Origin of the sequence: Methylotuvimicrobium sp. KM2 (genome assembly GCF_038051925.1) — a bacterium.
GTDB lineage: Bacteria > Pseudomonadota > Gammaproteobacteria > Methylococcales > Methylomonadaceae > Methylotuvimicrobium.
On record NZ_CP150634.1, the window covers coordinates 4,670,727 to 4,786,069 of the forward strand.

The window sequence follows — 115,343 nt, forward strand, 5'->3', positions numbered from 1 at the left end:
AGCATCACTGCCATTAAGTTAAGCCTTTTCTGGTTCCCACGGTCCTCCATGGGAATCCGTACCTTGGCTGTCGAAACCAGATCGGTATGCGTTCCCACGCTGGAGCGATGGGAACGAGGAAAAATCTCCCCCAGCCACTCTTAGGCGAGTAAAACTCCAAGGACCTTAACTTAATGGCATTGACGCAGAGCATGGGAACGATCGTTTTGTGGGGATACATCAGAACCGGCCCCCCTTTTTCTGGAAAACCCTTGAAAAAATTTCAAGCGCCCCTAAATTCGTGATGATTTGAATCTAGTCGAGAATAATTATCGAACTTCATATCCGAACGCCTATAGCGATTGCCATGTGTTTACTCAAGGATAATCCAAAACGCGCGCCGCGCCCTCCTCCTTCTTGCCCGATTCTTCGCGCTCGTTGAACAAACGGGGCACCGACAAAATTAATTAACCATCAACGGAGAACACCATGCTGGAAGTCAGCCAATTAACGCGCTGCTACGGCGACTTTGTCGCGGTCGACAAGGTCGGCTTTAGCATCGGTCAAGGCGAGATCGTCGGATTACTGGGCCATAACGGCGCCGGCAAGACCACGATCATGAAAATGCTGAGCGGCTATCTCGAACCGAACGCCGGCGAGATTCGCATCGATGGCATCGATTTGCCGCTGAACACAAAGCTCGTGCAGCAAGACATCGGCTATCTGCCGGAAAACCTGCCGGTCTATCAGGAAATGATCGTCGCCGATTATCTCGATTACGCCGCTGAGCTCAAAGGTTTGCAGGGCGATTTGAAATATTCCGAAATGAAACGCGCGATCCGCGCCACCGAGATCGGCCCGAAACTGCTTTCCCCTATCGCGACGCTGTCGCGCGGCTACAAACAACGTGTCGGCATCGCGCAGGCGATACTCGGCAATCCGAAATTGTTGATTCTCGACGAGCCTACCAACGGTCTCGATCCGACGCAGACCGAACACATGCGCCAATTGATCCGCGAACTGGCGAAAACCGCGACGGTGATTCTGTCGACGCACATCATGCAGGAAGTCGCGGCCCTGTGCGACCGTGTGTTGATCGTCCGGGGCGGCAAGCTAGTCGTGGACGCACGCCTCGACGAATTGCGGCACAGCAATTTCGTGTTGCTGTCGACATCGCTCGAGCCCGACGAACTCGTCGAAACGATCAAAACCCTCGACGGCGTCTCGGACAGCCGGGAAATCAACCCTAACGGTCAAAAGCCCCGTCACTATCGCTTGCAAATCAATGAAAACGCGGACCGCAATGCCGTTTTGTCGAGTCTCGCGAAAGCGATCGTCTCGAAAGGCGCCGAACTGTACCGCCTGCAGTCCGAGCAGCGCGATCTTGAAACCCTGTTCAGAGAGGTCAGCGAGGCACCCACGAACGCCTCGTCAACGGAGGAATTGAGCCATGCAGCCTGATGTCCGACACAATCCATTGATACGCCGCATCGCCGCGAAAGAGATCACGCTGTTTTTCGCGTCGCCGATCGCCTATTTGTTTCTAGGCAGTTTCGCGGCTGTGACCTTGTTCATCTTTTTCTGGGGCGAGGCGTTTTTCTCGCGCAACATCGCCGACGTACGGCCGCTGTTCGAATGGATGCCGGTCTTGTTGATCTTTCTCGCCAGCACTTTGACGATGCGGTTGTGGAGCGAGGAACGACGCACCGGCACGCTGGAGCATGTCTACACGCAGCCGGTGCCGTTGTGGCATTTCGTCGCCGGCAAGTTTTTGGGCTGCCTGGGCCTGCTCGCGGTCGCGCTGCTCGTGACCCTGCCGCTGCCGTTGACGGTATCGCTGCTTGCGGAACTGGACTGGGGACCGGTCTGGGCCGGCTATCTCGCGACCTTCTTGCTCGGCGCGGCCTACTTGAGCATCGGCCTGTTCGTATCGGCGCGCAGCGATAACCAGATCGTCAGCCTGATCAGCTCGGTGCTGGTCTGCGGCTTTTTCTATCTGCTCGGCACGCGCGTCATCACCGATTTCTTCGGCACGCAGGCCGGCGAATGGCTGCGCCTGATCGGCACCGGCGCGCGCTTCGAATCGATCACGCGCGGCGTCATCGACTTGCGCGATCTCTATTACTATCTGAGCCTCATCGCTGTCTTTCTGACGCTGAACACCTTCGTACTCGAACGCGAACGCTGGGCGACCGGCGAAAGCACGCCGCATCACAGACTCTGGCGCACATTGTCGGTCTTGCTGCTCGCGAACGCGCTGGCCGGCAACCTGTGGTTGGGCCAATTGAAATCGTGGCGCGTCGACGTGACCGAGGGCAAACTCTATTCGATCTCCGGCGTCACCGAAAACTATCTCGGACAATTGCGCGAACCCTTGCTGCTGCGTGCGTATTTCAGCAGCAAGACGCATCCGTTGTTGTCGCCGCTGGTCCCGCAACTGCGCGACTTGCTGCGCGAATATGAAATCGCCGGACGCGGCAAGGTGCGCGTCGAAATCATCGATCCGGCCGCGCATCCCGAACTCGAAGAAGAGGCCAACCGGAAATACGGCATACAACCGGTGCCGTTTCAAGTCGCCGACCGCTATCAGTCGTCTATCGTCAGTTCGTATTTCAACGTGCTGGTGCAATACGGCAGCGAATATCAGATTTTGAGCTTTCGCGATCTGATCGAAGTCAAGCAACGCGGCGAAACCGAGCTCGACGTGAGACTGCGCAATCCCGAGCACGATCTGACGCGCGCGATCAAAAAGGTGCTGACCGCCTATCAATCGGGCGGCAATTTGTTCGATACCGTCAAGGGTGATCTGACCTTTACCGGCTATGTCTCGGACGATGCGGCGCTGCCCAAGCCGCTCTCCGAATTCCGGCAAACGGTCGAAAAAGTCGTCGACAAATTCAAGTCCGATTCCGGCGGAAGTCTGACCGCGCTCTTCATCGACCCCGAAGCCGACGGCGGTAAGGTCGCCGAACAAATCGCGAAGGATTACGGTTTTAGACCGATGGCCGCGAGTCTGTTCGCCGATCGGGGCTTTTACTTCTATTTGACGCTCGCGAAAGACGACCAAATCGTGCAAATTCCGCTCGAAGACATGACCGAAGCGGGTTTCGAACGCAGTCTCGAAGCCGGTATCAAGCGTTTCGCGAGCGGCTTCACGAAAACCGTCGCGCTAGTCGCGCCGCAAGGCGGTCAGGCTTTCGGCCAATTCGGCATGGGCGGTCCGCAATTCGAACAGCTCGAAGCATTTCTCGGCACCGATCTCAATGTGCGCAGCGAAGACTTGAGTTCCGGCGCGGTTTCCGCCGAAGCCGACGTGCTGATGCTGGCCGCGCCTCAAGAACTCAACGAAAAACAACTGTTCGCGGTCGACCAATTCCTGATGCAAGGCGGTACCGTGATCGCGGCGACCTCGCCGTACAGCGCAAACCTGAGCGCGCGCCAATTGAGCCTCGCGCCATATGGCAGCGGCTTGAAGGATTGGCTCGAACATCAAGGTCTGAGCATCGCCGACAAACTGGTCATGGACCCGCAAAACGCCGCCTTTCCGGTACCGGTCGCGCGCACGGTCGGCGGTTTCATGGTTCAGGAATTGCGCATGCTCGATTATCCGTATTTCATCGACATTCGCGGCAAGGGCTTGAACCGGGAGCATCCGGTGACCGTCGACCTGCCGCAACTGACGCTGCCATGGGCATCGCCGATCACGGTCGACAACGAAAAACAGCAGGGCCGCACCGTGACCGAATTGATGCGCAGTTCCGACAAAGCCTGGCTGTCGTCATCGATGGACGTGATGCCGAAGCTCGGTCCGGACGGTCAGACGAATTACCGGCCTGAAGGCGAAACCGGCTCGCATCTGCTCGGCGCGGTCGTATCGGGACGGTTCGACTCGTATTTTGCCGGCAAGGACTCGCCGTTGTTGGCCAAATCCGACGATGCTCAAGCCGGCGGCGAAAAAACCGAGAGCGACATGCAACCGGTCGTTTCCGGTGTGATCGAACGTTCGCCCGAATCGGCGCGCATCGTGCTGATCGCCTCGAACGACTTCCTGCAGGATCAGGTCGTCCGCATGACCGGCGCCGCAAGCGGCAGCGAATATCTGAACGGTCTGCAACTGGCCGCGAATACGGTCGAATGGGCGCTCGACGACGATGCCGGCCTGTCGGGCATTCGCTCGCGCGGACATTTCAACCGCACGCTGCCGCCGATGGAACGCGGCGTTCAGTTGTTCTGGGAATATCTGAATTACGCCCTCGCGGCCCTCGCGCTGGTCGCGGTCGCATTGATTCAGCGGCAGCGTAAAAAAGCGCGGGAACAAGCCTATCTGCAACTTTTGACCGATTAATTCGAGCCAACGGAGAATTCGATATGTCAAAAACACATTACTGGCTGGGCGGCCTGCTGGCCTTCCAGCTCATTTTGGCGGCGGTCGTTTTTTGGGCCGGCGGACCGAGCCTGGGCGATCCGCGCCAAGGACCGCTGTTCGATTTTCAAGCGGAGACGATCGACAAGATCGTGCTGAGCGACAGCGAAAACAGCATCACGCTCGCGAAACAGGACGGCCGCTGGCAGTTGCCGGAGCTCGAACAATTGCCGGCTCAATCCGGCAAAATCGAGGACCTGCTGTCGAACCTGGCCTCGTTCGCGCCGAACTGGCCGGTCGCGACGACCGCGGCGAGCCTGAAACGTTTCGAAGTCGCCGACGACAGCTTTCAGCGCCGCATCCAACTATACAACAGCGAATCCTTGACCGACGAAGCCCTGCTCGGCACTTCGCCGGGTTTTCGCAAGAGCCATATCCGTAAAAAAGGCGACGATGCGATCTATACGATCGCGCTGAACAGTTTCGAACTGCCGGTCAGAAGTCAAGACTGGCTCGATAAATCGTTGCTGAGAGCCGGCGAAATCGAACGCATCGAAGGCGCTGATTTCGCGATCGAAAAGGCCGAAGCACTGTGGCGATTCGCAACGGGCGAAGGCGCGCCAAGCGGCGAATTGGACCAAGACAAAACGCTCAAATTGGCCACGGCGCTCGAAACCCTGCAAATCGACGGCATCGCCGACAAAGCACCCGAACAGGAAGTCAAAACGCTGAAAGTCAAGGACAAGAACGGCGAGTGGATCTACCGGTTCGTACAGGACGGCGACGACTATTACGTCAGCCGCAACGATCGAAAAACGGTGTTTACGATAACCAAGTTCGATTACGATCGAATCGCTGGCGTCGTTTCGGCGCAGTTGTTCAAGGAAAAGCCGCAGGCCGAGCAGGAGGCCAAAGAGGAGGAACCAAAAACGAACGGCCAGCAACCGGCTCAGTAAAGGTAAAAGCGGGCTTCGGCCCGCTTTTTTATGTCTGATTGTTCAAAATCCATCTAAATTCTCATGTCCGTTGGGTATATTTGCTCTCTGCCGTCGAGCGTCTTGAGCTTGACACCGAAAATATTACCGTCTAAAGTCAGCGGACTATCGATATATAAACACCTCGATCTAAATTTGCAGTCAATCGTGAATTTTCGAGGCAAATATGCTCGATTTTTCAATTCAAAAGCGCCTAAAAAAATGGTAACGGCTACTTGTAAACTGATTTGTCCAAGATTACATAGCCGGGCACTTTAGGAGCCTGTTCATATGTCACCGCTTGAAGCCAAGAAAATCATTGACGCGCTTGCTAATGGTATTGATCCTGAGACTGGAGAAATACTGTCCGAGCAAAGCACGTTCAACCGTCCTCAGGTAATCCGCGCACTCTTTGTCGCCATTAAAGCCCTTGACAGTGCGGCAAAGCGCGTTGAGCGCACCAAGTCGTTACCCGACAATGCCGGCCGCTCTTGGTCCGAGAAAGAAGACCAAGAGCTTCTTACTCTTTTCGACTCACGCGTCCCAATCAAAGATATCGCACAAAAACACGGCCGCACTCAGGGAGCAATTGCTGCTCGCCTTGTCCGCCTTGGTCGAATCAAGAACCGAGCTGATGCACTAATATGAAAAGGGGGTCAATAATTCAACCTACCTCTTTTTCCTTTTTATGCCTCGGCAGCCAATGCCTTTGATCGAAGCTTTGGTGTTTTGACTTCGATATTCAACGTTGAAAATCCCGCCCCGCTATCATCGCTTCGACATAGCCGGTTCTGATCACGAAGTCGCCGAAACGTTCGCCGGCTTGGCGATCGTCGGCATAATGCCGCAGTAACGGTGTTAATTCAGCCAGAATCTGCTCCTCATTGATATTTTCCCGATATAGCTTGTTCAAGCGCTGACCCTGAAATCCGGCGCCTAAGTACAAATTGTATTTGCCCGGCGCCTTGCCGACCAGGCCGATTTCACCGAGAAAAGGGCGGGCGCAGCCGTTTGGGCAGCCGGTCATGCGCAGCAAAATCGGGTCGTTCTCCAGGCCAAACCGTTGCAGGAGCGGCTCCAGTTTGTCGAGGAAAGCCGGCAGATAACGTTCGCTTTCGGCCATCGCCAGGCCGCAGGTCGGAAAGGCTACACAGGCCATCGCATTCAAGCGTAACCCGCTTTGCTGTCCTGGTTCTATAAAACCGTATTGGCGCAGCAGCGATTCGATTACCGGTTTGTTGTGATCGCTGACCTTGCCGATGATCAGGTTCTGGTTCGGTGAAATCCGAAAGTCGCCGTCATGGACCTTGGCGATTTCGCGTAGCCCGGTCATGACGGGCGCATCTTCGTCGGCGATACGGCCGTTCTGGATGAACACGGTGTAATCCCAGGTGTCGTTGACGCCCTTGATCCAACCGTAGCGGTCGCCCGAATATTCAAACGTGTATTCTCTCGGCGCTTCCAGTTGCCAGCCTAGGCGACGATTCAATTCGAATTTGAACCAGTCGACGCCGCGGTCGTCGATGGTGTATTTCAGCCGCGCATGCTTGCGGTTGGTTCTATCGCCGAAGTCGCGCTGGATCTTGACGATTTCTTCGGCGACTTGCAGTGTCTTATGCTTGGGGCAGTAGCCGATCACGTCGGCCAAACGCGGATAGGTGTTCGGCTCTCCGTGGGTCAGGCTCATGCCGCCGCCGACCGTGACATTGAAACCGACCAGACGGTCGTTCTCGGCGATTGCGATGAAGCCTAGATCGTTGGCGAAAATATCGACATCGTTGGCGGGCGGCACCGCGATTGCGGTCTTGAATTTACGCGGCAGATAATGTTTGCCGTAGATCGGTTCCTCGTCCTGGCGGCTGGAATCGATCAGCTTTTCGTCCAACCAGATTTCATGGTAGGCGGTCGTTCTCGGGGTCAGGTGATCGTTGATGCGGCGGGCATATTCGTAGGCTTCCCCGTGCAACCGGGATTGTTCCGGCACCGGGCTGCACATGACATTGCGGTTGACGTCGCCGCAGGCGGCGATGGTGTCGAGCAGCGAGACGTTGATTTCGGCGATACTGCGTTTCAGGTCGCGTTTAAGGATGCCGTGGAACTGAAGCGCCTGGCGCGTGGTCAAGCGTATGCTGTCGTTGCACCAGGTAGTGGCGATACGGTCCATCTCCAGCCACTGCGCCGGCGTGCAAATGCCGCCGGCGACTCGGACCCGAACCATGAATTGGTAATGCGGTTCCAGCTTTTGTTTGCGCCGTTCGTCGCGCAGGTCGCGGTCGTCCTGCTGATAAATGCCGTGAAACTTGGATAGTTGAGTGTCGCTATCGGTCAGCGCGCCGGTCAACGGGTTATTCAGGCTTTCCACCAGGCTGCCGCGCAGATAATTGCTGGCATCCTTGATGCGTTCCACTTCGACCCGTTTGTTCAATTCTTCCTCAGACACGTCGGTCATTTTTGTATCCTCGTTAATAAATGTCACGCTGATAGCGTTTTTCTTTCTGTAAGGTTTTCACATAGTGTTCCGCCGCATCGCGGTTCATGCCGCCTTCACGCTCGACCAGACCTAGTAGGGTCTCGTGCACGTCGCGGGCCATGTGTTTTTCGTCGCCGCAGACATAAAGATAAGCACCTTCCTGCAGCCAGGCATATAGGTCGCGGCTGTTTTCCAGCATCCGCTGTTGCACATAGACTTTCTCGGTCTGGTCGCGGGAAAAGGCGACGTTCATTCGCGTCAGCAAGCCGTTTTTTAGATAACGCAGCCATTCGCTTTGATAGAGAAAATCGGTCATGAAATGCTGATCGCCGAAAAACAGCCAGTTCTTGCCGTTGGCGCCGACAGCTTCGCGTTCCTCGACAAAGGCGCGGAACGGCGCGATACCGGTGCCCGGACCGATCATGATGATCGGCGCGCTGGGGTCGCTCGGCAGCTTGAAATTTTTGTTGTGATCGACATAGACCGGTATCGTGGTTTCCGAGCCGATACGGTCGGCCAGGAAGGTTGAGCAGACGCCATGACGGCGGCGGCCATGACTTTGATAGCGGACCGTTGCAACGGTCAGATGCACTTCATCGGGGTGTTGTTTCAGACTCGAGGCGATCGAATAGAGGCGCGGCGGCAATTTGCGCAGGCTATCGATGAAATCTTGCGGATTCAAATCGGCGCAGGGAAAATCGGTGATCAAATCGATGATTTCGCGGCCATATAAATAATCGGCCAAGTCTTGCTTATGCGCCTCGTCAAACAGACCTTCCAGCTTGGGGTTGTTATTTAGAGCGGCATATTTTTGCAGCATCGGCCGGGTCAAGGTCGTGATTTCATAGTCGCAAAGTAGGGCGTCATACAATGTACGGTCTTTGCCGTCGCTGCTGACCGTGTCATCCCCGTTAAAATGCAGGATTTCGAGCAGCTCTTCGACCAATTCCGGCGCATTGCTAGGGTAGATGCCAAGGGCATCGCCGGGTTCATAGCTTAAACCGGAACCCTCCAGCGACAATTCATAATGGTGGGTTTCCTTGTTCGAGCCGCGCCCGTTCAACACGACGTCATCCAACAACACGGCCGGGAATGGGTTTTTGCGTGAATACGGAGATAGGGCGGCGGTATTAGCCGTGGCCGGGGTCAGGCCCGTTTCCTCAGAGACACTCATCGTGCGCTGGCTTAATAAGCTCAGCACCGAAGTCATCCAGTCTTCCGCTGCCGCCTCGTAATCGACATCGCAATCGACCCGCTCGAACAGCCGCGTCGCTCCGAGTTCTTCCAGGCGTTGATCGAAATCGGCGCCGGTCTTGCAGAAAAATTCATAACTGGTATCGCCCAACGCCAGCACTGAGAATTGGGTGTGTTTTAATGACGGCGCCCGTTTGCTGAATAAAAAGTCATAGAGATCTCGGGCATTATCGGGTGGATCGCCTTCGCCATAGGTGCTGACGATCACTAGCAAATACTTTTCAGTCTTCAGTTGCGGCGCCTTATAATCGCCCATATCCTTGATCACGGCTCGCAGACCTCGCTCGGCGGCTAGGTCATGGACTTGTTCGGCCAGCTCTTCGCAGTTGCCGGTTTGCGAACCGACCAGAATGGTGATTTCGTCGGCTGTTGCCTCATGGGAGGTGGCGCTTACCGTCGATGACAATTGCGAGGTCAGATAACCGGCTACCCAGGCCTTTTGTTCCGACGTCAGCAGGGATGAAAACTGTCGGAACAACCTATAACGTTCCTCGTCTAACGGCGTTTGAGATTGTTCGGGGAAGGTATCACGCATAAATATTTTCCTTATACAGTAGGGCTGAATAGTTGTTAACTATTGAAAAGTCCCATGTCTACCGACAGAAGTCTATCCACATTTGGCCCTGATTGAACAGATTCAGTATTAAGTCGGATGCTAATAACCAAGCATTTTACTCAGCAACTATCATTAAAGCTAGTTTCCTTCCGTTGAGAACATTAATCCAGCTTCCGCTTCGTATAATTAGCTTTTATTTTTTGATCGTCGTGGTATAGAGGAAATAAGGTTTGGCTATTTTTCGTGACAAATAATGACGACACCAAAATTCTCAACGAAAGTCAGATGTTTCCATGATGGCGACTGCCCTATATGCAAAGCAGAAGTTAAGGCGATGAAAAGACTCGATCGAGACGACACGATTGAATGGGTTGATATAGTCCGCGACCAGGCAGCTCTCGATAGCGCCGGAATCCGTTATAAACGAGCGATGGACCGTATCCATGTCATCGACGAAAACAGGCAGTTGCAAACCGGGGCGCGCGCATTCTTGGTTCTGTGGAAGCGTTTGCCCTATTATCGCCGATTGGCTGTCGTGGTCGAAACGCTTCCTGGATTCTTGCCTCTGATGGAATGCGCTTACCGCCTATTTGCCTATTATCGTCTGCCGTTGACCGGAAAACGGCGCATCGACGAAAAAACTTAATTCACAATTAATTTTTTGGTTGAACTAATAATTCAACTTGACCCCTTTTAGACCTAGCACCTAAATTGACCATAATATTAAATCATTGCCAATGACCTATGGAGCTTAGGTTCCGGGCCTGTCAAGCGAGTCACCGAACCGCCGCAAAGCTTGCTACTTGTAGCAATTATTTTGTGCACATTCCTTAGCTAATTTTTGAGTATAAAAGGAGTAGCCTGTAGTATAAGCAGCAATAAAGTGTTCACATATCAAATTTCGGTTTTTTATCCCTCATCCTAGCCTTCTCCCGGAGGAAGAAGGTATTGAAGTGCCGAAATTTGATGTGCGAGAGGTATAATTTTCAATATTGCACAAATTTTATTGAGCTTACTTTTTCGCATCGTTAAGTTTTTCCCTATGGTGCGGCAGAAAAAGCTCCAAACCCCGAGAGAAAATCGTCGGACTTTCGCAAAGTTCGGAGTCAATCATTCAACACAACCAGAATCCTCGAAATGCGTTATCGTGCCGAAATAGACGGCTTGCGAACTGTTGCTGTCGTTCCAGTCATATTATTTCACGCCGGATTTGAATCATTCAGCGGAGGCTTTGTCGGCGTAGACATATTCTTCGTCATTAGCGGTTACTTGATTACCTCCATCATTTTGGAGGAACTCGAACAAGACAAGTTCAGCATCGTCAACTTTTATGAGCGCAGGGCACGAAGAATATGGCCCGCCTTGTTTGTCGTCCTGTTCGCCAGCTTGCCCTTTGCTTGGTTATGGTTACTGCCGCAAGACATGAAAAACTACTCGCAAAGTCTAGTGGCTGTTTCCGCATTTGCGTCGAATCTATTGTTTTGGCAGACGAGCGGTTACTTCGACGCGACCGCTGAGTTAAAGCCGTTGCTTCATACATGGAGCTTGGCTGTTGAAGAACAATATTACCTCTTTTTCCCGCTATTTCTGCTGTTTATTTGGCGCTTAGGTAAACATTGGGTTTTGATAACGCTTTCGATTGTTGCCGTTTCCAGCTTAATCGCGGCCCAGTGGGGCTCAACCGCAAAACCACTGGCCACATTTTATTTATTACCGACTCGGGCATGGGAACTACTAATGGGCGCTTTTATTGCGTCTTATGCTTCCAGAGAGAGCAAGCCCAGGCTCACTAGAACACTAAGAGAAATCGGCGCCGTTTTCGGGTTATTGCTAATTGCCTATGCAATCTTCGGTTTCGATGAGGAAAAGCCTTTTCCAAGCCTGTACGCTTTGGTTCCGACAATCGGCGCTGCTCTAATTATTACATGCGTAACGCAACAAACGCTAGCCGGAAAATTTCTTGGCAATAAGTTATTTGTCGGTATTGGATTAATCAGCTATAGCGCCTATTTGTGGCATCAACCTTTATTTGCTTTTGCTCGGCATAACAGTCTCGATGAACCGAATAAACTTACGCTCGGCATGTTATCCGCCGCCGCAATAATGCTGGCGTACTTAACTTGGAAATATGTCGAAAATCCATTTAGAAACAAGCATTTTTTTAGCCGTAAGCAACTATTTACAACCGGCGCCATTGTTAGCTGTGTATTTTTTATATTCGGCATCACAGGGCATTTCATGAAAGGCTTTTACGAGCGCATGTCTTTAACTCATCTTCCAAAAAACTATTTGGCCAATACCTGGATCGAGCACCGGCCCATAAATAGTCTCAATGGTGCGGCATGCGTTTCCGAGCGCGCTAGCCTTTGCAAGAGAACCGACCGACCCGATTCAAAAAAAATACTATTAGTTGGCGATTCTCATAGCGCCGACTACTCCACTAAATTCATGGATTTGGTTTTAGCCAACGATTTAGAGGCCTGGCAAATTTCTGTGGGGGGATGCGCCTTTATTGAGTCACACTTTGCAAGACACCAAAACGAATGCGGGAAAGCACGGAAATTATTAGAACGCTCTGTTGAAGATATCGGTTTTGATTTCATAATCTTTATCAGCGCGATGAACGCACACATCGCCAATCTTCCGCCTGCCGAAGTCGATAACAATATTGAATCATTGGCCGATTTGCTAGATCGTTTCATGGATAGCGGAGCCAAAGTATTTTATTTTACTTCACGCCCCTATTTTAACTACAAGCCAACCAAGGCGGCTGTTCTTAATAAGATATCGAGAGTGAAAGCACTTAGACATGCAAGCCACAAAAAGTTAAAAAATAAAATACAAACAATCGCTGAGGCCGATAATTTCGTAATTTTCAATCAAGCTTTAACACTAATTAATTCCGCTTGCGGACGGCTAGATTGTTTTAATGGACATTCCGAATCGATGTTGCCGTTATACAGGGATACCAATCATCTCACGACTCTTGGTGTTAGAAAAGTGTTCTCCGACTTTGTAGCGCAATCAGAGTCAGGCCGATGGCTTTAATTCAAGTGTAATTATTCACACCCCCTATCGTTCGCTCGCTCCGGCGCGGGAATAAAGACCGAGAGGCTCTAGCGTCTCGTACCGCTGGAGCGGTACTCAGGCGTTCTCACGCAGAGCGCTCATCGTTATACATAAGTCAAAAATTACCGTTTTGCAATTTTAGCTAATGAGGCCTCGATACCATTTTTTGTCGACCAACGTTCCCGACTTAGAAATCGCGATCTGGGGATCGCTCCCACAGAGCATCCGCCCCCTTGTGGGAGCGACGCCTTCGTCGTCCCTCACCTAACGCTAGGTGAGGGAAAGCCACTAATGTTCAATATCCGTAGATTTATTAAACAGCACCGTTCCCAGGTATACGATGACCTCTGTTTAGTATGTTTACCGATACTTGTGTATAACGGCGAGCGCAGAGCGCTACAGCGCTATAAATCCCCCCCAGACAAGGCAGCATTCGATGTGTTCTCACACTCGATAGCGCTTCGCCATATCGCGCAATGACACGGCTTTGATTTTACCCGCGTGCCCTGCCGAGCCGAACGCTTCGTAGCGCGATTGGCAGAGCGCTTGCATTGCATCCCTAGCCGCCTGATATATCTTACGCGCGTCCAGTTCAGATACGTTGGCCGGGTCGGCGACATAGCGGCGAATCGCGCCTGTTGAGGCCATGCGCAGATCGGTATCGATATTGATCTTGCGGACGCCGTATTTTATGCCTTCGACGATTTCATCGACCGGCACGCCATAAGTTTGCGTAATGTCGCCGCCGTATTCGTTGATGACTTTCAGCCAGTCTTGCGGCACCGAGCTCGAACCGTGCATGACGAAATGGGTATTCGGCAGGCGCTGTTGCAATTCGTGTAAACGGCTAATCACCAGCACCTCGCCGGTAGGCGGTTTGCTGAATTTATAGGCGCCATGACTGGTGCCGATGGCGACCGCCAACGCATCGACTTGCGTTTGCTCGACGAATTCGACCGCTTCGTCGGGGTCGGTCAACAAGCGATGCGTCGTCTGTCCGGTTTTGTTTTCCAACGAACCCAGGCAGCCGATTTCGCCTTCCACGGACACGCCGCAGGCATGCGCCATCTTCACGACGGTGCGCGTCACGTCGACGTTATAGTCGAAAGAGGCCGGCGTTTTCATGTCTTCCAACAAGGAACCGTCCATCATCACCGAGCTGAAGCCCGATTGAATCGCCTGGGCGCAGATGTCCGGAGTGGGAGCGTGGTCCCGGTGCATCACGACCGGAATATGCGGGTATTGTTCGACGGCGGCCAGAATCAAATGGCGCAAGAAGACTTCGCCGGCATAACGGTTGGCACCTGCCGAGCCTTGCATGATCACGGGACTGTCGCAGGCATCGGCCGCTTGCATGATGGCCTGGACCTGCTCCATGTTGCTGACGTTGAATGCGGGAATACCGAAGCCGTGGTCGCCGGCGTAATCCAGCAGTTGCCGTAATGAGACTAAAGCCATGAACGGTTCTCCTTCGATTTGTTTTTGATTCCGGTTAAGTGCTGACATCAACGTCTGCGGGAAAGGAGGCGAGTTTAATTGTTAAATCAACCCGCCCACTTTTGATTTATACCTTTCGCACTTCAAATTTCGGCAGTGTCTTAGGAGGCGCCGGGGTGCTCGATCCCTCACCTAACGCTAGGTGAGGGACCAGCATGGAGCTGGCATAGAGTATCTACATGGACGTATTCACCCAGCACCTAAATTCCATAGCTCATTGGCTAGGATTAATTGTCCGGGATAATTTAGGTGCTGGGTTCACGGCGTCCTTTGACGGGCACCCCGGTGCCGAATTTTGATCTCCGATAGGTATAGTTGAAAATACTCCGTCAACTCAGCGCCGGGTTATGCTCGATTTGATAAATATAGCGCACCAGCGTTTCCTGTTCCGCGTGGTCCTTAAACCAACCGTTTTCGGCCATGCGAGCCTCGCACAGAAACGCGTTGCCTTCGGCGTCGAAATCGGCTCTGAGATTGTGCGAGTATTCGTAGTTTTTGATCCAGTGATTGCGCACGTTCGTCGTGAAGTCGTGCTGCATGTAATCGCTCGATAAACTTTTCAACACTTGATCCATGCGCGTATGCCCGGGGTTCAAAATCGATTCGGGATCATGGTCTTCCTTGACCTGAAATGCCGCTACTATCATGCGTCCGCCGGGCTTCAGCTTCGCGTTAAGTTTGCGCAACGTCGCTCCGTAATCGCCCATGAAATAGATCGAATCGATCGCTACGATAACGTCGTAATCGCCACCCGGCAGGTCGTCGTGAATCAGATCGACGCAGTGAAAATTCAGCATATCACGCTTGTCTTCGGTTCTGCGTAACGCCTGACCGACCGCGACATCGGCATAATCGAGGCCGAGTATCTCGCAACCGGCTTGCTCGTGAAGCTGCTCGGTAATATGGCCGTTAGAACAGCCGATTTCCATGACTTTCTCACCCGGTTTGAGCATCGCGGCCAAAAACGCCATTTCGTCGACATCCATCATGCCGTGCTGGCACAAATCGCGGCCGTATACCGCTTCGCAGAAACGCGCATGCGTCGGACTCTCCGCCGCGCGCCGGAAATATTCGTTGTACCACGCCTTCGAAAACATCTCCGCCTGCCCCCTATCGGCGGTGTGGCTCATCAGTTCGTTCATCGTTTGTTCCATGCTGCTTTCGCCTCTCTAAATTTGGGAATGAAAATAGGCTGCAGGCCGTTAAAATTTGAAAAACGGCCATTCCGGTTCGAGTCCGAGCAATATTTGTCCGACCGATTCGAACTTGCTCGCGTTCAGAAAACCGTGCTGAGTAATGACATGAATGTCCCGAAAATGCCGCGCGAAACCGTAGTCCTCGCGAATGCCGGAAGCGCCGGCGATCTCGTGAATCAAGTCGACCGCCTGCGCGCATTCGAGCACGGCATGGGTCGAAGCGAGCTGTAACTTGCCTTTCATTTGCAGCGTGATCGCTTTGCCGGCAAGCGCTGCCTGCCAGGCTTCGTCGAATGCGCCGAAAAAGTAAGCGCGGCTCGCGCCGAGTTTCGCTTGGGCCTGCGCCAGTTGGGATTGGACGATGCTTTGCTTAATCAACGTCGTCGAACCGTATGCCGGTATTTTATTGCCGATCAAACCGAGCGCCTCGTCGATCGCCGCGCGTGTAATGCCGAGCGCCGGCGCGACCAATGCCGCGATCGCGGGCCAAATCGTCAACCGGTACAACGGGCCGGTATAAGCGCTGCCGGGATTGCGCAGCGGCCCCCACGGCGCGGCCCAATGTTCGGGGATGAAAACGTCGTCGACTTCGACATCATGACTGCCGCTGCCGCGCATGCCCATCGTGTTCCAATTGTCGACGATCTTGACCTTGTTGGCCGGAACCGCGATCAAACGCGTATCGGGCATGCCGCTCGAATCGACGCGCAGCGTATCGCCGTCGTGCACGTTAGCGAAGCCGAGAAACACCGTCGCATGATACGCACCGCTGACGAACGACGTGCGCCCCGAAATTCGATAGCCGCCGTCGACCGGAACGGCCTTGCGCGCCGGATTGAAGGCGCCGACCGGAATCGCATCGCGCCCGAAGATTTCCCGCGCGGCCCGGTCGCCGAACCACGACGCGAACAGATCGTGCGCGGCGGCGATTTGCAGATTCCAGCCGGCCGCGCTGTCGATGCGCGAAACGGCCTCGATGATGCGGAAACCGGATACCGGATCAAGCTCGAAACCGTCGAAAACTTTCGGCCGCCACATCCGGTACAAACCGGCCTGTTGCATCGCCCGAGCGACCGGTTCAGACATTTTCCGCTCGCGCTCGGCCGCATCGGCATATTTACGAATGATCGGCGATATGTCTCGAACGGCTTCGAGTAGGGTTTCAGTCGCTGTCATTGATATCTCCAGGATTGTCCTTCGGTCTAGTGGCGGCCATTATACAAAAACCTTACCAATATTAAGAATAATCGACACCGAAAATACCCGTTAGATTGCAGGCTACATTTAAACTGTAACCTTCATGAAGGTCTAGCCATCGCCCCGGCAATTGAAAGTTCTCTGGTAGCGGAGGGTCCGGTCACTCGCCCGACAGGACGCCGTGAACCCAGCACCTAAATCATCCAAGATAGTTAACCATAGCCAATGGACTATGGAATTTAGGTGCTGGGTGAATACGTCCCTGTAGGCTCGACGGCGGCTGTCCTTGCCGCCGACGCCTATCGATCGAGCAACCGCACCCTCTTCGGAACCGACATTAGTTTTTTTATATCGTAAAATCAGATAAGGAATGCAAAACTGCGAAATTTCACAGTAAGATCAATATTTACTCCCTTTATAGTCAAAAAATGGCTAACTTTATGAAGGTATGGGGTGTGGCTAGCGAGGATGTCGGCAGCAGGGAAAGCTGCCGTCAAGCCCCCATGGAAGGGTTTACGAAGGTCCTCGATAGACACATCTCACACCTTTTATTCTTAGACGGTTTTTCGATCAAAAGGGAGTAATTCTTTGATTACCTCCATCGATATGTAAACTCGAAGTTTACATTCAGGAAATTATCCCATTCCCGAAGCTCCGTATTCTCTAGCCTCAAGCAGTTTTTTGACTAAATTTATTATCGAAAAACGCGAAGGTTTTTTAGATGAAAATTAATGCGCAAAAAGGATGATCCAAAAATGGACTCTTTGTTGCGATGACAGCAAAGCTTGCCTTTATGGCTGGCGTGTTTTTCTAGAAGTGGACAAAATTGCGACAAGAACCAAGTTATTAGACTTCGCTAATAAACTAGTTTTTTATAACCTATTGATTTGATTGGTGCCTGAGGCCGGAATCGAACCGGCACGGTGTTGCCACCGAGGGATTTTAAGTCCCTTGCGTCTACCAATTTCGCCACCCAGGCATTTGAGGATGTCGTAGAGCTGGTCATTGTACCTTATGCCAGACGGCATTCGCCAGTATTTTTTTGCTTGTGTTTTAATTTAAAGGGTACGGACCTTTCCTATTTTCCGTTACGTCTGTAAGTAAATTGATGAAACGGCGACCCATTGCAAATTGACGATAGCGGAAGCTTCTCCCGTTTTGCTATTGCCTGGATACAAGATACATTTTGAAATATATACTTTTCCTTGAGGAACTCGCTTTGCATTCATTATTTCTTCGTCCTTTTATATCCCGTTGCCTGTTGATAGCTTTGCTCTCAAGCCTTGGCTCGGTTGCCGCCGATACAAGCCGGCTTGCGGTCGGTCAATTCTCCGCAGGTAGCCTTGTCGGTTGGAAACCTAAGGCGTTTAAAGGTACGACACTTTATACCATCGAACTGCTCGACGATATTCGCGTGTTAAGAGCACAAAGCGAACAAGCTGCGTCCGGTTTATTTAAAGAGCAGCGTATCGATCTTCAAAAAACGCCTTATTTGAATTGGCGTTGGCGCATCGAAAACCGTTTAGGAAATATCGACGAGCAAAGTAAGTCCGGCGACGATTATGCGGCTCGTATCTATGTGGTGGTTAGCGGCGGCTGGGCATTTTGGCGAACGCGGGCGATCAATTATGTTTGGGCCGGGAATTCGCCGAAAGGCATGGTCTGGCCGAATGCTTTTGCCGGCCAAAATGCGATAATGATCGCTTTGCGTTCGGCTGACGACCAAACCGCTACTTGGTATCAGGAAAAACGGAACGTATTACGCGATTTGGAAGCGCAATTCGGCGAAGCTATTCGCTACATTGATGCCGTGGCATTGATGACCGATACCGATAATGCCGGCGGCAGCGCCGAAGCTTATTATGGCGACATCTATTTCTCGCGGGATTGATAAATTTGCGCGTTCCTAAGATAAAAGTCATTTCGTTATAACGTCAAAAATAAAACCGCGCATCGGCATTGTTTTGCGCAAAGTATATAATGACCGGTTTGCCGACTTTATTCAGACGTAGCAATGACCGATCAAAAGAAGATTTTAAGCTCCGATATCCGTTATGAATGCGGCGACTCCGCTTATACGCGCGGGCTCAGCTATTACCAAAGCGGCATGGTATCGAAAATGAACATTGTCGAAGAGGGGGACCGGCATGTCCAATTGACGTCCTCGGTCAAAGGGAGCGGTAACAACCATTATCAACAAAATATAAAAGTCACCTGGAACGACAAATTCAATAATGTTGAAATCTTCGGCTATTGCTCCTGTCCGATGCATTTTAACTGTAAGCATGTCGCGGCGGTTTGCCTTAAATACCGCAATGACATGACCGACATGCCTATTAAAACCGCTAGCCATACATCAAGTTGGCTGGGTTGGCTCGAAACACTTAACAAACAAACATCCGCCAAATCGCCTTATCAAGATTTTCTTGCCTATACCCTGCTGCCGGCCTCGAAAAAAGGGGAGTTCAATCTCGATTTGACGATTACCCGTGAAAAGAAAACCGGCGGTCTATCCAAGGGCCGTAAAACTACAGTCAATAATCTGCGCTATGGATATGCTTCAAACACTTATTTTCAAGAAGGCGACGAAGAACTCATTCGTTTAATCACCGCTTTACCCAGTACTTATGAAGGCGTACCGATCATTAACGGCGCGACTGGTTATTTGGTTATAACACAAGCCGTTAAAACCGGACGTTTGTTTTATCAGTCATTGGATGAACCGGCGATAACGAACGGCGAATTACGCGATTTAAATTTCGAATGGCTCATGCAGGATAATGGCGATTTTCAGTTGGTATTGACCATCGAACATGACGCTATTTTAATCTTGACCGAACCGCCGATGTATCTGGAACCGGCAAACGGTTTAATCGGGCCTTTGAATGTACATGGAATTGATTTTCAACAATTGCAAAAAATTCTGACGATTCCGCGTATTCCCGCCGAAGCCGCCGAAGAGTTTAGCGAGCGTTTAACGCTTCAGCATCCCGAATTACCTTTACCGCCGCCGCGCAGGATTGAAATCGTTGAACTGCGGGGTCAAAAGCCCCGCCCGAAACTGACATTGTTCGGCACGCAATTTACGACGTCGAATTATGTCCATGCAATGACGGTCGGTTTCGATTATGCCGGGCATATTTTTGCGGCGCATCCGCTCGAAAAAAATCAAGCGCACAGTTTTTATTCGAAAACGGATAATGCTTCAGCCGAACCGGAACGCCATGTTTGGGAAGTGATTAAAACCGAACAAGGCTTATTGCGTATCGCACGCGACCAGGATGCCGAATCCGAGGCGATTCAACGCTTAACCGTTCAAGGCTTTCGTTCGATGGATTGGCCCGGCAACACGGAATTTGTCATGACCGCACAGACGGATCCTTCTGACGCGAGCGGGGCGGTTCGTTGGGGTGCATTCTTGCAAAATACCGTTCCCGAACTGGAACAAGCCGGTTGGCTAATTGAAATTAACGATAGCTTTTTGATGAAATTCCAAGAAGCCGATACTTGGAATGCCGAAATCGACGAAAGCGGTAACGATTGGTTTGAAATGCGTTTTAATATTAACGTGGACGGTCAGTCGCTACCGCTTTTGCCTTTGATCATGCCGGTCTTGGAAAATTTTAAAGGAGACCAATTACCCGAAATGCTGAGCATTCCGATGGGCGAGCATCAATACTTAAACATTCCGTCGGAGCGTATCAAGCCGTTCTTGGATATCTTGTTCGAGTTATTCGATGCCGGTACTTACAGTGACCAGGGCGTATTGACCCTATCACGTTTTAATTCGGTCGCATTAGCCGATTTGGAAACGCACAGTTACGGCCTTTTCAGCCTAAAAGGCGGTAAGGCGCTTCGCGAAGTCGCTAAGAAGTTACGGGATTTCAAAGGTATCGCCAACGTTGTGCCGCCCGAAGGCTTGAATGCGCAATTGCGCGACTATCAACAACTAGGGCTCAATTGGCTGCAATTTATGCGCGAATATCAATTCGCGGGAATTTTGGCCGACGATATGGGGCTCGGTAAAACTATTCAAACGCTAGCGCATATCCAATTGGAAAAAGAGCAGGGGCGCTTGACTGCTCCCTGTCTAATCATCGCCCCGACCAGTCTGATGGGCAATTGGCGGCGCGAAGCCGAGCGCTTTACCCCAAGTTTGAGAGTCTTAATACTACAAGGCGTCGATCGAAAACAGCATTTTCATAAAATCAACGATTTCGATATCGTACTGACGACCTATCCTTTGTTGCCGCGCGACGAGGAGGCGCTGACCGAGCCCGATTATCATTATTTGATTCTCGACGAGGCGCAAATTATCAAAAACCCAAAGGCCAAGGCATCGGCCATCGTCAGAAGAATCAATGCGAATCATCGATTATGTTTAACCGGCACGCCGCTGGAAAATCACTTGGGCGAATTATGGGCTCAATTCGATTTCTTGATGCCGGGCTTTCTCGGCGACAGCGCTTTTTTCAAGCGCATCTATCGTACGCCGATCGAGACCCACGGCGACTATAAGCAACGCAAGCGCTTGTCGCGCCGACTCGAACCTTTTTTACTGCGTCGGACCAAGCAAGAGGTTGCCAAGGAATTACCACCGAAAACTGAAATGATCCGATCGGTGCCGCTAGACTCCAAACAGGCGGCCTTATACGAGAGTATAAGATTGACTATGGAAAAGAAGGTTCGCGATGCGATTGCGCAAAAAGGGTTGGCGCGCAGCCACATTACGATATTGGATGCCTTGCTGAAATTGCGCCAAACCTGCTGCGACCCGAGAACATTAAACTTGAAAGAGGCGCAAAAAGTCAAACAGTCGGCTAAACTCGATTTATTGATGGAGTTGCTGCCCGAGTTACTCGAGGAAGGCCGTAGGATTTTGGTATTCTCGCAATTCACGAAGATGATCGCACTCATCGAAGCGGAATTGAAAACCCGGAAAATTGCTTATAGTAAATTGACCGGCCAGACTAAAAACCGTGACGAAGCGATTAATTTATTTACCGGCGGCACAGTCGACGTATTTCTGATTAGTCTCAAGGCGGGCGGTGTCGGCTTAAATCTTACCGAGGCAGACACAGTGATCATTTACGATCCTTGGTGGAATCCGGCAGTGGAAAGTCAAGCCGCCGATCGGGCTTATCGAATCGGTCAAGACAAGCCGGTATTCGTTTACAAGTTGATTACCGAAAACACGGTCGAAGAGAAAATTCTTGCCTTGCAGGAAAAAAAGCGTGCATTGGCGTCCGGAGTTTATCAGGAAAACAACGAGCAAGGTTTTAATTTGACCGCGGACGATTTGACCGCATTGTTCGATCCGGTACAGTCGTAGGCATTGATCCAATAAAAAGTATCTTGTCCACGAAACACGCGAAAATATTTGGCATTTTGGCTGGCCGGGGTTTGCAACCCCGCCCCGCTCGAAGGGACGACGAAGGCGACTCTCCCTCAGAGGGTGTTAATGCACTGTGGGAGCGATCCCCAGATCGCGATTTCGAGGCCGTGAATGTCAAGTTACAATAAATAGCATCAAGGCCACATTGTCTAAGATTGCTAAAAGGTAATACATGACTTATGTATAGCGATGAGATCCGTAAATTGGGAAAGCAATACGGATTGACCGTTTTTTTAGCTTGATGCGCATGGGTTTGCAATCCCAGCCTAAACCGTTTAAAAAATGCAAACTTCGTGTAATCTGTGACCATTGAGATCAATCATAATAACCGGGCCTTAAACGATGAACGATTATCCGCCGCATATTGAAGTCATCAATGATGCAGGTCCTTACCCGCCTGGCTCGCCTCCCCAACGCTGGTTTCTTTCCCGTTTACCAATCTTTCTCGGCGTTTTCCTGAGCGCATTGCTCATCGGCTTGGCTTACAACTACAGCCGCCCTGCAATATACCGCAGCACTGCAACTTTACTGACTTCGGCAATGACCGCGATCGATCAGACCTCGGAAACCGCCGATATTCAGCATGTCGCGATACAACGGCAAATTTTGCTGGGCCGCGAACTATTGAATGAAACGCTCAAGAGACTCGAGATAACGCATCCGCAAGCCAATCTCACTTTAGAAGACGTCAAGGAAATCTTGCAAGTCCAATCGTTGCCCGACACGCAATTGGTCGAGATGCAGGCCGAGGGCGAAATGCCGGAGATTTTATCGGCTTTGATCAATACTTGGATAGACGTATATTTGGATGCCAGAGCGGCGGAAATCGAAAGCAGCAAAGGTAAGACTATACAAATCGTCAAGGATGAATTGACCGAATTGGAAATTAAAATCGAACAAGCTCGGAACGCGCTGATAGAATTTAGGAACGAACATGACATCGCCTCGACCGAGCGACAAGAAAATACGGTATTGGCTAAACTGACCGGGCTCACGGCGGCATTGAATAACGCCAATGAGGCCGAAGTCAAAGCCAAGGCTCGACTCGAAGCCGTCGAAAAGGCCATCGAAGAAGGTCAAGCCGTCGTGCCGACTCAGGATCAACGCAGCCTGGATCAATTGGAGCAACGCTTGCAACAGCTCAGGGAAAAGCTGGCCGAATTCGACAAACGCTATACCCGGGAATACCTGGCTCGGCAACCGTCGATGCGATTCATTCCCGAGGAAATTAAAAAGCTCGAAAAGGAAATTGCAGCCAAGCAGCAATACGGCACAAGAATCGTTCATACCGATGCGATGCAAGAATACCAGGCCGCTAAAATGACGCTCGATCGTATTCGTCAACAGCTCGAGGACCACAAACGCATGGCGTCGGAGTTTAGCTCGCGTTTCGCGCAACACGAAACTCTGAAAGCCGATCTCGATGGACTCGAAAAAATTTACCGAGAAACGCAAGAACGCCTGGCTCAAATCGAAACGCGTCCGGTTGAAAAATACCCTCAGGTTACCGTGATTGACCGAGCCTTTCTTGCCCGCGACCCCATCAGCCCGAATTACAAGCGAGATACAGTGATTATCGTTATCGGTTCAGTCATGCTCGGACTGTTCGGCGTTTGGCTGGCCGAGTTTTTACATCCGCCGAGGAAAAAACAATCGGACGATGCGTTTTCCGGTTTATCGGCCTACGCGAACCTAGGTTTTGGCGCAGGAAGGCTGGATTTGCCGCAAATCTCTCCCGAAAGGCTTGCGCAAATTCGCAATCATCAGCGACTGCATGCGCCAATGCTACGGGAATTGTCGGATGCCGATTTGCGCGCGCTGCTCAATGCTTCGAATACGATGGGTAAACAGTTAATTGTTTTGTTATTGCTTGGCGTTACATTGAAGGAAGCCGCGGCATTGACTCCCGAGCATCTGTATGCCGAGTCTGGAGAAATCCGGTTGAGCGGTGCCGTACCGAGAAACATTCCGCTCGACGGTCTATTGAGTTATTTTAACGAGCAACATCGATTTCCGGCCTGGTATACCGATAGCCCGCTAGCGGTCGGCGATCTTTCCGCGATTATAAGTGTTGCGGCGATCGATGCCGGCATGACACATCCCGAAGATTTCAATGCCGATGCCATTCGCCATACCTACATCGTGTATCTCATAAGACAAGGTTTGAAGTTATCCGAACTTGAAAACATCGTCGGAACGATAGCGCCTGCCGATTTAGTCGAATACGGGCGTTATTCGCCGTTACGCCCCGGTCTTTCAGTAACTGAAATCAACCGAATCCATCCGGCTTTGGAAACGGAAGCACTTCCGCCGGCGCAATGAACGAAAACAAATCATGCTCTTTTCGATCATAATCCCGACACTCAACGAACAAACCTCGATCGTTGAATGCCTTGGCAAACTGCAACACTTACGCGAACATGCGGAAATTATCGTATCGGACGGCGGCAGTAGCGATCGCACCGTGGCACTGGCCGAGGGTCTGGCCGACCGTGTCTTAACCGGCCCGGCCGGCCGCGCCAAGCAAATGAACCGGGGGGCAAAGTATGCGTATGGCGAAATCTTGATCTTTTTGCATGCCGATACGGTCTTGCCCGAACAAGCATTGAACTCGATTAATCATGCCTTGAACGAAGGCGCATATTGGGGGCGTTTCGATATTCGTCTGAGCGGTCGCCATTTCATGTTGAAGGTGATCGCCGCACTAATGAATCTACGTTCGCGATGGACCGGTATCGCGACCGGAGATCAGGCGATTTTCGTGAGTCGCAAAGCCTTCGATGCCGTGGGGGGCTTTCCCGATATCGCCTTGATGGAAGATATCGCGCTAAGCAAATCTTTGAAAAAATGGGGTAAACCCGCTTGCCTAGTCGATCGTGTCGTCAGTTCCGGCAGGCGCTGGGAAAGCTATGGCCTATACCGAACGATTCTATTGATGTGGAGTCTAAGACTTCGCTATTTTTTGGGCAGCCATCCGGAGACCTTGGCTCATCTCTACCGAACAGGAAAATTATGGAAACCGTAATCCGCTTATCTGTTGCGCTAGGTATTTTTTTGATCATGATCAGTTGGGAAGCGCTGCGACCAAGACGCAAGCAATCGCCCGACCGCAAACGACGCTGGCCGATCAATATCGGCTTGGCGCTGTTCAACATGCTGCTGATGCGATTGACGGTCGGGGGAGCGGCCTATCTGAGCGCGGTTTATGCGCAAGAGCAGTCTTGGGGAATTTTGAATGCGCTTGATATTCAAGGCTGGCCGGCGGTTGCGGTTACCTTGATCGCGCTCGATTTTGCGATTTACGGTCAGCATGTGCTCTCGCACAAATGGCCGTTGCTATGGCGTTTGCACCAGATTCATCACACCGATATGGCCTTCGATGCGACAACGGCGGTTCGCTTTCATCCGTTGGAAATCGTTTTTTCGATGTTCTATAAAATCGCATGGATCTTGTTGCTCGGCGCGGACCCGCTGGCCGTGATCGCCTTCGAAATCATCCTGAACGGAGCGGCTACGTTCAATCACGGCAATGTCGATATCCCGGAGCGAGTCGATAAAATACTCCGTTGGTTCATCGTCACGCCGGACATGCATCGTATTCATCATTCGACGATCCCAGTCGAAACCGACAGTAATTACGGCTTTTCGATTTCCTGTTGGGATCGCCTATGCGGCACCTACCGCGCCGAACCCAAACAAGCGCAAACCGAGATGCCGATCGGCCTAGCCCCTTATAGAAACCCCGAGGAACTGGGCTTCGCGAGTTTGTTGCGTTTACCGTTTAGCGGGCTACGCCGGGAGTGATGCGAGATATCGGTTTATCCTAGAAAAAGCGATTCACCATGAAGAGCATGAAGTGACATGAAGAATTACTCGCTTTAAATAGTGTTCGCACATCAAATTTCGGTTTTTTTACTCCCTCATCCTAGCCTTCTCCGAGAGGGAGAAAGTATTGAAGCGCCGAAATTTGATGTGCGATAGGTATATGACCAAAACCTTAGGTTTATTCCAGCTTAATTTGATCCTCGATCGTATGCGTTAACCGAACGTCCGGTAATTCCAAGGTCATCTTTACCTGCAAGGTTTCGGTTCCTTTCAACTCACCCGTTTCAACGGCCTTGACAATCGCGTGTTCAAGTTCTCGCTGTGAAGTCACGCCGACTTGTTTCAAAAACTTCCTGACTTCCATATTCAATGTATCTTCGTTCATTGTTGTCTCCGGTAAATCATCAAAAAAATTGAAAAAGAATCGAAAGCACTAATGCAATTCGGACTCTCGTCGTGCCCATCCGGTTAACATAAACCATAGCGCTTGAAACGATGTAGTTTTTTAAACGGTATTCAATTCAGCATTCTAATCGAATAATAAAGCAAAGAAGAAAGATTTCTGTTGACATAAAAATGAGAATCATTATTATTAGCACTACGATAGATATTTGACCTCTCCTAACTATCGTTTGGCGCACGATGCTTCGCTCTCTAAATATATCGCACACTGCGTGCGCCAATTTTTTTGCTCACTCGAATGAGGATGTCATGTTGGAAAATCAATCGGAAACATCGGCTCTGCATGAAGTTACACATCTTCATGCGAGTACGTTAATGCTAATTACCCAATTCAGTAACGGACATCATTGCCCGAAACTGGCGCACATGATCGTCAATCAATTACGCCGACTCATTACCGAGTCCGAGCTGGAACAACTGCCCAAGGGCCAGGAAATGTACCGGCAATTACTCAGTCATTGGCAGCAAGTAACGCATACGTTGTTGGAACAGCGGCAACAAAACCCTAAGCGCACTCAATTACACTGAGTTTGTTCAGGATGAAACCCTATAAATTCAATCGCCAACATGTTGAACGCCTTTTCGTTTATTCGGCTATGCCCCGCGCCGCTAAACTGCAAATATTCGAAAACCGCTTGCGCTTGCTTTTGCGTAATGTTAGCGAATGCGCCGACGATTGCCGATGAGAAGGCCGCGATGAAAGATACGGTGAAGCTCGATACGATGATTGTCGAAGGCTCTTCAAGCGCCCGTCCGCTGGATGAAGAGCCTGGCACCGCTTCGGTAATCGATGCCGAGACGATAGAACGGCGAATGGTTCGCAGCATCAAAGATTTGATCCGTTACGAGCCGGGCGTCAACGTCGGCAACGATCCGCAACGTTTCGGCGCGACCGGCTTTACGATTCGCGGTCTCGGCGGCAACCGCGTGTTGATGCAAGTCGACGGCGTTCGCTTGCCGGACGCTTTTTCGATCGGCTCGTTCGCCTCGGCGACGCGAAACATGGTCGACATGGATGCGCTGAAATCGGTCGAAATCATCCGCGGCGCAGGGTCTGCCCAATACGGCGGAGATGCGCTGGGCGGCACGGTCGGCTTTGTCACTAAAGACCCGCGTGATTATCTCGACACATTCGGCAACGATTATTATGCCGACGCCAAACTCGGGTACAACACGACCGATCAAAGTTTTCTGAAAACTGCTACATTGGCAGGCGCATCATTTGGTTTTGAAAGCTTGCTGCTGTTAACGCACTCAGAAAGCGCAGAAACCGACACGAAAGGCGACAACAAGGAGCTGAATCCGAGACGGACCGCGCCAAGCCCTCAGGACAACGAAGTCTACAACGGACTCGGCAAGCTGCTCTACCGTTTCGACGATGACAACGTGCTACGCTTAACCGGCGAGTGGATGCACAGCGAGTCCGAGCTCGACGCTTATCATGCCAGAGATCCATTGGGCATCGGCTTTCCTCCGAACACAAAAATATTCAGCCTGATCACCGATGACAGACAAACGCGTTGGCGGATTTCGTTGGATCATACGCTTAAACATATCGACTTTGCGTTATTCGATAGCGCATTCTGGCGCGTATACCGGCAAAAGACTGCGGCGACACAAGAAACTTGGCAAGATCGCGACAATCCGCTGAATAAACGCCATCTGATCCACCGTATTTTCAGCTTCGATAACGACGATTTCGGTGGGGAAATTCGCTTCGACAAGCTTTTCTCGACCGGTATTTTCGATCATGCGTTGCAATACGGCGGTCAAATCAGCATGAACACGATTACGCAGAAGCGGGACGGCACAATAACCTATACCAGCGGTAATCCGCCATTCATTCAACCGGGAACCGTTTCGAAAACCGTCCCGCCCGACACGTTTCCTGTCCGCGATTTTCCTGAAAGCTTAGTGACGAAGGCGGGTGCTTATCTTCAAGACAACATCACGTTTTTTGATCGGCGCGTAGAGCTGATTCCCGGTGTACGTATCGAGTTCTACTCTTTAAAGCCGCAAAAAGACCGACTATACGATGCGACGTCGGAGGTGCAGCCGACTGAACTCGACGAGTACAAGATTCTGCCTAAGTTGGGCGCGTTAATCCATCTCACCGATGAATTAACAATTCACGGGCAATATGCGGAAGGGTTCCGCGGCCCGAATTTTGGCGAAAGCAACTCCGGTTTCGTCAACGATCAATTCGGTTATCAAACGATCCCGAACTTCAATCCGGCACCCGAAACCAGCACCGGTTTTGAGGTCGGTTTGCGCGGCAAAGGTGCGGCCGGAACGTTCGATCTGACTTTTTTTCGCAACGATTACCAGAATTTTTTGTTTTTGGATACGGTTTGCGTACCTTCGGCGGCGACCGGATTCTGTTTGGCCTACGGCGATACGCCAAGATTGACATTTCAGCAAATCAATAACCCGGACGATATCCGGATTCAGGGCGTCGAATTCAAAAGCCAACTTTACTTAGATTGGTTCCACGAAACTTTGGAAGGAGCGAGTCTAATAGTCAGCGGATCGTATGCTGAGGGCGTCAATCTCGAAACCGGTTCCGTAAACGACGTGTCCTTACGCGGCATCAGCCCGGCCAAAGGCGTGATCGGTCTGCGCTACGAAGAACCTTCGGGAATCTGGGGTTCTGAATTGATATTAACATTGGTCGACGCCAAGCGTCCGAAGACAGCGCCGGACGATGCGCAATTCCTGCCCCGAGGATACGGCGTCGTCGACTTTAACGGCTACTATCGTTTCAACGACCATGTTTCGGTTAACGTCGGCGCGTTCAATCTATTCGACAAAACCTATATCGACTGGGAAGACATCAATACGCGGGCCGGCGACCCGCATGCAACCTTCGGAGCCTACGCGAACGCCGATTTCTGGAAGCGTTATTCGCGACCGGGGCGCAACGTCGGCGCGACGTTAAAAATAGCATTTTGAGATACAACGATGCACTCAAGCTACCAAGATATTAAACAAAAACTGTCGTCGTTATTCGACGAATTATTCACACATGAAGGCTATGCCGACATGCACATCGAAATGCGAATTCTCAAACGGGGACAAAAAGAGGTGATTCTGCATTGCGGCAAACAATACCGTTATGTTGCCGATTTTCGGCCCGGTGATGACTCGCTAAATGCCTACAAGGAAACCGGCGGTCATGCACTCGAATTCGTCCGGTGCGAATCGAGGCGCTAATAAAGTCTTTTCAATGGCGTCTTGCCGCCGCGCCCTCCATGTCTTCGATAGAGTTGCGGATTGACTGTTCGGGATCGAATCAAAGCGGCTTTAAAAATTTATACCGACTCGCCCTGCGTCTTTGAGGTTAAGAGAAGGGTTTTTAGGATTTGGTCATAAATAACTTCCCTATTTTTGGAGGGTTCGGTAACTCGATTGGCAGGTGTCGGCGGCAGGGAAAGCCGCCGTCAAGCCTACAAGGACGTATTCACGGCGTACTGCCAGGCGAGTTACCGAACCCTCGACAAAGCTCATAACTCCAGGAAGTTATTTTTCGCGAAATCCTTAACTTTCATTTACGAGGATAAAGCATGAAAACTTTATTGAGATTAACTTTAAGCGCAACATTTTTAAGCGTATCCGGCCTGGCTGCGGCCGATATACAAAACGGCCCGAATCCTTACAATCCGGGATACGGTTTCGATGCCCCGCACGCGGCATCTTGGGGCGGATGGACGCGCGGCGATGCCGGTACGCTATACGCCGAATGGGATACCTTCATCGATGCTTCCTATGGCACTGCAACCGACCGCACCGCAGCTCCGGATGTCGGCGAAGCCATTGCCTCCGATGCGTATGCCGCCTGGAGCGCAGGGACGTTTGTTGCTGGCTCGGGAAACCTTTACAGTTTTTCGGTTCCTCAACACTATAACTTCTCAGTTACCGGTAACGTCGGTATGGGACAAGTTCGGGCTGTTCTGCAATTCGAAACTTCGGGCATACAGATGAATTATGACTCGATTAAATTAAACAATTTGGCGCCTACCTTTACCGAGAAAACGTTTTATGACGATGCCTTCCCAAGCTCTATGGGCCCAACCGATTTAGTACACTACCTGGCTATCTGGGACTTACCTGCAGAGCCTCTCACATATAATTTTTCATTCAATAGTCCGCCACATCAAAGCCTAACTCAGGTTGCGATCGATATTGCCGCGGCTTCTCTTTTTGATCATGATCTTGAGCCTGGGCCGACACCGGACCCCGATACAACGCCGGATTCGCCTGCATGGACCCGACTAGACCTTGCTGTCGTGGATATGCTAGACGATGTACCAAGTCTATTGGCCCAGATCGGCGAAAAAGCCTACTTGCTACCTGAAAACGCAAACAGAAGTTTTGCAGTGACCGATACTGGGATTTTATCCAGTCTAAAAGATGACGTAAGTACGATTACAGACGGTAAGCTTTATATCTTGGGTATGGAAACGACTAAAGTTTACGAGTTAAATGAAGATCATCTTGTGGAACGGTCTGAACTTGAAGCCATGCCGACATCCCGGTTCGAGGCAACTGCGCTAACTACGGATCGAGGGGAAATATTTGTCTTCGGCGGCAAACAAACCCGGTCGAATGGCGCAAGCAGAATGATCAATCGTCTCGAAAGCTTTAATCCCGAAACCAATGAATGGAAAAGGCATCGCAACATACCCGGTATTAATCGGCGCGAAGGCGCCGCCTTGGCCGCTGTCTCTATCGACGGCAAAACCCACGCCTATCTTCTAGGCGGCGGCGTGCTGCAAAAAAATAGACTATTCGGTGCGATTGCGGCCTACGATTTTGAGCTCAATCGCTGGCAGACGAGAGCCATGACTCCGATGCCGACGCCGAGGGTATTTCAAAGCGGTATACAGGCCCCGGTGTTGGATGGAAAAATCTATCTAATCGGCGGACGTTCCGTTAATAGCGCCGGCGGCTTGTCCAAGTCGGATAAAGTCGAAATCTATGACCCGGTGTCCAATACTTGGCAAATCGGCCCGAACTTGCCTAAAGAGATAGCCGAGCCGTTATCGTTTACGGTCGATGGAAAAATTTACGTCATCGATGCAGGTCAACAACCCGCGCAATCGGCAATAACCGCATGGGAGCTGGATAGCGCCTGGAAACCCTCGCTGGAAGAAGATCAAACCTGCGATTTAGATGGCGATGGACGATTCACTAATCGCGATGTCAATTTGTTTGCCCGCGCTTGCAGAGCCGGAACGGCTTACTGGAATTGCGATTTAACCGAAGACGGTGCGTCTATCGCTAGAAATGTTAGGGAATATCGGCGCCAATGGAGTGATTATTGGAACCAAGCATGCCCCTAAGTAATAAAGCGAGGGGGTTATTCATGACTCAGTTAATAAAATAAAGCTGTATCGCCGTATTGGCCGGCTATGCCGGTCTAGCTGCGGCCGATCTTTTCCAGAAGCCTCTAATCCTATGTGCCCGCCTACGGTTTCGTTAATTCCCATGAAGCCATTTTGGGTAGTTGGACTCGAGGCGACGACGGGAGCTTATACGCCAAATGGTGCGCGTTCAACGATGTTTCCCTTAGTATCGAAACGGATAAGGCCGCTGTACTTGATGTCGACAATATCGAGGTTCCCGTTCCTGCCTTCGCCTGGCTGTTGAATTCGAGCGTGCTGGGCTTGATCGGTTGGCGGCGCAGTCAAAATGCGCCTGCGATTTTAGGCTAAACCCCATCAACCCCGGGCCGTGTAATTCCGTCCGGCTCGGACCATATTTTAATCTAAAAGCGCTAAAGCGCCCGGAGGATAAAATGTATCGAATACAGACGCAACCGGTTAGACCCGACCCTCCCGAAATCGAGAAGGAAATTCGGTTGTACATGCGGCTATATCTTACGCAACGGGTATGGTTTATATCGCAAGCGGTAGTCGAACTGATCGACGCACTGATCGGTCATCCCGATTTCGACGGAACGCCTGAACAGCGCTGCGGTTTCATACGCCTGGCAGGAATTTGGCGCTGCATTGCATGGATAGACCGCTGTACGCAGACTCAGTCGACCGGTTACGAAAATTCGCAAGAGGAATAATCATGTGCCAAGCAAAAGATAGTCGAACAAACTCGGTTTCTCCCGAGGCGTTAAAACGCCGCTGGGACGAATTACGCGAGAACAAGCCGCAATTGCGAATTAGGGAGGCCGCTTCCGTTTTGGCAGTCAGCGAGGCTGAGTTGTTGGCAACCGGTTGCGGGGAAAACGTGACTCGTCTTGAGGCCGATTGGCCAGGGCTGCTGGGTGGAATCGAATCATTAGGCCTGGTGATGGCATTGACACGCAACGATGATGCGGTGCACGAAAAAACCGGTTATTACCAAAGTATCCGGTTGACCGATGCCGGCGGACGAATTCAGGGCGATAACATCGACCTGTATCCGGATTTTCGACATTGGCATTCGGCTTTCGTCGTGACCGAACAAACTCGGCAGGGAGCTCGCGACAGTTTGCAATTTTTCGACCGCGACGGAGCTGCCGTGCATAAGATTTATATGACGGAAAACAGCGATATAACGTCGTACCGGGCCTTAGTCGAACGCTACCGGTCCGAAAATCAGTCGCCGCGACAGCTCGTCGAGTTTCCGGTACGAAATACTGCTTCTCTCGGAGATTCTTGCCGGGGTCTGGCTTGGCACGAGCGCCTGATCGCCTGCGGCGCCGTGCCTTATCGAAGTCCCGAGCCGATTCAAACCGAACGACTGGCGCACCGGTCGTTTCGGCGTTTTATGGAAAATGCCTCGGAAATCGGCGCCGGCTTGACTGTCTTGGTCGGCAATGCCGGCGCGCTGCAGATCCATACGGGCCCGATAGAGAAAATGATGATCACCGGTCCCTGGTTCAACGTGCTCGACGACGGTTTCAACCTGCATTTAAAGGAAGACGCATTGGCCGAACTGCTTCTCTCCGAACGTCCGACCGGGAATACTGTAGCCAAGACCCTGGAGCTTTACGATGTCGCCGGGCGGACTATCGCTATGATTCTCTTCGAACATGCGGATTTGGGCGAATGCCTTACTCCCTTTTGATTGAAAGACCGTCTAAGAATAAAAGGTATGGGATATGTCTATCGAGGACCGCCGTAAACCCATCCATGGGAGCTTGACGGCAGCTAAGCGCCAAGGATGGCGTGAATGCAGATTTTGCAGGAGCAAAAATCTGTCCCTGCTGCCGACATCCTCGCTAGCCACAGCCCATACCTTCTAAAGTTATCTAATTTTTGACTATAAAGGGAGTAGGACGGATGTTTGGAATGGTTATCATCCCAAATTCCGCTATGCCGACCCCAGTAAATGCAACAACATAACGGGCAATTCTTTTTTGAAATAACTAACGAGACAACGACATGAACGATACCACAGTAGATTTTGAGCAAGTCCGGAAGGACTGCCGGCGCCTTACCGATTCTTTCGATTCGGTGTTGATGGCGACCGTAGGTTTAGACGGTAAGCCGGAAGCCAGTTACGCAGCCTATGTGAAATACGAAGGAGATTATTACATCTATATCAGCGAATTGTCGGCTCATACCCGCAATCTATTGGAGAACGACAAGGTCAGCCTGTTGTTCATCGAAGATGAAGATAAAGCATCGCATTTATTCGCGCGGCAGCGGGCTACTTTTCAAGGGCAGGCTGAAGAAATCGCGAGAGATAGCGAACAATTTCATTTTGTCATGGATGCGTTTCAACAGAAATTCGGGCAATTCATTGAGATGTTGAAGAAATTGCAGGACTTTCATTTGTTTCGTATTCATCCGACGAAAGGCTCGTTTGTACAAGGCTTTGCCCGCGCTTTCACGATCGAAGGCGAAGCCTTGGACGAATTCCGTCACGTAAACGATACCGGGCATCGTGGCGGCGCGCGCAGCAAGCCGGAATCGATGTCGGCGCATTGATTGCACGAACGGAAAAGCAGCATGGATAAAAACAAACTATTCAAGTTCGTCCGTACCGTCATCTGTTGCGCCGTGTTCGTAACTGCAGACGCTTCGGCAAGCGAGCCTCGTATCGTTGCGGTCGGTGGCGCGTTAACAGAAATCGTTTACGCACTGGGTGAGGAACGCTTGTTGGCCGGCGTCGACACGACCAGTCAATGGCCTGAAGCGGCGAAAGCATTACCGCAAGTAGGCTATATGCGCAATCTTTCGGCAGAAGGCATTTTGTCGCTGATGCCGAGTCTATTGTTGACGACGCAAAGTTCGGGGCCGCAAACGGTTATCGAGCAGATCCGGCAAGCCGGTGTGGAGGTCAAAACCGTTAACGAAGACCATTCGGCGGATGGCGTGATGTCCAAAATTCGAGCCGTCGCCGAATGGTTGAATGCGCCCGAACAAGGCGAGCGCTTGGCGAAACAGGTACAAGAAGACTTCGATCGACTCGAACGGTTCACGTCCGGGAATGCGCAACGTCCGAAAGTATTGTTTGTGTTGACCATATCGCGCGGCGCACCGATCGTCTCGGGCGAGGGAACGCCTGCCGATGCGATGATTCGTATCGCCGGCGGCGACAATGCTTTGAAAGGTTTCGAAGGCTTCAAGCCGGCAAGTAGCGAAGCGTTGATCGAGGCAGCGCCGGATGTGATCGTGTTGACCGACATGGCCGCAAATGCGATCGGCGGCATCGAGCGCTTGTTCGACATGCCCGGTTTCGGTGCGACGCCGGCCGGCAAACTACGCAAAGCGATAACGATGGATGCCTTGTATTTATTGGGATTCGGCCCGAGATCCGGTCAAGCCGCGCTGGACTTGGCAACGCGCTTGCGCACCGTCGATACGGTGGCGTCCGAATGATGAAAGCGACGTTTGCAATGCCTGGCGAAACGAAACGTTACGCAGTTCTGGCCGGTTTGACGCTGGTGCTGTTTGTAATGGTCATTGTATCGCTCGGGATCGGCGCCTATTCGATTTCACCGGGGCAAGTACTCGCCATTCTGAGCGAGGTTTTCGGTCTGCAACTGCCCTGGTCGTTCGATGACGGCCATCGCGCCGTATTGGAATCGATACGCGGTCCGCGTATCGCGCTCGGCGTTTTGATCGGCGCGACGCTGGCCGTCTCGGGAGCGGCAATGCAGGGCTTGTTCCGTAACCCGCTTGCCGACCCGGCATTGATCGGCGTATCGAGCGGCGCGGCATTGGCCGCGGTCGCTGCGATCGTGCTCGAAACCAGCCTGCTGCGGAACGTGGCGCAAATACTCGGTCATTATTATCTGCCTGCAGCGGCTTTTTCGGGCGGATTCGCGGTGACTTGGCTGGTTTACCGTTTCGCCGGTTCCGGCGGTCGTCTCGATATCGCTTCGCTGCTGCTGGCCGGAATCGCCGTCAATGCATTGGCAGGTTCCTTAACGGGCTTGTTGACATCGATCGCCGACGATCAGCAATTACGCACCTTAACATTTTGGAGCATGGGCAGTCTCGGCGGCGCTAACTGGAGTCAAGTCGTCGCCGGCTTGCCGTTTTTTCTGCTGAACTTGTTGTTGCTCCCGTATTTTTCAAGCGCTTTGAATGCGCTATTACTCGGCGAATCGGAAGCCGGCCATCTCGGATTTTCGGTCGAAACCGTCAAAACCGCGGTGATCGTTCTGGTTGCACTCGGTGTGGGCTGTTGCGTCGCATTGGGCGGCATCATCGGTTTCATAGGGCTAGTCGTACCGCATTTGCTGAGGCTTAGGCTCGGTCCGGACCATCGCATCATATTGCCGGGCTCTGCTCTGCTAGGCGCAAGTCTGTTGTTGGCATCGGACGGTTTGGCGCGCAGCTTGGCCGTGCCTGCCGAAATACCGATCGGTATCGTCACCGGTGTTTTGGGTAGTCCGTTCTTTTTGTGGCTACTGTATCGGCAACGGATGCTAGGAGGCTGAATGCTGGAGGCGCGTAAAATAGTTGTCGGCATCGGCGGCAAGCGATTGTTGGACGATATCACGCTTTGCGTTAAGCCAGGCGAAGTACTCGCGGTCGTTGGGCCGAACGGCGCAGGCAAGTCGACATTGCTGAAAACAATGTGCGGCGATTTGAAACCCCGGCACGGCTTTATTACCATGAACGGCAGAGAGCTCGACGACTGGCCGATAGTCGAATTGGCCCGCGTGCGCGGCGTGCTGCCGCAAAACTCGACGCTATCGTTTCCGTTCACGGTACTCGAGGTCGTGGCGATGGGGCGCTGCCCGCATCGGCGTAACGGCGATGCTGCGCACGACGATGCTATCGTTCGGCAAGCAATGGCATTGACCGATACCGAAGGGTTCGTCGATAGGATTTATACTACGTTATCGGGCGGCGAGCGTCAGCGCGTACAATTGGCGAGAGTTTTGACGCAGATATGGGAACCGGTCGGCGATCTGCCTCGGTATTTATTGCTTGACGAGCCGACATCGGCGCTCGATCTTGCGCATCAACATAGCGTGTTGGCTATCGCGAGACGATTCGCCGACCGTTTTCAGGCGGGCGTTCTGGCGATTCTGCACGATTTGAATCTGGCCGCACTCTATGCCGACCGTATTGCGGTTTTGCATGCGGGCCGCTTGATGGCGTTCGACTGTCCGGAGCGGGTTTTAAATGCCGATTTGATCATGGAAATTTTCGGCTATCCGGTAACGATAGCCGTTCACCCTACTAAAACGGATTGTCCGCTGGTGATTCCGCATTTGTTGCAAAATGCCGAATGAATACCAGCAATTCCCAGTTTGAGCGTTTTCGCTGGGCTTAGGGTGTGGGGCATACCTGTCGAGGAACGCCGTGAACCCGTCCATGGGGGCTTGACGGCAGTTCAAACGCCAGGGATGGCGTGAATGCAGATTTTGCAGGAGCAAAAATCTGCCCTGCTGCCGACATCCTCGCCAAGCATGCCCCACACCCTATTTGATCCCCAAATTGGGAATTGCTGGAATGAATACAGACACCTGCCTAACGGGTCGAATTGCGGATACAGAACGACTCATTACAAGCGAGTCATCTTATCCCGATTCCTTTTCCGGTAAATAAAAACCCCCGTGACTACAATGCCAGCGGTTAAAATCAGCATCAAAATGGGATGTTGATAAAACAAGTCAAAAAAAGCGCCTACGCCTTGCGATGAGCCGCGATAGTAAGGTCCCATAAGTTCCTCCTCGGTTGAATATGCATTTTAAGAGCATACCTTCGGAATGTGCTTTGTCTAATCCTTATTATAACGCACGTTACCGAACCCGAAGACAGTTCCCCGCCACCCAGGTGTGCGATGCTCGCCCTAGACCTGGCGTTTTCTAGCCTATGGTCACCAACAGTTTCTAGGATATTTTAAGATTGAAAAGCGTGAACACAAAAACTAGTTAAAAATTGCTTTTATCGATAGCCAACCCAACAACCCATGCTTAAGCCGAATGACCAGCCCAGCTAGGCTTTCGGTAAAGTCACGCCGGTTTGGCCTTGATATTTACCGCCTCGGTCCGCATAAGATGTATCGCATACCTCGTCGCCACCTAAAAATAGCATTTGCGCAACACCTTCATTCGCGTAGATTTTGGCCGGCAACGGTGTGGTATTTGAAAACTCTAATGTTACATGACCTTCCCATTCCGGCTCGAGCGGCGTGACGTTGACAATAATGCCGCAGCGCGCATAAGTCGATTTGCCAAGACAGATCGTCAGCACATCGCGCGGAATGCGGAAGAATTCGACAGTGCGCGCCAACGCGAACGAATTCGGTGGAATGATGCAGACATCGGATTTAACGTCAACGAAACTCGCTTCACTAAAATCCTTTGGATCGACAATTGCCGAATTGATATTCGTGAAAATTTTAAATTCGTCCGAGCAACGTACGTCGTATCCGTAACTCGAAGTACCATACGAAATCACTCTGCCTTTTTCCGTCTCCCTAACCTGCGTTGCGGCAAACGGCTCGATCATCCCGTGTTGTTCCGCCATCCGGCGTATCCACTTATCCGATTTGATGCTCATTGAATTCTTGACCTAATTGATTGAAATCCGGCTTTTTTACCATATAAGCAAGCCATTATAAAACAATAAGGATTTAAGGAGAGTGCATTTATAGGTAATTGTTGAGACCCCTATCTTTTCCATGCTCCAGCGCTTGCCGTTATACACATCTCTTTGAAATACGCTGTTGGCCGTTTAGCGCGATGACAACATCCCGCAATCACGGGAATTCTGTAGGATACGCTGTGCGTACCATGGCGACCCCGCCAATATTAATCCAAGCCCTTGTGGTTTGACCTCGCTAGGGTTTCGGACCTTAGGTACGCGCAGCGTACCCTACAATTTATGCATAACGATGAACGTAGAGCGTTTAACCTGAATTCGGCAGTTTAACCATGAAGCACATGAAGTTCATGAAGGATTCCAAGAACTTACCAAATCCTTCTCGCTAACCTTTTTGGTGAGCGAAAGTTCTATACAAACGCGTAATAAGCTATTGAATTAACTTCCTATTCTTCATGATCTTCATGGTGAAATGCTTTTTCTACTCCCTTCTTATTGAAGAATCGTTCAACTTTGTTGGGTATGGGGTATGTCTATCGAGGAGCGCCGTGAACCCGTCCATGGGGGCTTGACGGCGGCTCCCTGCCGCCGACATCCTCGCTAGGCATACCCCACACCTTCTCGTTCTTATACGCTTTTTCGGTCAAAAGGGAGTAGGTTAACCTGTTTCAACGTAAATGTTCAGACCCTCACCCAAACTTGTAAAGACCACAGCGACAAAACAATGAGTTACGCATGTAAAGTACCAAAATAGGACGGGGTCTGAATACTTACGTTTCAACAGCTCGTTTGCAAAGTCCGGCTGCACGAATTTAGGTATTTTGAATCACGATATTCGGAAATTTAGTGCTGAAGTCTTTTGCTTTCAAGGCCAGTTTTGCGGCCATTTTTCGCGCAATTTCACGGTAAATCTCAGCTGAACGACCGCCGGGATCAGAGATAACGGTTGGACGACCCGAGTCGGCGTTTAGCCTGATGTCTTTATCTAACGGTAACGCACCCAATAACGGCACTTGGTTTTTTTCAGCCATCGCCGCGCCGCCGCCGCTACCGAAAATCGCTTCTTCATGACCGCACTGGCTACAAATATGCACGCTCATATTTTCGACGATACCCAACACCGGTACGTTGACCTTATCGAACATCGCTAAACCGCGTTGTGCATCGAGAAGCGCGATATCTTGCGGCGTCGTGACGATAACCGCACCGCTAACCGGTATTTGTTGCGACAGCGTTAATTGAATGTCCCCTGTGCCGGGCGGTAGATCCACTATCAGATAATCGAGATCGGTCCAACGCGTTTCCTTGAGCAATTGCTGTAACGCACCGGTTACCATAGGGCCGCGCCAAATCATCGGCTGGCTTGTGTCGACCAGATAGCCGATCGAATTGGTTTGTAAACCGAACGACATCTTCGGCAGCATGGTTTTGCCGTCTTCGCTTTCCGGAAAACCGGATTGACCTAGCATCGTCGGAATGCTCGGTCCATAGATGTCGGCATCCAGAATACCGACCTTAGCGCCTTCCGCCGCCAAGGCCAGGGCTAAATTTACCGCAGTTGTCGATTTACCAACGCCCCCTTTGCCGGAAGCGACTGCGATGATGTTTTTGATGCCCGGCAACGGTTTCAATCCTTGCTGAACCGCATGCGATAAAATATTGACCGTGACATCGATCGTCACGGTACCGATGCCTTCCAACGACTTAATGTGTTCTGCTACCGCCGATTTAAGCTCATCCAGATGTTTTTTGGCCGGGTAGCCTAATTCCAGTTTAATCGAGACATCAGCACCGTCAACGTTGATGGATTTAAGCGATTTAGCCGAAATCAAATCGGTTTCAACATTGGGATCGATAAACGTCTTCAATCGATTTTCGATGTCTGCTTGGGTAATTTGTGCCATGAGTGCTCCGGGTAAGGAAGTATTGAATTAATAACCAACTAAAATACTAAGGATTGGTATTGTACAATCTGAAACCATTATTGACCACTGAACAAGCTATTTCAAAACTTAGCGGTCGTTATCCCATGCTTGCGGAAATTGCTTTAGCGAACTATTTTTTTAATATCTTGATGTCATATCGCTCATTTTCAGGTTGTTGAAATGGTCAAACGAATTTCTATTGTAGTTTTAGCGGTGTTGACGATGACGGCTTATTCTGATGAGAATTTGAAACAAAAGGCCCATACTGCTTTACGTGACTTTTTTCAATTAAACGGGAAGTCACTGAGTTTTGATGGGACTTATGTCGATACGCCGGCCGAATTTGGTCGAACATGTCGCATAAACATTGATTTCACAATTCCGGGCCGGGAATATTTAACGATCAGCGGAGAATATACCGCAGTTGGCACATTGGGCGACGGCATTTATTTCGATGCCGCTCCCGATACTTTTACCAGGGTCGAAATACAAAACGGCAGCCTAATCGTGGAACAACAATTTCGCGATAGCTTCGTCACCGGTTCCGAATCCGTGTTGAAAGCAACTAAGCATTCCGGTCGACTAAAAATCCGATTAAAGCAAATGAATCGGTTTTTATTTTTTACCGATACCGTGGAAAAACGCTGTATCGCAACACTTTAACGGAGAGCTTCCATGGCCGTAGACCCGAAAAAACCGCGGACCGTTTTGATCATTCATGGCGTTCAGACCGGCGACGATAGCGATTTGAATCAAGATCGACTCATCGAACAGTTACTAAAGAGTCGTCTGGGCAATATGCCGCTTCAATTCAAGACCGATCTTTATCGTTATGAAAATTTAAACAATCAAGCGCAAAGCAAATATCGGAAATTAATCAAACTCATTGCCGCCAATCCGATAGGCGAAGTTTTGGCCGGCAATGCCCTCGATCTCATCGGCGATGTCGTCACCGCGCGCCTCGACACCAGCACCGCAGCACAAATTAGGCAAGGCTTCAAGAATAAGATTCTCGAGATTTTTACCGGAGGCAGTCCTTGTTATGTAGTCGCTCACAGTTTAGGTTCGATCTATGCCTTTGATGTGATCAACGAGTTGATCAAGGATAACCATTACTTTGACAGAAATTCGCGCCGAACCTGGCCGGTACAGGGATTAATCACGCTCGGTTCGCCGATAGGGTTGTCGATGTTCAAGAAAAGGCGTCAGAAAGTCCAATCTCTTGGCGAGGGAACCAAGATGTTCCGCTGGCTCAATTATTGGGACCGGACCGATCCGGTCGTATCCGGAAAATTGTTCGGCCAAACGCTAAACGGATTCGAGATCGCCGAAAAATACCGCACCGAATCGCCGGACTTAGGCTGGGTCATCCGCGATCGGCCGGTCGATACCGGTAAAGCTTGGCTCATGGCGCATGTCGCGTATTGGGAAAACCCGATGGTCGGCGACGGCTTGTTCGATTTAGTCACTAACTAAGGATTTCGTGATAAACAAAGTCCTGGAGCTATACGCTTTGTTGAGGGTACGGTAACTCGCTTGGCAGGACGCCGTGAACCCAGCACCTAAATTATCCAAGATGATCAACCATAGCCAACGGGTTATGGAATTTAGTTGCTGGGTGAATACGTCCTTGTAGGCTTGACGGCGGCTTTCCCTGCCGCCGACACCTGCCAATCGAGCAACCGAACCCTCCGTAAAATAAGGAAGTTATTTACGACCAAATCCTAAGCGGAACAGAAAACATGAAAAAATTATCGATTTCGATTTGCCTATTAATCCTCCTCAACGGTTGTACGCTTTCGATGTATACAGCTGAACTGGATGCGTTGAATTCCGACGGCGCGCCGCGCAAAGCCCAGCTGTATTGGTCGAAAACCGACCGGTTGATCGGCGCCGCGAAAGCCGGTCCGGTCATCTTGATGACCGAATGCAGCACACGCCGACTGAGCTTCGATGAAACCGAGGCGGGAATTATTTACCGAGGCGAGCCCGGCCGAGACCGGGTTGCCGGCCAAAACGAAACAATCGCGGACGGGACGGTCTGCGCGAAACTCGAAACGCAGTCGAAACTCGCCGAATTGCAAGCCGGCGAGTTAATGCTGTCGATGCTTTGCGAAGCCGTGTATGACGAATTCAGTATACAAGAGGGTTTATATACGCCAGCTTATCTTCAAGCCCGCGAAGCGCCTTACCTTTTCGACGTTCAAGAAAATACGAGTTGGAGCTTGTTCGGGGAAACGCCGACAGCGCCGGAGCCGCCGGAGTGTATGTGAGCAATGCGCGTTCGGGGCGGTTTGAATAACCCGCCCCGCATGGGTTGCACGTAGCCCGTATGCAGCGAAAGCGGAATACGGGAGTGTCGTGGCTCCGAGTGTCCCGGATTGCGCTACGCTCCATCCGGGCTACGCTGTTTAGACTCGCAGAAATAGGGCGGTAGCGATTTAGCCGCGGGAATCTGCGCCTAGGCAGGACGGGGTTTGCAACCCCGTTCTAAATATTTCGACCGAGGCCAAAGCAAATCATAACGTTCGGGGCGGGTTGTATAAACTAGCCCCATGAATTAAAGACTGTGAAAGTATTCAATCTTACGAAATATACCCATCGCACTTCAAATTTCGGCATTGATGCGTGGAGGTGCCGGGGTGTTCGGCAAAGGCTTTGACAGCAGGGATGCTGTCACAGAGCCTACATGGACGTATTCACCCAGCACCTAAATTCCATAGCTCATTGGCTAGGATTAATTGTCCAGGATAATTTAGGTGCTGGGTTCACGGCGTCCTTTGACGGACACTCCGGCGCCGAAATTTGACCAGCAAAGGGTATAACCATGAAACGCATGAAGTGACATGAACAATTAGTCTATTGCATTCATAGTCTTTTTCTTCATGTCCTTCATGATGAATAAATTTTTTATGATATATTCGCCAAAACTTTCGCTTCCTCATTAGCTAGTCAATTCGTCGGCCATTGCGGCAATGTCGTCAAGCGAAGCGCTGAATTCGGCGAGTTTTTGATGAACCGCATCCGAATTCAAATTCAATACGGCGAACTCCTCTTCGCCGTAATTTTGATTTTGTCCGTCGCCGATACCTAAGGTTCCTAATAAACAATCGCTTAAATACACCAATAAATTCAGCCGGTAATTGTCGCCGCGGTAATGCGGGTTATGGTGATGATAAACGACATCGACAATCGGTTTCGGCATCGACCAACTGCGCATGAGCCAAGTGCCTAGCAAAGTATGGTCGACGCCGAAGGCAAACCGCTCGATGTTGAAAACGCTTAGTGTGGCATTCGCATCAATGATTCTCGATAAATAAGCAAACTCTTCCGGAAACTCGTGTCCAAGCAATGGGAAGCCGATGTTGTGCAGCAACGAGGCTAAAAATAACGTTTGACGGTCCGGTCTTTCTTCGGCCGGCATCATTTCGCCGATCGCCAATGCCAGGCGAGAACCGGCAATGGCTTGAATCCACAACATTCGAGTGCCGATATTACCGATTTTCGGTGCTTTGAGCGGCGATAACGCGCTAAGGCCCAATGCCAAATTCATCACAAAATCATAGCCTAATACTCGGACTATCGACTCTTGTATCGATACTATCTTACCACGGTAGCCGTAAAGGGCCGAACTGGCCCAGCGAATCACCTGTGAACTCAGAATCGGGTCCATTTCGATGATCGCCGCCAATTTTTTCGCATCCGCTAACGGATCCGACGCCAATTCAATAATTTGCCGAGCAATGCCCGGTAAGGGTGGAAGAGCCTTGATGAGATTGATTTCTTCACGCAAGTCGACCGGATGCGAAAAATTATCCAAGCCTGGATCGATAGTGTTGATAGTCCAACTACGCAGTGATGATTCCATTGTCAACTCTATTAATTGATATTGAGGCGATTTAATTTGCGGTATAAAGTTCTTTCGCTGATATTCATTTCGGAAGCAATCAGCTTACGGTTGCCTTGATATTTTTTGATCAGGGACCTAATGAACTCGGCTTCGATAGTATCCAAAGGGTTTATGTTTGATGCCCCGGTATCCTCAATTACCGTTCCTTGTCCGCGTCTTTCTATCATACCGGGTTTTAATGTAGCGCCTTGACGCCGCATGATGGAAATGTCCAGTTCATCGATAGTGTGGCTTTTGCAAAGGCATGTAGCAAGCTGCAGACAATTTTTCAGTTCGCGTATATTGCCGGGCCATTTGTGCTGCATTAATTTTTGCATCGCGGCTTTGGTCATACTATATACACAGTGGTCGCGTTGCCCGAACGACTTAAGAAAATGCCCTACCAGTGCCGGCATATCTTCTATCCGGTCTCTTAAAGCCGGTATTTCCAACGGAAAAACCGACAATCGGTAGAATAAATCTTCCCGGAACAGTCCGTTCCTCACCATTTCGCCAAGGTTTCTGTGCGTGGCAGTCACGACTCGAACCGTCGATGTCAACGATGCGGTACCGCCTACCCGCCTAAATTGGCCGCTTTCCAATGCTCTTAATAACTTAGGTTGCAAAGAGACCGGCAATTCGCCGACCTCATCAAGAAACAAAGTGCCTCCGTCCGCTAGTTCGAATAATCCTTTTTTAGCGGATGCCGCGCCGGTAAAGGAGCCCTTTTCATGGCCGAACAGCTCGCTTTCGAACAAGTCTTCTCCGAGTACTGTGCAATCGACGATGACAAATTCTCCCTCGGCATTTTGCGATTGCCGATGAATAAATTCGGCGGCCAGCTCTTTGCCGGTTCCGGTTTCGCCGTTTAACATGACCGGTACATTCGATTGAGCGGCCTTTTGCAATTTAGTTTTCAGATTTATGAAGGCAGAAGACGTGCCAACCATCTTTGGGATTTTATCCTGAGGTTCCGACGCACCGGCGGTAAGTACCGACTCACCTAGATAAAGCGTGCCGTCGGCATCGAGCAAAGGATAGCCCCGAACTTTCAATGAATACTCGCGTTCGTCCACGGTTTCGTTGAATAAACCCGCATAAGGCTCAAGCGTTTGAAAAAAACGTCGATGCCGGCAATCGCCAGGATTATTGCAGCACGAATTACCCAAAATACTTTCTCTGGACAGCCCGAAATGATTTTCCCAGGCGCGATTAACGGCAACGATTTGTTGAGCTGCATTAACAATAATAAAAGGCAGGTCGTGGGTTTCGAGTAGCGAATTCAGCGTGAACGAGTTTGTTTGCATAGTTCCAATCGGCAAGTTATATCCGAAAACCAAATTTCAGCGCCACTTGTCAGTCTTTCGGTTGAGTGACGTGTCAGCCCTGGCAGTCAGCATGACATTTTTGTCAGGTCCGGAATGCATTCTAACTGATTCGTTCATTATTAAAAGGATTTCGGATTTAATCAAAAAAAGAACCGTTGGTTACCATATGAGATGGCCCGGCACTTAGAAGGCATTGGCTTGGTGTTGTTCATTGATGCAGTAAGCAGGAATAGGGGCTTAAGAGAGTTGGCTTGAAAAATGCTGTTGTTTAAATAGCAGTTACTTTTTTGAAACTTAATTGAATTATAGGATCAACAATGAACGCAAAATCAATATTGCAGTATTCGATCTTGGCCCTGCTTTTTAAAGTGTTGACATCAACGGCCCCTGGACCTTCTTTATTTATTTTGTTGAGTTTTGCATTGATTACATTCGGCTTCATGAGAAAAAACCAGTCATAGCGAAGACTAAGAGCGCAACAGCACTGAATGATTAATTGCTCTTTTAATCAGACATAAACCTAGAAAAAGCATTTCAACATGAAGAATATGAAGTAATTCAATAACTTGTCATGAGATTATATAAAACATTCACTCAAGAAGTTAGCGAGAACGCTTAGATAATATCCTGAAATTCTTCAGGAACTTCATGTGCTTCATGGTTAAACTGCCGAATTTAGGATAACCTTTCAGTCCAGCATTAGCGGATCTTGTTGTTCATTATTACCTCACCCTCTTTTTCAATTTCATTTAGGAATACAACATGAGACTTTGTGAGCCTGTTTTACTGTGGATATGTTTATTTTTACTGGGGGTACCGTTAAATTCGACGGCAGCGATAATTGCTTGCAACGTGGATCACGCAAAGGCCAACGGCTTATCCGCCAATGCATGCGTCGGCGATGACAGTATTAAACCCAAAGATCAAAAAGCTTTTGTAATCGATAACTTTCAAGACGACGGAGATGCATTTTCCTTTATCGGCAAATTCAATGACGACGACGGTTTTGAGTCAAGCGGCGCCGATATCGCCGGCTTCACATTAACCGTATCGGAACTATCGGATCCTAATACAGGAGATTACTTGTTTTCTTATGCACTGCTTGCACCGGATGATTGGCTGGGAAAATTTGTCGATTGGACTTTGCTTGTTAAACAGGCTAACAATAGCACCATTGCTTATTTATTCAGCGGGATCGCACTCGGTATTGATGGTGGATTCAACAACCTCTGGACGAACCCTCGCGGAAAGATCAGCAATGATTACTCTCATGCATCGGGCTTTATCAGGCTAGCCGAAGACCGCCTCAGCACGCCGGCATCGATGATGGCGGCAACGGTACCTGAACCTGATTTAACGCTGCTTTTTAGTATCGGATTGTTGGGTTTGGCGGCTAAATTTCCGATAAAACGGAAACATCTATTCGGCATGTGATACGCGAGAACTGCCGGGATATCCAGCGAATGGATCTCGGCAGTATCGTAGATTTTGCAGGGGGCAAAAGCTTGATCTGCCGAAAGCGCAAATCCATTTGGGCGCAGCCCCCTTCCATCATTTGAAGAAGTTATTTCATGCTCACACCTTAGCTTTATTCCGGCCCCTCTTCTTTATCTTCCTCATGCGCCATATCGGAAATTTCTTTAAGTCTCGAAATGGCCTTGAAGTTAATACTGTCTTCCGGATAGTTGCCATCCGAATCCATGGCGCCTGCTTCTTGGCCGGTTAATAGCTCCAGTGCTTCATCGACGGTCGAGACCGCATAGACGGCAAATTGTCCCGCTTCAACCGCATCGATAACATCCTTCATCAACATGAGATTGCGTTTATTCGCCGCAGGTATAATCACGCCTTGCTGACCGGTTAAGCCTCGCGCTTTGCATAGCCTAAAAAAGCCTTCGATTTTTTCATTGACACCGCCGATGGCTTGGACCTCGCCGTATTGATTTATCGATCCGGTCACTGCAAAACCTTGCTTGATTGGCGTTCGTGTCAGCGCCGATATCAAACAACATAATTCGGCCAGGGATGCGCTATCGCCATCGATATAACCGTAGGATTGTTCGACCGCGATACTGGCGGATATGGCAAACGGAAATTGTTGTGCGTAACAATGCCCGAGGTAGCCGGTTAGGATCATTACACCTTTCGAATGAAGGGCCTGGCCGAGTTCGGCTTCGCGCTCGATATCGACGATACCTCGTGAACCGGGGTAAACCGTCGCGGTGATCCGCGCCGGCGCGCCGAAACTGCTGCCACCGATTTCCAAAACAGTCAAACCGTTGGCCTTGCCGATTGCGGTACCGTCGGTATCGATTAAAATCGTACCGTCGAGCATTTCCTCGAGAATTTCCTCGGACAACCTGCCGTTGCGTTGTTCACGCGCAGAAAGGGCCTGTTCGATATGAACCTGGTCGATGAATTCAACAGTGCTAGGGCTACACAAGAGGTTTGCCTCACCGATGATTTCGAGGGAATCGTTAATGTGCGCCGATAAACGGTGCTGGTTTTCGGAAAGTCTGCAACTATGCTCGATGAGGCGGGCAATCGCGGCCGAAGTCAGTTTTTTGGAGCCTGAGTCGCGCGCATGTCTTATCATCAGTTGCGCAAAATTTTGCATCGAATCCGGATTCAGCAAAATGCGGTGATCGAAATCGGCCAGCACTCTGAACATTTCGTTAAATTCATCGTCCAGTTCATGCAATAGGTAATAGATATCCCGCGAGCCGACCAAAACCACTTTGATATTGAGCGGAATAACTTCGGGCTTTAGAGTCATTGTATTGATGCCGAGCTCCGAATACGGCGACTCGATTTCGATACGACCGGACTTCAGCGCGCGCTTTAAACCTTCCCAGACAAAAGGATAAGTGAGCAATTTTTCGGCATCGAGTATCAAATAACCGCCATTTGCGTGATGTAGCGAGCCAGGGCAGATTCGTCGGTAGTTGGTGACCAGGGTGCCTTGATCGCTAATATATTCGATGCGCCCGAATACATTCGGATAAATCGGATGCGGGTCATAAACGACTGGCGCACCGCATTCGGTTTTATAATCGACCAAGACGTTAGGAGCGTACTGCTCTTTCAGTAAAAGGCGCTTACCGATCTGATCGCGGCTATCGAGTCCAGGATTCGCAGCCAATACGTCGACGATGGTTTGACTCAGGTTTTTTTTGATTTCGTCTAAATAGGTGATGGCATCGTCGACGTTTTGATAGTCTTCGATCAACGCCTCGAAGAGCGGTTCGATGGCTTGATTAATCGTCGCATCGTCCAATTGCTTGAGTTGTTCGACCAGTGAACGCCGCCATTGCGGCAGTTCCAGCAAGACATCACCTAGATAGTTTTCGAGCTCCTCGGTATGACGGTGAAATGTTTCACGCTCGGCTTGCGGCAACTGGATGAATTGTTCGTCTTCCAACAATTTGTCGTCCTTAACGGGCACGAAAGTGATTGTTTCACTCTCGCGATAGAGCGCGACATTCAAGGATTCCGCTTTTTCCTCGACTTGATGAATCGCCATGTTATAGCGTTGATTAAAGCCGCGTTCGATCGCGGCCTTTTTTTGCTGATAGGTCGGACTTTCAAAAACGGCCGGAAAAGTAGCCAGCAAATTGTCGATCAATGCATCGATATCGGCACAGAATTTCTGCCCGTACCCTGCCGGCAGTTCGATCGAGACCGGTTCGCGCGGATTATCGAAATTATCGACATAAGCATAACTTGGCGGCGTCGGTTGATTTGGAGCCGATTGTTCAAGTTGTTGGGTAATCATCGACAGGCGCCCGGTGCCCGGTTCGCCCATGACATAAATGTTATAGCCGGGATTTTGCATCGCGATGCCGAATTCCAATGCCGACCGGGCTCGCGCTTGACCTATAATGGAAGGCTGTTCGCTGGTTGTTGTCTGAGGGATATCCAGGCTGTTCGGGTTAACGGTTAATTTCAAGGCTTCCGGCGGAAGCGGGTGGTAATAAGGCATGATGAATGGTAGATAACGCTAGTGTAATGGTGAGTAGCTAATCGTTCGAAAGCAGGGGCGTATTATACCCGTAGATCAAAATTCGGCAGTCTCTAACACAGTTGCGCGCGCCATTTAACTTTGATTGTCATCGAACTGCTCGACCATTAGATCGAGATCCTTACTGAGTTTCGAAAGATTGCGGCCGGCTTGACTGGCTATCGTTGCGTGATCGGATGTCTCTTTCGACAAGCGATCGATGGCTTCGATGTTTCGAGCGATTTCTTCTGAAACGATGTGTTGCTCCTCGGCGGCACTGGCGATTTGTAAAATCATATCGCTAATCGTACTGACCGATTGCGTGGTTTCGGTCAATAATCTGGCCGAATTTTCTCCGTGTTCGACGCCATCGGCTGCTTTGATTCGTACCTTGCTCATTTCATCGACGGCATTTTTGGCGCCTTGTTGTAAGACCTCGATCATTTTATTGATTTCTTCTGTCGACTTTTGCGTGCGCCCGGCCAAAGTTCTGACTTCATCGGCAACGACAGCGAAACCGCGGCCTTGCTCGCCGGCTCGAGCGGCTTCGATTGCGGCATTGAGCGCCAGCAAGTTGGTTTGTTCGGCGATGCCTTGAATGACCTCTAATACGCCGCCGATATCTTTACTGTATTGAGCAAGATTTAAAATGACTGACTCGGCGCTGTCGACCTCGGAAGACAAGGCGCCGATTAATTTGACCGTCTCGCCGACCCGTTGCATCGTTTGCTGAGATATTTGGTCGGCGTCGGTTGCAGCCTTGGCGGCATTGCTGGCGCTTTGCGCAACTTCATTGATCGTCGCGGTCATTTGATGCATTGCCGTGGCGACTTGTTCGGTTTCTTGCAATTGCCGCATCATGGCATGGCTGACTTGTTCGATTTCGCGTTCGGTAGCCTCTGCTTGTTGTGTAAGCGTCTCGGTCGCTTGTATCAAACGGCGTACGATTGTTCTGGATTTTGCTTTAAGAAGTTTGACGGCGAGTAACAGCTGTCCGGGCTCAGCCCCGTCGTTAGTGTAAATTTGTTGCATGACCGGATTGTCGATAACCGAGCGCGCTTCGGATGCGGCATCGTTTAGCGGGCGTACCAGCGCCGATATCAGGCCGAACGAAAATATCAGCGATATCGCCCAGGAAAGCGCGGCAGGGGTCAACTCGATATCCCCGAGAATATAGAGTCCTGCTAAAATTAGCGTTTGTAGCAGCAAGAACCCGATCAATAATTTGGATCCCAATTTCATGCGGTCAAGCAAGGTGTTGATACTTTTTGCCGATGCTAGTTTCGGGTAGATTTTCTTTGCTTGTTCAACCGTTTCGAGCTCGGGCTTCACCCGAACCGATTCGAACCCGATGACTTTTCCCTTGTCGAAGCGAGGCGTTACAAAGGCGTCGACCCAATAATAGTCGCCATTTTTACAGCGATTCTTGACGATACCCATCCACGGCTTGCCTTTCTGAATACTACTCCATAAGTCGGCAAACGCGGCTTCCGGCATTTCCGGATGGCGAACGATATTATGAGGTTGTCCAAGCAGTTCTTGTTCATTGAAACCGCTTATTTTTAGGAAATCCTGATTGATATAAGTGATCTTTCCTTTAGGGTCGGTTGCCGAAGTGATCGTGGCGGTACTGGGATAGTTGACTTCGTTATGGGTAATGGGAAGGTTTTTTCTCATGGATTGACCTTAATTGGGGGGCACAAGATTCGCTGAGAATAAGCGAATTTAATCGGTTTATTTGCCAGGTTCAGTCATAACGAGACGTTTAAAAGACTTCATGCGCTTCATGGTTAAACTGTCGAATTTAGGATGATTGGAATAAAGTTGGAGCCTTGTTTATCTTGATGACAAAAGTCGCAGTATTATTTCATAGATACATCAAACCCGATTATTTGTTTTAGCGATGTCACATAAATGTAAAATTCCGCGCTTATCATGCGAGTCGAATTAAGATGAGAGCAAAAAAATGATTGTTAACGAGTCGACAAGCATACCGCAATTTTTGGGTAAAGAATTAGATCAAGTATGCATAAGCTTTTATCCGGACTTGAGTCCGGAGTATTTAAGCACCTTATCCGGTGAGAAAAACAGTTCCCAGGCGGATAAGAGCAAAAAATCACCTAGTTCATACCGCTCGGAACTAGACGAGCATGAAATCGCGTTAGTCGACTGAATTCAAGGCCGGATAATCGGTATAACCTTTTTCATCGCCGCCGTAAAAGGTATCGGGGTCGGGCTTGTTGAGCGGCGCATTCAGGCGAAAGCGTTCGGTCAAGTCAGGATTGGCGATGTAAAGCTTGCCGAAAGCAACCGTGTCGCACAAATTGCGGGCAATACTATTTCGTGAACTTTCCTCGTCATAGCCGCCGTTCGCGATATAAGGCCCGTTGAAATGCCGCCGCAACGCGGCAAAATCGAATTCGGCGGTATCTTCCTCGATCGGAACCATGCGTTCGACGATATGCAAATAGGCCAAATCGAAACGGTTCAATTGCTCGACCGCATAATTAAAGTGGCCTTGCGGATTGCTGTCGCTCATGCTGTTAAAGGCATTGGTCGGCGATAATCGCAAACCGGTTCGGTCGGCGCCGACCGCATCGATCACCGCTTCGGTGACTTCAAGCAATAGGCGCACTCTGTTGTCGATGTTGCCGCCGTAAGCATCGGTTCTGTGATTGGAACCGTCCCTCAGAAACTGATCCAGCAAATAACCGTTCGCGGCATGTATCTCAACGCCGTCGAACCCGGCAATCAACGCATTTTCGGCCGCGATGCGGTATTGGTCGATAATGCCCGGTATTTCCGACAACTCCAACGCTCTAGGCGTCACAAAGGGTTTTAAACCTGTCTCGGTAAATGCCATGCCTTCGATACCGATAGCCGAAGGTGCGACCGGCAATGCATTGCCCGGTTGCAGGTCGGGATGCGAAACGCGACCGACATGCCAGAGTTGCAAAAAAATTAATCCTCCCTCTTCATGCACCGCATCGGTTATTTTGCGCCAACCATCAATTTGAGCGACACTATAAATACCCGGAGTGAAAGCATAGCCCTTACCTTGCGGCGAAATGTGCGTGGCTTCCGAGACAATTAATCCGGCGCCGGCTCGCTGCCGGTAATAGTCGGCATTCAACTCCCAGGGAATATCTCCGGGTTGCTGCGCGCGGCTCCGGGTCAGCGGCGCCATAATGATGCGGTTTCTCAGCGTATATCTGCCTATTTTTACGGGGGTAAATAAAATATCTTCGGAAGTCATTTTTCTGCTCTTTAAGTGTTACGGGAAATCCGGGTGAAGTCAGCGCTCCAGTGATCCCATTGAATCGGAAAATTGGTTTTTCTTATAAGGTTGCAAAAAGAATCGCTACGGCTATGATTGTACCGAACATTATATTGTTTTCGTAAAAGGATAAGACTTTGCATATACACATATTGGGCATTTGCGGAACCTTCATGGGCGGGTTGGCGTTAATCGCGCGGGAACTCGGCTATAAAGTCACCGGTTCCGATCAGAATGTCTATCCGCCGATGAGTACTCAGCTCGAACAGCAAGGTATCGAACTGATGAGCGGTTACCGGCCGGAAAATCTCGATTGCAAGCCTGATTTAGTCGTGATCGGTAATGCGCTATCGCGCGGCAATCCGGAAGTCGAGGCGGTCTTGAATCGCGGCATGAAATACGTTTCCGGCCCGCAATGGCTCGCCGAACACGTTTTGGCCGAGCGCTGGGTACTCGGCGTCGCCGGCACGCACGGCAAAACGACGACAACCAGTATGTTGAGCTGGATACTGGAATATCAGGGCTTCAAACCGGGCTTTCTGATCGGCGGCATTCCTCTTAACTTCGGCATATCGGCCCGGCTCGGCGAATCGTCGTTCTTCGTGATCGAAGCCGACGAATACGACTGCGCATTTTTCGACAAGCGCTCGAAATTCGTGCATTATCGGCCGAGAACCGCGATCCTGAACAATCTCGAATACGATCATGCCGACATCTTTCCGGACCTCGATGCGATCAAAAAACAATTTCACCATTTGCTCAGAACCGTGCCTGGCGAAGGCCTCGTGATCGCACCCGAAGCCGATGCGAATATAGCCGATGTTTTGGAAATGGGCTGTTGGACGCCGATCGAAAAGACTTCGATCGAAGGCCGGTCTGCCTGGAATGCCGAATTGATCAATCCGGACGGCACTCGATTCAAAGTTAGTTATGCGGGAACGGAACAAGGCGAGGTAATCTGGAGTTTGACCGGCCATCATAATGTCGGCAATGCGCTTTCGGCCATCGCGGCGGCACGCCATATCGGCATTACGCCTAAGGATGCAATTGCGGCATTGGGCGAGTTCAAGAATGTCAAACGACGCATGGAAGTCTTGGCTAAAATCGACGGCGTAACGCTCTACGATGACTTTGCGCACCATCCGACCGCGATCAAGACGACCTTGGAAGGTTTGCGCAAGCAAGTCGGTTCCGAGCGCATCATCGCGATCGTCGAGCCTCGCTCGAATACGATGCGCATGGGCATTCATACCGAATCGCTGGCCAAATCGCTGGTTGAAGCCGATCAAGCCATTCTATTCCAACCGGAAAACCTGGGCTGGGACTTAAGCGGTCTAAAAAATTACGCCGGCAATATCGAAATCTGTAAAACTCTCGACGAAATCATCGCCAAGCTCAAATTGGAAGCCCGCTACGGCGGACACTTCGTATTGATGAGCAACGGCAGTTTCGGCGGCATATATACGCGCTTACAGCAAGAGTTAAGATAGGGAGCGCAACGCGCACCTTTTTTGCGGCTCCGAATATCAAAGCTTTGCAAAAGCTACGCAGTGCGTATCCTCACCACCATTAAGTTAAGTCGTCACAGAATGGGTAGCGCTGGCTTCAGACTCTACTGTGCCTCAAAAGCTTGCCATCCATGGCACTGGATTCCGCCAGTCCATGGCGGAATGACGGGTTTCCCTTAACTTAATGGCATTGAGTGCGTACCTTACGAGACAAAACGCATACTTTAGCAATTGCTTTCCTCGCCCTTTATCGACAGGAGTTCAGATCATGCTCAGAGTTCGGTGTTTACTATTGCCCATTTTATGGCTTGCCTTCCCCTGTTGGGCCGAGCCACTCAAACCGGAACGCATTCCCGAACCGCTCAAGCCCTGGATCGACTGGGTCCTGCACGACGATACCGAGCGAGGCTGTCCGTTTCTCTACAACAGCTTCGAACAAAAGCGTTGCGCCTGGCCTTCGCAATTGGACTTAGCGCTAAGCCGCACCGAAGGCCGCTTTTCGATCATTTGGCAAGCATACCGGGAAAGTTGGGTCAATTTGCCCGGCCATGATAAGCAATGGCCGCTCAATGTAACGGCTAACGGTAAGCCGCTCTTGGTTACGGAAAAAAAGGGACGTCCAAGCGTTTTTCTCGAACCCGGCACTTACACTATAGAGGGTGCTTTTGCTTGGGATAAATTGCCCGAAAACTTGACGGTCCCGCAGGACACCGGCCTCATCACTCTAAGCATCAACGGCCAATTCATAGACCGACCCAACCTAAAACGCGGCCAATTGTGGCTTACCCGAACCGACGACAGCCCCGTAAAACCCGATGAACGCAATAGCTTGGAAATTCAGATATTTCGGCAACTGATCGACGACATACCGATGCAAGTGCTGACAAGATTGGATTTGAATGTGTCGGGCGAACAACGCGAAGTCAAGTTTGCTTATCCGATGCTGGAAGACTTTCTGCCACTCCGCATCGATAGCCCTCTGCCAGCCCGACTGGAACCGGACGGTCAATTATTGGTACAAGTCCGTCCCGGACGTTGGCAGCTTGACATCATGGCTCGCAGCACCGAGGCTCTCAACACGATACCTTTTTCCGAACCGTTGTCCGATCAGTCGAAAGACTGGTCGAAATCCGAACTCTGGGTCTTCGATGCGCGGCCGTCGTTACGTGTCGTCGAAGTTGAACGCCCCGCCGCGATCGACCCGACACAAACCAATTTACCCGAAAACTGGAAACGCTTTCCTGCATACGCGATTCAACCAGGTGAGAGTCTGGTTTTGAAAACGATTCGCCGGGGAGACCCGGACGGCGAGCCGAACAACCTAAATTTGACCCGAACTCTATGGCTCGATTTCGACGGCAAAGGATATACCGTTAACGATAAAATCACCGGAACCCTATCGCAAGGATGGCGACTCGATGCATTGCCTCGCACCGAACTCGGGCGCGTTAGCCTGGACGGCGCGAATCAATTGATCACGCGCGCACCCGACGGACAAAGCCGAGGCGTCGAAGTCAGAAAAGGCGCGATTCGATTGGATGCCGATAGCCGAATCTCCGGCTCGCGAGGAAGCTTGAACGCAGTCGGCTGGGCGCAATCCTTTCATCAAGTTCGTGCAGAATTGAACCTCCCGCCCGGCTGGCGCTTACTTGCCGCCGGCGGTGTCGATAATGTGCCGGATTCATGGTTGTCGCATTGGACTTTACTCGATTTGTTTTTAGTGCTGATCGCCTCACTCGCAGCACTACGGCTTTGGAATGTCTATCATGGCGGACTGACTTTGCTGACCTTGGTATTGATCTGGCATGAACCCGGAGCGCCGCAATGGGTATGGCTCAATATCCTGGCGGCTGCGGCCTTATTGAAAGTCTTGCCGGAAGGCAAGTTCAGAAGCGTGGTCGGCGCTTACCGCAGTGCTGCCTGGGCCGTATTGGTGTTGATTGCGATACCGTTCATGGTCGATCAGGTCCGCATCGGACTCTATCCGCAATTGGAAAAGCCGTGGCAACCGATACAAGGCCCCCGTTATGAGCGTCCCGTTGCCGGCGCAATGCCCGAAACGGCGGATGAATTGATGATGATGGAAGCGCCGTCGCTGGACGCAGTGCGTAAAAAGGCGCGTAGCGCCGCCGGTATCGTTTCGCAAGCCGTACCTTCTGCCGCACCGCAAAAGCGGCTGTCCGAACGTACCGATCCGAATGCAAAAATCCAAACCGGCCCCGGTTTGCCGCAATGGCAATGGCAGAAAATCAATTTGAGCTGGAACGGATCGGTAACTCCCGACCAGCAAATCAGCTTATGGTATCTGTCGCCGTTCGTGACAATGCTGCTGAATTTTCTGAGAGTCGGCTTAATTGCGCTCTTGGCGATCGCGATGCTCGAACGCTTGCCGAAACACTTTAAATTCAATCGTTCGACAGCAAGTTTGCTAATACTAATGGGGCTGCCGATATTGATGATGCCAAATGCGCCGGTGCAAGCAGCATTCCCCGACCCTGTCTTGCTCGACGAATTGAAAAACCGACTGCAGAAAGCGCCTGATTGCGTACCGAATTGCGCCGGCATTTCGTTGATGCAACTCACGATTTCCGACAAGGAATTGACGATCGATTTGGAAGTACACGCACAGGACAGCGTCGCGGTGCCGTTGCCTGGACACTACGAGCATTGGTATCCGAACACGGTCAGCATAGACGGCGAACCGGCAAAAACGCTGTACAGCTCTAATAACGGCTTATGGCTCGCTCTCGACGCCGGTTTGCATCGGGTCGTGATGAAAGGCGCGGCGCCTCCATTGGCAAAGTTTACCGTACCGTTGCCTTTGAAACCGAAGCGCGCCGAATTGTCGGTCAGCGATTGGCAGGTTTTCGGCGTTCATGAAAACGGCTTGACCGACGATCAACTCCAGTTTTCCCGGATAGCGCAAACCGAAGTCGTAACGGAAAAAGCCGCATTCGATCCGGGCATCTTGCCGCCGTTCGTCAGAATTGAACGGACTTTACAGCTGGGCTTGGATTGGCGAGTCGAAACCCGTATCGTCAGAGTCTCGCCATCCGGCTCTTCAATCGTCTTGGCCGTGCCGCTGCTTGACGGAGAGTCGGTGATTACCGGCGGCGTACGTGTCGAAAAGGGCAGCGCCTTGGTCAATATGAGCGCAACGCAAAACGTAATGCACTGGGAGTCTGTGCTTAAAAAATCGGATCGTATCGAATTCACCGCCTCGGCAACCGATCAATGGGTCGAAATCTGGCGCGCCGATGTCAGTCCGGTTTGGCATATCGAAACGGCAGGCATCGCGATGATGCATCAAGACAAGCGCGGCTACTGGTTGCCCGAATGGCGGCCTTGGCCCGGTGAGCAGGTCGTGTTGACGGTAAGCCGACCCGAACCTGCACCAGGCCAAACACTGACGATTGAGAGCAGCCGCTTGAATTTGACTCCGGGAAGCCGCAGCCGTAATGCGCAATTGGAGCTTGCTTTGGATAGCTCGCTCGCCGCGCAACACACGATCCGACTCCCCGAACAGGCCGTATTGGAGGCGGTTACGATCAACGGCCAATCCCGCCCGATCCGGCAAAAGGAGCGCGAAGTGGTATTGCCGATCGATCCTGGCAAACATCAAGTCGTCGTGAGCTGGCAAGAGTCGGTGCCGATGTCGAGCGTACTCGAGTCGCCGCAAGTCGATCTGGCCTTACCGAGCGTCAACAGTAATCTACATCTCACATTAGGTGAGGACCGTTGGGTTCTGATGACGATGGGGCCGCGTTTCGGGCCGGCGGTGTTGATCTGGGGCGTGCTGGTCGTGATCGTGATCGTCTCGTTCGGCTTGGGCAAGGTCACGCTGACGCCGCTGAAAACCCGGCACTGGCTGTTGCTGTTGATCGGCTTGAGTCAAATACCGGTGTTATCGGCACTGATCGTTGTGCTCTGGCTTATTGCATTGGGGCTTCGCAAAGAACGACCGGCGCAATCGACCAAGACCTTCAATGCCGCGCAAGTCGGTCTCGGGCTTTTGACGTTGTTGTCGTTGATGTTGTTATTCTGGGCCGTCGAACAAGGGCTCCTAGGCTCGCCGGACATGCAGATTACCGGTAACCAATCGAGCGCCTACCGTCTGAATTGGTACCAGGACAGAAGCGACGAGTTATTGCCGACCGCAACCGTCGTATCGGTTCCGCTGATGGTCTACCGCCTGCTGATGTTGGCCTGGTCGCTCTGGCTTGCAGTTGCATTATTAAACTGGCTGAAATGGGGCTGGACTTGTTTCTCGTCGAACGGGCTATGGAAAAGGGATATCGTCAAACTGGAATCGCCGTTGGATTCAGGGCATCGGGAGGAGAAGAATCAATTGTGAGCCTATAAAAAGCATTTAGCGTCATGTCGGGTTACGCTTTCGCTAACCCGACCTACGCGACTTCAAATTTCGGTACTTCAATGTCTTCTCCCTTTTACGAGGTATGTCGATGACTCATGAAGATTACATGCGCCGGGCGATCGAACTGGCTTTGCTGGTCCCCGAGTTTCCTTTTGGGGCAGTGATCGTTCGGCGCGCGACCGGCGAGATCGTTGCCGAAGGCTATAACCGATCGGCGCTGAATCCGACCTGGCACGGCGAAATCGACGCAATCAACCGCTGCGCCGAGGCATATCCTGCGGACGACTGGAGCGAATTCGATCTTTACACGACAGCCGAGCCGTGTCCGATGTGCCAAAGCGCGATCGAATGGGCCGGTATCGCTACGGTTTATTACGGCACGTCGATTCCGTATTTGCAAAGTCGGGGTTGGTGGCAGATCGAAATCCGCGCCGAAGAAGTCGCCGCAAAAACACCGTTTCGAAAAAGCCGTGTCGTCGGCGGGCTGTTGGAAGCCGAATGCAATGCGCTGTTCGACAACGCACCGCGCGGCATATTTCACCAGGCAAAATATTGAATAGGGTAAGGGGCGATCTCAATGCTGTTGACTTTTTCTGGTTCCCACGGTCCTCCGTGGGAACCCATACCTTGGTTGCCGAGGCAAGATCGGTATGCATTCCCACGCTGGAGCGGTGGGAACGAGGAAAAAACGACCAACCCGCATCCCGCTCTTTCCCAAGCTCCAGCACTCATCGTTATACATAAGTCAAAAATTACCGTTTTGCAATCTTAGCTAATGAGGCTTCGATACCATTTTTTGTCGCCCAACATTCCCGACTTCGAAATCGCGATCTGGGGATCGCTCCCACAGAGCATCCGGCCCCCTTGTGGGAGCGACGCCTTCGTCGTCCCTCACCTAACGCTAGGTGAGGGAAAGCCACTGATGTTCAATATCCGCAGATTTATCAAACAGCACAGTTTCCAGGTATACGATGACCTCTGTTTAGCAAGTTTACCGATACTTGTGTATAACGGCGAGAGCTCCAGCTTGGGTAACAGCATTAGTTGCGGGGAGCGACTCCTACGTCACGTCTATCGAAGCCGCTAACGCTCAATCACCAATAGCCTTGCTGGACGATACGACAATCTAGCGTTTGGTCGCTGCTTTTTGTACGTTAGGTATACTTAGGGTTTGGCCATAAATAACTTCCCTATTTTAAGGAGGGTTCGGTTGCTCGATTGGCAGGTGTCGGCGGCAGGGCAGATTTTTGCTCCTGCAAAATCTGCATTCATGCCATCCATGGCAATTAGTCGCCGCCGTCAAGCCTACACGGACGTATTCACGGCGTCCTGCCAAGCGAGTGACCGAACCCTCAACAAGGCTCATTGTTCCAGGACGTTATTTATCACGAAATCCTTAGTCCTAAATTCGAATCACGCCAACTAATCGCGGCCCATGATCATTCGATGAAATCGTAGGCCTTGTATTTTTCAACCAAGGGTTTCAGGACTTCTTTGAGGACTTGATCATGGACCGGGTGATTCAAATAATTTTCCAGCGCCTGTTTGTTTTCGAAGGTGCTGGAGATTGCGATATCATAGGAATCGTCTAGCGAGTGGCTGGCGTGTTTACGTTTAACGGCGGTCGGCGTGCCGATGTTGTAGGCAAGCACTCCGGGCAACTTGGCCAGGCGTTTGGTGCCTTCGATGTATTTTTGCCGCGCGTTTTCATCACCGTGTTGTTTCAACCAGATGATCACGATATGATGTGCCTTACGCTGTTCCCCGGATTCGGTTGCCGGTTCCTTTGCGCCTGCTGCCGAACTCAATGCGGCCAATATCATCAAGAGTGAAAGGGGTTTCGCTAATTTCATTTTTTGTCCTCCTCGGTAATAAAGCGATGTTCGATCGCTGAATGCTAAAATCCGGTTAATCTATCCGTCATGAAGCGGGAACCGGCAATGATGAATCGCGGCGGTTTTTGTTGTTGCCGTTTTAAACCCGACAAGAAACTATAAGCGAAAATCGAACCTATACAGCCTACCTCGCCTTGCCGTTGGACCATTTGTCATGCAATTGCTCGTATTCTCCGGATGTCGTTACCAGCACGACTTCATCGCCTTTTTTGAGTTCGGTATCGCGGTCGGCGGTATTGTATCTATTATCCCGGTAAAAAAAGATCGCTCTTGTGTGCTTCGGTAAGTCTAGGTCGTCGATAGGGCCTTCCTCGGCTTCGTCGGCGATAAAACTGAACAGCCTGACATTGCCTCGGATCGTCGCGGATAGCTCCAGAATATTCCTGCCCGCGGCGATATTCGCCAAATAGCGGGCATTGGTCAATGTCGGAACGATCGTGTCGTTCAGACCCAGCTCGACGCAGATATGTTCGAACTCGTGATCTTCAATACGGGTAATGACGCGTTTGACGCCGAGCGAACGGGCCACCAGGCTAGCGATGATGTTGGCTTCGTCGCTCTTGGTCAAGCAAAACAGCACGTCGATCGAGCCCGGGTCGGTCTCCTTCAGAATCGCCGGCTTGCTGCCGTTACCATGTATGAAAACGCAATCGAGGCGTTCCATCAATTCATCGATCACGGTCTTGTCATTATCGATGATGATGACTTCGTGACCTTCCTTCAATAAACGTTCGGCCGTTGCGATCGCCAACGACGACGCGCCGATGAATACGACTTTCAAGTTCAACTCCTAATTTTGATCCAGGTTCGAGGATAAAGGAACACTAAAAAAGCGATGAATTCAACCCGTCCCAGCAACATGTCGGCAATCAAAACCGCTTTCAGCCACGGTTCCAGACCGCTTCCGGTAATGCCGGTCGACAAGCCTGTCGTCGAACACGCCGAGACCACTTCTAACAGGGCATCCATTGGATCGTAACCCGCCATCAGAAACGGCAGCCACGAACATAACACCGTGCCGACGAAGATCAAAATCAGCAGCAAGGCTCTTTCGATGTCATCCGATTCCATCTTGTCGCCGCCCAATTCCCGCTCCAATACGGCATGAGCCGGCAGCGCCGTACGTTGGATAAAAAACTGCAGCAAGCGCAGTACGATCAAGAATCTGAGAATCTTGATACCGCCCGCGGTCGAACCTATCGAGCCGCCGACCAGCATTGAAACAATAAGGCACAGTTTAGCGGTATCATCCAATGATGCAACATCGGCATTCGCGAAGCCGGTCGTCGTTTGCGCCGAGAGTCCCATGATCACGGCTATTTTCAGTCTGACTAAGACATTGGCACTATTCGAATCTAAACACAAAAACAACAAGCCTATTATCGCAATCGATATTACCGGCAATGCCAGAATTTCCGGATTGCATGACAATTCTTTGCTACCGGTTCGAGAGAGACGATAATAAAAAGGCAACGAAACAGCTCCCGCCACACCGCACAACACCATTAAAAACTGGACCGACCAGGCGTTTATCGCGGCGAGACTGGAGTCGTAAATCGAAAAACCGCCGGTCGATACGCCGCTCAAAGCATGCGTGACGGCGCTCAACGGGGAGGCACCGGCTATCAATAACACACCGATTGCAGACAGCGTCAGCACACAATAAATGACCAGTAAATTGATCGAGTGACTGCGTGCATTACCCAAAAAATCGCGGCTATCGTTGATTTCGCCCATCGCCAAACGGCGGGAAGCAATGCCTCTATCCAAAAATAACAACGCAACCGAAAAGGCCACAACACCCAGTCCGCCATACCATTGCATCCAGGAGCGCGCGAACAGAACACCGATCGAATGTTCCTGTAATCCTGTCATCGTACTCAAGCCGGTCGTCGTGACGCCCGATACCGCTTCGAAGAAGGCGTCGATGCCGCTCAAACCGGTGCCGACGAAAGGTATCGCCTCCAGTGCCGCGGCCAGGACGAAAGACAACGCCGAAATGACCATCACTTCATTGCGCTTGATGTCTTCGGGCGGACGTAATCGGGACAAAGGCAGACAGATCGCGGAAAGTACGGCCAAGGCCAGCAACTGATGTATCGTGAATAGCCATTCGCCGTTTATCCCGGAGACCAAGATCGGGATCAGCCTCAACAGGATGACGACCAGTCCGATGCGTGACAGATAACGGGCCAAGACCCGGTAACGCACGGGTTGAGCCAAGACGCGGGAAACATCGGAAAGACTCATGTCGAAAATGCTCCTCCGGAGAGTACACGTATTATTTCGTAAAGTTGAATAATTCTAATAAAAAGCATTTCACCATGAAGTTCATGAAGAATAGGAAGTCGATTCAATAACTTATTGCACGTTTGTATAGAGCTTTCGCTCACCAAAAAGGGTAGCGAGAATGTTTACCGTGAAAGTACGCGAACCGAAGAGGGTGCGGTTGCTCGACTGACAGGCGTCGGCGGCAGGGAAAGCCGTCGTCGAGCCTACAAGGATGTATTTACCCAGCACCTAAATGCCATAGGTCATTGGCAATTATTTAATATTATGCCCAATTTAGGTGCTGGGTTTACGGCGTCCTGTCGGGCGAGTGACCGCACTCTCAACCCGTCCCTCGTACTTTCATTTGCCGGGGCGATGGCTATATCTTCATAAACGTTAGGTAATTTCTTGAATCCTTCATGAACTTTATGTGCTTCATGGTTAAACTGCCGAATTTAGGATAATAGGCAAGTTTTTGACAAGGTATCTTGCACGTATGTTACCGTTTGCCCGAATCGGCTTTTTTAGACATCGATTCATAACCGGAAATGACATCGAACAATTCCTCGTCGATACTTCGCTGGCGTGTCTGATTGAAGGTCCGGCTGAGTTCATCCAGCAGCTCGTCGATATTCTTTTCGGCCCGCTGCATCGCCGCCAGACGACTGGCGTTTTCGCCGGCGAGCGACTCGGCGCAGGCTCTGTACATCGAAACAAAGAGATACTCCCGGATCAGGGCTCTCAGAGTACCATCGTAATCGCCGACAGTCTCCGGGAGATTATCGGTTGGCCAAGCAGCCTTGACAAACTTGAGCCGCCACGCGGAATCCAGCGGCAACAGACGCAGACAGACCGGCTCATAGACGGCTCCGGCCTCCGATTTAGGCCGGTTATGGAAAAGATAAAGCGAACTTTCATGGCTCAGTTGCCGGGTTTCGGCTTCGATCAACAGTTGGCCGATCAGCGGTGTAATGGCAGCCACCGAATTGGGCGTCGCAAACACTCCGCTTACCGCTAATCCGGAGTCGAGCAGATGCCCGTGAATGCGTTCGCCAACGGTCCAGATGACTTGCTCGCCCGCCAATTCTTGTAATCGCTTGACCGCGAATTCGACCAAAACGTCATTGAACTGTCCGACCAAGCCTTGATCGGTGCCTAAAACGATCACGCCGATCCGGTCCGCAGTTCTGCGCCGCGCGATTTCGCCATAGGCGCCTACGCCCATCGGCTTTAGGCTCGCCGTCAACGCCAGTTCGACGGTGCGGGCGTAATCCTCCAAGGAACGTACGGCTTCTTCGTATTGAACGATGCTGGAAGCGGCCAGCGCTTTCATGGTCCGCACGACACTTTTCAGATCGCCCGCGCCTTCGATTTTACGGCGCAACTCGTTCGATGTATCGGTCATTTTTGCATCGGCGTCAGTACCTTGCCGGCGAGTTCGACGATAGCGGCGCGGTTCGAATCGCTTAATGATTCGTCCGACAACAGGCTTTGCCGCAGCGCTTCGGGCAGCTCCCGTGATGCATTTCGGACCGCGAGCTCCGCCTCGGGCATCCGGTCCGGCGGTACGGTATCGAACAATCCTTCTGTCAATGCCAGTAAAACCGCTATTTGTTCGGCTACCGAAAACGTTTCGAATTCCGGCTGTTTAAGGCAGGTGCGGATACGGCGGCCGTGTTCGATCGTCTTGCGGGTATGTTCATCCAGACGGGTGCCGAAACGGGCAAAGGTTTCCAATTCCTCGAATTGCGCGTAAGCCAGCTTCAGGTCGCCCGCAACGGAACGATAGGCGGGGCGCTGGGCCTTGCCGCCCACCCGCGATACCGATTTGCCCACATCGATGGCCGGCAACACGCCCAATTCGAACAGGGCCGGCGACAAATAAATCTGGCCGTCGGTAATCGAAATCAGATTGGTCGGAATATAGGCGGACAGATTCTGCGCTTCGGTTTCGATGATCGGCAGCGCGGTCAATGAGCCGCCGCCGAGATCCTCATGCAAATGTGTCGCGCGCTCCAATAATCGGGAATGAATATAAAAAATATCGCCGGGAAAAGCTTCGCGTCCCGGCGGCCGGCGCAACAATAATGAAAGCTCGCGGTAAGCGCGGGCATGATTGGTTAAGTCGTCATAGACGATCAGAACGTCGCGGCCTTGCTCCATGAAATATTCGGCTATGCTGGTCGCCGCATAAGGCGCGATATAGGCTAAACCGGACGGGCGGTGGCCGCCCGTGACCACGACCAGCGTATAATCCATCGCGCCTTTTTCCTGTAGGGTGGCGATCACTTGAGACACGGCCGAAGCCCGTTGGCCGATCGCGCAATAAATACATAGGACATTTTGATCGCGCTGATTAAGTATCGTGTTGATCGCAATGGAGGTTTTGCCGATTTGCCGATCGCCCAGGATCAGTTCGCGCTGACCTCGGCCGATCGGGATCAAGGCGTCAATGACTTTAATGCCGGTTTGCAGCGGTACGGTCACCGGAGACCGGTCCATGATCGCAGGCGCTTCGCGCTCTATGGGACGGCGCTCGCTAAAATCGAGCGGTCCTTTTCCGTCCATGGCATGACCTAGCGGGTCGATCACGCGTCCGATGAGTCCCGTGCCCACCGGCACGTCCATTACCCGGCCGGTGCGTTCGACTTCATCGCCGGTTTGCAAATGCCAGTAATCGCCGAGCAACACGACGCCGGCCTCTTCCTCTTCGACATTGAAGGCAATGCCGTATAAATCGTTCGGAAATCTGACTAACTCTTCAAAACCCACGCCCGGCAAACCGGACACTTTGGCGATGCCGGTAGACACGGTTGTGACAATGCCCACCTCTTGCAAGGTCATTTGCGGGCTAAAGGTTTCACGAGCCTGCTTGATGTCCTCGAAGGCTCGCTCCAGAACGTTTGCTAACTGATCAGACGACATGAGTATCGGTTCCGGAATGGCTCTGAGATACGGTTTTAGCCGTTAATGCCCGGCCTATACTGTTCTCAAAGTCTTGCAGGTATCCTGCGATGTTCCAGGAAAGTTTCCGTCCATTCGCACTCAGTTCGATGCCGCTGATTTGATCTGCATCGACATCGAATTCAATCGTGGCATTAACTTTAAATACGTCGCTGACGGCTTGTTTGATCGCGCTTTGCTGTTCCGGCATCAGAGCGAAAGTGCTACGGACCCGGATTGGATCCGGTGAAGCTTGAATTGCATCGCTAAGGCGATTCTTTTCGGAGTCGTCGAGCGTGTGCAGACGTTGGAGAAAGGCTTCGCAAATACGCTGCTCCAGGCTCACCGAAGCCAAATCGGCTAACGTTTTACGGCTGATGGCAAAAACTTCCTCCCGGGTATTTCGCATGAGTTCCCGGTGTAAGCGATTTTGCTCGTTTTTTAGTGCTTGCTGCCAGGCGGAACGAAGCTCATCGGATTCGGTTCTTGCCGCCTTGATCAGCTTTTCGCGCTCATGTGCCGCATCATCATGCACTTGTTTCAAAAGACCGTCTCTTTGCCGCTCGAAACGTTCGATTTTTTCGACATACTCGATGCGCTCTCGTTCGGCAGCAGCCTTGATTTCACGGGCTTCCTCCAATTGCTGCGCTATTTTGGCTTCGCGGTCTTTCAGCGCTTGCATGACGGGCTTGTAAAGAAACCGTTTCAACAAGGCCATCAAAATCAGAAAATTGACCAGCTGAGCGAAGACCGTGAACCAGTCGATTAGCATGGCTTTTATCCTGCTACTTGGGCTAAGGCATAATTCCAAAAAGGATTAGCGAAGATCAGAATCATCGACACGACAAAGCAATAAATCGCAGTCGATTCGACCATGGCCAAACCGACAAACAGCGTTCGAGTGATCGTCGCAGCGGCGTCGGGTTGTTGAGCTAACGCGGTTAGCGCCGCAGCAAGAGCGCGTCCTTCGCCGAGCGCCGGGCCGATACTGCCCAAGCCGATCGTAATGCCGGCCGTGACGATCGACGCAACGGCAATGAAAGCGGTAATATCCATAATGACTCCTCTAATTTTTAATAGTCAATTTTTACTGTGAAAGTTCGCAGTTTTGCATCCCTTATCTAATTTTTCGATATGCAAAAAACTGCTGTACAAATGTCGGTACCGAGGAGGGTGCGGTTGCTCGATCGGCAGGCGTCGGCGGCAGGGATAGCCGCCGTCGAGCCTACACGGACGTATTCACCCAGCATCTAAATAAGCCATGATTTTGAATCATTGCCAAAGACCTATGGAATTTAGGTGCTGGGTTCACGGCGTCCTGTCGGGCGAGTGACCGCACCCTCCACTACCAGAGAACTTTCATTTGCCGGGGCGATTGTTGGGCCTTCATGAACGTTACTGTAAAAGTACACGATTCGAAGAGGGGCGGTTGTTCGACTGAATATCTTCAATCATGACCGCGTGGCCGCGGCGATATAAACCGTCGCCAGTATCGTAAAAATATAGGCTTGTACGATGCCGGTCAGCAAACCTAATGCATTCATGATAATCGGAAAAAACAAGGGCGTCACGACCAACAATATCGCGACAATCATCGTACCGCTCATCATATTGCCGAACAGACGCACGGCCAATGCCAAGATGCGGGATAATTCACCGATGATATTGAACGGCAACATAATCAGCGTCGGCTTCAGGTAGGACTTCAAGTATCCACCTAAGCCTTGTTTGGCAATACCGTAAAAGGGCACCGCGATAAATACGGCGATGGCCAATGCTGCCGTGGTCGACAATGAACCGGTCGGCGGCTCATAGCCGGGGAAAATCGCAAACAGATTGGCGGTGACAATAAACAAAAATAATGTCCCTAGAAACCCGAGGTATTTTTCCGGTTGTTTCAGGCCGACTTCTTCGATTTGTTTATTCAGCGTGATGACGATGACTTCTAAAATACTCTGCCAGCGTTTGTGTTCTATATCGTTCGTTAGATTTCTGGTGATCAGTATCGCGCCGACAACCAGTATCAACATAATGGCCCAGGTCGTCACAATCGTGCCGTTAAGCTTGATGAAACCGTATTGCCAAAAAATGAGCTGATCGGAACTCAAGCGCATGCGTTTATTCCTCCGTCGGTTGGTGCGATATTGCCGGTTTGAAACGGGTCATACGAATTACGATAAAACGGGCAACGATAAAACCAAATAGACAAACCAAAAGTCGCTGCCAATGATCGGCGGCCAGCCAATAAAAACCGGCCAACGTGACTCCGGTTCGAAGAAGTATACTGCTGAAGAACCAGAACCCGGGACGTTTTGACTGAAGCCCTTTTTGTACGGTCCACCAAAGTCCTCCGAAAAAAAACATTCCCAGCAAGGTGCCGGCTCCGAAAGCCAGTGCCAACATCAGATTTTCAGTCATCTTTTTTATCCTGCTTTTTATGGATTCGAATATCTTCGTTGGATACCCAGCGCCAGGCGTTCCAACACCCCAGCATCAGCCCGCCAATCAATAACATCAAGGTCCAGGAATGAGGCCCCGGATACCGGTCATCCAGCCACAAGCCTAAAAATACTCCCAGCAATGCCGGCACCGCGACCGACCAGCCGATCAAGCCGAACCACCCCAAGCCGAACCAGATCGTCTTATTCACTTGCCGTTGGGCTTCAAGTTTACGCTCGGCCTTTGCTCCGACTTGACGGCTCAAGGACGAGTCCTTAGGTCGCTTTTTTTTATCGTTTGGCTCAGCCACGATGATACTCCATAAAGCGCCGGACGAAACCGCTTTCCAGTTTAGCCATGACCGACCGGACGCTTTTTTCGTGTTCGTCGAGCTCCAGAAATTCGCGCTCCACGGCTTCGCGCAATCGATCCAATTCGATACCGCCGATGGCATTGCGCACCGATACCAGCACCTCGGTTCCGGTCTTGACCAGCATGCCTTGATCGATGGCCAGATAAACCTCGCCATCAGCTGCCGTTTCATAGGTTAGAATGCCCGGAGCCAAGGCTGCCGCGCAATCCAGGCGGTTCGGCAGTATGCCGAACGAACCTTGATATGTCTCGGCAACGATCCGAGTGACGCCCTCGTACTCGGCGAATACCCGGAAAGGCAACAGGATTTTAAGATGCATCGATGACGAGTTCATAGTGGCCTCACTTTTTGGCTTCGTCAATCGAACCGATCATATAAAGTCCGCTTTCGGGATAATCTTTGAACTCATCGTTGAGAATTCGTTCGCAACCGTTCAGCGCGTCGTTGCGGCTAACGAGCTTGCCGTTCAGGCCGGTGAATTGCTCGGTCGTGAAAAACGGCTGCGTCAAAAAACGTTCTAAACGGCGGGCGCGATACACGATATTTCGATCTTCCCGAGAGAGCTGTTCGAGTCCCAACATCGCGATGATGTCTTTCAAATCTTCGTATTGAGCCAGTGTGCTTCTGACCTCCTGTGCGATTCGATAATGCCGTTCGCCCACAATACGCGGTGTCGCCATCTTGGAGTTGGATTGCAGTGGATCGATCGCGGGAAAAAGCCCCTCGCTCGCCCGTTTGCGAGACAACACGATAGAGGCCGACAAATGAGAAAAGGTATGAACCGCGGCGGGGTCGGTAAAATCGTCGGCCGGAACATAGACCGCCTGTATCGAGGTGATCGCGCCGGTATCGGTATTGGCGATGCGTTCCTGCAACTGCGAAAGTTCGGTGCCCATCGTCGATTGATAACCCAAGCGCGAAGGCATTTGTCCCATGAGCCCGGAAACTTCGGAGCCGGCCTGAATGAAACGGAAAACATTGTCAATCAGCAGCAAGACATCCCGGCGTTCGTCATCGCGGAAATATTCTGCCATCGTCAACGCGGCATTGCCGACCCGAAACCGGCTTCCCGGCAATTCGTTCATTTGCCCGAATACCATGACCATGTTCGGCAGCACCCCTGCAGCCTTCATTTCCCGGTACAACTCTTCACCTTCCCGGCAGCGTTCGCCGATACCGCAAAACAGACTCACGCCCTCGTGTTGCCCGACCATGTTGTGAATCATCTCGGTCAGTAAAACCGTCTTGCCGACTCCGGCGCCGCCGAATAATCCCGCCTTGCCGCCTCTTTCCAAAGGCGCCAATACATCGATGATCTTGATGCCGGTCTCGAACAGTTCCGACTTAGTTGAAAGGCGCGCTAGCGGCGGAGGCGTTTGATGAACCGAGCGCCATTCGATATCGGAAGGCATCGGCAAACGATCGATGGGACGGCCGAATACATCGAACATGCGCGAAAGAATGTTTTTGCCTACCGGCGCTTTTAACGGAGCTCCCGAGTTTTCGACCGGCATGCCTCGGGCAAGTCCTTGCGTCGGTGTCATTGCGATGCCGCGAACCCGCGAATCGTCGAGCTGCGTCAATACCTCGATGATGACTCGGCGATCGTTGCCGGCATACAGAATCGTATGAATGGGCGGCAAACAGCAATCGAACCGGATATCGACCACGCTTCCGGTGATCGAAACGACTGATCCGACTTGCTTAAGGCTTGTTTCATCATTCATATTTGCCGCCTGAGTCGAACTATTAAATGCAGTGTTGTATCTGTCGTGCCTTTGGTTCTGATAGCCTTACTTAATAGGGGCTATATTAGCGCTAATATACCCATCGTAGATCAAAATTCGGCACCGGGGTATCCGTCAAAGGACGCCGTGAATACGTCCCTGTAGGCTCTATGCCAGCTCCATGCTGGCAAAGCCTTTGCCGAGCACCCCGGCGCCTCCTCAGGCACTGCCGAAATTTGAAGTGCGAAAGGTATATAACGATGAGCGGTCCTCCGTGGGAACCATGCGTTGGCTGCCGAAACAAGATCTGTTTGCATTCCTATGCTGGATCGGTGGGAACGAGGAAATGGAAAAGTCCGAGTCGATGAGCCTTAAATAGTCGGGCATTTTCTATATTCCGAGCCGTCAAAATAAAAATGGCGCCTGATTAGGACAAATTTGCATGCTTTTCTTCAACCATCTCGCTGATCAAGGCCATCACTTCGGCGCTGGCATCTTCCGACTGTTGCATGTCGCTGATTATGTTGTCGATGATTGCTTTGTTGCTTTGCCAGTTGTTTCGTGAATATTCATAGGCGCGTCGCGTGAATTTATGCACATCTTCGTGAGGTTTATTCAGCCTGGCATAGGCTTGCGTGGATCTAAATTGCTCATGCCCAAGCCCATCGAAATACCATTTGCCAAGCCTGCAATGCTGATGATCGACATCGATCGCATCGGCTTGCGGACAACGCTTTAGGTTTTCGATCGCGATATAGCCGTTCTGTTTATAAACAATATGATCGACTTTGGTTAATAGTGCAAAGGTTTTATCCTTGGCATAACTGATATAGCCGACCGACGCTTTTGCCGAAATTGAAAGATCGGCAAACTGACTCCGAAATTCGTCGACTTTTTCCATGATTTCTTGGGAAAGTTCGGCGGATGCCTCGGCTTCGGAATGCATTTGATTGACGCGCTTATTGAATGAATTGAGTGTTTTAGTAACCTCCAGCGCCGCATTCTTAGTATGATCGGACAAGTTTTTGACTTCTTCCGCGACGACCGCGAAACCACGCCCATATTCGCCGGCTCGTGCAGCTTCGATCGAGGCGTTGAGTGCCAACAGATTGGTTTGGTCGGCGATACCGGTGATCATCGATAAGGATTCGGTTACTTTTTTACTATCGTCGATCAGTGCGGTAATGACATCGGTAACCGAATGAATATTGTCATTGATATTGGTTAACGAATGGCTAATTGTATTGACCGACGACAAGCTATTTTCGGCGTTATTGCCGGTATTAATCGCGATGCTTTCAACCTTATGCATTTGTTCGGTAATGCTCAGTAGGTCTTCCTGATTGGATTTGAGATTATCGAGTAAATTCGAGGTATTCAGCAGGTGCAGTCCGGCAGAAAGGCGATTTTTCGTGATCATCGTTTCATTATCGCTCATGACTCGCAGTGCTTTATTGACCGATTTCGCTGACGATTTAAGTAAGCCGGGAAAGCCGTCCGCAAGAGCGTAACGGTTATGATTGCCTTTGGCCGCTTGATCGAAACAAGTCGTGATTTCCTTGAAATAAGACTCCATGATGTCGAGCATTTCGTTCAATTCCCAAGCGATTTTGCCGAGCTCGCCCATTCCCTTGGTTCTTGTGATTCGGTGGTAAAGTTCGCCGTCATTGGTTTTAATTAATACATCTTGGATGATGGCAATAATACGCAAATATTTTTTTGTTTCTGTGAGCGCGTAAAATGCAATGACGGTGAGTCCAAGGTTAAAGAGGAGAACTAGCCATGAAAAGCCGCTGGTAAAAGTCGTGTAAAAAAAATTGATCGCAGCGAGGAAACTAATACCGGCCACGGCATAATTAACCTTGGCTTCGAGAAAAGGAATGTCGGCACTGGTGTGGCGGCTCATCATTAAACTCCATTCGGTTTATAAAGCCCCAGAACGAGACTGTCATAATTTTTGGCGCCGGTCTGCGCGACGACATCGAATAAATAGGCCAGCGATTTGTCCGGAGCTTCTTTCGCGGAACAGCCTTTTTCTATCGCCAGCATTTCCCGATAAACCGGCACCAAAACATCCAACGCCGACGTCGGCGGTTTGCGCCTAACCGAATAATAACCCTGCAATTTGCCGTCTTTGTCGTAGTCCGGCGTAATATTCGCGAAGACCCAATAAAACCCACCATCTGAACACAGGTTTTTGGCAAAACCGAAAAATTCGTTTCCGGACTTTAAGGTATCCCACATAAACCGAAATACGCCGCGCGGCATTTCGGGATGCCGAATAATATTGTGTTGCACGCCAAGCAATTCGGACTCGGCGTATCCGGCAATTTCCATGAAAATACGGTTAGCGTAAGTGATTTTGCCGCTAATATCGGTTTTCGAAACGATAAAGTCGTTATCGCCCAGTTTCTTTTCGTCATTATTCGGGATAATATTTTTTTTCATCGTTGTGATGCGCCTTATAAGGTTCGATACATTTTTAGCAGAGTCGATTCCATAAAGTCTAGCTGTTGTAAAAAATATCGCCACCAGCTAAATAATTTTCCTCATTCGCACTGCTCCAGCGTGGGAGTGCGTACCTATCTTGCCTGGCAGCGAAGTTATGAGGTCCCACAGAGGGCGCTCATCGTTATACATAAATTGTAGGGTTCCTCCAGCCTGCTAAGCTCCGAATCCCTGCCCGGATCAAACCATAAGGGCTTGTGGTAGCATTGGTGGGGTTGCCATGGTACTCACAGCCTACCCTATACCTCACTGCCATTAAGTTAAGCCGTCACAGAATAAGTAATTCTGGTATTCAGGATCGAATGTACTTCAAAAGCCTGCCATCTATGGCACTGGATTCCGTCAGTCCCTCACCTAGCGTTCACTGCCATTAAGTTAAGGATTTTTCCGTTCGCCCTGAGCCTGTCGAAGGGTGAATGGAAAAATCCTGGGTCGATAAGTTAAGCCGTCCATGGTTCGACAGGCTCACCACGAACGGCTTAACTTAATGGCAGTGTCACCTAGCGTTAGGTGAGGGATCGACATCCCGGCGCCTACTCGGGCACTGCCGAAATTTGAAGTGCGAAAGGTATAAAAAGCAGGAACACAGCAATTAGCAAAAAATGGCTTTTATCGACAGCCTACCTTAGATACCCTTGCTATTGTCCGGTTTTGTAGGAAAGTATGATGGAAAAACGGAAATCGTTCGAGTTTTTTAGACGATAGATAAACGGGAGTTGAAGAGAGGATGAGGCCAGTTGTTTCATCAAATGACCTTAGAGGCAATAAGAGTGTATCGCCTCTAAGGATTTAGATAGCAATAAGCCGATTAATTAACGATCTTATTTAATTAACGACTCTATGTCCGCGGTTACGTAAACAAGTGCGGTAAGATCGTTTGAAGGCTTCCTCGGCCTCGAAGCCTTGTTTAGCGCCGCCGCCGAAACCGCCGGCCGCCGCGCCGATCGCAGCCCCTGTTCCGGGGCTGCCTGTAAAGGCACCAACCACGGCGCCACCCGCCGCACCAATTGCCGCGCCGACGCCGGTACCGATAGCGGTTTCCTTAACGGTACCGCCTGCCGCTTGACGAGCAAGTTGATCGCATTCGTACAAGTCTTGATTCAAACGGTAGGCATTGGGACTATCGTAAGTATCGACCGTGGGTGTCCAACCGGTTTGAGTGGCGCAAGCGGATAGCAGCAATCCGCCGATCATGGTGATTCCAAGTGTCGATTTTTTCATAAATATACCTCTTTGTTGAGTTTATAGCTGGAGCAAAAATAAAACCTTATATATGAATAAAGAATGAATTAGATCGATTAAAGTTCCCTTAAAACGGATACCGGCGGTTTGTCGACTACTTGCCTAACGCCCCAGAAACCTGCGAGTCCGATAAAAAAGCCGCTAAGCGTAGGCATGACCAACCATAGCAGAAAATTGGGCCGGTAATTCAAGTGCAGCACTTCGGTATATAACGCGAAAAGCACGATTTCGGACAGGCCGATCGCCAAAATTCCCGCACTAAAACCCAATAGCGCAAATTCGATTATATGCGTCTTCCGTAAAAATTGCCGATGCGCTCCTAGCGTTCGCATCAGCGCACCTTCATGAATGCGTTGGTCCAACCCGGCTTGAACCGCCGCGAACAGCACGGTAAATCCGGCCAGTAGTGCGAAATATAACAAATAGTTGATCGCTTGGGTTAGTTGCGCCAAGATCGTTTGGAATTGTTTGAGAATCAAATCCACTTCCAGAACGGTTACACTCGAGTAGCGTTTGACCAGTTCATTCAAGAAATGTTTTTGATTTTCCGGCAAATAAAAACTGGTCATCGAGGTGCTGGCAAATCCGTCCAAGGTTCCCGGCGAAAAAATCATATAAAAATTAGGCTTCATCGTATCCCACTTAACGCTGCGAATACTGACGACTTCCGCTTGCAATTGTTCGCTTCCGATCGTAAAAGTCAGTTTGTCGCCGAGCTCAACGCCAAGACTCGAAGCCAATTTTTGCTCGATCGACACCAAACCCGGGCTATCATTCGTCCACCACTTGCCGGATAGAATCTTGTTTTCATCGGGCACCTGCTCCGACCAGGTTAGGCTCAAGTCGCGATGCGTGGCTTGTTCGCCTTGGGAATCCTTACTGACGATTTTTTGCACCGGAATGCCGTTGATTCGGACGAGTCGTCCGCGAACGATCGGATAAAAGCGGCTGCCGGTCAGGCCTTGGTCATCCAAATCCTGCTGGAAATCGGCTTGTTGTTCGGGAAAAATATTCAACACGAAATGGTTCGGCGCCTGTTCCGGCAACTGACGTTGCCAATCGGTCAATAAATCGTTTCTGACCGTGAAGCTCAAGGTCATCGCCACCAGCGTGATGCTAAATGCCAAAATCTGACTCACCGATGCCTGCCGGTTACGAATCAAACCTTGCACGCCGAAACGCCAAGTTAGAGGCAAACTGGGCAACAATTTTTGACAGGCCCAAAGGATTCCGTAAACCGCGCTGCCCAATACGAGTAACGCGATCAGGCCGACGCCGATGATGATGCCGGTCATTTTAAAATCTTCGGTATAACGCCATATCAAAACCGCGATAATAGCGATCGCCAAACCGTAAATCAGCCAAGCCGCGGACGGTAACGGCTCCAGGTCGCGGCGCAACACGCGTAGCGGCGACACCCTTTTGAGACGAAGCAGCGGCGGCAGAGCAAAACCCAGCAATACCGCCATGCCCGTCGCGAAACCGAAAAATACCGCAAACCAGCTCGGCGAGGCGATGGCATCCGGTAACAAATCATGCAAAAGATGAAACAGCCCGGCCTGCGCAAACCAGCCTAGAAGACAACCGATGGCGCTGGCCAACATTCCGAGAATAAAAAACTGACTACCGTAAAGCCATAAAATTTCTTTTTGCTTCAAGCCTAAGCATCTCAATACCGCTGTGGCATCGAAATGACGTTCGCTATACCGGCGCGTTGCAGCGGCAATCGCAACGCCGGCAATCAAAATCACGACAATGCTGGACAAGCCCAAGTAGCGCTCGGCCCGATTTAGCGCATTGCCGACTTCAGGGCGGTCTTGATGAATATCCATGATGCGCTGGGACGGATTCAGCTGCGGCTTGATCCAACGATTGAATGCCATGATGCTCTGCGCTTCGCCGGCGAACTGAAAGAAATAATGCACATGACTGCCCGGTTGTATCACTCCCGTAGCCGGTAAGTCGTCGGCATGCATCATGACCCGCGGCGATAGGCTGTAAAAATCGCCCCGCTTGTCCGGCTCGTAAGTCAAGACACGGCTGATCGTCAACGCTTTTTCGCCGACCGTCAAGGCATCGCCGATTTGCAAATGCAGTGCCGACAGCACGCGTTTTTCAACCCATACCGACCCTGGCTCAGGTCCGGACGCCACTATTTGCTCGTCGCTGAAATCGGCGCCGGTGACCTTTAAAAAACCGCGTAACGGATAACGGGGACTGATCGCCTTCACGCCGGCCAGCAACAGTTCGTCGTTTTCCATCAAGACGCTTGAAAACTCGGCGGTTTCCGAACGGGTCAAGGCCAATTCGCCGGCCTTTTCCAGCCATGCGCCGGGAATGCGTTCGGGACTCGTTATTACTAAATCGGCCGCGAGAAAATCGGCGGCTTGTAAGGTCATCGTACGATGCAGGCGATCGGCGAATAGCGTAATTGCAGTCGAACTGGTCACGGCGATGATCAACGCGGCAATCAGAATCGTGAGTTCGCCGGAACGGCTATCGCGAAACAACAAGCGTAGCGCCAAATTAAAACGCGTCATACCAGTCTCCCGGCATCGAGTTTAATGCTGCGCCGGCAGCGTTCGGCCAAATGGCTGTCATGCGTGACCAATATGAGCGTGGTGCTGTTTTCGCGGTTCAATTCGAACAATAAATCGATGATTTGTTCGCCGGTTTTACTGTCCAGATTGCCGGTCGGTTCGTCGGCGAATAAAATAGCCGGCCGCGTCACGAAAGCGCGGGCCAACGCGACGCGCTGTTGTTCGCCGCCGGAAAGCTGCCTTGACGTATGATTGAGCCGGTGGCTTAATCCCACCCTGCCGAGCAAATCGGCGGCCAAAACACGCGCATTTTTGTTGCCGCCCAACTCCAACGGCAACATCACATTTTCGACAGCGGTCAACCCCGGCAACAATTGAAACGACTGAAACACAAAGCCGATCAACTCGTTACGTACCGCCGCCCGCCCGTCTTCATCCATCGCCGTCAAATCGCGACCGTCAATCGTCACGGAACCGCTTGTCGGCGTATCGAGCCCGGCCAACAAACTCAATAAAGTCGATTTGCCGGAACCGGACTCGCCGACCACCGCGAGACTCTCTCCCGGTTTGATTTGTAAATCGACCGATGCCAAGATATGTAAGGTGCCATCCGAAGTTTGCACGGTTTTACCGAGATTTTCGGTGACGATAATATCTTTTAACGTTCTTTCAGGTTGAGTCTGTGTCATGTTTAAATTTTTGCTTGCAGTAATAATAGCGTTAAGTTCAGCGGTCGTGTCGGCTGAAACGATTGTCGTATTAGGCGATAGTATCAGCGCCGGATACGGAATAGAAGCGGGGAAAGGCTGGGTCGATTTACTTCAGAAAAAGCTGGAGGCCGAAAAGTTCCCGCATCAGGTGGTTAACGAAAGCATCAGCGGCGATACCAGCGCCGGCGGATTGGCTCGCATCGACAGCGCGTTGGCGCGGCATAGCCCGGAATGGGTGCTGCTGGAGCTTGGCGGCAACGACGGTTTAAGAGGATTGACCCCCAAGCAAATGCACGACAACTTGAACGAAATCGTCAAGCGTTCGAAACAAGCCGGCGCGCAAGTTTTGCTACTAGGCATGCGCATGCCGCCGAATCTCGGTAAACGCTATATTGAAATTTTTTACCAGGTTTATCCGGAACTGGCCAAAGAACACGACCTGCCTTTCGTGCCTTTTATACTCGAAGACGTGGCCCTGAAAGCGGAACTGATGCAGCGCGACCGAATTCATCCGAATGCCGACGCACAACCGATTATCGCCGAAAAAGTATGGGAATATTTAGGTCCGCTGTTAAAATGACAAGCCTTATTTCGGGTTTCCACCCGGCCGATTCACTCCAATAAATATAATAACGAGATCATTGATGAATGCCTTAACTCTGGAAAAAGCCAATCAAATCATTCATGTCGCATTAACCAATGCCCGCCAACTCAACCTAGAACCGCTGACCGTGGTCGTATTGGACGAAGCCGGTCATCTCAAAGCGATGCAACGCGAAGACGGCGCCACGATGATTCGAGAGCAAGTCGCGATCGCCAAAGCGTGGGGCGCGGTCAACATGGGCATGTCGTCGCGAAATCTTGCCGCCGTCGCCGAGCAACGCCCCGACTTCATGAACGCGCTGATCGGCTTGGCCGACGGAAAAGTCATGCCCGTACCGGGCGGCGTACTGATTCGTAATGCCGACCACAAAATTCTCGGCGCGGTCGGAATCTCCGGCGACGTCTCCGACCAAGACGAGCGCTGTGCGATCGCCGGAATCCACGCGGCCGGTTTATTTTGCTAAGGAACGAGCATGAAATAACTTCATTCTAATATCGCAAGGAAGGAGGATTCGATTGACAGATGTCGGCCGCACGCCCCGAAGCCACCTTAGATAAAACTGAAACAAAAACAAACCGCATCGTCATTCTTGTCGCATTGGTCGCCATGCCAATCGACTTATCTTCCCCACGCTAGTGCGCACTGCCATTAAGTTAAGCCGTTCGTGGTGAGCCTGTCGAACCATGGACGGCTTAACTTATCGACCCAGGATTTTTCCATTCACCCTTCGACAGGCTCAGGGCGAACGGAAAAATCCTTAACTTAATGGCAGTGCACGCTAGTGCGTGAATGTAGGCGAGTTTGCCCTGAATTGCGGGTGTGATGAGCTCGTGCGTCAAGTCGAGCAACCCCATGTCCCTATTGATCTCATTCACCACCAAACCGATCGCGCCGAATGAGCAAAGTATCGCATCCAGGTCATCGGCGTAACCGCCACCGCCGAGCCCAAAATTCTGAGCGGTATTTTGCACGCTCGCCACGTCGAGGTATTCCCTTTCTATTGAAAAAACGTCTAAAAATGAAAAGATATGGGGATATCTAGCGATGTGTTGTGAAGTTAAGCAATTTCCCTATAATGCAATGATTTACTTCAAATGAGACGAAAACGATGGCTACCTTATTCTGGCTACAGACAGGCGCCTGTGGCGGCGATTCGCTGGCGCTATTGAGTGCTGAATCACCGAGCCTCGAACAAATTTTTTCGGCTCACGGCGTTGAATTGCTATGGCACCCCTCGTTGTCCGGCGCGTCGATGCGCGAGCACGACGCGCTGCTCGAACGCATCGTCAACGGCGAACAAGCGTTGGACATACTTTGCGTCGAAGGCAGCATCGTCACGGCCCCGCGCGGTACCGGTCTGTACGACAGCTACCGCGGCCGGGCGCGCATGGACATCGCGCGTGAATTGGCAGAGCGGGCCGGTACGGTCGTCGCGATGGGCACCTGTGCTGCCTACGGTGGCGTTCATGCCGCGGCGCCGAATCCGGGCGATTGTATCGGCCTGCAATACAACCGTTCGACTCCGGGCGGTCTGTTGCCGCCGGAGTGGCGTTCGCGCGCGGGCCTTCCTGTCGTCAACGTCTCCGGTTGCCCGGCACATCCCCACGCCATGACCCAGACGCTGGCCTGGCTCGCCGCCGGACTGCCGTTGCCGCTGGACGAACTGAATCGTCCTAAGGCGTTCTTCAATACCGTCGTTCATCAAGGGTGTACGCGTAACGAGTATCACGAATACGACATCGAAGAAAACGAACCGGGCGGGCGCGCCTGTCTGTTTTTCAATCTCGGCTGCCAAGGGCCGATGACGCAGGCGGTATGCAACAGCGATCTGTGGAACGGCACCAGCAGCAAGACTCGCGCCGGCGTGCCTTGTTTCGGTTGCACGTCGCCGAGCTTCCCTCGCGACACCGATTTGTTCTTGACTGAGAAAATCGGCGACATTCCGTTGCGCTTGCCGCTGGGCGTCGAACGTCCCCGGTACATGGCATACAAGAATCTTGCCCGCGCCGCTGCGCCGGAACGCGTCAAAGACAAGAAAATGGACGTTTGAGATGGCTACGATTGAAGTCAACATCAATTTGAACCGCGTCGAGGGAGACCTCGAAATCGCTTTGGTGCTCGACGACGGCGTCGTCACGGAAGCTCGGACCGTCGGCACACTGTATCGCGGTTTCGAGCAGATCATGATGGGCAGGGCGCCCCGCGATGCGTTGGTGATCACGCCGCGGGTCTGCGGCATTTGCGGTACGGCTCATCTTTACTCGGCAGTGCTCGCGCTCGAACATGCCTGGCGGACGCCGGTGCCGCCGAATGCGACGCGCATCCGCAATCTTTGCCTGATTGCCGAAGGTATACAGAACGATTTACGTCAAACCTTTCTGTTTTTCGCGCCCGATTTTTGCCATCGGCGTTATAGTCAGCACAGCTGGTTCGACGATGCGGTCGACGCTTTCGAACCGTTTCGCGGTTCGATTTATCTCGAAACGTTGGCTCAAACGCGGAAAGCGGTCGAAATCGTCGCGCATTTCGGCGGGCAATGGCCGCATTCATCCTATATGATACCCGGCGGCGTGACGACGCCGGCCGATCTGCGCCGGCTGTTGGCCTGCCGCTCGGTATTGGATGAGATTCAGCGCTGGTACGAACGGCGCGTCATCGGCGCTTCGCTCGACGATTGGCTGGCCTTGGAAGATGCCGAGCGCTATTTCGCTTGGCTCGATACGCCGGCGCATGCCGGCAGCGCGCTGGGTTTGATGAGCCGCGCGGCCCGCTCGCTCGGCCTACACCTGTGCGCCTCGGGTACGCCGCACATGCTCAGCTATGGCGCCTGGTGCGATCCCGACCGTTGGTCCGCGCCGCACGACGCGCGTTTGCTGCCGGGCGGTTTCTACGACGGCGGAAGCGGCACGGTCGGGCCATACGATCAACAACTGATCAATGAGCACGTTCGTCATTCCTGGTTCCGGCCTTATGACGGCGGGCGGCATCCGTGGAACGGCGAAACCGTCCCCGATTTTCAGCCGAACAGCGACCGCTACACTTGGGCGAAGGCGCCGCGCTACGGCGATAAGGTGGTGCAGACCGGACCGTTGGCCGAGCTGCTGATCGGCGGCGATGCACTGATTGCGTCGCTGCACCAGGCCGAAGGCGGCAGCGCTTGGCTTCGACAATTCGCGCGGGTCAGGCGAATCGCCGTCGAATTGAAGCAAGCGCGACTGATACTCGACGAGTTAACAGCGAATCTACACGAGCCGCATATTTTGAATCCGGCCAAAACACAGGAAACCGACGGAGAAGGATACGGTCTGATCATGGCCGCGCGCGGGGCGCTCGGGCACTGGCTCAAAATCAAAGACGGTGTCATCGAAAAATATCAAATCATCACGCCAACCGCGTGGAACGCCTCTCCTAGAGACAGCGGAGGCTTCCCGGGGCATTGGGAGCAAAGCCTAGTCGGACTGAGCGTTCAGGATCCGGACGATCCCGTAGAAATCGGGCATGTCATTCGCTCCCACGATCCGTGCCTAGTGTGCACGGTACATGTGCTGAACACCGGCACGAGGCTACGTTTCGGGCCATGAGTAATCGGCAATTATGTCATATCGTTTGCTTCGGTAATCCGCTCCACGGTGATGACGGTTTCGGTCCGGCGGTTTACCAACGGCTAGCGGCGCTGCCGCTGCCGGATAACGTGCGCGTGTTCGACGCCGGAACGCCCGGTCTGGCGGCATTAGCGCTATTTCAAGGATGCCATGAGGTGATGGTCGTCGACGCCGTCGCATCGGGCGGCATACCAGGGAAATTAAGCCGATTATCGCCGAATGTTGTTACGGCCGAAATCACGTTACCGGGCCACGGCATCGGCGTAGGCTATTTGTTAAAGGCCGTTGCCGCGTTGCCGGACTGCCCACGCATCGAGATCATCGCAGCGGAAATCCTTGGAGCGGCACCGTTCCGTCCGGGCTTGTCAAAACCGGTGCGCCAAGCTGTCGACGATGCCTTCGTTCTACTGGAAAAATATGCCGAGCAAGTTTCCCGTCAATGAATCGCACCTAAATGAGGAGCTGACGCGTTTGCGGGTCGAATTCGAAGCGCTTCGAATCGCCAACGCGGCGCTCGAGCAACAATTGTCGATCGACGCCAAGCAGGCCGATTCGATGCTGCGGGTGCTCGAAATACGTAGTAACGAGCTAAAGGAAGCCAACCTACATCAGCTGAATCAAAGTAATTTCATCCGTCGCGTCATGGATTCGACCGGCGCGATGATGATCGTGCTGGGACCTGATGGGCATATACGCCAAGTCAATCGGCGTTGCGCGCAGGAGTTGACCGGAACCGATTCGATTCCGGACAATCGCGTGCTGGACGACTGGTTGCATCCCGACGAACGACAAGCGCTTGTCGCACAAGCGATCGGTTTGCCGTGGCCCGTTTTTTCTCCGCTGTTCGAAGTCGTGCGGCGTTCGGGTTCCTATGCCGCTGAGCACCGTCTGGCAAGCCGCGACGGAAGCTATCGCCATTATTGGTTTGAGGCGAGTATGCAACACAACCCTCAAGGCAAAGAAGAAGGCGCCGTCATTTGCGCGAGCGATATCACGCGGCTCAAACAACAACAAGAGCGATTGAGCCGAAGCGAAAAACGCCTGAAAGAGGCGCAAAAAATCGCCCGCCTGGGGCATTGGGAAATGGATTTGACGTGCGACAAACTCACTTGGTCGGAGGAAGTGTGTATTATTTTCGAGCTCGATTCGGCTTCGATACCCCGTAACTATGCGGACTTTCTCGAACTCGTCTATCCAGCCGACCGGGCCGCAGTCGACCGGGCTTTCACATCCGCCCTAAGCACGCATGGTTCTTACGACATCGAACATCGTCTGTTAGCGGCCGGCGGACAAATTAAGTGGATACACGAACGGTGCGTCATCTACTATGACGATGCCGGGCGGGCTTTACGGTTGGTCGGAACGATTCAGGATATCACCGAGCAACGCTTGGCCGAAGAGCAGTTGCGTCTTGCGGCGAGCGTCTTCGACAATAGCCTGAATGGCATTCTAATCACCGATGCGAATACGCGCATCGTCAAGGTCAACCGCATGTTCAGCGAAGTCATGGGCTATTCGTCCGACGAGGTGTTGGGACAAAAACCGAGCTTGCTGAAATCCGAGCACCACGATAAGCAATTTTATCGCAGTCTGTGGGCCGCACTCGAACGGGACGGCAAATGGCAGGGTGAGATTTGGGACCGGCGTAAGAACGGCGAACTGATACCACTGTGGCAAAATATATCGTCGGTGCGCGACGCCATCGGACGCGTGACGCACTATATCAGCGTCTTTTACGATTTAACCCAACAAAAGCAAAGCGCGAAACATATCTACCATCTGGCCTATTACGATGCCTTGACCGAACTACCGAACCGGCAGTTATTCAACGAGCGCTGCGAGCATGCACTGGAGAGGGCGAATCGCGACTACCATCCGCTGGCAGTTTTGTTTCTTGATCTGGACCGGTTCAAGCACGTCAACGACAGTCTCGGGCATCCGGCCGGAGACGAGCTTTTGCGCATGGTCGCACACGCAATCAAGAGTTCTTTGCGCCAAGACGATACGGTCGCGCGCTTGGGTGGCGACGAATTCATCATTTTGCTCGAAAATACCGGGAGCCGCTCCGATGTCGAACAGGTCGCCCTCAAAATCATTGCGCACCTCTCTAGACCTTTCATCGTTCAAGGCCATAAGCTGGAGATCGGCACGTCGATAGGCATCAGTTGTTATCCTGAGGATGGCAAAGACACCATGTCCTTAATCAAACACGCCGATCTTGCGATGTATCGAGCCAAGGAAAAAGGACGCGGTAATTTTCAGTTTTACGAAACGTATCTAACTACGCGCGCGAAAGAACGTCTTTTTCTCGAAAGTGAGCTGCGCGACGCACTGGAACGCCAGGAATTCCATCTTCATTACCAACCGCAATTCGCCTTATCCGGCGGCGAATTGATCGGAGCCGAGGCTTTATTGCGCTGGAATCATCACGAGCACGGCCTGATCGCGCCCGACAAGTTCATTCCGATCGCCGAGGAATCGGGGCTGATCGTCGCGATCGGCGAATGGGTGCTATCGGCCGCATGCAGTCAGGCCAAGGCATGGCTCGACGCCGGTTACGCATTCAAACAGGTCGCGGTCAATCTGTCCGGCGCGCAGATCGAACGCAGCGATATTTTGGCAACGGTCGGCAACGTCCTTGCAACAACGGGACTGCCTCCCCAGCACCTAGAGCTCGAAATCACCGAAACCTATATCATGCGTCAAGCGAAACAGAACGTTCGTATCATGGAAGAGCTTCGCGCATTGGGCGTGAGCCTGGCGATCGATGATTTCGGAACCGGGCAGTCGTCGCTCAGTTATTTGAAACGCCTGCCGGTCGACAAGTTGAAAATCGACCGTTCATTCGTGATGGATATTCCGCAAGATAGCAATGATATGGCCATTACCCGAGCGATTCTCGCACTCGGACACAGTTTGAAACTAACCGTTTTGGCCGAGGGTGTCGAAACCGCAGAACAAGCGGCTTTTCTTAACGAATTAAAATGCGACGAAGTGCAGGGCTATTATTACAGCCGCCCGCTGGACGCCGAAAGCTTCCGGAAGCTATTGGCCAAGCAAAAGTTCGATGCAGATCTTTCTGATTGAAGCCGGGTACGTAAAGTGCGTGTTTCAAAAGCCCCCTGTGTCAGGATAGTTGTCGCATGAGTTATTGAGACTTTATAAAATCTATGGCTAAAATGCTGATTTGATTATGTCAAGGTACCCGAATTATGGCATTACCGAGAACTTTGGGACTGGGTAGCCCATTATTGAATTTACCTCGAAGCTTTAAACCCATTTCTTCCCCAACTGAGCAACCGGTTTTCAGGCTTTCTCTTCGGCAACAGATGTTTTCTCTGGGGCTTTTATTTACGCTCAGTTTATTGGCTGCACTGGCGATGGCGGCTTATTTTTATCCGAGCATTGCGAGCAATGACAAAGTAGTCGCGAACATCGTTCGTAATATCGGCTTCGGCGGCGGCGTTTTCGGCTTTAGTTTGGTATTACTGACCGCTTTTTATCGGCACTGGGCGTCTGTAACCGCGCCGTTATATGCCTTAGCGGGCGGGGTGTTCATGAGCGGATTGGCGCTTTCACTTGAACAACGTTTTCCTGGCATTGCCGTACAGTCTTTGGTTGTGACATTCAGCATCGCTTTGGTAATGTATGCGTTGTATGCGACCGGTGTGATTAAAGTAACGCGAAAACTTTTTGTGCTGATTTACGCCGCGGCGGCTACTATCGCGCTGGTTTATTTGGTGGGATTTACCGCATTGCTTGCCGGTGTGCCCTTGCCTTTTTTGCATGGTGCCGGTGTGGGCGGGATGCTTTGGTTTGGCTTTATCGTCGTGACCGCATCGTTAAATTTACTAGTCGATTTTCGTCGTATAGACAATGCTATACAACGCGCTCAACCTTCGTGGATGCGCTGGTACTTGGGACTGGGCATGCTAGTGACCTTAGTGTGGATGTACATTTCGGTTCTGAGGCTGATTGCAAATGCTAGACGATGAGGGATAAACGGGAAATGTGACAACAGGCTCTCGTCGGCCCGTGTTCGATTGCCTATTATTGTCCCTACATTTTAAAAACAGAGAAGTAATTTTTTACCAAATCCTTAGTTGTTTTTCTCGAAGCATTCTTCTGTAAGCTTCTTCCAGGTTTGCAATAAAATTCATTTCATTCCTAATCGGTGAATCTTCAAGCATCGAACGTAGCTCTTTTTTATAATGCGCGATGCGTTCTTTATCGTTCGCCAAATGTACCGCCTTTAAGAAATAGTCTTCTTCATCCATTGCGACTAATTCATTTGCGCCTATTGCGCTTAATATGGATTGCGAGACTCTTGCGACATGTGATTTACCGTCTAAAGCAATGACCGGCACACCCATAAAAATAGCCTGCATCGTTGTTGTGGTGCCGTTGTAAGGAAAAGTATCAAGTGCAATATCCAGTTCGTTATACAGCAATAAGTGCTCTGATCTTTTTGGCGAGAATCCGTACAATACTAGTCTGTCTATCTGTTCTAAACCGGCAGAGGCAAAACGTTTCTTGATACGATTCTGTTCAACTTTCTTTTCAAAACCTCTCCCCTTCAGCACAAATTTGGAATCAGGAACGGCCTGTAAGATTTGTACCCATAAAGCAATCGTTCTATCTGTGATTTTTGAAATTTTATTGAACGTACCGAAGGTCACAAAACTATTTGATTGACACGGCGCATCATTTATTTTCAAATTTTCAGGGGGCAGACGAAAGCATAAAAAACAATCTGGCAAGCGATACAGTTTTTCTGAATGCCACTCGTCTGAGACATTTTGAGGGTCGCTGATCGAGTCAACAAGGCGATAATCCATTGTTTTTAAACCTGTTGTGCCGGGATACCCTAAATAAGTCACTTGGACGGGGGCAGCCCGTAAAGCAAATACATCTAACCGATTACCGCTGGTCAGGCCTGCCACGTCGATTAAAATATCGATAGCGTCCTGTTGAATTTGATCGAACAACTGTACTGTAGACATGTGTCGAATATCGATCCATCGATCGGCGGCCAGTTTAAATTGATGAGTCACACCATCTTCTTGATTAATATTGGCATAACAGAATATTTCAAAAATGTCCTTATTGTGATTTTGAATAATAGGCAACAAAAAATAAGCCACCGGATGAGCATTAAAATCCGGAGACACATAGCCGATTCTAATTTTTAAATGTTTACTGCGTGGCTTAAGCGAAAGTTTATATTTTAAAACGTAGTGATTTGTATATGCTTCGGCCCATTTTTTATGCTCTAGGGCAACTAACGAAGGAGGCTCGTCACTGTAATTTAAGGTATTGATTAAACGTTGATGCGTATTTAAATCGTATTTGATTTGCAATCCTTCTCGATATACTGAAATAGCTTCATCGACCTTGCCAAGCAGACGCAAGCAATTGCCTAGCACGCGAAAAACACGCGAGTCATCCGTGTTCATGCTCTTTGCTTCTTTTAAAAAAGCAGCGGCTTCGTCATAGTTACCTTGCTCAAATGCAGCAATTCCCTGCGCAAACACATTTTTAAATGAATCCGACATTTTTGTTTCCTACCTGATTGCCTTGTTTAGTCCCCTAATTTTTTTATGGTGCCATTTAGTAGGGGCGCAGGTGACTAGCCGATATTCAAGACAAATCGGCATTATAAATTGGCTAAACGATTACCGTTTATTTAAGGCAGCAATTCCCAATTTGGAGATCAAAAAGGGTGTGGGGTATGCTTGGCGAGGATGTCGGCAGCAGGGAGCTGCCGCCAAGCCCCCATGGATGGGTTTACGGCGTTCCTCGACAGGCATACCCTACACCCTAAAATCGGCGAAACTGCTCAAACTGGGAATTGCTGTTATTTAAGGGCTGTCATATTCAAGCTAATAGGCCGGTTTAAAAACTGCTTATTGCTCGTATCGTTGAAAATGCCGAATCTTTCGACTCTCGTAATACTTTTAAACCCGGCCTTTGTTAAATAAAACCTTAAAAAATCTTCGTTAAGGCCTACCATATGAAAATCGTATGCATTCGTTTGCCCTCCGTAGAGCATTCTCATCACATAAAACCGATCTTTAAAACTTAGGCTTTTATCGACCAGCAGGGTGGCCAATGTATCTAGATCCGGGACACTAAGATAAATTTTTCCACCGGGAAGTAAAACTCTAAACCACTCTTTCAAAACTTCTTGTAGATCGCTAATATAGCTGAAATGTTCCAAAATATGGGAAGCATAGATTGCAGAAAATGTGTTATCCGCAAAACGAGATAAATCATTGGCATTACCCACATGGTCGACATGGTCGGTTTTTACAATATTGAATATCTCCCATCCCGCTTTTCTTTTCGTGCCGCCGATATGTAGTTTGCTTGCCATTTTTGCACGCCTCCAGAACTACTGAAAATACTTCATTATTTTCTTTGCAAATCAAATTCTGCTCCGAAGTGCCTGTTCGAGAACTACAGGATATTTGCGCCAATAATGTGACCCAACAGAAAAGCACTTTGATTGTATTTGCTCTCTAAGTCGGAAATTCGACCTTACATCACGAAGTATAACCTTGAATAAAAACAAGCCGTATGCTGTACCGAGTCGACCCTAACCCATTGACGAGTTAGTTTAAAACGAAAGCTGTTTATGCTTTTTTCCGGATATAAATGCGCATATGTCGATTCCGCTGTATGTCGGGTATACATAAGGCCCTTGGCGGACGCGATCATTGCCGCCATTATTTTGTCGGCACGCTTCTGTTCCCCCAGATAGGTCGACAGATAATATGCGGCAATTAAGCCCTCGCAACGCGAACCGTCGTGATAAACATGGTCGCCATAGTAATAATAGAAGCCTCCAGCATAATCTAAATAGGGCGAGTTCTCATCTGTATAACTATGTTCGATCATGGCATTCGCATCATTAAACACAAAGTCGATATAGCTATTTTTGCGAAAACCTTCGACCTTAACCCATTCCTCGATCGCTTGCATTAGCCAAGCATCGGCGGGTAACTCCAAAAACAATTCCTTGTATTTTACGGGCCGGATGTCCACTAAAAAATCCAGCGCTTTTTCGCTTTTTTCGGCGATTTCTTTTTTTAAATCGTCATCGATCCGATCGATCCACTGGTAGTATAGAGTCAGTCCCAATAAGGCTTCGCCCGGATAATAAAAAGAGAATAATTGTCTTTTGATATCATCGGGCGGGTCGATGATCGGCTGGCCTTGATTGAATAACGGGTGAATGTAATAACCGATCATTTCGCCGTCGTCGGCGATTCGAGACAGAATATGTCGAACGAGACCGTCGATAGTGAGTCGATAGGCTTCATCGCCGGTATGCCGGTAATAATGCATCAGCGCGACTAGTGCAACGCCCGCGCCGCCGAGTTTCGATTTTTTATTGTCGAACGGATAGCAGGCGTAGCGTCCTTGCCACTCGTGTTCTCTGAGTGTCGAAAACAGATATTGCATCGAATGGCCAGCGGCTTCGAGATAATCGTTGCGTCCGGTTAATTCATAACCGCGCAACAGCGAGATAGTTCCGCCGCAATGACGCAATATGTTGTTATACAAAGGATCGGCCATTTTGGGGTGATCGAAGTCTACTTTCGTATCTTGATAAGCGTCGTAAAAATACAAAAAACTGCCTTCATCGTTCATGTTGGCGACGAGCCAATCGATGCTTTTCAATGTACTTTCAAGCAAGGTTTCTTTGTCGAATCGAACTTTGCTAATCGGATAACCGCGATAAAGCGGTAAGATTTCTCGATCGGTATAGCTGATGAACGCAATACTTTTGATCAAACTAGAAGATACCGGTTCGCTTCGCATTAGTTTTTCGCGAACTGAAAACCGGTTGGATTGTTTCGCGATGCCGGTTTTTTTCGCGAGGAAACGCAGCAGTTGTGAGACGGACATGATGCTATGCACGACGGCGTCGGTCGGCATAAAGTAGCGTAATACGCCTTTATATTCGTATTTGATGCCGGTAATGCCCGGCTCGAAACGGCTGTCGCAAAACGTCGACCCGGTTAACGATTTCAGCGGGCACGGGCGCTCTTCGGTTACCATCTCAAACAAAATCCGGCACTGATTGGCGTCTTGAACGGCAAAGTCGGAAAGAGCAGGGTTGGTTTTGAGTTTTTCAACGATACGTTGCAATGTAGCTTCGATCGTTGCTCTTCTAGCCCCCCAGCGTATCGGTTTCAAACCTTGTTGAAACAGCGAAATGTAAATCTGCGAAATAGCCGGATCGAATGGCAAGTCAAGGTCAGTCGTTGAAAAAGCGCTCTCTCCGGAAATTAATGCCTGACGGATGTCGTTCAATAACCGATGTTCCGCCGAAAAGTCCGTTTTGCTATGAAATGCTCGGTTTTGATCTGCCATGAGTGAGTTTTGTGCATCGAAGGGTGGTTTGATTGTTTTTTTGGACAGACTTAGAGTCTGTCGGTCCACAAAGCAGGAATGAGCCGCTCGGAGCGGCTCATTAGTTTGGGATAGTTTATCGCGTGTATTTTATTGGGCTTTTCTCTGGAGTTTATCGAAGCGATGAAAGTCGATGATGTAGCCTGTCAACTTCTTTTTAGCCGACGCGAATAAGTTAAAAGAAAGCAGGCTAACCCCAGGCTCAATAGAACCGAAATATGAGGTTCAGGCACCTGCACGCTGAATTGACTGATTGTTGTAATTCCGGCTCCGAATTGATCGTCTATGGTTTTTTGTCGAAATCCGAAAATATCGCCTGCATTGACGAAGAAGTGGGTTTGGCCGGTTTGTATAAAATCGCCTTGGTCGTTAGTGAGCAGGAAAAAGACATCGTTGTGCAAATAGCCGAATGGATCCCATTGAGGGCCATCGATATCGAATGTTTCATAGGACCAATAGAATGAGACAAAACCGGAAGCGGCCGCCATGATAGTGAGGTCGACATCAATCTGATCTTGTGTACCTAAATCTCTTTGATCGGATGATGTTAAAGTCACAGAACTAAAGCCGTTGAAATCAATGGAACCATTACCGGCGGTAGTGGTTGCCGTCCAATTAGCCGGGCTATACGGACCGGTAAAATCGGAAATCAACGCGGCTTCAGCAGGAATGAATGCCATGAAGATTAACAACGTGATCAATGCCGTACATTTGTAGAACCGATGCTGGATTATCATTTAATCTCCCATTTATGAAGTAACAAATTGGTTTACAACTAGAGAACCTATCAAGGCGTAGCCGGATTATCTGCGAGATAATTCGCAATATTCCAATTGAATGGTGCTAGTCAATAATCGCATGGACTCCGCAGGCGACCATTAACTTTTCAGAATGATCGACTACGGAATATGAGCTTACAAGGTCATTAATTATTCCGGATCCGGTTCTAGGCTATCGGGTAAATCGAAGCCGTTTTCAAAAGGATTAAGCGGGTCGTCCATATCGGCGTTAGAAGTTCTAGGGTCGTTATCGCTCATGAACAAATCGTCTCCATCATCCAACAGGTCTTCGAGACTTAAAGTCTTGCCGCTGTTGCCTTGATCGAAGTTATCGCTGTTTTCTGCATTATTGTTGTCTTCGGAATTGCCCGGAGCATCTTGGTCGCCGTTACCATGACCGTTGTTGCCTTGCCTATTGCCGCCGCTGTTGCCTTGGCCGGAGTTGTCGCTGTTTTCAGCATTATTGTTGTCTCCGGAATTGCCAGGAGCATCTTGATCGCCGTTGCCGTGACCATTGTTGCCTTGCCTGTTGCCATTGTTATCCTGATCGGAATCCTCTTCATCACCATTATCAGGTTCTTCGTTGTTAATGACATTTTGAGTTTTGGCGGACTCGTCGGTTTCATCAGCAGTAGAGCCTTCTTCAGGCATTTTGCTTTCTTCATCCTGATCTGGCTCGTGGTCATCCGGGGTATGATCGGAATTATCCGGTTCTTCATTGTCAGTGGTGTCTTCACCGTCAGACAAATCTTGATCGACCTCATCAGATTGCTCATCCTCAGTCACATCTTCATCATCGGTGGACTCCTCTTTTTCTTCGGTCGAATCTTCGTCTTCTGCAGTGGGATCAATTTCTTCGCCCGAAAACTCTTCATCAAAAGTGGTTTCCTCAACCTGTATTACTTCGTTATCGCTAACTTCATAAGTAGTAATCGTTTCATTCATCATACTTACAGCCGCATACTCTTGAGTCTCTCCATCTGTAATGCAACTGTTATCCGGATCGGCATCGAAACCTAGATCGATAAAGTGTTGAAGCGAGAAAGTACGCCCAATAACTTGGCCTCCAGGATTAGTCGTCCAACCATCGGTAGTAGTCGATTGTCCTGTTTGGTCGTAATGCCCCGGTCCGGCTTTGATGATGATATCAGTTACTTCGCCCCATTCCGTATTATTTTCAATAAATTCGGCCAATGATACGGCGATAGCAACATTGCTAAATTCAGGGCTACTTGGAAACTCGACTTTTCTTATCCCACTAGTATTTCCAGTATCTAGATTGTAGGCAATATACGAAATTGCGTGAGGCAATTCGCAGTCATCGTCCGTGTCTGTATCAGAATCCGTATCGGTATCGGTATCCAAGTCCGTGTCGGTATCCGTGTCGGTATCCGTGTCGGTATCCGTGTCGGTATCCGTGTCTGTATCGGTGTCCGTATCCGTATCCGTATCGGAATCCGTGTCCGTATCGGTGTCCGTGTCTGTATCGGTGTCGGAATCCGTGTCCGTATCGGTATCCGTGTCTGTATCTGTATCGGTGTCCGTATCCGTGTCAGTGTCGGTATCCGTATCGGTATCCGTGTCGGTGTCGGTATCTGTGTCCGTATCCGTATCCGTATCCGTGTCGGTATCCGTATCGGTGTCCGTATCTGAGTCCGTATCGGTGTCGGAATCCGTGTCCGTATCGGTATCCGTGTCTGTATCTGTATCGGTGTCCGTATCCGTGTCAGTGTCGGTATCCGTATCGGTATCCGTGTCGGTGTCGGTATCTGTGTCCGTATCCGTATCCGTGTCGGTATCCGTATCGGTATCGGTGTCCGTGTCCGTATCCGTATCCGTATCCGTATCGGTGTCCGTATCCGTATCTGTATCTGTATCGGTATCCAAGTCGGTATCCGTATCTGTATCCGTGTCGGTATCAGTATCAGTATCTGTATCCGTATCTGTATCTGTATCTGTATCTGTGTCGGTATCGGTATCCGAATCGGTATCGGTGTCCGTATCCGTATCCGTGTCGGTATCAGTATCTGAGTCGGTATCTGTATCAGTATCGGTGTCCGTGTCTATATCGGAATCCGTATCCGTATCCGTATCCGTGTCCGTGTCTGTATCGGAATCAGTATCCGTATCAGTGTCTGTATCGGTATCCGTGTCCGTGTCTGTATCCGTATCCGTATCGGTGTCCGTGTCGGTATCCGTATCCGTATCGGTATCTGAGTCGGTATCGGTATCCGTATCCGTATCCGTATCCGTATCCGTATCCGTATCGGTATCGGTATCGGTATCGGTATCCGTATCGGTATCGGTATCCGTGTCCGTGTCCGTGTCGGTGTCGGTGTCCGTATCCATGTCCGTATCGGTATCGGTATCGGTATCCGTGTCCGTATCGGAATCGGTGTCCGTATCAGTGTCGGTATCCGTATCGGTGTCCGTGTCAGTGTCGGTATCGGAATCGGAATCGGTGTCCGTATCGGTATCTGTGTCCGTATCTGTATCGGTGTCCGTATCGGTATCGGTATCGGTATCGGTGTCCGTATCTGTATCGGTGTCCGTATCGGTATCGGTATCGGTGTCCGTGTCCGTGTCGGTATCCGTATCTGTATCCGTGTCGGTATCCGTATCTGTATCCGTATCTGTATCGGTATCCAAGTCGGTATCCGTATCCGTATCGGTGTCCGTGTCTGTATCCGTGTCTGTATCCGTGTCGGTGTCGGTGTCGGTGTCGGTATCAGTATCAGTATCTGAGTCGGTATCGGTGTCGGTGTCCGTATCGGTATCGGTGTCCGTGTCCGTATCGGTATCGGTATCGGTATCCGTGTCGGAATCTGTATCCGTATCTGTATCCGTATCTGTATCTGTATCCGTGTCGGTGTCGGTATCAGTATCCGTATCAGTATCTGTGTCGGTATCAGTATCGGTATCGGTATCTGAGTCGGTATCGGTATCGGTATCGGTATCCGTGTCGGTATCGGTGTCCGTATCCGTATCCGTATCCGTGTCTGTGTCGGTATCCGAATCGGTATCGGTATCCGTATCCGTATCCGTGTCGGTGTCGGTGTCGGTGTCGGTATCAGTATCAGTATCTGAGTCGGTATCGGTGTCGGTGTCCGTGTCCGTATCGGTATCGGTATCGGTATCCGTGTCGGAATCTGTATCCGTATCGGTGTCGGTATCCGTGTCCGTATCTGTATCCGTATCTGTATCCGTATCTGTATCTGTATCCGTGTCGGTATCAGTATCCGTATCAGTATCTGTGTCGGTATCAGTATCGGTATCGGTATCTGAGTCGGTATCGGTATCGGTATCGGTATCCGTGTCGGTATCGGTGTCCGTATCCGTATCCGTATCCGTGTCTGTGTCGGTATCCGAATCGGTATCGGTATCCGTATCCGTATCCGTATCCGTATCCGTATCCGTATCCGTATCTGTATCTGTATCTGTATCTGTATCTGTATCTGTATCTGTATCTGTATCCGTATCTGTATCGGTATCCAAGTCGGTATCCGTATCGGTATCGGTGTCGGTATCGGTGTCGGTGTCCGTGTCGGTATCCGTATCTGTATCCGTATCCGTATCGGTATCCGTATCTGTATCCGTGTCGGTATCAGTATCAGTATCAGTATCAGTATCAGTATCAGTATCAGTATCAGTATCAGTATCTGTATCTGTATCGGTATCAGTATCAGTATCGGTATCGGTATCTGAGTCGGTATCGGAATCTGTATCCGTATCGGTATCGGTATCGGTGTCCGTGTCGGTATCCGTATCCGTATCCGTATCGGTATCGGTATCCGTGTCCGTGTCGGTATCGGTATCGGTATCCGTATCCGTGTCCGTGTCGGTGTCCGTATCAGTGTCGGTGTCGGTATCCGTATCGGTATCGGTGTCCGTGTCAGTGTCGGTATCGGAATCGGTGTCCGTATCGGTATCTGTGTCCGTATCTGTATCCGTGTCGGTATCTGAGTCGGTATCGGTATCCGTATCGGTATCCGTATCCGTATCCGTATCCGTATCCGTATCGGTATCCGTGTCGGTATCAGTATCGGTATCGGTATCCGTGTCCGTGTCCGTGTCCGTATCGGTATCCGTATCGGTATCGGTGTCCGTATCCGTGTCCGTATCGGTATCGGTGTCCGTATCCGTATCTGTATCGGTATCCAAGTCGGTATCCGTGTCGGTATCAGTATCAGTATCAGTATCAGTATCAGTATCAGTATCTGTATCTGTATCTGTATCTGTATCTGTATCTGTATCTGTATCTGTATCTGTATCTGTGTCGGTATCGGTATCCGAATCGGTATCGGTGTCCGTATCCGTATCCGTGTCGGTATCAGTATCTGAGTCGGTATCTGTATCAGTATCGGTGTCGGTGTCCGTGTCTATATCGGAATCCGTATCCGTATCCGTATCCGTGTCCGTGTCTGTATCGGAATCAGTATCCGTATCAGTGTCTGTATCGGTATCCGTGTCCGTGTCGGTATCCGTATCCGTATCGGTATCTGAGTCGGTATCGGTATCGGTATCCGTATCCGTATCCGTATCCGTATCCGTATCGGTATCGGTATCGGTATCGGTATCGGTATCGGTATCGGTATCCGTATCGGTATCGGTATCCGTATCGGTATCCGTATCCGTATCGGTATCCGTGTCCGTATCGCTATCCGTGTCCGTGTCGGTATCCGTATCTGTATCCGTGTCGGTATCAGTATCGGTATCCGTGTCCGTATCGGTATCCGTATCGGTATCGGTGTCGGTGTCCGTATCCGTGTCCGTATCGGTATCGGTGTCCGTGTCCGTATCGGTATCGGTGTCCGTATCCGTATCGGTATCGGTGTCCGTGTCCGTATCCGTGTCCGTGTCCGTGTCCGTGTCGGTATCGGTATCGGTATCGGTATCGGTGTCGGTATCTGAGTCGGTATCGGTATCCGTATCGGTATCGGTATCGGTATCGGTATCGGTATCCGTGTCCGTATCGGTATCCGTATCGGTGTCGGTGTCCGTATCCGTGTCCGTATCGGTATCGGTATCCGTGTCCGTATCCGTGTCCGTGTCCGTGTCGGTATCGGTATCGGTATCGGTATCGGTGTCGGTATCTGAGTCGGTATCGGTATCCGTATCGGTATCGGTATCGGTATCGGTATCCGTGTCCGTATCGGTATCCGTATCGGTGTCGGTGTCCGTATCCGTGTCCGTATCGGTATCGGTGTCCGTGTCCGTATCTGTATCGGTATCCAAGTCGGTATCCGTATCCGTATCGGTATCTGAGTCGGTATCCAGGTCGGTATCCGTATCCGTATCCGTATCGGTATCGGTATCGGTGTCCGTGTCGGTATCTGTATCCGTATCTGTGTCGGTATCCGTATCGGTATCGGTATCGGTATCGGTATCCGTATCCGTATCCGTGTCGGTATCCGTATCAGTGTCCGTATCAGTGTCAGTATCCGTATCTGTGTCAGTATCCGTATCGGTGTCTGTATCCGTGTCTGTGTCTGTATCGGTATCCGTATCACCTTCTTCCGCTAAAAGAGGATCGAAGCTTTCATTATCTTCGGTAAATTCTTGACTTGGGCCAATAGTGCTGTATCCAGCATCAGGGTCGACTTGATCGCCTTCGTATTCTATGATGACGGTGCTACTGCCTTCGTTGCTTCCTTCCGATACTGTACCGTCTCCGGTGCCAGGCGCGCCAGCTGCAGGAGCTTCTAAGTCAACGCTTGGATCTGCGCCTTCCAATAATGCTTGTTGGATTTCGTCAACTTCTTGTTGGATAGCGTCTCTTCTATCTTCAAGTTCGCTTAGAAGATCTTCTTCCGAGTCTGCTAAAGCTTGGGAGGTTTCGAGTAAGTCATTGCCGGATTCTAATAATTCGCTGATCAGTTCATTTGCGTTATGGCCTAGCGTAATGAAAGATCCGTCATCAAAAGAAATGCCGATAGAACTATTCGCGTCGGTTTGTATCCTTTCTTCCGGCAATACGAGATCGCCGCTTTTCAAAATGCGTTCCGTTCCATCGGCACTGATGGCTTTAACGGTTCCTTCTATGACTGACACGACACCTTGAGCGGCCATTATTGCTCTCCAAGCTTCTGATAATTATAGTAACCTTGCGGTCAAAGGCTATTGATTAATTTACTAACGCTTTCATTGTTCCACGGTTTTAGTTTTTTGACTATTGTACGAAAAGTACAGTGTGGCACTGTGACATAATAAACAGAGCGAAAACGCAGGAGTAGTTGCCGAGGGTTTAGGGCACTGCCATTAAGTTAAGCCATCACAGAATTAAGTAATGCTTGTATCCAGGATCCACTTTGCCTCAAAAGCTTGCCATCCATGGCACTGGATTCCGCCAGTCCATGGCGGAATGACGGGCTTCCCTTAACTTAATGGCAGTGAGGGTTTAGGGAGGTTATTTAATATACCCGTCGTAGATCAAAATTCGGCGCCTGGTTGTCCTTTGACGGACCCCTGTGCCGAATTTTGATCTGCGATGAGTATAATTACCGTTTTAAAAAGTTCTAATTCGATTCTTGTTTTCTATCGTTAAGCAAAACGGCTAAATGAAATCGATCGGGGATATTTAATTTATGGAAAATAGATGTCATGTGAGCTTTGACAGTTCTTTCCGAAATATCGAGCTCGGACGCGATCAATTTGTTGCTCAGACCTTTTTGAACCCGTTCGATCACTTCATGTTCGCGCGGCGTCAGGCAGTCGAGATCGACCGATGTGGAATGGGGTGGGGGTGGTGTGCTTGAATGGGCAATGTTGACCAGTTCGGCGACTACTTTCGAAACCAGGTGACGTTTCATCCAGAGATCGCCTTTTAAAATTCTCGATACGGCTATTCCTATAATTTTTGTGCCGACGTCTTCTTCGCAATACCCGGCTGCACCGGCTGTCATGAGCTCTATTTGCCGACTATCGGGCCAATTATGTCCGATCAACAAAACCCGGCCCGAATAATTTTTTATGAATTGATAAGGGGGGCGTTCTCGATCTATAAAACTTGTTTCTATGATGACCAGTTGATAGCGATTATCTATAGATTCCATTCGATCGGCGAACTCGACGACATAATTGTTGGATAGCGCCGAGCGCCATTTATTCAACGTAGTATTCGAGCTGGATATGATTAGAATCGAAGCTGTCATCGTTACGTTCTTATCGTTCTCGCATCGCGGTTGCTTTGGCACGTAAAATAGGTTTCAGTAAGTAGTCCAAAACACTTTTTTTGCCGGTTAAAATTTCGACATCGGCGGTCATGCCCGGAATGATGTCCAACACCTCCCCATGTCTTTCGAAATAAGTTTGTTTGGCGGTCAAACGAATAAGATAATAATTTTTACCGTCTTCCGGGTTGGTAATCGTATCGGCGCTGATATGATCCAAGGTTGCTTCCAAGCCGCCGTAAATCGCAAAATCGTAGGCGGTCAATTTGATAATGGCTTTTTGACCCGGATGCAAGAAGGCAATGTCGGACGGCCTGATCTCGGCTTGTATGAGCAGTTGATCTTCAAACGGTACGATTTCGATCAAATCCATGCCGGGCTGAACAACGCCTCCGATCGTGTTGATTTTGATTTGCTTGACTGTGCCCTTAACGGGGGCTCTGATCAACGTGCGGCTGACTTTGTCTTCGGTAGCGCGCATCGATTCGGCAATGCGATCGAATCCAACTTTAGCGTCATTAAGCTCCTGGATAAGAGCCGTGCGAAATTGTGTTTGATGTTCATTGATACGGCTTTTGGCTTCTTTCAGCGCAGCGCGTAAACGCGGTACCGACAGTTGCGTGGCTCTTAGTTCTCCTTGTAAGTCGTTGGCCGTTCTTTTCAAGCGCAATAATTCCACTTCGGACAACGCGCCAAAGTCGACCAGCGGCTCCGATAATTCCAGTTCCTTGGCCAGCATCGCATAGCTATCCGTCAAACGTGATATTTTCGATTCCGCCTCAACGAGTTCTTGTTCGCGTTGAGAAACTTGTTGTTGAATGGTTTCCAAGGTCGATTGATATTCTTCTTTTTTGGATTCATACAAGCGTTGAGCTTGCCGCGCTAATTCGGGGTAGTTGGTTTCGATGGTTTCGGGGATTAGCAGTGGCGTTTTATTGACCAATGCATTCAGCCTTGCGATTTGTGCTTGTAACTCGAATTGTTTGATGCGTTCCTCGCCGAAGGTTGCGGCAAAGCGAACATCATCGAGGCGCATTAACGGTTGGCCTTTTTCGACGATATCGCCCTCGCGGATAAGAATTTCAGCCAGAATTCCACCTTCGAGATTTTGAATGACTTGCAGTCTGGTGGAAGGAATTATTTTTCCGGAACCGCGCGTGATTTCGTCAAGCATCGCGAAGTTTGCCCAAGCCAATGCGACTAAGGTAAACAAAGCGGTTAGCCACAAAATGAGATGGCTGTGAAACGAGGAGCGATACAGCACACCGGCATAGATGTCGCTTATGTATCGAGCGTCTTCGTCTTTTTCGCGCGCGCTTGAATTTAAAAACACTGTTGAATCCTCTCCGATTAACTGGAAACTTTGATCTGGCCTTGTTTTAAAGCGTTGAGAACCTGGTCTTTCGGGCCGTCCGCTATGATTCGTCCGTTATCCATAATGATCAAACGATCCACCAAACTTAACAAAGACGTTTTATGCGTCACCAATAATAGTGTCTTATCCCTGATATGAGGGGCCAAGCGTTTTTTGAAACCATCTCCGGTACTGTTGTCCATTGCATTGGTCGGCTCGTCCATCACGTAAATGGGTGGGGACAACAGCAGTGCGCGAGCTACGGCAATACTTTGCCGTTGCCCCCCAGACAACGAGCGCCCTCGTTCGCCGACCGGCATTTCGAAGCCTTGCGGGTGTTTGTCAACAAAATGAGTCACTCCGGCTAATTGTGCGGCTTGTAAAATCATCGTGTCGTCTGCGTATCGGGCGCCGAGCGTAATGTTGTCTTTGACGCTGCCGTGCATCAACGAAATGTCTTGAGACACGTAACCGATTTGACGGCGTAAGTCGGATGGATCGATTTGACGAATATCGGTGCCGTCTATCAGAATTGCGCCGGATTGAACCTCGTAAAAACCTAGTAACAATTTTTCGACCGTCGATTTGCCGGACCCGATTCGTCCGAGTATCGCGACATGTTCGCCGGCATCGATCTTGAATGAGACATTTTCAAGTGCCTTGATCGGTTGATTTGGATAGCTGAAAGTCACATCTTTAAATTCTATGGAGCCTTTGAATTTGGGGCGATGTAAATATTTTTTGTATTCGTCGCGCTCAACGGGTTGATTCATCAATTGTTTCAATGACTCTAACGCAGTTCGGGCGGCATCGTAACGCGTCAACAACGCGGCGAATTTTCCTATTGGATTCAAGGCATGGCGTGTCAAAATCGTACAGGCAATGAGCCCGCCTACCGTCAATTCACCCTCGATGATTAAATAGACTGCATAAATAACGACCATCAGATAGGTCATGCGCTGTAAAAAAGTGATGAGATTAGTCGCAAAAGACGAGTAAAAACGGGATTTCACGCTCAGCTTACTCATATAAGCGACGGTTTCTTCCCATTTTTTTTGCGATTGTCCTTCGGCGCTGGCGCCTTTGATGGTTTCCAAATTCGATAACGATTCGTAGAGCGTTGCTCCTTTTTGCGACGAAAATTGGGATAATTGTTGAGACAATTTTCTCAACGGCTTTTGAATGAAATACCCGCTGACTAATGCGACCGGAATGACGGTCAACGGAATGATTACCATGTCTCCCGCAAGATACCAAATGACGATCAAAAAAAGAATCGTGAAAGGCAAATCGATCAATGCGGTTAGTGTTGCCGAGGTCAAAAAGTCTCTAAATGACTCGAACTCATTGAAATTATTGGCAAACACGCCTAGTGACGTTGGCCTGGATTCCATTTTGATGCCCATGATGCGCTCGAATAAAGTAGCTGACAAGATGATTTCGGCACGTTTGCTGGCGGTGTCGATGAAGTAACTGCGTAAGCTCTTCATGACGAATTCAAAAGTATAGATAATCAGCATGCCGGTGGATAAGACCCATAAGGTTTCCAGCGCATGATTAGGCACCACTCGGTCATACACGTTCATGACGTAAAACGGCGTGGATATCGCGAAGAGGTTGATCAGAAACGAAGCCATCAAGACTTCGCTGTAAATCGGCCAGGACTTGAAAATGACATCCCAGAACCAGTGTACTGACTTGGGCGCTTGCGTTTGGTCGATGCGGCTGTCGAAAGAATGCTCTTGTTGAACGAAAAAGGCGGCTCCGGTGTAATCTTGGTTAAGTTCGTTCAGCGCGACAGTTTTTATTCCGTCTTCCGTTTCGGGAAACAGAACTTTACATTGGTTGCCATCTCTCGACAGCAGGATTATGGCTTGACCTTGCTTTAACAGCAAAATGGCGGGCAAGACCAAATTGGAAATTCGATCGAGCGGTCTGACGACAAGACCTGCCGCCAGGCCCGCTCTTTTGGCGGCTCTCGGAAATAAATCCGGAGTCAGGCGATTGCTTTCCAAGGGCAAGCCGGCCGTCAACGCATCGGCGGAGTGCGGGTTTTGCAACAATTTACATAAGACCAACAATGCATTCAGTAAAGGATCGTTAACCGACGAACTGTCGTTGTCGTTGCCGCCGGCTATTTCTATATTCCCCGCTTGTTCCGAATTCGATAGGCTCATTGTTGTTATTGTCGCTGCCAATAATTATTTACAAAGCGTTTGATTGTACTAGAATGAAAACGCTTTTGGTTACTTTTACGATAACTTATGCCCTATGCAATACGCGATAGCGCGGGAAAGATTATAGCGTTATATGACACCGAAACGGCCATTGATGCACAATGGTTGACCGATGACGAACCCGAGGTTTTGGCGTATCGACACTCTCAGTCCTTGTCGAACAAAGTCTTGCAGGAACTTGAAGAGTCCGACTTAGAGCTTATTCGGGTTTTGGAAGACGTGGTGGATCTATTAATAAAAAAACAGGTGTTTGCTATTACCGAATTACCGCCGTTTGCTCAGGAAAAACTCTCCAAACGTCAGCGGCTGCGTTCGGATATGATTTCTCTTTCACCATTGATCGATACGGACGAAGGTATATTTTAGCGATACTCTCGTTTGAACGTTAAGAGATCATCGATCTCGTAACATCCATAATTTCTCCATGATAAAAATAAAAAAAATCTTACTGGCGACAATTTTTCCGATAGCGATTGCGTTAAGTGCTTGTGCAGAACAGCCAATCAAAACTTTCCGCCCGATAAAAACGATCGAGCTCGATTATTTGATTCAAAACCACGGCTATCGACAAAAAGCCGATCACGTTTATGTGCTCTTGGATAGCTCATCTTCGATGAAAGAAGCCTATCATGGCAATACCAATCAAGATAACGATTTTCCCGGCGAAGCCAAGCCAACAAAATTTTCGGTAGCTAGAGAGCTATTGTTTCGGATAAACAACAGTATCGAAGGGCTCGACATTAATGCCGCGCTTCGACGATTTGGTTTTGGGCCTTGTTTGGACTGGCGTCTTAGCCTTTTGGATTACCCGCTCGAGCCCCATGATCATGATCGATGGCTGTCCAGCCTAGGCCAACAAGAGTGCGCAAGCGGTGGCGCGACGCTGACTAATGCGCTTGAAGAAGTCGTGGCGGATTTGTCTTCGATTTCAGGGCAAACGGCGTTATTGATCATTAGCGATGGCAACGGTTATATCACTTCTCCGGTGACGCTCGCCAAAGTTTTGAAAGCCCGTTACGGCGATTCGATTTGCATTTACACGGTATGGACAGGAAATTCGAGTGATATACCGGGACAATCGATGCTAAATAAACTTGCTGATGTAGGTGGTTGCGGTTTTTATACTACATCGAGGACCATTTACCCGGCAACCGGTTTCGATGCTTTTATTGCTTCGGTCGTTTTGCATGAAGACCGGCATGAGACCGAATAATATACCCACCCTAGAGCAAAATCGACCTAGCCTCCCTGCGCCTCCTTAAGCAGGCGCCGAAATTTTAAGCACGAAAGGTGTACTTATTCGGTAACCGAAATCTATCGCGGCTTTCGATCATGTAAGGTTGTGATTGACCGCTGATATTAAATTGCCTCCCGTGCTATCGAAGCTATGCGGATTTGTTTAATTTGCATAGATATAAACGTAATGTGCGCAGGGAACAACATTAACGGAAAAAAATAAATATGAAGAAGTCATTGTTAGGTTTTTGTTTGGCATTGAGTTTGACTGTTTTGCCAAGTTATGCCGAATCGATGCGTCAGGCTGTACAACGTACACTCGACGAGAATCCCGAGATTCAGGAAGCCAGATCGGTACGTTTGGCTTATGAACAAGAAATCGATCAAGCCAAGGCGAATTATTTGCCCAAGATCGATGTGTCCGCCGGTTACGGTTTGGAAAGAGCGAATACGCCGTTCACGCGAGGGTTTGGCGGTGCTAATCAAAGGGGGGGCGTCAATCAATTTGGCAGAACCGAATCATCGGTACAATTTCGACAAATGATCTTCGATGGGTTTGAAACGCCGCATGAAGTTGACCGATTTACGTTCAAAACCGATGCGCAAGCGTATAGAGTCTTTGGACGGTCGGAAATCATTGGTCTTCAAGCCTCTCAAGCCTATATCGAAATGCTTCGAAACCAAACTCTGTTGGATTTGGCACAGAAAAACCTCGAAACACACCGCAGTATCTACAAGCAAATCAGGCTACGAACCGAGCGAGGCGTCGGACGAAGATCGGATTTGGATCAAGCAACCGGTCGTCTTGCCAATGCAGAATCTAATTTTTTCGCTCAACAAGGTAATCTGCAGGATGCAGAAACCAGCTATTATCGTGTCATAGGCGTATTGCCTAAAATGTTAGAAGAGGCGCCTAGTCCATCGAAAAAAAATGGCGATATCCCGCCGAGTCTCGACGATGCGATCGAATTGGCGTTGGCGAATCACCCCACACTAAAAGAAGCGGAGTCAGATATCAAAGAGTCGAAAGCGCAACATGAGACTGCGTCGGCGCCGTTTTATCCTCGGGTCGATTTTGAAGTCAGTTATGATAACAACGATGACACAGGAGGTATCCGCGGCGTAAACGAAGACTTAACGGCCATGGTTCGTGTTCGTTACAACTTATTCAATGGCGGACGCGACCTCGCGAGGCGTCGGCAAACCGCTCACGAAATCGCTCAAGCCAAAAACATTCGGGACAACACTTACAGACAGGTAATGGAAAGCGTTAGATTGTCATGGGTCGCCTATCAAACACTCAACAACCAAATGGCTTTTTTTGAATCGCATCGAGACTCCAGTATCAAGACGTTGGAGGCTTATAAGCGTCAATTCAATATCGGTCAGCGAACGCTCATGGACTTATTGGATACAACAAACGAAGTCTATTTAGCCAGTATCGCTTATGCCGATGCAAAATATAGCGAACTTACTGCGCGCTATCGCATCTTAGCCGGCATGGGGAAATTGAATCAGTATTTGGGGACAACTTTGCCGGAAGAAACGAAGCCGATTACCAAAAAACAACAGGCGGATGCCCGTTACTTCAATTGATCGGAACGCAATTGAAAATGCACGCGCCTTATAGGCTGCCCTGTAGCATTCTGTTCGTGAGATCGGTCCAAAGGCTCAATCGTTGGGAGCCGCCGACGCGTTGGCCGCTGCCTCGTGCTTTGGCCAGCCACAAACCAGAACCGTTGAAGCTATAAACCGGTATCAGATCTTTACGTTCGGTTGCCAGCTTGATTTGGGAGATGATATTGTCCAAAACCAACGGCACAGAGCGCGGCGTTTCGAAATAAGTCAAAACCATATGCGCTTGGCCTAACTCAACGGCTTTGACATAGGTGATGCGTAATTTGTCATCGGGGACTCCCAGTATTTTTAATGTAAAGTATTTGGCGATGGAGTAGTCTTCACAGTCTCCCGCGCCTTGAGCCAAAAATTCGACCGGTGTCGCCCAATAGTCTTCCACGCCCCACAAAAAAATATCATCGACGAAATCAATGTTTTGATTGAAAAAATCATTGACCTTTTCGAGTTTTTCTCGCACCGATAAAATTTTAATGTCAGGGTCTTCCAACAATTGTTTCCAGGCTTCGACGCGCAGACGCCCGTCCACGCCATATTTGTTTTCGACTCGCGACAATAGCTCGGTACTGATGTCGATTTGAGCCGCCGAGAACAAGCTCAAACATAGACCCAATAATAAACAGATCGACCTGACTAGGCGACATTGTCGTAAAACTTTTATCGTCATGAGAATTATCGACTGGCGCCATCGACACCGAGAGCACGAAGCGTTGCGCGGTCTTCATCGGACTGGACATTTTCGGCAATGACCCTAATATCCAGTAATTTTGCAGCCTGCACGATGGTTTCGATAAAAGCTGTTTTTGCCTCATGATCTGTTAAATCATTGCTTAATTCGCGTGTCAAACGGATAAAATCGGGGCGTAATGCTTTGATATATTCCAACGGCATCGATTGAGGCTCGAATCGCTTAATCATGACTCCTGCGCCGAGTGCTCGAACAAACCGGAAAAACTCACAATAAACGTCGAAGTCTTTTGTGACGGCATAAGCCGCAATATTGAAAATCAATTGCTTGCCGACGGGACGAGATTTGAGTTGTTCAGCCAACCAGGTTCTGAATTCGGCATTCTTGATCGTTCGGGTCGAAACATTGACGGCAATCGCATGCTGAAGATGTTGCGTATCAATACACTCAATCGCATGCTGAATAACATCGCGATCCAACTCAATGATTTTTGTGAATTTTTCAGCTATCGCGACAAAGGGGCCTATCGGTACCGGATTGCCTTCGGAATCGAGCACATGAAATGAAGCTTCTTCGATCAGGACTCGTTCGCTCGTCAGGTCTTGGATTGGATCGAGGTAAGCAATTTCATAGTCACGATTATCGATTACGTCGAGAACCAAATTTTTCCATTCTCCGACATCTTTCGCATGGCTGCTATCCTCTTTGATAAAATAGCTATTTGCGCCAATCAGTTGTGCTTGCTCGAAAGCTTCGTTTGCCGAAGCCAAGCTAATCGCCGGTGTTCCAAGCGGGTTTATCGAAGAAATGCCGATATGAGCAATATCGGTGTGTCCGTATTGCTCAGCGATTTCGGTAAGCGAACCGATCAACGACTGAGCTAAATGCTCGGCTTGATTTCGATCTAAAGTACGCCCCAGCAAAGCGAACTCCGATCCCAATAGCCTATAGGGCGTAACCTGATGTTTTTGATAACAAGCGCTAATATCTCGTAGAGCCTGAGCGAACGCTTTCAAAAACGTGTCGATTTGCTCGTCATTGTATTCTTTCGTCAGCTTGGTTAGGCTGTCTATCTTAATAATGAAGACATAGGCTTCTGTATTGCTTAGAAACAACTGTTTCATGTCCGACTCGAAACATTTTTTTTTGAGCAAGCCGGTCAAATCGTCGTTGTGTAATTTTTTCCCTAAACTGTCTAGTTTATTATTCAGATTGTCAATGACACCTTCGATTTTTTTCGACATTAAGTTCATCGATAAGGCGACATTTTTAACCTCGGTTGTCCACGGAATTTTTTCGATGGTTTTAAACTGTCCTTCCGCAATCGATAAGGCCAATGCATTAATATTTTTCAGCGGCGATAAAACGAAACGTAATATCAAAAACAGCAATAAAACCGCGCCGACGAAAGTAATCAACGTAAACGTCATGGCGCTTTGGGCCAATTGATAGAGTTTCAGATAGCCGAATCCCGGGTTAGTCGAAACAAAAACCGTCCCGCTCAACATCCACCCGGAACTGATTTCGCTCGATGCGGTTGCAGTTTGCATCGGCAGCCAATCAACTAACCATTGAGGAACCTCGGAAAATACTTTATCGTTAGTGACTTTGATTAAGGTTTTATTGTCGACGTTGACCAACTTTATCTCACGATAATAACCCATATCGAAAATCGCGTTGATCATCGTTTCTAAAATGGGATCGCTTTCATTGGTCATATAAGGACTCAGGGACAAGCCTAATGAGGTTGCGGTATCTTGAGCATGAACCTGGGCTTCGATTTCCAGATAACTTTTAATCTTGTTCAAACTCAACACAAAATTGATGCTGAAAACAACAAGAAAAATCAACGAAACCAGCAAGAGCAATTGTTTGGACAATGACATATTAGCGCCTTAATTGATTGATGATGAGGCAAGTTGCCTGATCATGATGCAACGAAACAAAACTCAAAATTCATCGCAGCATCGTTTCTTTTTATATAAATTGAGCACGCGCGCTACATAAGCTTGCGTTTCAGGATAGGGGGGAATGCCGTTGTAACGGTCGACAGCACCTTCGCCCGCATTATAGCCGGCTGCGGCAAGCGCCACATCACCGTCATAACGCTTGAGTAGCCAGCGTAAATAGCGCAAGCCTGCTTTGATGTTTTGCGCGGCATCGAACGCATCCTTAACATTGAATCGCTCGGCCGTGGCAGGAATCAATTGCATCAAACCCATCGCGTTTTTGGGAGAAACAGCATTGGGATTGAAGTTTGATTCTATACTGATAATCGATAGTGCCAAGCGTGAATCGATTTGATACCAAGGCGCCATCGTGTTGACCAAATCGATAATCCAGGTTTTATGAGACGGTAGCCTTTTGATTAACTTGTCTATGTCGATATCTTTGGCAAAATAAATCGACTGCGATCGATAGCCCGATTTGGCAGGCAATTGCTTGTCGGAAAGCATGCAGCCGGGTAATTGTAGTTTTTTCAACGGCATAGAATCGAGCATGGCTTGAGCTAACTGATGACCTTGTTGTCCAGCCGTTGCAAATAAAGCGGCGGCATAATCACGATGGGAGCGAACGCCGGTTCCCGATGCGTACAACATGCCTAATTGATATTGGGCCTCGATGCTGCCTAAGCGCGCCGCTTTGCAAAAATTGACTGCCGCTTGCCAATAGTCGTTACGATTACGCCCATGACGGGTCAATCTAAAAGCGCTCTCCATCAATTGACGTGTTGCGGGCATCTCTAGTTCGAGTATCGTCTCGAGTTCTTCATCTTGTTGAGCGAAGCTAAACGCGCCGTAAAACAATAACACAAGCAACGCCAACAATGACGACAATAATCGGGGGATGAAAGTCATTTTGATAGAATTGCTCCTTCAGCAGACGACTAAGGTTATTGAGGAGCTGTTTCGGTACTAGGTTCTTCTAGGTAAAACTGAACGGCGTATGTGGTTTTCGTACCGAAATCGTTCCAGATGTAGTGAGGATTGACGATCGGGTCGGAAGGGATCGGCGCGGTGATAAGGTTAAACACGCCTGTGGCTATGCGGCCAGCCAAATGAAAAATCCCCATGCCGGTGCCGCCAATGAAACCGTAAATAATATTAGTTTCTCTGGTGGTAATATAAATATTTTTAGGGACTTCTAGCCAACCGGTAGTGATATTAGCTAACGCATTACCTGATTTGGAAATAAACTGTTCGGCATAACTGTCTTGTTCAGGCTCGGCATGAGAAAACGTCGACACACAAAGCAAAATGACAAAAACCGGCAACTTAATAGCTTTATCGATCATGATATAAACGCTCCAAAATTATTATTAAACGACGATTAATTTAAGCAATTATAACCGTCTTTTTATTTAGATCCCGGTGATTACGACACAAAGCGTGGAAACCTAGCAGTATTAAAATCGCCCAAGATCCACGTCAGACTTTAGTTATCCTAAAAATGTAAATATTCAGCTCTTCCCTTTCGCGTTTCCTCCACTCCAAATTAAGTCAAGCCGTCATAGAAATAAGTAATTCTTATATGCCCTCTGTGTCAATATACCAGAGACATCGACCCATGCTTTAATTAAGAAACATTGCCTGAGATAGTCCGTTTTGTGCTTAGCTTTCGAGAAAGATAGCGATTTTCCTGGCGCAATTCGTAAATATTAAACGCATCGCCGATTACTTGGCAAAGCGCTTCGTCTTCCCACGGCTTGGTCAGAAACTTATAGACTTCGCCGTGGTTTACCGCATCGATCACGGAGTTTAATTCGGTATAGCCCGACAGTACGATGCGTATCGTGTCGGGGTAAATGTCCTTGATCCGCCTTAGAAATTCGGTTCCGGTCATTTCCGGCATGCGCTGGTCGCAAATCACGACGCCCGGCTGATGAATCGCCATCAATTCGAATCCCTCCTTGATACTCGTAGTGCCGACGATGCGAAATCCCTTGCGGCGTAACACGCGCCTCAATGCCGAAATGATATTCGACTCGTCATCGATCAATAATAAGACCCGTTCCGGCTTCTCGATTTGCGTGGGTGGGATACTTCGGCCCTCTCGTAATAACATGGCAAAATCATCGGCCGGCAATGGTCGACTAAACAGATAACCCTGGATTTCTTCGCAGTTGATGCCGCGTAAAAAACCCAGTTGTCCTTCGGTTTCGACGCCTTCGGCGATGACTTTCAAGCCTAAGCTGTGCGCCATTCCGACGACCGCGCGAACGATCGCCGCATCGCTCGGATTAGAAGTGAGATTGGCTACGAAGGATTTGTCTATTTTGATCCGGGCAACCGGAAGCCGCTGCAAATAACTGAGCGATGAATAGCCGGTACCGAAATCGTCCAATGCGAAACCGATGTTTTCCGCCGATATCTCGTGCATCGTACGGATGACTTTATCGGCATCCATCAGTACGATGCTCTCGGTCAGTTCCAATTCCAGCCATTGAGGTTCAAGACCGGTTTTTTCGAGAGTTTGCTTGACTATGTTCGGAATATCGCCACCATGAAATTGTCTAGCCGAAAGATTGACTGCCATGCGCAATGGCGGTAGCCCTTCGTCTTGCCACTCTCGATTGAGCCGGCAAGCCTCTTGCAGCACCCATTCGCCGATCGTGTTTATCATGCCGTTTTCTTCGAGTAGTGGGATGAAATTCAGCGGCGAAACCAAGCCGTAATCGCGGCTTTGCCAACGCAGTAAAGCTTCGGCCCCGACGATTCTGCCTGTTGATAAATCCAATTGCGGCTGATAGTGCAACATGAATTCATTGCGCTCCAGAGCACGGCGCAAAGCGGTGTCGAGATTCAGTTGTCGCCGCGATCCTTCATCCATATCGGCGAAGAAAAAACGGCAAATAGTATCGGTGTCGGGGGAAGAGGCGGCCAGCATGGCGTGCTTGAGAACCTCCACCGGTTCGCCGTCCAATGGAAATCTTGCGAGTCCGATAAACGGGTCGACATAGTACTCTTGCCCGTCGACCTCAACGGCCTCGGCCAAGACCTTATGAATCTGCCAGGCCAATTCTTCCGCGACATGCAAGCCATCCGGGTCTTGCAATATCAGGGCGAATTTCGCCTCGTCGATACGCGCGCGAGGGACGGCCGGCAATACCGATTCGAGTCTGTCGACCAGAGTCCGGATAATTGCCAGGCCGGCATCAGGATCCAGTAAATGCAAGACGATTTGTAGCCTGCGAAGATTGACGACCATCACGACGACTTGATGCGCGATTCCGTTATAACAAGATTCGTTCAAGCGTTCTTCGAATAGCGCTCGGCTGGGCAGGCCGGTTTGGGAGTCGTAATAAACGAAATAGCGTATCTTACTCTCGGCGGCAATCCGCTTTTCCTCGCGGCGGATAATGTCGAGCGCGAACGAAATATCATCCACCACTTCGAGCAATAGGTTGATTTCGGCGTCGCGGAAAAAGCCCGGCTCTTTCGCCGCGATATTGAAGGAGCCGACGGTCTTGCCTTCGAGCCGTATCGGAAAGGATGCGCCTTCAAGCAAACCTAATTGCTCGGACATTTCGGTCCAGGATGCCAAGCGCGATCCGCCGGTGGTTTCCTTATCGTTCGATAAAACCTCGAATTTGCCTTCATTTAAATTCTTGAGCTGAGTTACCGTGACATTACCGGCAGAGGCGACCGGTATCAGGTTTCCAGTTTCCCAGTCGATCAAGCCTATCCAGGCAATCGCGAAACCGCCGCTTTCGATGGCGATGCGGCAAGCTGCAAAGTAAAGCTCCTGAGGGTCTTTGGTGCGGATAATACACCGGTTGATATGGCTCAACATAGTATAGAGCCGGTTCCTCCTCTCCAGTTCCCCTTCCGTATGGGTTTCTCCGATAGGCGTATCACTCGATTCCATGACAGCCTCCCAGCAATTGATTGATACAACCTTGTAAGGCCCAGCGGTCCAAGGGTTTGTTCAGGATTACTGAGATCCCGGCCGAAGTCAGGCGGGCGCGCGAACCGTCGTCATCAAGCGCCGTCAGCATGACGATAGGGATTCGACCGGTAGCGGCATCGGTCTTGAGCCGCCTGACCACTTCGAAGCCGTCCATGCCCGGCATCATCAGATCGAGCAGAATCAAGTCCGGCGGGTCGAAGTCGACCGCATCCAGTGCGGCTTGTCCGGAATCCGCGCAACGAACATCGTAACCATTCGGTTTTAATAGGTTTTCCACCAGTTTACGGTTAATCGGATCGTCGTCGGTAATTAAGATTTTTTTAGGTATGGTCATGGCGCTCTTCCTTTGGGAAATTCATCGAAAGCGTTTTTTCAACTTCATCAAGAAAATGTTTGTATTGAATCGGTTTCGCGTAATAGCTGACGCAACCGACCTCGCTCATCTTTTCCTCATCACCCTTCATTGCGAAAGCGGTAAGTGCGACGACTTTAATATGCCTTGTAGCGTCCGCTTTTTTCAAAAGACGAGTCGCTTCAAGCCCGTCCATGTCGGGCAATTGTCTTTGCGCCAGCGAAGTATGTTTCTAACCCTGGACGGCAAATTAATGGTTGGCCAGTTCATGCTCTACATACGTAGAGCCAATAAATGGTATCGAGGCCTCATTGGTTAAGATTGAAAAGGGTAATTTTTGGACTTATGTATAACAGTCAGCGCAGGACCGTGGGAAACAGAAAAAAGTTGGGGTTTGTAATTTAGAACAAGCGGCCTTACCAAAAAATAGACAAAACAATGCTCCGGCGATAACAATTTCTAACGCCGATTCTCTTGCTAATAGGAGGATAATGCATCTTTTGTTCTTGAAAAATGAGACCGCTATCACATTTTATTTCTATTTACATTGCTTAACCCGGACAGGGCGGAATACGGGAGGTCTTGCGTTTCGAAATTACCGGATTCCGCTGCAGGTAGCAGGTAGTTACCAAAAGGATCCATTGGCTTTTAAAAATCCAAAGCTTCGATGCGCTCATCGGCTTTGCCGGAAAAACTTTCCTCAAAGCGTCCTAACACGCCGGCTTCTCGGGCTAGGCGGCGGAAGTTTTCGGAACGATTGGTGGTTTCCGAGGCGAACAGGATGAGTTCCAATTCCAGCGGCGGCATCGCCTTCATCAAATTCTTAACAAGCTGCGGATTGACGCCGTTACCACCGAAGTCGCCGAGCGATAAGGCTCTCGAGAAGCCGTAAAACTGCTGCATACGGCTTTCGCATAATTGACTGTAGCGCAAGCGATGCCTTTCGTGTTTTAGCGATTCTTTGATCGCGAGCGTCGCCGCCGCCGCATTGTATAAGGCGTTTTGCACGCCGTGGGAAAATACCGGGTCGACAAAGGCCGCGGCATCGCCGATGCAGTAATAGTTTTCGCCGCAGATATTGTCGGAATAATAAGAATAATTCGGCCTGAATTGCAGGGAGCCTTCAATGAATTGCGCGGTTTCCAACAGACGGCTCAAGTGCGGCAATTTCGTGCAGACGTTCAGAAAAAAAGCTTCCCGTTGCTGCCGATCCATGCCTTTGGTGCGCTCGGTCGGCGCGATAAGGCCGACGCTGGTTTTGCCGCGCAATACGATATGCCATATCCAGCCGTCTTCAAAGGACATGACAAAGGTAACCGGTTTGACTCGGCTCAGCTCTTCTTCATTATGACTTTGACGATCGACGCCGACAAATCGCGAGTTTGTAAAATAACCCCACAACGATAAAAAATTAGTCTGGGTACTGATAGTCCGGCGGGTTTTAAACTGGTTGGCCAACAAGGAGCTCGGGCCGCTCGCGTCGACGACGAAACGGCAACGAATGCTACCGTCATCGTTACTGCTACCGCGCTTGTCGGTATAGTGTACTTTCGGCCAACGGCTGTCGGAAAGGTCGATTTTTTTGACCGCGACTTCGTGAAACACCCGGGCACCGCAGCTTTGGGCATGCTTTAGCAGGATGTCGTCGAAAATATCGCGCTCGACATGCAGGCCGGGGCGGGTATAACCGAAGTCCGAAAAGCGGATTTGTTTGATCTTGTCGTTCCAGACCGTGATGCTGCCGGCTTTAGCGAGAAAGCCTTCGTGTTCGATTTTTTCCGATACGCCGGTCATATCGGTGAATTTCCAAATATGCGGAATCAGGCTTTCACCGACTTGATTGCGAGGGAACGTCGCCCGGTCGAGCAACACGACATCGATTCCGGCTTGCGCGAGATGCGTAGCCGCGCTGCTTCCGGCCGGGCCGCCGCCGATCACCAGAACATCGCATGAGCTGGGGATAGCAGTCATAAAGCGACCTTACAAATCGCCCAAAACGGCTTTTGCGGTCGGATGCGTCATCCATTCGGCGACATCGCGGCCTAGGGTTTTAACACAGCGTCCTAAAATGGCGCAGGTGCCTTTATAGGTGCCGAACATGCCGCCGGTGGAATAACGGCGGGCCTTGAAATCACCTAACTCTTTACCGTTTTCGCTGAGCGAACCGGTAATCGTGACGGTTTTAGGCCCCGACCATGCTCCGCCTGCGGCGCCTTGCACTTCATCGATGGTGACTGTCAGAACTTTCGCGTCCGCCGGTCCTGCTTCGGTATCGGTCAAGATGGTTGCATAGTTCCGCGCGGCATTTTCTTTGATGAACTGAGATAGCTTGCCGTCTAGATTGCATTCTTCTTTGACTGCGCCTCGAATATAAGATTCGTCTTTAAAGGCGATCGGTTTAATAATTAAAGTACCTGTGCCGCTGGTTTGTATCGGCTGACTGGCGGATTTCGAGCCTTGCGAAGCACAACCGCTTAAGCTCAACAGAAAAACCGGTAACATCACATAAGTTAATTTCATCATTTACCTCCTCTTAGTATTAATAAACAAGCGTATAAGCATAGCGTAAGTATTCAGTCCCACAGCAATTATCGTTCCTTCGCTCTGCGTAGGAACGATAGGAGGATGTGAATATACTCATCGTAGATGAAAATTCGGCCTCGGCACTGCCGAAATTTGAAGTGCGAAAGGTATAATTAGCTCTTCATGATCAATACGGCTTATACCATTATATATATCCGTCAACCATACGCTGTATACTGTTCATGAGCGAAGCTTTAAAAGCGGCATCATTTGCCCAAAGCTTATAGAAGTCCAAATCATCCTTTCGTTTTTGTAACATGATTTCCTTCACCATTTTTTCAAAAGCCAAATGCTGGTTGTGGGGATCGGCGCTTTCCAGATACTTACTCCTAAAATCCGGATGTTTAGTCAGTGCATCTCGCATACTCAATAAACGAATTCTTTGCTCTTCAGGCGTCACACTCCATCCTTGGAACCAGCGCTCATTAAAGGAACGGATGATTTCGTCTAGCGGATCCGCCTCTTTCTCGCCGCCATGCGCACCGCGAGGATTAGGGTTTTGTGGGTCGAGCTCAGTTTCTTGATCGTTCAGCTTGATTGCATGGTTGAGCTTTACACGTTGTAAACCGTATGAGCTCAAGTCTACTGACTCCAGCAGTTCATCGATGGCATCCGTATCGGGGTCTGCAACTTTTAGTTTAGGGATCAAGAACTTCAGGAACCAGAATAGCTTTTCCCATGCCACCATCTCATAAGGCATGATCGACGCCATTTGGCCGTATATCTTAACAAACTGCTTGGCCTTGATTTTGAAGTCTACTTTAGCGTCAGGCTCCAGCTCCAATTCGCTCTCAAATCTGGCCGCTGCGGTATCAATAATCGGACTTAACGTTTGCGCGTCTTCATTGTTGAAAAAACGCGCAACAAAATTCTCTACCTCGTACCACTCATATACCCCTACCTCGTCCAGAGCATCCTTCAACTCATGCAGAACATTGATATCGGTTGCCTGAGACAACGAAGTCGCGGTATAGAACGGATCAAATGCAGCCTGAATATCTTCAGCGGAGTTAAAGAAATCCAAAACAAACAAGTCTTCCGTTTTTTTACCCAACTTGGGCGCGCTGCGGTTAAGGCGGGATAGTGCTTGCACACACAAAACGCCGGCGAGTTTTTTATCGACATACATGGCGCAAAGCTTGGGCTGGTCAAAGCCGGTCAGGTACTTATTGGCAACCACCAATAAGCGATACTCATCGGTATCAAATTTGTCTTTGGTGTCGGTTTCTGCAAAGCCGTTGATATCCGCTTCGGTGTACTCAATACCGTCCACTTCCTTGGTGCCGGAAAAGGCGATTAGAACCTTAAACGGATTGCCTTGCGCTTCCAACACTCGACGAATGGCTTTGTAATAGCGGATCGCTGTCTCAATATTTTGAGTCACCACCATCCCTTTGCCCTTGCCCTTAAGCTTTTTGGCATTCACTACCTGCGGAATGAAATGCTCAAGCATGATTTCGGCCTTGGTATCGATGGTGTGCTGGCTTCGCTCAACATAAGCCCTTAACTTTTTCTGGGCTTTTTGAGTATCAAACTCAGGGTTCTCGGCAATAGATTTTTCAATCTCATAGTAGC

At 50.2% G+C, this 115,343-nt stretch carries 89 protein-coding genes and 1 tRNA gene (1 of these 90 only partly in view); 40 read left to right on the forward strand and 50 right to left on the reverse strand.

All coding sequences use genetic code 11. The features are described 5' to 3' along the window. The first annotated feature begins 468 nt into the window (after positions 1 to 468). The 4 genes from WJM45_RS19750 to WJM45_RS19765 all read left to right on the forward strand — a co-directional run bounded on the left by WJM45_RS19750 (position 469) and on the right by WJM45_RS19765 (position 5,964). On the forward strand, positions 469 to 1,440 hold the full coding sequence (locus WJM45_RS19750) for an ATP-binding cassette domain-containing protein (protein ID WP_341326729.1): 972 nt from the start codon (positions 469 to 471) through the stop codon (positions 1,438 to 1,440). Then, positions 1,430 to 4,324, forward strand: a complete 2,895-nt coding sequence (locus WJM45_RS19755; RefSeq protein WP_341326730.1) for a Gldg family protein — start codon at positions 1,430 to 1,432, stop codon at positions 4,322 to 4,324. Before WJM45_RS19750 ends, WJM45_RS19755 begins: the two co-directional genes overlap by 11 nt. A gap of 23 nt (positions 4,325 to 4,347) precedes the next feature. After that, positions 4,348 to 5,298 (forward strand): DUF4340 domain-containing protein, encoded by a 951-nt coding sequence (locus tag WJM45_RS19760; RefSeq protein WP_341326731.1) that lies wholly within the window; start codon positions 4,348 to 4,350, stop codon positions 5,296 to 5,298. A 309-nt stretch (positions 5,299 to 5,607) separates the two neighbouring features. Next, positions 5,608 to 5,964 carry a hypothetical protein gene (locus WJM45_RS19765; RefSeq protein WP_341326732.1) on the forward strand — a complete coding sequence of 119 codons (357 nt, stop codon included), beginning with the start codon at positions 5,608 to 5,610 and terminating at the stop codon, positions 5,962 to 5,964. 94 nt (positions 5,965 to 6,058) lie between these two features. On the opposite strand, the gene cysI is transcribed toward WJM45_RS19765, so the two are convergent. Both cysI and WJM45_RS19775 read right to left on the reverse strand, forming a co-directional pair. Next, positions 6,059 to 7,765, reverse strand: coding sequence for an assimilatory sulfite reductase (NADPH) hemoprotein subunit (cysI, locus tag WJM45_RS19770; protein WP_341326733.1), 1,707 nt, complete (start codon positions 7,763 to 7,765; stop codon positions 6,059 to 6,061). 13 nt (positions 7,766 to 7,778) lie between these two features. Continuing rightward, positions 7,779 to 9,575, reverse strand: coding sequence for an assimilatory sulfite reductase (NADPH) flavoprotein subunit (locus WJM45_RS19775; RefSeq protein WP_341326734.1), 1,797 nt, complete (start codon positions 9,573 to 9,575; stop codon positions 7,779 to 7,781). Positions 9,576 to 9,849: 274 nt separating this feature from the next. Between WJM45_RS19775 and WJM45_RS19780 the strand changes: the two genes are divergently transcribed. Both WJM45_RS19780 and WJM45_RS19785 read left to right on the forward strand, forming a co-directional pair. Further along, the gene (locus tag WJM45_RS19780) at positions 9,850 to 10,242 is read left to right on the forward strand and encodes a DUF393 domain-containing protein (RefSeq protein ID WP_341326735.1); all 393 of its coding nucleotides are present in this window, start codon (positions 9,850 to 9,852) and stop codon (positions 10,240 to 10,242) included. Positions 10,243 to 10,733: 491 nt separating this feature from the next. After that, on the forward strand, positions 10,734 to 12,644 hold the full coding sequence (locus WJM45_RS19785; protein WP_341326736.1) for an acyltransferase family protein: 1,911 nt from the start codon (positions 10,734 to 10,736) through the stop codon (positions 12,642 to 12,644). A gap of 465 nt (positions 12,645 to 13,109) precedes the next feature. Here the strand turns inward: WJM45_RS19785 and fba are convergent, their stop codons facing one another. The 4 genes from fba to WJM45_RS19805 all read right to left on the reverse strand — a co-directional run bounded on the left by fba (position 13,110) and on the right by WJM45_RS19805 (position 17,534). Then, complete coding sequence (gene fba / locus WJM45_RS19790) at positions 13,110 to 14,123, reverse strand: class II fructose-bisphosphate aldolase (RefSeq protein ID WP_341328983.1); 1,014 nt, start codon at positions 14,121 to 14,123, stop codon at positions 13,110 to 13,112. Positions 14,124 to 14,491: 368 nt separating this feature from the next. Continuing rightward, positions 14,492 to 15,304 carry a class I SAM-dependent methyltransferase gene (locus WJM45_RS19795; protein ID WP_341326737.1) on the reverse strand — a complete coding sequence of 271 codons (813 nt, stop codon included), beginning with the start codon at positions 15,302 to 15,304 and terminating at the stop codon, positions 14,492 to 14,494. Between the two features lie 60 nt (positions 15,305 to 15,364). Next, a complete protein-coding gene (locus WJM45_RS19800) occupies positions 15,365 to 16,534 on the reverse strand; it encodes an acyl-CoA dehydrogenase family protein (protein WP_341326738.1) in 1,170 nt (389 codons plus the stop codon). A gap of 913 nt (positions 16,535 to 17,447) precedes the next feature. Continuing rightward, positions 17,448 to 17,534 (reverse strand) — tRNA-Leu (locus tag WJM45_RS19805). A gap of 240 nt (positions 17,535 to 17,774) precedes the next feature. On the opposite strand from WJM45_RS19805, the gene WJM45_RS19810 reads away from it, so the two are divergent. The 5 genes from WJM45_RS19810 (at position 17,775) to WJM45_RS19830 (ending at position 25,754) form a co-directional block, all read left to right on the forward strand. After that, the gene (locus WJM45_RS19810) at positions 17,775 to 18,446 is read left to right on the forward strand and encodes a DUF3047 domain-containing protein (RefSeq protein WP_341326739.1); all 672 of its coding nucleotides are present in this window, start codon (positions 17,775 to 17,777) and stop codon (positions 18,444 to 18,446) included. Positions 18,447 to 18,569: 123 nt separating this feature from the next. Further along, complete coding sequence (locus WJM45_RS19815; protein WP_341326740.1) at positions 18,570 to 21,887, forward strand: DEAD/DEAH box helicase; 3,318 nt, start codon at positions 18,570 to 18,572, stop codon at positions 21,885 to 21,887. Positions 21,888 to 22,292: 405 nt separating this feature from the next. Next, on the forward strand, positions 22,293 to 24,272 hold the full coding sequence (locus WJM45_RS19820; RefSeq protein ID WP_341326741.1) for an integrase: 1,980 nt from the start codon (positions 22,293 to 22,295) through the stop codon (positions 24,270 to 24,272). A gap of 13 nt (positions 24,273 to 24,285) precedes the next feature. Continuing rightward, positions 24,286 to 24,975 carry a TIGR04283 family arsenosugar biosynthesis glycosyltransferase gene (locus WJM45_RS19825; RefSeq protein ID WP_341326742.1) on the forward strand — a complete coding sequence of 230 codons (690 nt, stop codon included), beginning with the start codon at positions 24,286 to 24,288 and terminating at the stop codon, positions 24,973 to 24,975. Then, positions 24,963 to 25,754 (forward strand): sterol desaturase family protein, encoded by a 792-nt coding sequence (locus tag WJM45_RS19830; protein ID WP_341326743.1) that lies wholly within the window; start codon positions 24,963 to 24,965, stop codon positions 25,752 to 25,754. The genes WJM45_RS19825 and WJM45_RS19830 overlap by 13 nt, the downstream gene beginning before the upstream one ends. A gap of 199 nt (positions 25,755 to 25,953) precedes the next feature. Here WJM45_RS19830 and WJM45_RS19835 read toward each other — a convergent pair whose 3' ends face one another. After that, the gene (locus tag WJM45_RS19835) at positions 25,954 to 26,160 is read right to left on the reverse strand and encodes a DUF6494 family protein (protein WP_341326744.1); all 207 of its coding nucleotides are present in this window, start codon (positions 26,158 to 26,160) and stop codon (positions 25,954 to 25,956) included. A 326-nt stretch (positions 26,161 to 26,486) separates the two neighbouring features. On the opposite strand from WJM45_RS19835, the gene WJM45_RS19840 reads away from it, so the two are divergent. From WJM45_RS19840 to WJM45_RS19890, 11 genes are all read left to right on the forward strand, one after another. Next, the gene (locus WJM45_RS19840) at positions 26,487 to 26,765 is read left to right on the forward strand and encodes a hypothetical protein (RefSeq protein ID WP_341326745.1); all 279 of its coding nucleotides are present in this window, start codon (positions 26,487 to 26,489) and stop codon (positions 26,763 to 26,765) included. Positions 26,766 to 26,891: 126 nt separating this feature from the next. Beyond that, positions 26,892 to 29,189: a TonB-dependent hemoglobin/transferrin/lactoferrin family receptor gene (locus WJM45_RS19845; protein ID WP_341326746.1), complete on the forward strand. Its 2,298-nt coding sequence runs from the start codon at positions 26,892 to 26,894 to the stop codon at positions 29,187 to 29,189. Between the two features lie 9 nt (positions 29,190 to 29,198). Next, positions 29,199 to 29,450: a pilus assembly protein gene (locus WJM45_RS19850; RefSeq protein WP_341326747.1), complete on the forward strand. Its 252-nt coding sequence runs from the start codon at positions 29,199 to 29,201 to the stop codon at positions 29,448 to 29,450. Positions 29,451 to 29,800: 350 nt separating this feature from the next. After that, positions 29,801 to 31,579 carry a kelch repeat-containing protein gene (locus WJM45_RS19855; RefSeq protein WP_341326748.1) on the forward strand — a complete coding sequence of 593 codons (1,779 nt, stop codon included), beginning with the start codon at positions 29,801 to 29,803 and terminating at the stop codon, positions 31,577 to 31,579. Between the two features lie 156 nt (positions 31,580 to 31,735). Continuing rightward, positions 31,736 to 31,951 carry a hypothetical protein gene (locus WJM45_RS19860; RefSeq protein ID WP_341326749.1) on the forward strand — a complete coding sequence of 72 codons (216 nt, stop codon included), beginning with the start codon at positions 31,736 to 31,738 and terminating at the stop codon, positions 31,949 to 31,951. A gap of 83 nt (positions 31,952 to 32,034) precedes the next feature. Next, positions 32,035 to 32,313, forward strand: a complete 279-nt coding sequence (locus WJM45_RS19865; RefSeq protein ID WP_341326750.1) for a hypothetical protein — start codon at positions 32,035 to 32,037, stop codon at positions 32,311 to 32,313. A gap of 2 nt (positions 32,314 to 32,315) precedes the next feature. Further along, positions 32,316 to 33,302, forward strand: coding sequence for a ChuX/HutX family heme-like substrate-binding protein (locus WJM45_RS19870; protein WP_341326751.1), 987 nt, complete (start codon positions 32,316 to 32,318; stop codon positions 33,300 to 33,302). Between the two features lie 317 nt (positions 33,303 to 33,619). Beyond that, on the forward strand, positions 33,620 to 34,168 hold the full coding sequence (locus WJM45_RS19875; RefSeq protein ID WP_341326752.1) for a pyridoxamine 5'-phosphate oxidase family protein: 549 nt from the start codon (positions 33,620 to 33,622) through the stop codon (positions 34,166 to 34,168). Positions 34,169 to 34,189: 21 nt separating this feature from the next. Beyond that, the gene (locus WJM45_RS19880) at positions 34,190 to 35,062 is read left to right on the forward strand and encodes an ABC transporter substrate-binding protein (protein WP_341326753.1); all 873 of its coding nucleotides are present in this window, start codon (positions 34,190 to 34,192) and stop codon (positions 35,060 to 35,062) included. Continuing rightward, a complete protein-coding gene (locus tag WJM45_RS19885) occupies positions 35,059 to 36,129 on the forward strand; it encodes an iron ABC transporter permease (RefSeq protein WP_341326754.1) in 1,071 nt (356 codons plus the stop codon). The genes WJM45_RS19880 and WJM45_RS19885 overlap by 4 nt, the downstream gene beginning before the upstream one ends. Beyond that, positions 36,130 to 36,933: a heme ABC transporter ATP-binding protein gene (locus WJM45_RS19890; protein WP_341326755.1), complete on the forward strand. Its 804-nt coding sequence runs from the start codon at positions 36,130 to 36,132 to the stop codon at positions 36,931 to 36,933. Positions 36,934 to 37,639: 706 nt separating this feature from the next. Here WJM45_RS19890 and dcd read toward each other — a convergent pair. Together dcd and apbC are read right to left on the reverse strand one after the other, a co-directional pair. After that, complete coding sequence (gene dcd / locus WJM45_RS19895) at positions 37,640 to 38,206, reverse strand: dCTP deaminase (RefSeq protein ID WP_341326756.1); 567 nt, start codon at positions 38,204 to 38,206, stop codon at positions 37,640 to 37,642. Positions 38,207 to 39,060: 854 nt separating this feature from the next. Further along, a complete protein-coding gene (gene apbC / locus WJM45_RS19900; RefSeq protein WP_341326757.1) occupies positions 39,061 to 40,152 on the reverse strand; it encodes an iron-sulfur cluster carrier protein ApbC in 1,092 nt (363 codons plus the stop codon). A gap of 201 nt (positions 40,153 to 40,353) precedes the next feature. On the opposite strand from apbC, the gene WJM45_RS19905 reads away from it, so the two are divergent. The 3 genes from WJM45_RS19905 to WJM45_RS19915 all read left to right on the forward strand — a co-directional run bounded on the left by WJM45_RS19905 (position 40,354) and on the right by WJM45_RS19915 (position 42,446). Further along, positions 40,354 to 40,836: a hypothetical protein gene (locus WJM45_RS19905; RefSeq protein ID WP_341326758.1), complete on the forward strand. Its 483-nt coding sequence runs from the start codon at positions 40,354 to 40,356 to the stop codon at positions 40,834 to 40,836. A 12-nt stretch (positions 40,837 to 40,848) separates the two neighbouring features. Next, positions 40,849 to 41,649 carry a hypothetical protein gene (locus WJM45_RS19910; protein WP_341326759.1) on the forward strand — a complete coding sequence of 267 codons (801 nt, stop codon included), beginning with the start codon at positions 40,849 to 40,851 and terminating at the stop codon, positions 41,647 to 41,649. Positions 41,650 to 41,915: 266 nt separating this feature from the next. Beyond that, entirely contained in the window at positions 41,916 to 42,446 is a 531-nt protein-coding gene (locus WJM45_RS19915) for a hypothetical protein (protein WP_341326760.1), read from the forward strand. A gap of 671 nt (positions 42,447 to 43,117) precedes the next feature. Here the strand turns inward: WJM45_RS19915 and WJM45_RS19920 are convergent. Both WJM45_RS19920 and WJM45_RS19925 read right to left on the reverse strand, forming a co-directional pair. After that, positions 43,118 to 44,041: an HDOD domain-containing protein gene (locus WJM45_RS19920; RefSeq protein WP_341326761.1), complete on the reverse strand. Its 924-nt coding sequence runs from the start codon at positions 44,039 to 44,041 to the stop codon at positions 43,118 to 43,120. An 11-nt stretch (positions 44,042 to 44,052) separates the two neighbouring features. Then, entirely contained in the window at positions 44,053 to 45,369 is a 1,317-nt protein-coding gene (locus WJM45_RS19925) for a sigma 54-interacting transcriptional regulator (RefSeq protein ID WP_341326762.1), read from the reverse strand. A 783-nt stretch (positions 45,370 to 46,152) separates the two neighbouring features. Here WJM45_RS19925 and WJM45_RS19930 point away from each other — a divergent pair. Beyond that, positions 46,153 to 46,824 (forward strand): hypothetical protein, encoded by a 672-nt coding sequence (locus WJM45_RS19930; protein ID WP_341326763.1) that lies wholly within the window; start codon positions 46,153 to 46,155, stop codon positions 46,822 to 46,824. Positions 46,825 to 46,978: 154 nt separating this feature from the next. On the opposite strand, the gene WJM45_RS19935 is transcribed toward WJM45_RS19930, so the two are convergent. Both WJM45_RS19935 and WJM45_RS19940 read right to left on the reverse strand, forming a co-directional pair. Then, on the reverse strand, positions 46,979 to 49,372 hold the full coding sequence (locus WJM45_RS19935; RefSeq protein ID WP_341326764.1) for an ATP-binding protein: 2,394 nt from the start codon (positions 49,370 to 49,372) through the stop codon (positions 46,979 to 46,981). A gap of 114 nt (positions 49,373 to 49,486) precedes the next feature. Further along, positions 49,487 to 51,067, reverse strand: a complete 1,581-nt coding sequence (locus WJM45_RS19940; RefSeq protein WP_341326765.1) for a PAS domain-containing methyl-accepting chemotaxis protein — start codon at positions 51,065 to 51,067, stop codon at positions 49,487 to 49,489. 289 nt (positions 51,068 to 51,356) lie between these two features. Between WJM45_RS19940 and WJM45_RS19945 the strand changes: the two genes are divergently transcribed. Continuing rightward, complete coding sequence (locus WJM45_RS19945) at positions 51,357 to 51,563, forward strand: hypothetical protein (RefSeq protein WP_341326766.1); 207 nt, start codon at positions 51,357 to 51,359, stop codon at positions 51,561 to 51,563. On the opposite strand, the gene WJM45_RS19950 is transcribed toward WJM45_RS19945, so the two are convergent. Beyond that, the gene (locus tag WJM45_RS19950; protein ID WP_341326767.1) at positions 51,552 to 52,646 is read right to left on the reverse strand and encodes an alkene reductase; all 1,095 of its coding nucleotides are present in this window, start codon (positions 52,644 to 52,646) and stop codon (positions 51,552 to 51,554) included. The genes WJM45_RS19945 and WJM45_RS19950 overlap by 12 nt on opposite strands. Before the next feature lie 158 nt (positions 52,647 to 52,804). Between WJM45_RS19950 and mpl the strand changes: the two genes are divergently transcribed. The 3 genes from mpl to WJM45_RS19965 all read left to right on the forward strand — a co-directional run bounded on the left by mpl (position 52,805) and on the right by WJM45_RS19965 (position 59,106). Then, positions 52,805 to 54,157, forward strand: a complete 1,353-nt coding sequence (gene mpl, locus WJM45_RS19955; RefSeq protein ID WP_341326768.1) for a UDP-N-acetylmuramate:L-alanyl-gamma-D-glutamyl-meso-diaminopimelate ligase — start codon at positions 52,805 to 52,807, stop codon at positions 54,155 to 54,157. A gap of 286 nt (positions 54,158 to 54,443) precedes the next feature. Further along, positions 54,444 to 58,529 (forward strand): hypothetical protein, encoded by a 4,086-nt coding sequence (locus tag WJM45_RS19960; protein ID WP_341326769.1) that lies wholly within the window; start codon positions 54,444 to 54,446, stop codon positions 58,527 to 58,529. 109 nt (positions 58,530 to 58,638) lie between these two features. After that, positions 58,639 to 59,106 (forward strand): nucleoside deaminase, encoded by a 468-nt coding sequence (locus WJM45_RS19965; RefSeq protein ID WP_341326770.1) that lies wholly within the window; start codon positions 58,639 to 58,641, stop codon positions 59,104 to 59,106. An 883-nt stretch (positions 59,107 to 59,989) separates the two neighbouring features. Here WJM45_RS19965 and WJM45_RS19970 read toward each other — a convergent pair. The 17 genes from WJM45_RS19970 to WJM45_RS20050 all read right to left on the reverse strand — a co-directional run bounded on the left by WJM45_RS19970 (position 59,990) and on the right by WJM45_RS20050 (position 77,177). Then, positions 59,990 to 60,403: a Dabb family protein gene (locus WJM45_RS19970; protein WP_341326771.1), complete on the reverse strand. Its 414-nt coding sequence runs from the start codon at positions 60,401 to 60,403 to the stop codon at positions 59,990 to 59,992. Positions 60,404 to 60,569: 166 nt separating this feature from the next. Continuing rightward, on the reverse strand, positions 60,570 to 61,226 hold the full coding sequence (locus WJM45_RS19975) for a TrkA family potassium uptake protein (protein ID WP_341326772.1): 657 nt from the start codon (positions 61,224 to 61,226) through the stop codon (positions 60,570 to 60,572). A gap of 2 nt (positions 61,227 to 61,228) precedes the next feature. Beyond that, positions 61,229 to 62,695 (reverse strand): TrkH family potassium uptake protein, encoded by a 1,467-nt coding sequence (locus WJM45_RS19980; protein WP_341326773.1) that lies wholly within the window; start codon positions 62,693 to 62,695, stop codon positions 61,229 to 61,231. A 520-nt stretch (positions 62,696 to 63,215) separates the two neighbouring features. Continuing rightward, the gene (locus WJM45_RS19985) at positions 63,216 to 64,121 is read right to left on the reverse strand and encodes a F0F1 ATP synthase subunit gamma (RefSeq protein ID WP_341326774.1); all 906 of its coding nucleotides are present in this window, start codon (positions 64,119 to 64,121) and stop codon (positions 63,216 to 63,218) included. After that, positions 64,118 to 65,641 (reverse strand): alternate F1F0 ATPase, F1 subunit alpha, encoded by a 1,524-nt coding sequence (locus WJM45_RS19990; RefSeq protein ID WP_341326775.1) that lies wholly within the window; start codon positions 65,639 to 65,641, stop codon positions 64,118 to 64,120. The genes WJM45_RS19985 and WJM45_RS19990 overlap by 4 nt, the downstream gene beginning before the upstream one ends. Beyond that, positions 65,631 to 66,431, reverse strand: a complete 801-nt coding sequence (locus tag WJM45_RS19995; protein WP_341326776.1) for a F0F1 ATP synthase subunit B — start codon at positions 66,429 to 66,431, stop codon at positions 65,631 to 65,633. The genes WJM45_RS19990 and WJM45_RS19995 overlap by 11 nt, the downstream gene beginning before the upstream one ends. Positions 66,432 to 66,436: 5 nt before the next feature. After that, complete coding sequence (locus WJM45_RS20000) at positions 66,437 to 66,715, reverse strand: F0F1 ATP synthase subunit C (RefSeq protein WP_341326777.1); 279 nt, start codon at positions 66,713 to 66,715, stop codon at positions 66,437 to 66,439. A 395-nt stretch (positions 66,716 to 67,110) separates the two neighbouring features. After that, positions 67,111 to 67,773: a F0F1 ATP synthase subunit A gene (locus WJM45_RS20005; protein ID WP_341326778.1), complete on the reverse strand. Its 663-nt coding sequence runs from the start codon at positions 67,771 to 67,773 to the stop codon at positions 67,111 to 67,113. A gap of 4 nt (positions 67,774 to 67,777) precedes the next feature. Further along, a complete protein-coding gene (locus WJM45_RS20010) occupies positions 67,778 to 68,077 on the reverse strand; it encodes an ATP synthase subunit I (protein WP_341326779.1) in 300 nt (99 codons plus the stop codon). Then, on the reverse strand, positions 68,070 to 68,408 hold the full coding sequence (locus WJM45_RS20015) for an AtpZ/AtpI family protein (protein WP_341326780.1): 339 nt from the start codon (positions 68,406 to 68,408) through the stop codon (positions 68,070 to 68,072). The genes WJM45_RS20010 and WJM45_RS20015 overlap by 8 nt, the downstream gene beginning before the upstream one ends. Then, the gene (locus WJM45_RS20020; protein WP_341326781.1) at positions 68,401 to 68,805 is read right to left on the reverse strand and encodes a F0F1 ATP synthase subunit epsilon; all 405 of its coding nucleotides are present in this window, start codon (positions 68,803 to 68,805) and stop codon (positions 68,401 to 68,403) included. Before WJM45_RS20020 ends, WJM45_RS20015 begins: the two co-directional genes overlap by 8 nt. 7 nt (positions 68,806 to 68,812) lie before the next feature. Further along, positions 68,813 to 70,198, reverse strand: coding sequence for a F0F1 ATP synthase subunit beta (gene atpD / locus WJM45_RS20025; RefSeq protein WP_341326782.1), 1,386 nt, complete (start codon positions 70,196 to 70,198; stop codon positions 68,813 to 68,815). Between the two features lie 427 nt (positions 70,199 to 70,625). Continuing rightward, positions 70,626 to 72,107 (reverse strand): methyl-accepting chemotaxis protein, encoded by a 1,482-nt coding sequence (locus tag WJM45_RS20030; protein ID WP_341326783.1) that lies wholly within the window; start codon positions 72,105 to 72,107, stop codon positions 70,626 to 70,628. Continuing rightward, positions 72,107 to 72,646, reverse strand: coding sequence for a PAS domain-containing protein (locus WJM45_RS20035; RefSeq protein WP_341326784.1), 540 nt, complete (start codon positions 72,644 to 72,646; stop codon positions 72,107 to 72,109). The genes WJM45_RS20030 and WJM45_RS20035 overlap by 1 nt, the downstream gene beginning before the upstream one ends. A gap of 885 nt (positions 72,647 to 73,531) precedes the next feature. Then, positions 73,532 to 73,927, reverse strand: coding sequence for a glycine zipper family protein (locus WJM45_RS20040; RefSeq protein ID WP_341326785.1), 396 nt, complete (start codon positions 73,925 to 73,927; stop codon positions 73,532 to 73,534). A 77-nt stretch (positions 73,928 to 74,004) separates the two neighbouring features. Continuing rightward, the gene (locus WJM45_RS20045) at positions 74,005 to 76,488 is read right to left on the reverse strand and encodes an FtsX-like permease family protein (protein WP_341326786.1); all 2,484 of its coding nucleotides are present in this window, start codon (positions 76,486 to 76,488) and stop codon (positions 74,005 to 74,007) included. Further along, positions 76,485 to 77,177 carry an ABC transporter ATP-binding protein gene (locus WJM45_RS20050; RefSeq protein ID WP_017841792.1) on the reverse strand — a complete coding sequence of 231 codons (693 nt, stop codon included), beginning with the start codon at positions 77,175 to 77,177 and terminating at the stop codon, positions 76,485 to 76,487. Before WJM45_RS20050 ends, WJM45_RS20045 begins: the two co-directional genes overlap by 4 nt. Here WJM45_RS20050 and WJM45_RS20055 point away from each other — a divergent pair. Then, positions 77,176 to 77,778, forward strand: a complete 603-nt coding sequence (locus tag WJM45_RS20055; protein ID WP_017841793.1) for an arylesterase — start codon at positions 77,176 to 77,178, stop codon at positions 77,776 to 77,778. The genes WJM45_RS20050 and WJM45_RS20055 overlap by 2 nt on opposite strands. A 64-nt stretch (positions 77,779 to 77,842) precedes the next feature. After that, positions 77,843 to 78,265: a heme-binding protein gene (locus tag WJM45_RS20060; RefSeq protein WP_014150139.1), complete on the forward strand. Its 423-nt coding sequence runs from the start codon at positions 77,843 to 77,845 to the stop codon at positions 78,263 to 78,265. A gap of 229 nt (positions 78,266 to 78,494) precedes the next feature. Here WJM45_RS20060 and WJM45_RS20065 read toward each other — a convergent pair whose 3' ends face one another. After that, positions 78,495 to 78,773, reverse strand: coding sequence for a hypothetical protein (locus WJM45_RS20065; protein WP_341326787.1), 279 nt, complete (start codon positions 78,771 to 78,773; stop codon positions 78,495 to 78,497). Between the two features lie 137 nt (positions 78,774 to 78,910). Here WJM45_RS20065 and WJM45_RS20070 point away from each other — a divergent pair, with 137 nt between their 5' ends. The 5 genes from WJM45_RS20070 (at position 78,911) to WJM45_RS20090 (ending at position 85,399) form a co-directional block, all read left to right on the forward strand. Next, positions 78,911 to 79,852, forward strand: a complete 942-nt coding sequence (locus WJM45_RS20070; RefSeq protein ID WP_014150137.1) for an NADH ubiquinone oxidoreductase — start codon at positions 78,911 to 78,913, stop codon at positions 79,850 to 79,852. Between the two features lies 1 nt (position 79,853). Further along, entirely contained in the window at positions 79,854 to 81,383 is a 1,530-nt protein-coding gene (locus WJM45_RS20075) for a nickel-dependent hydrogenase large subunit (protein WP_341326788.1), read from the forward strand. Beyond that, a complete protein-coding gene (locus WJM45_RS20080) occupies positions 81,380 to 81,847 on the forward strand; it encodes a hydrogenase maturation protease (protein ID WP_014150135.1) in 468 nt (155 codons plus the stop codon). The genes WJM45_RS20075 and WJM45_RS20080 overlap by 4 nt, the downstream gene beginning before the upstream one ends. Continuing rightward, the gene (locus WJM45_RS20085) at positions 81,822 to 84,491 is read left to right on the forward strand and encodes an EAL domain-containing protein (protein ID WP_341326789.1); all 2,670 of its coding nucleotides are present in this window, start codon (positions 81,822 to 81,824) and stop codon (positions 84,489 to 84,491) included. Before WJM45_RS20080 ends, WJM45_RS20085 begins: the two co-directional genes overlap by 26 nt. 125 nt (positions 84,492 to 84,616) lie before the next feature. Beyond that, entirely contained in the window at positions 84,617 to 85,399 is a 783-nt protein-coding gene (locus WJM45_RS20090; protein WP_341326790.1) for a Bax inhibitor-1/YccA family protein, read from the forward strand. 93 nt (positions 85,400 to 85,492) lie between these two features. Here WJM45_RS20090 and WJM45_RS20095 read toward each other — a convergent pair whose 3' ends face one another. From WJM45_RS20095 to WJM45_RS20130, 8 genes are all read right to left on the reverse strand, one after another. Next, the gene (locus tag WJM45_RS20095) at positions 85,493 to 86,959 is read right to left on the reverse strand and encodes a tetratricopeptide repeat protein (protein WP_341326791.1); all 1,467 of its coding nucleotides are present in this window, start codon (positions 86,957 to 86,959) and stop codon (positions 85,493 to 85,495) included. 302 nt (positions 86,960 to 87,261) lie between these two features. After that, on the reverse strand, positions 87,262 to 87,780 hold the full coding sequence (locus WJM45_RS20100; protein ID WP_014150113.1) for a methyltransferase domain-containing protein: 519 nt from the start codon (positions 87,778 to 87,780) through the stop codon (positions 87,262 to 87,264). Positions 87,781 to 87,944: 164 nt separating this feature from the next. Continuing rightward, the gene (locus WJM45_RS20105; RefSeq protein WP_341326792.1) at positions 87,945 to 89,786 is read right to left on the reverse strand and encodes a protein containing Six-hairpin glycosidase-like domain protein; all 1,842 of its coding nucleotides are present in this window, start codon (positions 89,784 to 89,786) and stop codon (positions 87,945 to 87,947) included. Positions 89,787 to 89,971: 185 nt separating this feature from the next. Continuing rightward, complete coding sequence (locus WJM45_RS20110; RefSeq protein WP_341326793.1) at positions 89,972 to 90,562, reverse strand: hypothetical protein; 591 nt, start codon at positions 90,560 to 90,562, stop codon at positions 89,972 to 89,974. A 192-nt stretch (positions 90,563 to 90,754) separates the two neighbouring features. Further along, a complete protein-coding gene (locus WJM45_RS20115; RefSeq protein WP_341326794.1) occupies positions 90,755 to 96,673 on the reverse strand; it encodes a hypothetical protein in 5,919 nt (1,972 codons plus the stop codon). A gap of 446 nt (positions 96,674 to 97,119) precedes the next feature. Continuing rightward, entirely contained in the window at positions 97,120 to 97,755 is a 636-nt protein-coding gene (locus WJM45_RS20120; RefSeq protein WP_341326795.1) for a response regulator transcription factor, read from the reverse strand. Positions 97,756 to 97,765: 10 nt separating this feature from the next. Next, the gene (locus WJM45_RS20125; RefSeq protein ID WP_341326796.1) at positions 97,766 to 99,106 is read right to left on the reverse strand and encodes an HlyD family type I secretion periplasmic adaptor subunit; all 1,341 of its coding nucleotides are present in this window, start codon (positions 99,104 to 99,106) and stop codon (positions 97,766 to 97,768) included. A gap of 17 nt (positions 99,107 to 99,123) precedes the next feature. After that, positions 99,124 to 101,304: a type I secretion system permease/ATPase gene (locus WJM45_RS20130; RefSeq protein ID WP_341326797.1), complete on the reverse strand. Its 2,181-nt coding sequence runs from the start codon at positions 101,302 to 101,304 to the stop codon at positions 99,124 to 99,126. A gap of 87 nt (positions 101,305 to 101,391) precedes the next feature. Between WJM45_RS20130 and WJM45_RS20135 the strand changes: the two genes are divergently transcribed. The 3 genes from WJM45_RS20135 (at position 101,392) to WJM45_RS20145 (ending at position 104,196) form a co-directional block, all read left to right on the forward strand. Continuing rightward, a complete protein-coding gene (locus WJM45_RS20135) occupies positions 101,392 to 101,730 on the forward strand; it encodes a hypothetical protein (protein ID WP_341326798.1) in 339 nt (112 codons plus the stop codon). A 58-nt stretch (positions 101,731 to 101,788) separates the two neighbouring features. Then, complete coding sequence (locus WJM45_RS20140; protein ID WP_341326799.1) at positions 101,789 to 102,577, forward strand: vWA domain-containing protein; 789 nt, start codon at positions 101,789 to 101,791, stop codon at positions 102,575 to 102,577. Positions 102,578 to 102,825: 248 nt separating this feature from the next. Further along, positions 102,826 to 104,196: a TolC family outer membrane protein gene (locus tag WJM45_RS20145; RefSeq protein WP_341326800.1), complete on the forward strand. Its 1,371-nt coding sequence runs from the start codon at positions 102,826 to 102,828 to the stop codon at positions 104,194 to 104,196. Positions 104,197 to 104,224: 28 nt separating this feature from the next. Here WJM45_RS20145 and WJM45_RS20150 read toward each other — a convergent pair whose 3' ends face one another. The 10 genes from WJM45_RS20150 to WJM45_RS20195 all read right to left on the reverse strand — a co-directional run. Next, positions 104,225 to 104,902 carry a transglutaminase-like cysteine peptidase gene (locus tag WJM45_RS20150; protein ID WP_341326801.1) on the reverse strand — a complete coding sequence of 226 codons (678 nt, stop codon included), beginning with the start codon at positions 104,900 to 104,902 and terminating at the stop codon, positions 104,225 to 104,227. A 5-nt stretch (positions 104,903 to 104,907) separates the two neighbouring features. Beyond that, positions 104,908 to 106,809 (reverse strand): LapD/MoxY N-terminal periplasmic domain-containing protein, encoded by a 1,902-nt coding sequence (locus tag WJM45_RS20155; RefSeq protein ID WP_341326802.1) that lies wholly within the window; start codon positions 106,807 to 106,809, stop codon positions 104,908 to 104,910. A gap of 63 nt (positions 106,810 to 106,872) precedes the next feature. Beyond that, the gene (locus WJM45_RS20160) at positions 106,873 to 107,781 is read right to left on the reverse strand and encodes a transglycosylase SLT domain-containing protein (protein ID WP_341326803.1); all 909 of its coding nucleotides are present in this window, start codon (positions 107,779 to 107,781) and stop codon (positions 106,873 to 106,875) included. Positions 107,782 to 107,816: 35 nt separating this feature from the next. Beyond that, a complete protein-coding gene (locus WJM45_RS20165) occupies positions 107,817 to 108,218 on the reverse strand; it encodes an exosortase system-associated protein, TIGR04073 family (RefSeq protein WP_341326804.1) in 402 nt (133 codons plus the stop codon). Between the two features lie 281 nt (positions 108,219 to 108,499). Next, positions 108,500 to 110,791: an EAL domain-containing protein gene (locus WJM45_RS20170; protein ID WP_341326805.1), complete on the reverse strand. Its 2,292-nt coding sequence runs from the start codon at positions 110,789 to 110,791 to the stop codon at positions 108,500 to 108,502. Beyond that, a complete protein-coding gene (locus tag WJM45_RS20175; RefSeq protein ID WP_341326806.1) occupies positions 110,778 to 111,167 on the reverse strand; it encodes a response regulator in 390 nt (129 codons plus the stop codon). The genes WJM45_RS20170 and WJM45_RS20175 overlap by 14 nt, the downstream gene beginning before the upstream one ends. Next, entirely contained in the window at positions 111,154 to 111,381 is a 228-nt protein-coding gene (locus WJM45_RS20180; protein WP_341326807.1) for a hypothetical protein, read from the reverse strand. Before WJM45_RS20180 ends, WJM45_RS20175 begins: the two co-directional genes overlap by 14 nt. Positions 111,382 to 111,833: 452 nt before the next feature. Continuing rightward, entirely contained in the window at positions 111,834 to 113,156 is a 1,323-nt protein-coding gene (locus WJM45_RS20185) for an NAD(P)/FAD-dependent oxidoreductase (RefSeq protein WP_341326808.1), read from the reverse strand. A 9-nt stretch (positions 113,157 to 113,165) separates the two neighbouring features. Further along, positions 113,166 to 113,708: a hypothetical protein gene (locus tag WJM45_RS20190; protein WP_341326809.1), complete on the reverse strand. Its 543-nt coding sequence runs from the start codon at positions 113,706 to 113,708 to the stop codon at positions 113,166 to 113,168. Between the two features lie 205 nt (positions 113,709 to 113,913). Then, positions 113,914 to 115,343: the 3' end of a type I restriction endonuclease subunit R gene (locus WJM45_RS20195; protein WP_341326810.1), read on the reverse strand. Its footprint extends 1,603 nt past the window's final position; 1,430 of the gene's 3,033 nt are visible here — the last part of the coding sequence; its start codon lies beyond the right edge, outside the window; its stop codon occupies positions 113,914 to 113,916.

Bases quoted from the DNA above. Each gene is read 5' to 3' on its own strand.
- WJM45_RS19750 (WP_341326729.1), top strand. From the start codon at position 469: ATGCTGGAAGTCAGCCAATTAACGCGCTGCTACGGCGACTTTGTCGCG.
- WJM45_RS19755 (WP_341326730.1), top strand. From the start codon at position 1,430: ATGCAGCCTGATGTCCGACACAATCCATTGATACGCCGCATCGCCGCG.
- WJM45_RS19760 (WP_341326731.1), top strand. From the start codon at position 4,348: ATGTCAAAAACACATTACTGGCTGGGCGGCCTGCTGGCCTTCCAGCTC.
- WJM45_RS19765 (WP_341326732.1), top strand. From the start codon at position 5,608: ATGTCACCGCTTGAAGCCAAGAAAATCATTGACGCGCTTGCTAATGGT.
- cysI (WP_341326733.1), bottom strand. From the start codon at position 7,765: ATGACCGACGTGTCTGAGGAAGAATTGAACAAACGGGTCGAAGTGGAA.
- WJM45_RS19775 (WP_341326734.1), bottom strand. From the start codon at position 9,575: ATGCGTGATACCTTCCCCGAACAATCTCAAACGCCGTTAGACGAGGAA.
- WJM45_RS19780 (WP_341326735.1), top strand. From the start codon at position 9,850: ATGACGACACCAAAATTCTCAACGAAAGTCAGATGTTTCCATGATGGC.
- WJM45_RS19785 (WP_341326736.1), top strand. From the start codon at position 10,734: ATGCGTTATCGTGCCGAAATAGACGGCTTGCGAACTGTTGCTGTCGTT.
- fba (WP_341328983.1), bottom strand. From the start codon at position 14,123: ATGGCTTTAGTCTCATTACGGCAACTGCTGGATTACGCCGGCGACCAC.
- WJM45_RS19795 (WP_341326737.1), bottom strand. From the start codon at position 15,304: ATGAACGAACTGATGAGCCACACCGCCGATAGGGGGCAGGCGGAGATG.
- WJM45_RS19800 (WP_341326738.1), bottom strand. From the start codon at position 16,534: ATGACAGCGACTGAAACCCTACTCGAAGCCGTTCGAGACATATCGCCG.
- WJM45_RS19815 (WP_341326740.1), top strand. From the start codon at position 18,570: ATGACCGATCAAAAGAAGATTTTAAGCTCCGATATCCGTTATGAATGC.
- WJM45_RS19820 (WP_341326741.1), top strand. From the start codon at position 22,293: ATGAACGATTATCCGCCGCATATTGAAGTCATCAATGATGCAGGTCCT.
- WJM45_RS19825 (WP_341326742.1), top strand. From the start codon at position 24,286: ATGCTCTTTTCGATCATAATCCCGACACTCAACGAACAAACCTCGATC.
- WJM45_RS19830 (WP_341326743.1), top strand. From the start codon at position 24,963: ATGGAAACCGTAATCCGCTTATCTGTTGCGCTAGGTATTTTTTTGATC.
- WJM45_RS19835 (WP_341326744.1), bottom strand. From the start codon at position 26,160: ATGAACGAAGATACATTGAATATGGAAGTCAGGAAGTTTTTGAAACAA.
- WJM45_RS19840 (WP_341326745.1), top strand. From the start codon at position 26,487: ATGTTGGAAAATCAATCGGAAACATCGGCTCTGCATGAAGTTACACAT.
- WJM45_RS19845 (WP_341326746.1), top strand. From the start codon at position 26,892: ATGTTAGCGAATGCGCCGACGATTGCCGATGAGAAGGCCGCGATGAAA.
- WJM45_RS19850 (WP_341326747.1), top strand. From the start codon at position 29,199: ATGCACTCAAGCTACCAAGATATTAAACAAAAACTGTCGTCGTTATTC.
- WJM45_RS19855 (WP_341326748.1), top strand. From the start codon at position 29,801: ATGAAAACTTTATTGAGATTAACTTTAAGCGCAACATTTTTAAGCGTA.
- WJM45_RS19865 (WP_341326750.1), top strand. From the start codon at position 32,035: ATGTATCGAATACAGACGCAACCGGTTAGACCCGACCCTCCCGAAATC.
- WJM45_RS19870 (WP_341326751.1), top strand. From the start codon at position 32,316: ATGTGCCAAGCAAAAGATAGTCGAACAAACTCGGTTTCTCCCGAGGCG.
- WJM45_RS19875 (WP_341326752.1), top strand. From the start codon at position 33,620: ATGAACGATACCACAGTAGATTTTGAGCAAGTCCGGAAGGACTGCCGG.
- WJM45_RS19880 (WP_341326753.1), top strand. From the start codon at position 34,190: ATGGATAAAAACAAACTATTCAAGTTCGTCCGTACCGTCATCTGTTGC.
- WJM45_RS19885 (WP_341326754.1), top strand. From the start codon at position 35,059: ATGATGAAAGCGACGTTTGCAATGCCTGGCGAAACGAAACGTTACGCA.
- WJM45_RS19890 (WP_341326755.1), top strand. From the start codon at position 36,130: ATGCTGGAGGCGCGTAAAATAGTTGTCGGCATCGGCGGCAAGCGATTG.
- dcd (WP_341326756.1), bottom strand. From the start codon at position 38,206: ATGAGCATCAAATCGGATAAGTGGATACGCCGGATGGCGGAACAACAC.
- apbC (WP_341326757.1), bottom strand. From the start codon at position 40,152: ATGGCACAAATTACCCAAGCAGACATCGAAAATCGATTGAAGACGTTT.
- WJM45_RS19905 (WP_341326758.1), top strand. From the start codon at position 40,354: ATGGTCAAACGAATTTCTATTGTAGTTTTAGCGGTGTTGACGATGACG.
- WJM45_RS19910 (WP_341326759.1), top strand. From the start codon at position 40,849: ATGGCCGTAGACCCGAAAAAACCGCGGACCGTTTTGATCATTCATGGC.
- WJM45_RS19915 (WP_341326760.1), top strand. From the start codon at position 41,916: ATGAAAAAATTATCGATTTCGATTTGCCTATTAATCCTCCTCAACGGT.
- WJM45_RS19920 (WP_341326761.1), bottom strand. From the start codon at position 44,041: ATGGAATCATCACTGCGTAGTTGGACTATCAACACTATCGATCCAGGC.
- WJM45_RS19925 (WP_341326762.1), bottom strand. From the start codon at position 45,369: ATGCAAACAAACTCGTTCACGCTGAATTCGCTACTCGAAACCCACGAC.
- WJM45_RS19930 (WP_341326763.1), top strand. From the start codon at position 46,153: ATGAGACTTTGTGAGCCTGTTTTACTGTGGATATGTTTATTTTTACTG.
- WJM45_RS19935 (WP_341326764.1), bottom strand. From the start codon at position 49,372: ATGCCTTATTACCACCCGCTTCCGCCGGAAGCCTTGAAATTAACCGTT.
- WJM45_RS19940 (WP_341326765.1), bottom strand. From the start codon at position 51,067: ATGAGAAAAAACCTTCCCATTACCCATAACGAAGTCAACTATCCCAGT.
- WJM45_RS19945 (WP_341326766.1), top strand. From the start codon at position 51,357: ATGATTGTTAACGAGTCGACAAGCATACCGCAATTTTTGGGTAAAGAA.
- WJM45_RS19950 (WP_341326767.1), bottom strand. From the start codon at position 52,646: ATGACTTCCGAAGATATTTTATTTACCCCCGTAAAAATAGGCAGATAT.
- WJM45_RS19960 (WP_341326769.1), top strand. From the start codon at position 54,444: ATGCTCAGAGTTCGGTGTTTACTATTGCCCATTTTATGGCTTGCCTTC.
- WJM45_RS19965 (WP_341326770.1), top strand. From the start codon at position 58,639: ATGACTCATGAAGATTACATGCGCCGGGCGATCGAACTGGCTTTGCTG.
- WJM45_RS19970 (WP_341326771.1), bottom strand. From the start codon at position 60,403: ATGAAATTAGCGAAACCCCTTTCACTCTTGATGATATTGGCCGCATTG.
- WJM45_RS19980 (WP_341326773.1), bottom strand. From the start codon at position 62,695: ATGAGTCTTTCCGATGTTTCCCGCGTCTTGGCTCAACCCGTGCGTTAC.
- WJM45_RS19985 (WP_341326774.1), bottom strand. From the start codon at position 64,121: ATGACCGATACATCGAACGAGTTGCGCCGTAAAATCGAAGGCGCGGGC.
- WJM45_RS19990 (WP_341326775.1), bottom strand. From the start codon at position 65,641: ATGTCGTCTGATCAGTTAGCAAACGTTCTGGAGCGAGCCTTCGAGGAC.
- WJM45_RS19995 (WP_341326776.1), bottom strand. From the start codon at position 66,431: ATGCTAATCGACTGGTTCACGGTCTTCGCTCAGCTGGTCAATTTTCTG.
- WJM45_RS20000 (WP_341326777.1), bottom strand. From the start codon at position 66,715: ATGGATATTACCGCTTTCATTGCCGTTGCGTCGATCGTCACGGCCGGC.
- WJM45_RS20005 (WP_341326778.1), bottom strand. From the start codon at position 67,773: ATGCGCTTGAGTTCCGATCAGCTCATTTTTTGGCAATACGGTTTCATC.
- WJM45_RS20010 (WP_341326779.1), bottom strand. From the start codon at position 68,077: ATGACTGAAAATCTGATGTTGGCACTGGCTTTCGGAGCCGGCACCTTG.
- WJM45_RS20020 (WP_341326781.1), bottom strand. From the start codon at position 68,805: ATGAACTCGTCATCGATGCATCTTAAAATCCTGTTGCCTTTCCGGGTA.
- atpD (WP_341326782.1), bottom strand. From the start codon at position 70,198: ATGAATGATGAAACAAGCCTTAAGCAAGTCGGATCAGTCGTTTCGATC.
- WJM45_RS20030 (WP_341326783.1), bottom strand. From the start codon at position 72,107: ATGATGAGCCGCCACACCAGTGCCGACATTCCTTTTCTCGAAGCCAAG.
- WJM45_RS20035 (WP_341326784.1), bottom strand. From the start codon at position 72,646: ATGAAAAAAAATATTATCCCGAATAATGACGAAAAGAAACTGGGCGAT.
- WJM45_RS20040 (WP_341326785.1), bottom strand. From the start codon at position 73,927: ATGAAAAAATCGACACTTGGAATCACCATGATCGGCGGATTGCTGCTA.
- WJM45_RS20045 (WP_341326786.1), bottom strand. From the start codon at position 76,488: ATGACGCGTTTTAATTTGGCGCTACGCTTGTTGTTTCGCGATAGCCGT.
- WJM45_RS20055 (WP_017841793.1), top strand. From the start codon at position 77,176: ATGTTTAAATTTTTGCTTGCAGTAATAATAGCGTTAAGTTCAGCGGTC.
- WJM45_RS20050 (WP_017841792.1), bottom strand. From the start codon at position 77,177: ATGACACAGACTCAACCTGAAAGAACGTTAAAAGATATTATCGTCACC.
- WJM45_RS20060 (WP_014150139.1), top strand. From the start codon at position 77,843: ATGAATGCCTTAACTCTGGAAAAAGCCAATCAAATCATTCATGTCGCA.
- WJM45_RS20070 (WP_014150137.1), top strand. From the start codon at position 78,911: ATGGCTACCTTATTCTGGCTACAGACAGGCGCCTGTGGCGGCGATTCG.
- WJM45_RS20075 (WP_341326788.1), top strand. From the start codon at position 79,854: ATGGCTACGATTGAAGTCAACATCAATTTGAACCGCGTCGAGGGAGAC.
- WJM45_RS20080 (WP_014150135.1), top strand. From the start codon at position 81,380: ATGAGTAATCGGCAATTATGTCATATCGTTTGCTTCGGTAATCCGCTC.
- WJM45_RS20085 (WP_341326789.1), top strand. From the start codon at position 81,822: ATGCCGAGCAAGTTTCCCGTCAATGAATCGCACCTAAATGAGGAGCTG.
- WJM45_RS20090 (WP_341326790.1), top strand. From the start codon at position 84,617: ATGGCATTACCGAGAACTTTGGGACTGGGTAGCCCATTATTGAATTTA.
- WJM45_RS20095 (WP_341326791.1), bottom strand. From the start codon at position 86,959: ATGTCGGATTCATTTAAAAATGTGTTTGCGCAGGGAATTGCTGCATTT.
- WJM45_RS20100 (WP_014150113.1), bottom strand. From the start codon at position 87,780: ATGGCAAGCAAACTACATATCGGCGGCACGAAAAGAAAAGCGGGATGG.
- WJM45_RS20105 (WP_341326792.1), bottom strand. From the start codon at position 89,786: ATGGCAGATCAAAACCGAGCATTTCATAGCAAAACGGACTTTTCGGCG.
- WJM45_RS20110 (WP_341326793.1), bottom strand. From the start codon at position 90,562: ATGATAATCCAGCATCGGTTCTACAAATGTACGGCATTGATCACGTTG.
- WJM45_RS20115 (WP_341326794.1), bottom strand. From the start codon at position 96,673: ATGGCCGCTCAAGGTGTCGTGTCAGTCATAGAAGGAACCGTTAAAGCC.
- WJM45_RS20120 (WP_341326795.1), bottom strand. From the start codon at position 97,755: ATGACAGCTTCGATTCTAATCATATCCAGCTCGAATACTACGTTGAAT.
- WJM45_RS20130 (WP_341326797.1), bottom strand. From the start codon at position 101,304: ATGAGCCTATCGAATTCGGAACAAGCGGGGAATATAGAAATAGCCGGC.
- WJM45_RS20135 (WP_341326798.1), top strand. From the start codon at position 101,392: ATGCCCTATGCAATACGCGATAGCGCGGGAAAGATTATAGCGTTATAT.
- WJM45_RS20140 (WP_341326799.1), top strand. From the start codon at position 101,789: ATGATAAAAATAAAAAAAATCTTACTGGCGACAATTTTTCCGATAGCG.
- WJM45_RS20145 (WP_341326800.1), top strand. From the start codon at position 102,826: ATGAAGAAGTCATTGTTAGGTTTTTGTTTGGCATTGAGTTTGACTGTT.
- WJM45_RS20150 (WP_341326801.1), bottom strand. From the start codon at position 104,902: ATGACGATAAAAGTTTTACGACAATGTCGCCTAGTCAGGTCGATCTGT.
- WJM45_RS20155 (WP_341326802.1), bottom strand. From the start codon at position 106,809: ATGTCATTGTCCAAACAATTGCTCTTGCTGGTTTCGTTGATTTTTCTT.
- WJM45_RS20160 (WP_341326803.1), bottom strand. From the start codon at position 107,781: ATGACTTTCATCCCCCGATTATTGTCGTCATTGTTGGCGTTGCTTGTG.
- WJM45_RS20165 (WP_341326804.1), bottom strand. From the start codon at position 108,218: ATGATCGATAAAGCTATTAAGTTGCCGGTTTTTGTCATTTTGCTTTGT.
- WJM45_RS20170 (WP_341326805.1), bottom strand. From the start codon at position 110,791: ATGGAATCGAGTGATACGCCTATCGGAGAAACCCATACGGAAGGGGAA.
- WJM45_RS20175 (WP_341326806.1), bottom strand. From the start codon at position 111,167: ATGACCATACCTAAAAAAATCTTAATTACCGACGACGATCCGATTAAC.
- WJM45_RS20180 (WP_341326807.1), bottom strand. From the start codon at position 111,381: ATGGACGGGCTTGAAGCGACTCGTCTTTTGAAAAAAGCGGACGCTACA.
- WJM45_RS20185 (WP_341326808.1), bottom strand. From the start codon at position 113,156: ATGACTGCTATCCCCAGCTCATGCGATGTTCTGGTGATCGGCGGCGGC.
- WJM45_RS20190 (WP_341326809.1), bottom strand. From the start codon at position 113,708: ATGATGAAATTAACTTATGTGATGTTACCGGTTTTTCTGTTGAGCTTA.